Annotated in this window: 103 protein-coding genes (1 of these 103 cut by a window edge); 45 read left to right on the top strand and 58 right to left on the bottom strand. The window is 67.0% G+C overall.

The annotated features are described in order from the left end of the window. Positions 1-1174, bottom strand: partial view of an MFS transporter gene (locus tag HWX55_RS22335; protein ID WP_175977312.1) — the 5' portion only. The gene continues 440 nt to the left of window position 1, outside the view; 1174 of the gene's 1614 nt are visible here — the first part of the coding sequence; its start codon is at positions 1172-1174; its stop codon lies beyond the left edge, outside the window. Positions 1175-1331: 157 nt separating this feature from the next. On the opposite strand from HWX55_RS22335, the gene HWX55_RS22330 reads away from it, so the two are divergent. Beyond that, positions 1332-2216 (top strand): LysR family transcriptional regulator, encoded by an 885-nt coding sequence (locus HWX55_RS22330; protein ID WP_175977311.1) that lies wholly within the window; start codon positions 1332-1334, stop codon positions 2214-2216. On the opposite strand, the gene eutC is transcribed toward HWX55_RS22330, so the two are convergent. The 4 genes from eutC to HWX55_RS22310 all read right to left on the bottom strand — a co-directional run bounded on the left by eutC (position 2209) and on the right by HWX55_RS22310 (position 7595). Next, the gene (gene eutC, locus HWX55_RS22325; protein ID WP_175977310.1) at positions 2209-3006 is read right to left on the bottom strand and encodes an ethanolamine ammonia-lyase subunit EutC; all 798 of its coding nucleotides are present in this window, start codon (positions 3004-3006) and stop codon (positions 2209-2211) included. The two genes, HWX55_RS22330 and eutC, sit on opposite strands and share 8 nt — an antisense overlap. Then, positions 3003-4400 carry an ethanolamine ammonia-lyase subunit EutB gene (locus tag HWX55_RS22320; RefSeq protein ID WP_175977309.1) on the bottom strand — a complete coding sequence of 466 codons (1398 nt, stop codon included), beginning with the start codon at positions 4398-4400 and terminating at the stop codon, positions 3003-3005. The genes eutC and HWX55_RS22320 overlap by 4 nt, the downstream gene beginning before the upstream one ends. A 100-nt stretch (positions 4401-4500) precedes the next feature. Next, positions 4501-5913, bottom strand: coding sequence for an ethanolamine permease (gene eat, locus HWX55_RS22315; protein ID WP_175977308.1), 1413 nt, complete (start codon positions 5911-5913; stop codon positions 4501-4503). Positions 5914-6131: 218 nt separating this feature from the next. After that, positions 6132-7595 carry a mechanosensitive ion channel gene (locus HWX55_RS22310; protein ID WP_050015867.1) on the bottom strand — a complete coding sequence of 488 codons (1464 nt, stop codon included), beginning with the start codon at positions 7593-7595 and terminating at the stop codon, positions 6132-6134. A 275-nt stretch (positions 7596-7870) separates the two neighbouring features. Here HWX55_RS22310 and HWX55_RS22305 point away from each other — a divergent pair, with 275 nt between their 5' ends. Further along, positions 7871-8752: an AraC family transcriptional regulator gene (locus HWX55_RS22305; RefSeq protein ID WP_175977307.1), complete on the top strand. Its 882-nt coding sequence runs from the start codon at positions 7871-7873 to the stop codon at positions 8750-8752. A gap of 159 nt (positions 8753-8911) precedes the next feature. Here HWX55_RS22305 and HWX55_RS22300 read toward each other — a convergent pair whose 3' ends face one another. Together HWX55_RS22300 and HWX55_RS22295 are read right to left on the bottom strand one after the other, a co-directional pair. Beyond that, entirely contained in the window at positions 8912-9289 is a 378-nt protein-coding gene (locus HWX55_RS22300; protein ID WP_175977306.1) for a zinc ribbon domain-containing protein, read from the bottom strand. Between the two features lie 10 nt (positions 9290-9299). Next, positions 9300-11408 carry a heavy metal translocating P-type ATPase gene (locus HWX55_RS22295; protein WP_244140626.1) on the bottom strand — a complete coding sequence of 703 codons (2109 nt, stop codon included), beginning with the start codon at positions 11406-11408 and terminating at the stop codon, positions 9300-9302. A 27-nt stretch (positions 11409-11435) separates the two neighbouring features. Between HWX55_RS22295 and HWX55_RS36180 the strand changes: the two genes are divergently transcribed. From HWX55_RS36180 to HWX55_RS22285, 3 genes are all read left to right on the top strand, one after another. After that, positions 11436-11909 carry a hypothetical protein gene (locus HWX55_RS36180; protein ID WP_244140625.1) on the top strand — a complete coding sequence of 158 codons (474 nt, stop codon included), beginning with the start codon at positions 11436-11438 and terminating at the stop codon, positions 11907-11909. 37 nt (positions 11910-11946) lie between these two features. After that, a complete protein-coding gene (cadR, locus tag HWX55_RS22290) occupies positions 11947-12378 on the top strand; it encodes a Cd(II)/Pb(II)-responsive transcriptional regulator (protein ID WP_006477300.1) in 432 nt (143 codons plus the stop codon). 68 nt (positions 12379-12446) lie between these two features. Further along, the gene (locus HWX55_RS22285) at positions 12447-13019 is read left to right on the top strand and encodes a PadR family transcriptional regulator (RefSeq protein WP_175977304.1); all 573 of its coding nucleotides are present in this window, start codon (positions 12447-12449) and stop codon (positions 13017-13019) included. A gap of 45 nt (positions 13020-13064) precedes the next feature. Here HWX55_RS22285 and HWX55_RS22280 read toward each other — a convergent pair whose 3' ends face one another. From HWX55_RS22280 to HWX55_RS22265, 4 genes are all read right to left on the bottom strand, one after another. After that, entirely contained in the window at positions 13065-14501 is a 1437-nt protein-coding gene (locus HWX55_RS22280) for an FAD-binding oxidoreductase (RefSeq protein ID WP_175977303.1), read from the bottom strand. 15 nt (positions 14502-14516) lie between these two features. Continuing rightward, positions 14517-15305: an ABC transporter substrate-binding protein gene (locus tag HWX55_RS22275; RefSeq protein ID WP_175977302.1), complete on the bottom strand. Its 789-nt coding sequence runs from the start codon at positions 15303-15305 to the stop codon at positions 14517-14519. Between the two features lie 49 nt (positions 15306-15354). Continuing rightward, positions 15355-16509 (bottom strand): pyridoxal phosphate-dependent aminotransferase, encoded by a 1155-nt coding sequence (locus HWX55_RS22270; protein WP_011694020.1) that lies wholly within the window; start codon positions 16507-16509, stop codon positions 15355-15357. A 205-nt stretch (positions 16510-16714) separates the two neighbouring features. Next, positions 16715-17383 carry a TetR/AcrR family transcriptional regulator gene (locus tag HWX55_RS22265; protein WP_175977301.1) on the bottom strand — a complete coding sequence of 223 codons (669 nt, stop codon included), beginning with the start codon at positions 17381-17383 and terminating at the stop codon, positions 16715-16717. A 121-nt stretch (positions 17384-17504) separates the two neighbouring features. On the opposite strand from HWX55_RS22265, the gene HWX55_RS22260 reads away from it, so the two are divergent. The 6 genes from HWX55_RS22260 to HWX55_RS22235 all read left to right on the top strand — a co-directional run bounded on the left by HWX55_RS22260 (position 17505) and on the right by HWX55_RS22235 (position 23171). After that, complete coding sequence (locus HWX55_RS22260) at positions 17505-19157, top strand: acyl-CoA dehydrogenase family protein (protein WP_175977300.1); 1653 nt, start codon at positions 17505-17507, stop codon at positions 19155-19157. Positions 19158-19207: 50 nt separating this feature from the next. Continuing rightward, a complete protein-coding gene (locus HWX55_RS22255; protein WP_175977299.1) occupies positions 19208-20716 on the top strand; it encodes an AMP-binding protein in 1509 nt (502 codons plus the stop codon). Between the two features lie 172 nt (positions 20717-20888). Then, positions 20889-21539: a PAAR domain-containing protein gene (locus tag HWX55_RS22250; RefSeq protein ID WP_175977298.1), complete on the top strand. Its 651-nt coding sequence runs from the start codon at positions 20889-20891 to the stop codon at positions 21537-21539. 10 nt (positions 21540-21549) lie between these two features. Next, a complete protein-coding gene (locus HWX55_RS22245) occupies positions 21550-22095 on the top strand; it encodes a hypothetical protein (protein ID WP_175977297.1) in 546 nt (181 codons plus the stop codon). A 4-nt stretch (positions 22096-22099) separates the two neighbouring features. Beyond that, positions 22100-22768, top strand: coding sequence for a M35 family metallo-endopeptidase (locus HWX55_RS22240; protein WP_175977296.1), 669 nt, complete (start codon positions 22100-22102; stop codon positions 22766-22768). Continuing rightward, on the top strand, positions 22761-23171 hold the full coding sequence (locus tag HWX55_RS22235; RefSeq protein ID WP_175977295.1) for a hypothetical protein: 411 nt from the start codon (positions 22761-22763) through the stop codon (positions 23169-23171). Before HWX55_RS22240 ends, HWX55_RS22235 begins: the two co-directional genes overlap by 8 nt. Positions 23172-23358: 187 nt before the next feature. Here the strand turns inward: HWX55_RS22235 and HWX55_RS22230 are convergent, their stop codons facing one another. From HWX55_RS22230 to hemE, 4 genes are all read right to left on the bottom strand, one after another. Next, a complete protein-coding gene (locus tag HWX55_RS22230; protein WP_011546793.1) occupies positions 23359-24498 on the bottom strand; it encodes a branched-chain amino acid ABC transporter substrate-binding protein in 1140 nt (379 codons plus the stop codon). A gap of 84 nt (positions 24499-24582) precedes the next feature. Next, complete coding sequence (gene putA, locus HWX55_RS22225) at positions 24583-28515, bottom strand: trifunctional transcriptional regulator/proline dehydrogenase/L-glutamate gamma-semialdehyde dehydrogenase (RefSeq protein ID WP_175977294.1); 3933 nt, start codon at positions 28513-28515, stop codon at positions 24583-24585. Between the two features lie 386 nt (positions 28516-28901). Beyond that, complete coding sequence (locus HWX55_RS22220; RefSeq protein ID WP_175977293.1) at positions 28902-31163, bottom strand: primosomal protein N'; 2262 nt, start codon at positions 31161-31163, stop codon at positions 28902-28904. Positions 31164-31614: 451 nt separating this feature from the next. Next, positions 31615-32709: a uroporphyrinogen decarboxylase gene (gene hemE / locus HWX55_RS22215; RefSeq protein ID WP_279609113.1), complete on the bottom strand. Its 1095-nt coding sequence runs from the start codon at positions 32707-32709 to the stop codon at positions 31615-31617. Between the two features lie 148 nt (positions 32710-32857). Between hemE and HWX55_RS22210 the strand changes: the two genes are divergently transcribed. Then, on the top strand, positions 32858-33670 hold the full coding sequence (locus HWX55_RS22210) for a transporter substrate-binding domain-containing protein (RefSeq protein WP_175977292.1): 813 nt from the start codon (positions 32858-32860) through the stop codon (positions 33668-33670). Between the two features lie 724 nt (positions 33671-34394). Here HWX55_RS22210 and HWX55_RS22205 read toward each other — a convergent pair. The 26 genes from HWX55_RS22205 to HWX55_RS22080 form a co-directional block, all read right to left on the bottom strand. Next, positions 34395-36122 (bottom strand): AMP-binding protein, encoded by a 1728-nt coding sequence (locus tag HWX55_RS22205; protein WP_175977291.1) that lies wholly within the window; start codon positions 36120-36122, stop codon positions 34395-34397. A gap of 270 nt (positions 36123-36392) precedes the next feature. Further along, positions 36393-36818 (bottom strand): F0F1 ATP synthase subunit epsilon, encoded by a 426-nt coding sequence (locus HWX55_RS22200; RefSeq protein WP_006477288.1) that lies wholly within the window; start codon positions 36816-36818, stop codon positions 36393-36395. Positions 36819-36939: 121 nt separating this feature from the next. Further along, the gene (atpD, locus tag HWX55_RS22195; RefSeq protein ID WP_031397079.1) at positions 36940-38334 is read right to left on the bottom strand and encodes a F0F1 ATP synthase subunit beta; all 1395 of its coding nucleotides are present in this window, start codon (positions 38332-38334) and stop codon (positions 36940-36942) included. Between the two features lie 66 nt (positions 38335-38400). Next, complete coding sequence (gene atpG, locus HWX55_RS22190) at positions 38401-39276, bottom strand: F0F1 ATP synthase subunit gamma (protein WP_034209645.1); 876 nt, start codon at positions 39274-39276, stop codon at positions 38401-38403. Between the two features lie 70 nt (positions 39277-39346). Beyond that, positions 39347-40888, bottom strand: coding sequence for a F0F1 ATP synthase subunit alpha (gene atpA, locus HWX55_RS22185; protein ID WP_006756467.1), 1542 nt, complete (start codon positions 40886-40888; stop codon positions 39347-39349). A 44-nt stretch (positions 40889-40932) separates the two neighbouring features. Beyond that, the gene (locus HWX55_RS22180) at positions 40933-41472 is read right to left on the bottom strand and encodes a F0F1 ATP synthase subunit delta (RefSeq protein WP_014895498.1); all 540 of its coding nucleotides are present in this window, start codon (positions 41470-41472) and stop codon (positions 40933-40935) included. 2 nt (positions 41473-41474) lie between these two features. Beyond that, positions 41475-41945: a F0F1 ATP synthase subunit B gene (locus HWX55_RS22175; protein ID WP_006477283.1), complete on the bottom strand. Its 471-nt coding sequence runs from the start codon at positions 41943-41945 to the stop codon at positions 41475-41477. A gap of 129 nt (positions 41946-42074) precedes the next feature. Further along, a complete protein-coding gene (gene atpE, locus HWX55_RS22170) occupies positions 42075-42344 on the bottom strand; it encodes a F0F1 ATP synthase subunit C (RefSeq protein ID WP_006482730.1) in 270 nt (89 codons plus the stop codon). Positions 42345-42419: 75 nt separating this feature from the next. Further along, positions 42420-43271, bottom strand: coding sequence for a F0F1 ATP synthase subunit A (gene atpB / locus HWX55_RS22165; RefSeq protein ID WP_050015830.1), 852 nt, complete (start codon positions 43269-43271; stop codon positions 42420-42422). Between the two features lie 110 nt (positions 43272-43381). Beyond that, positions 43382-43906 carry an ATP synthase subunit I gene (locus tag HWX55_RS22160; RefSeq protein ID WP_050015828.1) on the bottom strand — a complete coding sequence of 175 codons (525 nt, stop codon included), beginning with the start codon at positions 43904-43906 and terminating at the stop codon, positions 43382-43384. Between the two features lie 569 nt (positions 43907-44475). Continuing rightward, entirely contained in the window at positions 44476-45606 is a 1131-nt protein-coding gene (locus tag HWX55_RS22155) for an SLC13 family permease (RefSeq protein ID WP_175977290.1), read from the bottom strand. Positions 45607-45616: 10 nt separating this feature from the next. Continuing rightward, positions 45617-46510: a ParB/RepB/Spo0J family partition protein gene (locus tag HWX55_RS22150; protein WP_011546803.1), complete on the bottom strand. Its 894-nt coding sequence runs from the start codon at positions 46508-46510 to the stop codon at positions 45617-45619. Positions 46511-46541: 31 nt separating this feature from the next. Next, positions 46542-47321, bottom strand: coding sequence for a ParA family protein (locus HWX55_RS22145; RefSeq protein ID WP_050015824.1), 780 nt, complete (start codon positions 47319-47321; stop codon positions 46542-46544). A gap of 51 nt (positions 47322-47372) precedes the next feature. Continuing rightward, the gene (gene rsmG / locus HWX55_RS22140; protein WP_175977289.1) at positions 47373-48059 is read right to left on the bottom strand and encodes a 16S rRNA (guanine(527)-N(7))-methyltransferase RsmG; all 687 of its coding nucleotides are present in this window, start codon (positions 48057-48059) and stop codon (positions 47373-47375) included. Continuing rightward, the gene (gene mnmG, locus HWX55_RS22135) at positions 48056-50035 is read right to left on the bottom strand and encodes a tRNA uridine-5-carboxymethylaminomethyl(34) synthesis enzyme MnmG (RefSeq protein ID WP_175977288.1); all 1980 of its coding nucleotides are present in this window, start codon (positions 50033-50035) and stop codon (positions 48056-48058) included. The genes rsmG and mnmG overlap by 4 nt, the downstream gene beginning before the upstream one ends. 530 nt (positions 50036-50565) lie before the next feature. Then, the gene (locus tag HWX55_RS22130; protein ID WP_175977287.1) at positions 50566-51321 is read right to left on the bottom strand and encodes an ABC transporter ATP-binding protein; all 756 of its coding nucleotides are present in this window, start codon (positions 51319-51321) and stop codon (positions 50566-50568) included. Further along, entirely contained in the window at positions 51321-53105 is a 1785-nt protein-coding gene (locus HWX55_RS22125; RefSeq protein ID WP_124680394.1) for a branched-chain amino acid ABC transporter ATP-binding protein/permease, read from the bottom strand. Before HWX55_RS22125 ends, HWX55_RS22130 begins: the two co-directional genes overlap by 1 nt. 4 nt (positions 53106-53109) lie before the next feature. Continuing rightward, a complete protein-coding gene (locus tag HWX55_RS22120; RefSeq protein ID WP_089488022.1) occupies positions 53110-54165 on the bottom strand; it encodes a branched-chain amino acid ABC transporter permease in 1056 nt (351 codons plus the stop codon). A 170-nt stretch (positions 54166-54335) separates the two neighbouring features. Then, the gene (locus tag HWX55_RS22115) at positions 54336-55493 is read right to left on the bottom strand and encodes an ABC transporter substrate-binding protein (RefSeq protein ID WP_175977286.1); all 1158 of its coding nucleotides are present in this window, start codon (positions 55491-55493) and stop codon (positions 54336-54338) included. Next, entirely contained in the window at positions 55494-56342 is an 849-nt protein-coding gene (locus HWX55_RS22110; RefSeq protein WP_175977285.1) for a hypothetical protein, read from the bottom strand. A gap of 211 nt (positions 56343-56553) precedes the next feature. Next, positions 56554-57531 carry a branched-chain amino acid ABC transporter permease gene (locus tag HWX55_RS22105; protein WP_175977284.1) on the bottom strand — a complete coding sequence of 326 codons (978 nt, stop codon included), beginning with the start codon at positions 57529-57531 and terminating at the stop codon, positions 56554-56556. Further along, positions 57531-58415, bottom strand: coding sequence for a branched-chain amino acid ABC transporter permease (locus tag HWX55_RS22100; RefSeq protein WP_175977283.1), 885 nt, complete (start codon positions 58413-58415; stop codon positions 57531-57533). Before HWX55_RS22100 ends, HWX55_RS22105 begins: the two co-directional genes overlap by 1 nt. A 128-nt stretch (positions 58416-58543) precedes the next feature. After that, entirely contained in the window at positions 58544-59743 is a 1200-nt protein-coding gene (locus tag HWX55_RS22095; protein ID WP_050015806.1) for an ABC transporter substrate-binding protein, read from the bottom strand. 77 nt (positions 59744-59820) lie between these two features. Beyond that, complete coding sequence (locus tag HWX55_RS22090; protein WP_050015804.1) at positions 59821-60576, bottom strand: ABC transporter ATP-binding protein; 756 nt, start codon at positions 60574-60576, stop codon at positions 59821-59823. Beyond that, on the bottom strand, positions 60573-61352 hold the full coding sequence (locus HWX55_RS22085; protein ID WP_006477266.1) for an ABC transporter ATP-binding protein: 780 nt from the start codon (positions 61350-61352) through the stop codon (positions 60573-60575). Before HWX55_RS22085 ends, HWX55_RS22090 begins: the two co-directional genes overlap by 4 nt. Positions 61353-61787: 435 nt before the next feature. After that, positions 61788-63473: a choline dehydrogenase gene (locus tag HWX55_RS22080; RefSeq protein WP_175977282.1), complete on the bottom strand. Its 1686-nt coding sequence runs from the start codon at positions 63471-63473 to the stop codon at positions 61788-61790. Between the two features lie 182 nt (positions 63474-63655). Between HWX55_RS22080 and HWX55_RS22075 the strand changes: the two genes are divergently transcribed. Together HWX55_RS22075 and HWX55_RS22070 are read left to right on the top strand one after the other, a co-directional pair. Beyond that, on the top strand, positions 63656-64555 hold the full coding sequence (locus tag HWX55_RS22075; protein ID WP_175977281.1) for a LysR family transcriptional regulator: 900 nt from the start codon (positions 63656-63658) through the stop codon (positions 64553-64555). A 182-nt stretch (positions 64556-64737) separates the two neighbouring features. Next, complete coding sequence (locus tag HWX55_RS22070; RefSeq protein WP_050015796.1) at positions 64738-65271, top strand: class IV adenylate cyclase; 534 nt, start codon at positions 64738-64740, stop codon at positions 65269-65271. A gap of 69 nt (positions 65272-65340) precedes the next feature. On the opposite strand, the gene HWX55_RS22065 is transcribed toward HWX55_RS22070, so the two are convergent. Continuing rightward, positions 65341-65826: an Lrp/AsnC family transcriptional regulator gene (locus tag HWX55_RS22065; RefSeq protein WP_050016018.1), complete on the bottom strand. Its 486-nt coding sequence runs from the start codon at positions 65824-65826 to the stop codon at positions 65341-65343. Positions 65827-65964: 138 nt separating this feature from the next. On the opposite strand from HWX55_RS22065, the gene phhA reads away from it, so the two are divergent. Further along, positions 65965-66858 (top strand): phenylalanine 4-monooxygenase, encoded by an 894-nt coding sequence (gene phhA, locus HWX55_RS22060; protein ID WP_244140624.1) that lies wholly within the window; start codon positions 65965-65967, stop codon positions 66856-66858. Between the two features lie 61 nt (positions 66859-66919). Beyond that, positions 66920-67297, top strand: a complete 378-nt coding sequence (locus HWX55_RS22055) for a 4a-hydroxytetrahydrobiopterin dehydratase (protein ID WP_279612697.1) — start codon at positions 66920-66922, stop codon at positions 67295-67297. 91 nt (positions 67298-67388) lie between these two features. Here HWX55_RS22055 and HWX55_RS22050 read toward each other — a convergent pair whose 3' ends face one another. Beyond that, entirely contained in the window at positions 67389-67619 is a 231-nt protein-coding gene (locus tag HWX55_RS22050) for a DUF3717 domain-containing protein (RefSeq protein ID WP_006401493.1), read from the bottom strand. A 122-nt stretch (positions 67620-67741) separates the two neighbouring features. Here HWX55_RS22050 and HWX55_RS22045 point away from each other — a divergent pair, with 122 nt between their 5' ends. Both HWX55_RS22045 and HWX55_RS22040 read left to right on the top strand, forming a co-directional pair. Further along, positions 67742-68434 (top strand): response regulator transcription factor, encoded by a 693-nt coding sequence (locus tag HWX55_RS22045; protein WP_006401494.1) that lies wholly within the window; start codon positions 67742-67744, stop codon positions 68432-68434. 119 nt (positions 68435-68553) lie between these two features. Further along, positions 68554-70038, top strand: coding sequence for a sensor histidine kinase (locus tag HWX55_RS22040; protein ID WP_089488017.1), 1485 nt, complete (start codon positions 68554-68556; stop codon positions 70036-70038). 145 nt (positions 70039-70183) lie between these two features. Here HWX55_RS22040 and HWX55_RS22035 read toward each other — a convergent pair whose 3' ends face one another. The 7 genes from HWX55_RS22035 to mnmC form a co-directional block, all read right to left on the bottom strand. After that, positions 70184-70714, bottom strand: coding sequence for an SET domain-containing protein-lysine N-methyltransferase (locus HWX55_RS22035; protein WP_050015789.1), 531 nt, complete (start codon positions 70712-70714; stop codon positions 70184-70186). 177 nt (positions 70715-70891) lie between these two features. Beyond that, positions 70892-72004 carry an NADH:flavin oxidoreductase/NADH oxidase gene (locus tag HWX55_RS22030; protein WP_175977279.1) on the bottom strand — a complete coding sequence of 371 codons (1113 nt, stop codon included), beginning with the start codon at positions 72002-72004 and terminating at the stop codon, positions 70892-70894. A 220-nt stretch (positions 72005-72224) separates the two neighbouring features. Continuing rightward, entirely contained in the window at positions 72225-72935 is a 711-nt protein-coding gene (locus tag HWX55_RS22025; protein ID WP_124555741.1) for a glutamine amidotransferase, read from the bottom strand. Positions 72936-72963: 28 nt separating this feature from the next. Further along, positions 72964-73602, bottom strand: coding sequence for a MarR family winged helix-turn-helix transcriptional regulator (locus HWX55_RS22020; RefSeq protein ID WP_175977278.1), 639 nt, complete (start codon positions 73600-73602; stop codon positions 72964-72966). A 505-nt stretch (positions 73603-74107) separates the two neighbouring features. After that, complete coding sequence (locus HWX55_RS22015) at positions 74108-75223, bottom strand: YbdK family carboxylate-amine ligase (RefSeq protein ID WP_006490006.1); 1116 nt, start codon at positions 75221-75223, stop codon at positions 74108-74110. Between the two features lie 14 nt (positions 75224-75237). Further along, positions 75238-76452: a cation:proton antiporter gene (locus tag HWX55_RS22010; RefSeq protein ID WP_050015784.1), complete on the bottom strand. Its 1215-nt coding sequence runs from the start codon at positions 76450-76452 to the stop codon at positions 75238-75240. Between the two features lie 672 nt (positions 76453-77124). Beyond that, complete coding sequence (gene mnmC / locus HWX55_RS22005) at positions 77125-79056, bottom strand: bifunctional tRNA (5-methylaminomethyl-2-thiouridine)(34)-methyltransferase MnmD/FAD-dependent 5-carboxymethylaminomethyl-2-thiouridine(34) oxidoreductase MnmC (protein ID WP_175977277.1); 1932 nt, start codon at positions 79054-79056, stop codon at positions 77125-77127. A 388-nt stretch (positions 79057-79444) separates the two neighbouring features. On the opposite strand from mnmC, the gene HWX55_RS22000 reads away from it, so the two are divergent. Continuing rightward, positions 79445-79723 carry an HU family DNA-binding protein gene (locus HWX55_RS22000; protein ID WP_006401505.1) on the top strand — a complete coding sequence of 93 codons (279 nt, stop codon included), beginning with the start codon at positions 79445-79447 and terminating at the stop codon, positions 79721-79723. A 143-nt stretch (positions 79724-79866) separates the two neighbouring features. Here the strand turns inward: HWX55_RS22000 and HWX55_RS21995 are convergent, their stop codons facing one another. Beyond that, positions 79867-81180, bottom strand: a complete 1314-nt coding sequence (locus tag HWX55_RS21995) for a GTP-binding protein (protein WP_279612696.1) — start codon at positions 81178-81180, stop codon at positions 79867-79869. Positions 81181-81333: 153 nt separating this feature from the next. Further along, entirely contained in the window at positions 81334-81819 is a 486-nt protein-coding gene (locus HWX55_RS21990) for a lytic transglycosylase domain-containing protein (RefSeq protein ID WP_175977275.1), read from the bottom strand. Between the two features lie 367 nt (positions 81820-82186). Between HWX55_RS21990 and gspD the strand changes: the two genes are divergently transcribed. From gspD to gspF, 3 genes are read left to right on the top strand one after another with little or no spacing between them, the layout of a single operon-like run. Beyond that, complete coding sequence (gspD, locus tag HWX55_RS21985) at positions 82187-84532, top strand: type II secretion system secretin GspD (RefSeq protein ID WP_175977274.1); 2346 nt, start codon at positions 82187-82189, stop codon at positions 84530-84532. A 5-nt stretch (positions 84533-84537) separates the two neighbouring features. Beyond that, on the top strand, positions 84538-86028 hold the full coding sequence (gene gspE, locus HWX55_RS21980; protein WP_347879636.1) for a type II secretion system ATPase GspE: 1491 nt from the start codon (positions 84538-84540) through the stop codon (positions 86026-86028). A 4-nt stretch (positions 86029-86032) separates the two neighbouring features. Beyond that, positions 86033-87250 carry a type II secretion system inner membrane protein GspF gene (gene gspF, locus HWX55_RS21975; protein WP_050015775.1) on the top strand — a complete coding sequence of 406 codons (1218 nt, stop codon included), beginning with the start codon at positions 86033-86035 and terminating at the stop codon, positions 87248-87250. A 37-nt stretch (positions 87251-87287) separates the two neighbouring features. Here gspF and HWX55_RS21970 read toward each other — a convergent pair whose 3' ends face one another. Further along, positions 87288-87698, bottom strand: a complete 411-nt coding sequence (locus tag HWX55_RS21970; RefSeq protein WP_006477247.1) for a type II secretion system protein N — start codon at positions 87696-87698, stop codon at positions 87288-87290. 175 nt (positions 87699-87873) lie between these two features. Here HWX55_RS21970 and gspG point away from each other — a divergent pair, with 175 nt between their 5' ends. From gspG to HWX55_RS21930, 8 genes are read left to right on the top strand one after another with little or no spacing between them, the layout of a single operon-like run. Then, a complete protein-coding gene (gene gspG / locus HWX55_RS21965) occupies positions 87874-88326 on the top strand; it encodes a type II secretion system major pseudopilin GspG (RefSeq protein ID WP_012492990.1) in 453 nt (150 codons plus the stop codon). Between the two features lie 39 nt (positions 88327-88365). Beyond that, positions 88366-88935 carry a GspH/FimT family pseudopilin gene (locus HWX55_RS21960; RefSeq protein WP_175977273.1) on the top strand — a complete coding sequence of 190 codons (570 nt, stop codon included), beginning with the start codon at positions 88366-88368 and terminating at the stop codon, positions 88933-88935. 2 nt (positions 88936-88937) lie between these two features. Next, complete coding sequence (gene gspI, locus HWX55_RS21955) at positions 88938-89339, top strand: type II secretion system minor pseudopilin GspI (protein ID WP_175886349.1); 402 nt, start codon at positions 88938-88940, stop codon at positions 89337-89339. Further along, positions 89317-90015, top strand: coding sequence for a prepilin-type N-terminal cleavage/methylation domain-containing protein (locus tag HWX55_RS21950; RefSeq protein ID WP_175977272.1), 699 nt, complete (start codon positions 89317-89319; stop codon positions 90013-90015). The genes gspI and HWX55_RS21950 overlap by 23 nt, the downstream gene beginning before the upstream one ends. Before the next feature lie 2 nt (positions 90016-90017). Beyond that, complete coding sequence (gene gspK, locus HWX55_RS21945; RefSeq protein WP_175977271.1) at positions 90018-91127, top strand: type II secretion system minor pseudopilin GspK; 1110 nt, start codon at positions 90018-90020, stop codon at positions 91125-91127. Positions 91128-91153: 26 nt separating this feature from the next. Further along, positions 91154-92527, top strand: a complete 1374-nt coding sequence (gene gspL, locus HWX55_RS21940; RefSeq protein ID WP_175977270.1) for a type II secretion system protein GspL — start codon at positions 91154-91156, stop codon at positions 92525-92527. Then, a complete protein-coding gene (locus HWX55_RS21935; protein WP_175977269.1) occupies positions 92524-93030 on the top strand; it encodes a type II secretion system protein M in 507 nt (168 codons plus the stop codon). The genes gspL and HWX55_RS21935 overlap by 4 nt, the downstream gene beginning before the upstream one ends. 36 nt (positions 93031-93066) lie before the next feature. Continuing rightward, a complete protein-coding gene (locus HWX55_RS21930) occupies positions 93067-93855 on the top strand; it encodes a type II secretion system protein N (protein WP_175977330.1) in 789 nt (262 codons plus the stop codon). A 25-nt stretch (positions 93856-93880) separates the two neighbouring features. Here the strand turns inward: HWX55_RS21930 and HWX55_RS21925 are convergent, their stop codons facing one another. Beyond that, positions 93881-95458 (bottom strand): efflux transporter outer membrane subunit, encoded by a 1578-nt coding sequence (locus HWX55_RS21925; protein ID WP_175977268.1) that lies wholly within the window; start codon positions 95456-95458, stop codon positions 93881-93883. Positions 95459-95739: 281 nt separating this feature from the next. After that, positions 95740-96030 carry a multidrug ABC transporter ATPase gene (locus HWX55_RS21920; RefSeq protein ID WP_175977267.1) on the bottom strand — a complete coding sequence of 97 codons (291 nt, stop codon included), beginning with the start codon at positions 96028-96030 and terminating at the stop codon, positions 95740-95742. A 175-nt stretch (positions 96031-96205) separates the two neighbouring features. Here HWX55_RS21920 and HWX55_RS21915 point away from each other — a divergent pair, with 175 nt between their 5' ends. The 3 genes from HWX55_RS21915 (at position 96206) to HWX55_RS21905 (ending at position 98783) form a co-directional block, all read left to right on the top strand. Further along, on the top strand, positions 96206-96694 hold the full coding sequence (locus tag HWX55_RS21915; RefSeq protein WP_175977266.1) for a MarR family transcriptional regulator: 489 nt from the start codon (positions 96206-96208) through the stop codon (positions 96692-96694). A gap of 178 nt (positions 96695-96872) precedes the next feature. Further along, positions 96873-98435: a DHA2 family efflux MFS transporter permease subunit gene (locus HWX55_RS21910; protein WP_006491289.1), complete on the top strand. Its 1563-nt coding sequence runs from the start codon at positions 96873-96875 to the stop codon at positions 98433-98435. 96 nt (positions 98436-98531) lie between these two features. Then, entirely contained in the window at positions 98532-98783 is a 252-nt protein-coding gene (locus HWX55_RS21905; protein WP_175977265.1) for a prevent-host-death protein, read from the top strand. Positions 98784-98813: 30 nt separating this feature from the next. Here HWX55_RS21905 and HWX55_RS21900 read toward each other — a convergent pair whose 3' ends face one another. Then, positions 98814-99740: a LysR family transcriptional regulator gene (locus HWX55_RS21900; protein WP_089488012.1), complete on the bottom strand. Its 927-nt coding sequence runs from the start codon at positions 99738-99740 to the stop codon at positions 98814-98816. Between the two features lie 141 nt (positions 99741-99881). Between HWX55_RS21900 and HWX55_RS21895 the strand changes: the two genes are divergently transcribed. From HWX55_RS21895 to fliR, 9 genes are all read left to right on the top strand, one after another. Then, positions 99882-100355 carry a CidA/LrgA family protein gene (locus HWX55_RS21895; protein ID WP_050015750.1) on the top strand — a complete coding sequence of 158 codons (474 nt, stop codon included), beginning with the start codon at positions 99882-99884 and terminating at the stop codon, positions 100353-100355. Positions 100356-100368: 13 nt separating this feature from the next. Continuing rightward, positions 100369-101091 (top strand): LrgB family protein, encoded by a 723-nt coding sequence (locus HWX55_RS21890; RefSeq protein WP_050015748.1) that lies wholly within the window; start codon positions 100369-100371, stop codon positions 101089-101091. Between the two features lie 257 nt (positions 101092-101348). Further along, positions 101349-101849, top strand: coding sequence for a flagellar basal body-associated protein FliL (gene fliL / locus HWX55_RS21885; RefSeq protein WP_175977264.1), 501 nt, complete (start codon positions 101349-101351; stop codon positions 101847-101849). A 22-nt stretch (positions 101850-101871) separates the two neighbouring features. Continuing rightward, positions 101872-102870 carry a flagellar motor switch protein FliM gene (gene fliM / locus HWX55_RS21880; protein WP_050015744.1) on the top strand — a complete coding sequence of 333 codons (999 nt, stop codon included), beginning with the start codon at positions 101872-101874 and terminating at the stop codon, positions 102868-102870. Next, positions 102863-103351, top strand: coding sequence for a flagellar motor switch protein FliN (gene fliN, locus HWX55_RS21875; protein ID WP_175977263.1), 489 nt, complete (start codon positions 102863-102865; stop codon positions 103349-103351). The genes fliM and fliN overlap by 8 nt, the downstream gene beginning before the upstream one ends. Beyond that, positions 103348-103923, top strand: coding sequence for a flagellar biosynthetic protein FliO (fliO, locus tag HWX55_RS21870; RefSeq protein WP_175977262.1), 576 nt, complete (start codon positions 103348-103350; stop codon positions 103921-103923). The genes fliN and fliO overlap by 4 nt, the downstream gene beginning before the upstream one ends. A gap of 36 nt (positions 103924-103959) precedes the next feature. Next, positions 103960-104721, top strand: a complete 762-nt coding sequence (fliP, locus tag HWX55_RS21865) for a flagellar type III secretion system pore protein FliP (RefSeq protein ID WP_124555730.1) — start codon at positions 103960-103962, stop codon at positions 104719-104721. A 17-nt stretch (positions 104722-104738) separates the two neighbouring features. Beyond that, on the top strand, positions 104739-105011 hold the full coding sequence (gene fliQ / locus HWX55_RS21860; protein ID WP_006401718.1) for a flagellar biosynthesis protein FliQ: 273 nt from the start codon (positions 104739-104741) through the stop codon (positions 105009-105011). Between the two features lie 28 nt (positions 105012-105039). Then, positions 105040-105822 carry a flagellar biosynthetic protein FliR gene (gene fliR / locus HWX55_RS21855; RefSeq protein WP_175977261.1) on the top strand — a complete coding sequence of 261 codons (783 nt, stop codon included), beginning with the start codon at positions 105040-105042 and terminating at the stop codon, positions 105820-105822. A gap of 77 nt (positions 105823-105899) precedes the next feature. On the opposite strand, the gene HWX55_RS21850 is transcribed toward fliR, so the two are convergent. Beyond that, complete coding sequence (locus HWX55_RS21850; protein ID WP_175977260.1) at positions 105900-106439, bottom strand: CPBP family glutamic-type intramembrane protease; 540 nt, start codon at positions 106437-106439, stop codon at positions 105900-105902. Between the two features lie 428 nt (positions 106440-106867). On the opposite strand from HWX55_RS21850, the gene HWX55_RS21845 reads away from it, so the two are divergent. From HWX55_RS21845 to HWX55_RS21835, 3 genes are all read left to right on the top strand, one after another. After that, positions 106868-107047 (top strand): hypothetical protein, encoded by a 180-nt coding sequence (locus HWX55_RS21845; RefSeq protein WP_244140623.1) that lies wholly within the window; start codon positions 106868-106870, stop codon positions 107045-107047. A 350-nt stretch (positions 107048-107397) separates the two neighbouring features. Then, positions 107398-109416 carry a site-specific DNA-methyltransferase gene (locus HWX55_RS21840; RefSeq protein ID WP_175977259.1) on the top strand — a complete coding sequence of 673 codons (2019 nt, stop codon included), beginning with the start codon at positions 107398-107400 and terminating at the stop codon, positions 109414-109416. Beyond that, on the top strand, positions 109416-112448 hold the full coding sequence (locus HWX55_RS21835) for a DEAD/DEAH box helicase family protein (RefSeq protein WP_175977258.1): 3033 nt from the start codon (positions 109416-109418) through the stop codon (positions 112446-112448). Before HWX55_RS21840 ends, HWX55_RS21835 begins: the two co-directional genes overlap by 1 nt. A gap of 242 nt (positions 112449-112690) precedes the next feature. On the opposite strand, the gene HWX55_RS21830 is transcribed toward HWX55_RS21835, so the two are convergent. Continuing rightward, positions 112691-112765: IS3 family transposase (locus tag HWX55_RS21830; protein ID WP_175977329.1), on the bottom strand; the 75-nt coding region annotated here is incomplete at its 5' end.

Below are 112765 nucleotides of genomic sequence, written 5' to 3'. Positions count from 1 at the left end.
GCACGACGCTCACCGACAGCCCGTCCATCAGCCCCCACGGCATGCCGGCGCCGATGCCGATCGCGAGCATCGGCGCGATCGCCGCCGGCCCCGCGCCGCCGCGCAGCGCGATGCCGAGCCACACGAGCCCCGCCGCGGCGACCAGCAGCCCGAGCCCGGAGATCACGCCGGCCGACAGCCAGCGCGTGAGCGTCGCCGCGACGAGCGGCACGACCAGCATCGGCGCGGAGATCGCAAGCATCAGCCAGCCGGCGTCGATCTCGCTGAAGCCGTCGATGCCGATGAAGCGCAGCGGCAGCACGACGAGCAGCACGATGTAGCAGCAGCAGGTCGACACCGGCAGCACCTGCACGCCGACGAAGCGCGCGATGCGAAACAGCGACAGGTCGAGCATCGGCCGCGCGACGCGCGTCTCGATCGTCACGAACGCGCATGCGCCGAGCGCCGCGCCGGCCAGCAGCGCGATCACGAGCGGGCTCGACCAGCCGCGCGCGGGCGCCTCGATCACGCCGCACGTGAACAGCGTCAGCGCGGCCGTGAACGCGATCGTGCCGGGCCAGTCGAGCCCCGTCGCGTGCGGATCGCGCGACTCGTGCATGCGCGGCAGCCCGAACGCGAGCGACAGCACGCCGGCCACCGCGCCCGTCACGAAGATCGCGCGCCAGCCGTAATGCCCGATCAGCCCGCCGGCGAGCACGGGCCCGAACGCGAGCCCGATCCCGAACGTCGTGCCGAGCAGGCTGAACGCACGCGTGCGCGCCGCGCCGTCGAATTCCTGCGCGAGCGCGGCCGTGCCGCCGGCCAGCGCCGCGGCCGCCGCGAGCCCTTGCGCGGCGCGCAGCAAATCGACCGCGAGGATCGACGGCGCGAACGCGAGCGCGACCGACATCAGCGTGAAGCCGCCGACGCCGATCGCGAACAGGCGCTTGCGGCCGAACTGGTCGGCCAGCGCGCCTGACGCCATCAGGAAGCTGCCGAACGCGAGCATGAACGCGTTGGTGATCCAGTTCATCGCGACCGGGCTGCCGTGCAGGTCGCGGCCGATCGCCGGCGTCGCGACCGCGCCGCCCGAAAACGACAGCGGCAGCGCGACGGCGGCCATGCAGACGGCGGCCAGCACCCATGTGCGCCGGCGCGCCGCGTGGGCCGAAACGGCTGAAACAGGGTGATCCATCATCGCTCCTCGAAAAAGCCGGCGCGGATGCGCCATCAGAGCGACAAAAGATAAATCGGATTCAATCCGCGAAAAACAACGCAAAGCTCCGCATATAACGGACTAAAATTCCGCAATTGACCTGCTAGCGTGCGTCGTCCGCGCACCGTTCGATTCGATGGAAAACCTCACCGGCATCGTCGCGTTCGTCCGCACCGCCGAAGCGCTGAGCTTCGTCGCGGCCGGCCGCACGCTCGGCATCTCGGCGTCGGCGGTCGGCAAGACGATCGCGAAACTCGAGCAGTCGCTCGGCGTGCGCCTGTTCAACCGCACGACGCGGCGCGTGACGCTCACCGACGAGGGGCGGCATTTCTACGAGCGCTGCCAGCGGATCCTCGAGGATTTCCGTGATGCGGAGGCGACGGTGACGGCGTCCGCGCAGCGCCCGCGCGGCAAGCTGCGCGTGAGCCTGCCGGTGATCGGCTACCGCTTCCTGCTGCCGGTGCTGCCCGAATTCCGGCAGCGCTATCCGGACATCGAGCTCGATCTGGATTTCAACGACCGGATGGTCGATGTCGTCGAAGGCGGCTTCGACGCGGTGATCCGCAGCGGTCCGCTGTCCGATTCGAGCCTGATGTCGCGGCGGCTCGGCCCGTTCGCGTTCGTGCTGTGCGCGACGCCCGCGTATCTCGCACAGGCCGGCACGCCGCGCACCCCGCGCGAGCTCGAAGCGCACGACTGCGTGCGCTACTGTTTCCCGACCACCGGCAAGCTGCAGGACTGGGCGCTCGCGGCCGACGACGGCACGCCGCTCACGCTGCGCACCGCGATGACCTGCAACAACATGGAAGCGCTGCGCGGCGCCGTGCTCGCGGGGCTCGGTATCGGCTACATGCCCGACTTCCTCGCGCGCGACGCGCTCGAACACGGCGCGCTCGTTACCGTGCTCGACGACTACCGGATCGCGCCGGGGCAGTTCTCGATCGTGTGGCCGTCGAGCCGGCAGTTGTCGCCGAAGTTGCGCGTGTTCGTCGATTTCCTGTGCGAGCGGCTGTTCACGTAGTCGCGCCGATCCGCTCCGCTTGCGCCGGCGGCAGCAGCGCGTCGCTGTCGTCCTTCAGCCCGACGCCCGTCAACCCGAGGCGCCGCGCATGCGTCATCAGGTAATGCAGCTTGTGCGCGGCGGCCGCGTGCGGCAGCCCTTCGGGCCGCACGTTCGAGATGCAGTTGCGCAGCGCGTCGTGACAGCCGACCTTCGGCGCCCACGTCAGGTACACGCCGAGGCTGTCCGGCGAGCTGAGCCCCGGCCGTTCGCCGATCAGCATCGCGACCACCTTCGCGCGCAGCAGCTCGCCGATCTCGTCGCCGAGCGCGACGCGCGCCTGCGTCGCGACCACCACCGGGCCGATCCGCCAGCCGTCCGCGTCGAGCCGCGGCCGCACGGCCTGCAACAGCGGCAGCGCCTGCTTCGCGGCGGCGAACGCCGACAGCCCGTCGCCGACCACGAACACGACATCGGGCGCATCGTCGAGCGCGGCCCCGTAGCCGGCCAGCAGCCCGCGGCTGTCGTCCGACAGCTTGCGGCCGAGATCGGGCCGGCGCAGGTAGTGGTCGCGGTCGGGCGCGGCGCTCTGCACGCGCAGCGTCGGCAGCATGCCGGCCGCCTCGATCTCGCGCCGCAGCGCATCCGCGTCGAGCGGCTGGTGCACCGCATCGCGCGCCTGCGCATGCGACAGGTTGAAGGCCAGCAGCGGCGCGGTCGGCAGGCTGTTGCCCGCGCGGCCGAGCGCGATCCGCGCGTTCGTGAACGACTTCAGCTGCGCCCACGGATTCTTCTCGACGGCGTCGCTCATGCGGAAATCCCCATCCAGTCGTTCGCACCCGCGAGCAGCGGCACGCGTGCCGACGCCGCGCGCAGCGCGCCGTGCGCGTCGGCGATCTCCATCGTCTCCAGCCATTCCTCGAATTCCGGCGCGCGGCGCAGGCCGAGCACTTCGCGCACGTAAAGCTGGTCGTGGAACGACGTGCTCTGGTAGTTCAGCATCACGTCGTCCGCGCCCGGAATCCCCATGATGAAGTTGATGCCGGCCGCCCCCAGCAGCGTCAGCAGCGTGTCCATGTCGTCCTGGTCGGCTTCCGCGTGGTTCGTGTAGCAGATGTCGCAGCCCATCGGCACGCCGAGCAGCTTGCCGCAGAAGTGATCCTCGAGCCCCGCGCGGATGATCTGCTTGCCGTCGTACAGGTATTCGGGCCCGATGAAGCCGACCACCGTGTTCACGAGGAACGGCTCGAACTTGCGCGCGACCGCATACGCGCGTACTTCGCAGGTCTGCTGATCGACGCCGAAGTGTGCGTTCGCCGACAGCGCGCTGCCTTGGCCCGTCTCGAAATACATCAGGTTGTTGCCGACCGTGCCGCGCTTGAGCGCCAACGCGGCCTCGCGCGCCTCGCCGAGCAGCGCGAGCGAGATCCCGAAGCTCGCGTTCGCCTTCTCGGTGCCCGCGATCGACTGGAACACGAGATCGACCGGCGCGCCCTTCTCGATCGCCGCGATCGTGTTGGTCACGTGGGTGAGCACGCACGACTGCGTCGGCACGCCGTAGCGTTCGCGGAAGCCGTCGATCATCGCGAGCAGCTTCACGATCGCGGCGAGGCTGTCGGTGGCCGGGTTGATGCCGATCATCGCGTCGCCGCAGCCGTACATCAGCCCGTCGAGCATCGACGCGGCGATGCCCTTCACGTCGTCGGTCGGGTGGTTCGGCTGCAGCCGCACCGACATCCGGCCGGCCAGCCCGACCGTGTTGCGAAAGCGCGTGACGACGCGGCGCTTTCTCGCGGCCGCGATCAGGTCCTGGTTGCGCATCAGCTTCGACACGGCCGCGACCATCTCGGGCGTGAGGCCGGGCGCGATCCGTTCGAGCGCCGCGCCGTCGGCCGCGGGCGACAGCAGCCAGTTGCGGAAATCGCCGACGGTGAGGTGCGAGATCTCCGCGAACGCCTGCGCGTCGTGATCGTCGATGATCAGGCGCGTGACCTCGTCGTCTTCATACGGGATCACCGCTTCGTTCAGGAACGCCTTCAGCGGCACGCCCGCGAGCGCGATCTTCGCGGCGACGCGCTCCTCCTCGCTCGCCGCCGCGACGCCGGCGAGCTGATCGCCGGAACGCAGCGGGCTCGCCTTCGCGAGCAGCGTCTTCAGGTCCGCGAAGCGGTACGTGCGCGGACCGATCGTCTCCGTACAGGACATCGTTCGAATCTCCTTGCCAAAAGCCGACGGCGCGCCCGTTCGACGGGGCGCGCCGGATGCCATCAGGAACGGCCTTTCACGTTCACCGTCGTCACGCTGCTTACTCCTCCAGCAGCGCGTCGCCGGGCGCGCTCGCGCGCTGCGAACGGGTCGCGAGGAAGTACGCGTAGCCGACCGCGAGGAAGCCGACGAACACCAGCGCGACCAGCCCGTTGAAGTACACCATCGTACCGAGGCAGACGAGCGCCGCCAGGATCGCGAAGGCCGGGAAGATCGGGTACAGCGGCGCGCGGAACGGCCGCGTCAGGTTCGGCTGCGAGCGGCGCAGCTTGAACAGCGACGCCATGCTGACGATATACATCACGATCGCACCGAACACCGACATCGTCACGATATTCGCGGTGAGCGTCTGGCCGCCGAACTGGATCAGCTCGTCGCTGTAGATCGCGGCAATCCCGACCACGCCGCCCGCGAGAATCGCGCGATGCGGGGTCTTGAAGCGCGGATGCACCTTGCCGAGCCATTCGGGCAGGTAGCCTTCGCGGGCCAGCGCGAAGATCTGGCGCGAATAGCCGAGGATGATCCCGTGGAACGACGCGACGAGCCCGAACAGCCCGAGCCACACGAGCATGTGCATCCAGCCGCTGTTCGCGCCGACGATGTACTTCATCGCCTGCGGCAGCGGATCGTTGATGTTCGCGAGCTTGGTCCAGTCGCCCGCGCCGCCGGCGAACACCATCACGCCGATCGCGAGCGCGACGAGGGTCAGGATCCCGGCCACGTACGCGATCGGAATCGAGCGCTTCGGGTTCTTCGCTTCCTCGGCGGCCATCGCGACGCCTTCGATCGCGAGGAAGAACCAGATCGCGAACGGAATCGCCGCGAACATCCCGTGGAACGCGCCCACGCTGAAGTGATCGGCGCCCGACCAGCCGCCCTTCGTGAAATTGCTCCACGTGAAGCCCGGCGACACGACGCCCATGAACACCAGCAGCTCGAAGATCGCGAGCAGCGTGACGACGAGCTCGAAGGTCGCCGCGATCTGCACGCCGACGATGTTCAGCGCCATGAACACGAGATACGCGCCCATCGCCGCGTGTTTCGGTTCGAGCCCCGGAAACTGCACGTGCAGGTACGCGCCGATCGCGAGCGCGATCGCGGGCGGCGCGAACACGAATTCGACGAGCGTCGCCGCGCCGGCCAGATAGCCGCCGGTCGGGCCGAACGCGCGGCGCGCATACGCGAACGGGCCGCCCGCATGCGGGATCGACGTCGTCAGCTCGGTGAAACTGAAGATGAAGGTGGTGTACATCGCCGCGACGAACAGCGCGGTGATCACGAAACCCAGCGTGCCGGCGCTCGCCCAGCCGTAGCTCCAGCCGAAGTATTCGCCGGAAATCACGAGGCCGACCGCGATGCCCCACAGTTGCCAGGTCCCGAGCGTCTGCTGCAGCGCGGGCTGGCCGGAGGACTTGGCGCCGGCGGCGGGCCGGCCATTCGACTCTGCTTTCATCGGACTCTCCTCAAAGGCGCCGGCCTGCGGGCCCGCGCGACTGAGAATCGATGCTAGAGAGTCATTAAACGACGTGTTATCGAAATTCGGCAAAGATCGCGGCTGACATTTCGCTTGCGGAAACGCTTTCGAAAACGCTCGCGGCAACGCCGGCCGCCCGCGTTGCCACGCCGATCCGGCCCGCGCGATGCGGGCCGGATCGGCCGTGCCGGCCGGCGTTACTGGCCACCGCCGCGCTGGTTGAACCAGCGGTCGAGCAGCTTGCCGGCCGCTTCCCGGCCGCCGAGGCCGAACGACAGCGCGACGGCCACCGCGATCGCGCCGAGCACGAGGCCGAACGCGAGCTGGACGATTTCGTTCGCGATGCCCATCGCGCGCAGCCCCATCGCGAACACGAGGCCGAGGATCGCGAATTGCGCGATCCGCGCGAACAGCACGCTGTGCTCGCGGTCGGCCTGCTCGATCACGCGGCGCGCGAGGCCCGCGAGCCACACGCCGATCACGAGGATCACGCCGCCCATCAGCACGTGGCCGCCGAATTCGATGAACAGCGTGACGACGTCGCGTACCTGCGTGAAGCCGAGCCGGTTCGCGGCCTCGACCGACGCGAACAGCATCGCGAAGAACACGATCAGCCGCGCGACCAGCACCGACGGCTGCAGGATGCCCGAGAACACGCGTTCGACGCCGAGCACGGCCGGCAGCCCGTCGACGCCGGCCGCTTCCAGCAGCTTCTGTGCGAGCGACGCGACGAAGCGCGCGAAGTAGAACGTGACGAGCACGATCACGATCGCCGCGACGATGTCCGGCACCGCGCCGAGGAACTGGTTCAGCATGTTGGTCGCGGGGATCGAGATCGCGTCGATCTTCAGTGCGTCGAGCGCGGAGATCAGCGTCGGCACGAACACGAACACGTAGACGATCGTGCCGACCAGGCTCGACACGCGCACCGGCGTCGGGCTGTCGATTCCTTGCGTGAGACGGTCGGCGCCGGCGGCGACCAGCAGGTTCGTCACGAGCCCGCGCAGCACGCGCGCGACGATCCAGCCGACGAAGCCGATCACCGCGGCCGCGAAGATGTTCGGCACGATCGCGAGCAGCTTGTCGACCATCCCCTGCACCGGCGACAGCAGGCCCGACAGCGCGAACGACGCGAGGATCGCCGGCAGGAACATCAGGATCACGAGCCAGAACAGCACGTCGCCGAGATAGCCGCTCATCGGCTGCATGCCGGCGCTTTCGGACAGCGTGGCGTCGACCTTGCTCGCCTTCAGCGCGCGGTTCGCGAGGCTGCGCAGCAGCGACGCGATCAGCCACGCGATCAGCGTCAGCGCCGCGCCGCCGATCAGGTTCGGCAGGTAGTTGACGATGTGCGTGACGAGCAGCGAGAACGGATTGGAGACCGCGTACAGGTTGAGCACGTTGAAGATGCCCACCGCGGTGACGAGCAGCACGAGCCAGAACAGGCCGCCGGCGATGATGCGTTCGACGCACGCGCCCTGCCCCGTGCTGTCGGTGATCCGCTGATCGACCTTCAGCGCGCTGAGCAGCCGGAGCGCGCCGGCCCGCACCGCGACGGCGATCAGCCAGCCGATCACCAGGATGCCGATCGCGCCGGCGATCTTGGGCAGGTATCCGCCTAGTGTGGCCTGCAGCGACGTGATGAAGCTGGAAGCATCCATTTCTTCTTCTCCCGAAAACGTGGTGTGGCGATTGAACATCGACGAACGACCTGCGTAATTCGAAATGCGTGCTGCCCCGTCCGAGCAACTTACCCGAGAAAAATGACGCGTTCACCCGATTTCACCGTCTTTAACTTTAGTCATAGATCCCGGAGGGGCAAGACCCCATTTCGTCGAAATAAAAAGGGGACGGATTTCGGAGGGCTATGCATTTCCGCAAGATTTGTCCATTCGGCCCGTGCTACCGTGGCGTCGGTTCCAGCCCGGACACGCCGATGACCCCAGCCGAAACGAAATCCGACCCGCCCGCGTGGGTGCGCTACGCGGCGAGCGTGGCGCGCGTCCATGCGTACATCGGCGCGCATCTGGACGGCCCGCTCGACCTCAACCGGCTCGCCGAAATCGCGTGCCTGTCGCCGTATCACTGGCAGCGCGTCTACCGTGCGCTGTACGGCGAGTCGATCGTGCTGACGGTGCGGCGGATGCGGATCGTGCGGGCGTCCGAGGATCTGGTCTGTACCGCGCGGCCGCTCGACGAGATCGCGCGGCGCGCGGGCTACGGTTCGACGCACGCGTTCGCGCGGGCATTTCGCGACGCGTACGGCGTGTTGCCCGCGCAGCACCGGCGCACCGGCATCCACCGGCCGATTTATCCACTACAGCGAGGAGAGGAAGACATGTTCAAGCACGAGGTCGAGATCCGGCGCCTGCCGGAACTGCGCGGCTACGCGGTGACGCATACCGGCGCATACCTGAAGGTGGGCGACGCGTTCGGCCGGATCGGCGCGTGGGCCGGGCAGCACGGGCTGATCGGGCCGGGCGCGAAGATGATCGGGATTTTCTATGACGATCCGGACACGACGCCCGAAGCGCAGTTGCGCGCGAAAGCGTGCATCATGCCGGCCGACGGCGCGCCGGACGTCGCGCCCGCGCCGCCGGTCGAGCGTGCGACGATCGCAGGCGGCGAATACGCGGTGCTGCTGCATACGGGGCCGTATGCGGACCTGAAGACGGCCTACCAGTGGCTCTACGGCGACTGGCTGCGTCACTCGGGCCGCGAAGCCGCCGACGCGCCGCCGTTCGAGCTGTACCTCAATACGCCGATGGATACGGCGCCGGCCGACCTGCGCACCGAAATTCACCTGCCGCTGCGCTGAGTAAAGGGTACGTCGCGGAGCCGTGTATCCGGACGGACCGCGACGATATTGCCGGTGCGAGCATGCCGGGGATGACATCGGGCATGCCGGTGCGCCGGCCGTCGAACGAAGCGTGCCGGCCAGTGCATATGCGTGGCCGGCGCGAAGGTGCGGATAGCGTCAAGCAGCCTGCGTTCCGCAGCCGGGACAGAACCGCGCGTCGGCCGCCAGCGCCGCATGGCAGCGGCTGCAAGCCTTGCCGCGTTGCGCCGCGCCGCACTGCGTGCAGAAGCGTGCATCGGCTGCGTTGAGTGCGCCGCAGCCCGCGCACGCGAGCTGGCTCAGCGGCAGATTGCCGCCCTGACCACCGTTGCCCGCGTCGGCCGGCGCCTGCCAGCCCCAGCCGTGGCGATCGCGGCCGCGCGCATCGTGGCCGCCGTGCCCGCCCTGGCGCAGGCCACCGTGACGCCCGCCGCCGTGGGCCCCGTTTCCGCTCTTACTGTGCCCGCTGCCATGACCACCGCCGTGGCCGCCGAGAATCCGTTTCAGGAAGCTCATCGCCCGCTCCTCAACGCTTGACCGGGGCATCGCCGAACGCCCCGGACGACGACAGCAGCCGCAAACCGTTGGCCACGACGATCAGGCTCGCGCCCGCATCGGCGAAGACCGCCATCCACATCGTGCCGAGCCCCGCGACCGTGAGGCCGAGGAACACGACCTTCACGCCGAGCGCGAAGCCGATGTTCTGCACCAGCACGCGGTGCGTCGCGCGCGACAGCCGCACGAACGCGGGAATCTTGCGCAGGTCGTCGTCCATCAGCGCGACGTCGGCCGTCTCGATCGCCGTGTCGGTACCCATCGCGCCCATCGCGAAACCGATGTCGGCGCGCGCGAGCGCCGGCGCATCGTTGATCCCGTCGCCGACCATCCCGACCGCACCCGCGCCGCTCGCCGACAGTTCCTCGACCGCCGCGAGCTTGTCTTCCGGCAACTGGTTGCCGCGCGCGTCGTCGATACCGGCCTGCCGCGCGATCGCCTGCGCGGTATGCGGGTTGTCGCCCGTCAGCATCGCGGTGCGGATGCCGAGCGCATGCAGATCGGCGATCGCATCGCGGCTCGTGTCCTTGATCGTGTCGGCCACCGCGAAGATGCCGAGCACGCGCGTGGCGTCGACCAGCACGACGACGCTCTTGCCCTGCCGCTCCAGCGCGTCGAGCTTCGCCTCGAGCGCCGCCGAGCAGCGCTCCAGTTCCTCGACGAGCCGGTGATTGCCGAGCCAGTAGCGCGCGCCGTCGATCGTGCCGCGCACGCCGCGCCCGACGATCGCTTCGAAGTCCTGCACGTCGGCGAATGCGGTCGTGCCGGCGTCGCGGGCCGCGGCCGCAATCGCCTGCGACACCGGGTGATCGGAGCGCGCCGCGAGGCTCGCACCGAGGTGCCGCACGCGCGCCGCATCAGCGTCGTCCGCATGCACGTCGAAGTCGGTCTGCACCGGCTTGCCGTGCGTGATCGTGCCGGTCTTGTCGAGTGCGAGCCACGCGAGCTTGCGCCCTTCTTCCAGATAGACGCCGCCCTTCACGAGAATCCCGCGCCGCGCGGCGGCCGCGAGCCCCGACACGATCGTCACCGGCGTCGAGATCACCAGCGCGCACGGGCACGCGATCACGAGCAGCACGAGCGCGCGGTAGATCCAGTCGTGCCACGCGCCGCCCATCACGAGCGGCGGCGCCACCGCGACCAGCAGCGCGACCGCGAACACGATCGGCGTGTAGACGCGCGCGAACTGGTCGACGAAGCGCTGGGTCGGCGCCTTCGCGCCCTGCGCTTCCTCGACCGCGTGGATGATCCGCGCGAGCGTCGAGTTGGCCGCGACGGCCGTCACGCGGTATTCGAACGAACCGGATTCGTTGATCGTGCCCGCGTACACGGCGTCGCCGCTTGCCTTTTCGACAGGCAGGCTCTCGCCGGTGATCGGCGCCTGGTTGACCGTCGAGCGGCCGGCGACGACTTCGCCATCCAGCCCGATCCGCTCGCCCGGCTTCACGCGCACGACCGCGCCGAGCGCGACCTGTGCGGCCTCGATCGTGCGCCACGTGCCGTCGGTCTGCTGCACGGTCGCGGTGTCCGGCGCGAGCTGCATCAGCCCCTGGATCGCATTGCGCGCGCGGTCGAGCGACTTCGCCTCGATCAGCTCGGCGATCGTGAACAGCACCATCACCATCGCGGCTTCCGGCCACTGGCCGATCGCCATCGCGCCCGTCACCGCGATGCTCATCAACGCGTTGATGTTCAGGTTGCCGTTGCGGATCGCGATCCAGCCTTTCTTGTACGTGGTGAGCCCGCATGCAAGCACCGCGGCGAGCGCGAGCGCCGCCGACAGCCACACCGGCAGCCCGACCCAGGTCGCGCCTTCGGATGCGATCGCGGCAACGCCGGCGAGCGCGAGCGGCCACCACGGTTTGGCGGGCGGCGGCGCGGTGGGCGCTGCCGGTGCATCGGCCGACGCGGCTTCCGGCGTCATCCCGAGCGAGCGGATCGCGCTCTCGAGCGCCGGTTGCGCGCCGGGCACGTGCTCGACGGTCAGCATCCGCTGCATCAGGTTGAATTCGAGCGCCGATACCTGCTGCATGCCGCCGAGCTTTTTGCGGATCAGCGTTTCCTCGGTCGGACAGTCCATCTGCATGATCCGGAACGCGGAGCGCACGTGGCCCGACGCGGTCGCCTGCGCGAGCGGCAGCGGCGCGAGCGTCAGCGCGGCAGGCGCGCAGCAGTCGCCGGCCGCGTGGTCGTGGTCGTGGTCGTGGTCGTGGTCGTGGTCGTGGTCGTGGTCGTGGTCGTGGTCGTGGTCGTGGTCGGCATGGTCATGCGCGGCGTGGTCGTGCGAGCACGCCGCGCCATGCCGATGCGTATCCGTGTGAGCCTCGTCGTGATCGCGGTCATGGCCCGCATCGCCATGCGCAGCGTGATCGTGCCCGTGATCGTGGTCATGATCATGGCCGTGCGCGCGCTCGCCGGCCGCCGGCGCCGCATCGCCAACGGTCGCCGTCTGCGTGTCGCGCGCATCGGCGCAACACGTATCGGCGCCGCCGGCATGACGGTGTCGTGGGTCGTGGGGACGCTGGGCGTCGGTCATGACAACCTCCTTTCGTGGCTTGACGGTGTAGAGTTAACACCCTGAAGCCACTACAAGGTCAACCCTTACACGGGAGAAAGGCATGAAGATTGGCGAACTGGCCAAAGCGGCCCGCTGCACGCCCGAGACGATCCGTTTCTACGAGAAAGAGGGGCTGATGCCGGATGCGGAGCGCACCGATTCGAACTACCGCAACTACACCGACGTGCACGTCGAACGGCTGCGCTTCATTCGCAACTGCCGCGCGCTCGACATGGCGCACGACGAAATCCGCGCGCTGCTGCGGCTCACCGACACGCCGGCCGACCGCTGCGATTCGATCAATTCGCTGCTCGACGATCACATCGGACACGTCGACGCGCGCCTCGCGGAACTCACGCATCTGCGCGACCAGCTCACCGAACTGCGCCGCCAGTGCGTCGGCGAGCACTCGGTCGAGGATTGCGGCATCGTGCACGGTCTCGCGACGATGGAAACCGTCGCGCCGGCCGCAAAGCGCTCGCATCTCGGCTGAAACCCTTGTCAAACAAGATAGTCTGATCGAGAATAGTTATATTCTTACTAGATATAGCTTAACTATTCATGTCTACGAGTCGCCCGTCCCCGCTCGCGCTGGCCGTCCTCGCGACGCTCACCGAAACGCCGATGCATCCGTACGGGATGCTGCAGCAACTGAAGGCCCGCGGCTACGACGAAGTCGTCAACGTGCGGCAGCGCACGAGCCTGTACCAGACGATCGACCGGCTGCTGCGCGACGGGCTGATCGTCGTGCACGACACCGAGCGCGACGGCGCGTTTCCGGAGCGCACGCTGTATGCGCTGACCGAAGCCGGGCACACGGCCGGGCAGGCGTGGCTGCATGCGCTGCTCGCGGAGCCCGCGCGTGAATTTCCGGCGTTCGGCGCCGGCCTCGCGTTCCTGCCGCTGCTCGATGCGGAAGATGCGCGCCACCAGCTCGAGTTGCGCATCGCACGGCTCGACGCCGAGCGCGAGCGGCTCGAAGCGCTGCGCGCCACCGCGCAGGCCGACCAGGTGCCGCGCCTGTTCCTGCTCCAGAACGAACATGCGCTCGTGCTGCTCAATGCGGAGCTCGACTGGGCGCGCAGCGTCGTCGAACACCTGAAGATCGGCGCGCTGCGCTGGGTGGACGCCTGACGTGCCGCGCCGGCCGTTTTCCGTGAGGAACGGGCGTCGGCAGCGTCAAAGCACCTTGCCGGGATTCAGGATCCCAAGCGGGTCCAGCGCGGCCTTCAGGCACCGCATCAATCCGATTTCCGCGTCGCTGCGTGTGTGCGCCAGATAAGGACGTTTGAGCACGCCAATCCCGTGCTCGGCCGACACCGAGCCGCCCATGTCGCGCACCACCGCATACACGCAGTGATCGAGCGCATCGGCATCCGCGTCGGTCATCTCGGCCAGCGACACGCCGATATGCACGTTGCCGTCGCCGACATGGCCGAAGAACAGGCACGTGAGCGCCGGCCAGCGCGCCCGCAACGCCGCTTCGCAGCGTTCGGCGAACGCGCCCAGTTCGCCCGTCGGCAGACTCACGTCGAAGTTGACGAGATGGGGCAGCGCATCGATCGCCAGGCCTTCGCGCAGCGTCCACAAATCGCGCGCCTGCCGCTCGGAAGTTGCGAGCACCGCATCGTCGATGAGCCCTGCATCGAGCCCCGCAGCCAGCCCCGTTTCGAGCGCCTGGTGCGCATCGCCGCCCGGCGCGCTCGTCGCGCATTCGATCAACACCACGAAACCGCCATCGCCGACGAATGGCGCCGACACACCGGGCGTATGACGCGCGACGTAGTCGTAGAACGCCGGCCACATCGCCTCGAAACTGACGACTTCCGGCAGCGTGCGCACGCGGTTCCACAGCGCGACCACCGCCTCGTAGTCGCGCACGCGGCAGAGCGCCGTGGCCGGCGCCGCGAGCAACGGATGCAGCCGCAGCACCGCGCGCGTGACGACGCCGAGCGTCCCTTCGCTGCCGATGAACAGCTGCTTCAGGTCGTAGCCCGCGTTGTTCTTCAGCATCCGGTTCATCGACGACACGACCGTGCCGTCCGCGAGCACGGCCTCGAGCCCGAGCACCTGCTCGCGCATCATCCCGTAGCGGATCGCGCGCGTGCCGCCCGCATTGGTCGCGAGCATGCCGCCGATCTGGCACGAGCCGCGCGCGCCGAGATCGACGCCGAACGTGAAGCCCGCCGCTTGCGCGGCTTCCTGCACCGTCTGCAGCGGCGTGCCCGCGCGCACGGTGATCGTGCCGGCCGCCGCGTCGAGCGCCTCGATGCCCGCGAAGCGCTCCATCGACAGCACGACCTCGCCGCCCAGCGCGACCGCGCCGCGCGCGAGCCCCGTCAGCCCGCCTTGCGGCACGACCGGCTGGCCGAGCCGCGTGCACAGCGCGAGCGTCCTCGACACGTCGTCGACGCTGCGCGGGCGCACCAGCGCACGCGGCCGCACGCCGGCCGGCTCGTTGTACGCGGTGAAGTAATGCGGATCGATATCGGCCGCGCGCGTGACGAGCGCGTCGCCCAGTTCGGCGGCGAGCACGGCATCGACGGCATCGTCCGGCAGCGACAGCGGCGTGCCGCCCGGTTCGCTACCCGCGGCGCTCGGGTTCGGAGTCGGCATCGCGCGCGGCCCCGCTTACTTCGTCGAGATGTCGATATCGCCGAAATACTTCAGGCCGAGCGACTTCACCGTGCCGTCCGCCTTCAGCTTGTCGATCGCCGCGTCGAGCTTCGCCTTCAGCGCGTCGTCGCCCTTGCGCAGGCCGAACGCGATGCCGCTGCCGAGAATCTTGTCGTCGTGCACCGGCTGGCCGACGAACGAGAAGCCCTTGCCGTCCGGGCGCGACAGGAAACCGCGCTGGCCGGACGGCGCGAGCACGAGCGTCGCGTCGAGGCGGCCCGCGACCAGATCCGCATACGCCTGGTTCTGGTCCTGGTACGGCACGACCGCGACGCCGGCCGGCTCCCAGTGCGCCTTCGCGAAGGTTTCCTGGATCGACGCCTGCAGCACGCCCACGCGCTTGCCCTTCAGCGATTCGGGCGTCGGCAGCAGCCCGCTGCCGGTGCGCGCGATCAGCTGGGTCGGCACGCGATAGATGATCCTCGTGAAGTCGATCGCCTGGCGCCGCTGCTCCGTCGCGTTCATCGCCGAGTTGATCGCGTCGAACTTGCGGCCCTTCAGCGCCGGGATCAGCCCGTCGAACGACGTCTCGACCCATTTGCACGACAGCTTCGCCGTCTGGCAGACCGCATTGCCGACGTCGATGTCGAAGCCCTGCAGGTCGCCGTTCGGCGCCTTCGATTCGAACGGCGGGTATTGCGCTTCGAGGCCGAAGCGCAGCGTCGGCGCATCGGCGAGCGCCGCGCCGGAGCCGATGGCGCACGCGAGTGCGAATGCGAGTTTGAGGGTTGCCGTGTGCTTCATCGTGATCTCCAAGTGTCGGGTCGATGCGACGTCTCCGCCGCCGGTTGTCCTACAGCGAACGCAGCCGCCGCGCGCCTTCGACCAGCGTCGCGTCGTCCTTCGAAAAACTGAGCCGGATCACGCCGGCGTCGGTGCCGTCGGTATAGAACGCCGACAGCGGAATCGTCGCGACGCGCGCGTCGCGGATCAGGCGCAGCACGAAATCGCTGTCGCTTTCATCCGAGAAGTGGCGAAAGCGCGCGAGCATGAAGAACGAGCCTTCGCTCGGCAGCAGCTCGAAACGCGAATCGGCCAGCTCGCGCGCGAGCAGGTCGCGCTTGGCCTGGTAGAACGCCGACAGGCCCAGATAGCTGTCGGGCCGCGCGAGGATCTCCGCGAACGCGACCTGCATCGGCGTATCGGCCGAGAACACCATGAACTGGTGCACCTTGCGGATCTCGTCCATCAGTTCGGCCGGCGCGAGGCAATGGCCGACCCGCCAGCCGGTCACGTGGAACGACTTGCCGAACGACGACACGATCACGCTGCGCTCGGCCAGCTCGCGGTGGCGCGCGACGCTCTGGTGCTGCGCGCCGTCGAACACGACGTGCTCGTAGACTTCGTCGGACAGCACCACGATGCCCGTGTCGCGCGTGAGCTGCGCGAGCCGCTCGAGATCGTCGGCGGAGAACACCGTCGCGGTCGGGTTGTGCGGCGTGTTGACGATAATCATCCGCGTGCGCGGCGTGATGGCCGCGGCCACCTCGTCCCAGTTCACGCGGAAATGCTCGGGCGACAGCTTGATCGCGACCGGCGTCGCGCCCTGCAGCCGCACGATCGGCGCATAGCTGTCGAACGACGGCTCGAAATAGATCACCTCGTCGCCCGGATGCACGAGCGCGCTGATCGCCGCATAAAGCCCCTCGCTCGCGCTCGCGATCACCGTGATCTCGGTCGCCGGGTCGTAGCGCGCGCCGTACAACGCCTCGGTCTTCTCGGCGAGCCGCTCGCGCAGCGCGATCACGCCGGCCATCGGCGCGTACTGGTTGTGACCGTCGCGCATCGCGCGCGCGACGCCTTCGACGAGCGCCGGATCGGGCGCGAAATTGGGCGCGCCCTGCGACAGGTTCAACGCGTCGTGTTGAGCAGCCAGTTGGCCGATCACCGTGAAGATCGTCGTCCCGACGTCGGGCAGTTTCGAACGGGGCGCGGTGGCGCTTCGCATGACTCCTCCTCCTGATGTCCTTCGGGCGGGCCGCGCCGTGCGCGACCTGCATCTGCCGCATGATTTAGCCCGAGCCAATATCGGCGGACAATCGAAAGTTCGTCATGGCGGCCATGCATTTTTCTCATGGCTCGCCCGGAGAATGGCCTGACGGCAAGGCCAGACTGCGCGTCTGATATGCGGATCAGGCATTTCCCCCGGAAGGCTACGCGTCCGCGGCCGCGAGATACGCGAGCAGCACGGCTCGCAGTTCGCGGCGCTGTGCGGTGAAATCAAGCGCGGGCCCGAGCGTCAGCAGCGCCTGCGACAGGCCGCCGTAGCAGATCGTATGGGCCATCCGCGCGAGCCCGTCGAGCCGCGCGGCGGGCGGCGGATCGGCCGCGTGGGCCAGCGCGTCGCGCCACAGCGCGACATAGGCGTCGTAATGCCGGCGATAGGCGGTCAGCGGCGACACCTGCCGCTCCAGCGCGAACAGCGCGCCCCACAGCGCCGCGTCGGCGGCGATCGATTCGACCTGGAGATCGACCAGCGCGGCGGCGAGCTCGGCCCGCGGCACACCGCGCAGCCGCTGCACCGCGTCGCGCAGCCGGTCGGCCAGCGCCAGCACGCGGCGATGAATACAGAGCGCCGCGAGGCTCTGCTTGTCGCCGAAATACTCGTAGAAGGTGCCGATGCTGACACCCGCGACGGCCGCGATCTCGCGGATCGTCGCCTTCGCGTAGCCGCGTTCGAGCAAAAGCTGAACGAACGCCTGTTGCAGCGCGTCGGAGCTCGCCTGCGCGCGCGACTGGCGCGGCCGGCGACGCAACGCGGGCGCGGGTTGCGCCGCCGGCGAGCCGGGCGGCGCCGGAACCTGAACATGTCGCGGCGGCATATTTGCTACTCTGAATTCAGCAGGGAATACGTTTTACCGGAAGCCGGAACCCGCGCCGAAGGACCGTTGCGCGCGGCATCACGCCGGCTGACCGCGCAGCATCAGACCGGAGACACCCGCGATGACCGACTCGACTCACGCCGTCACGAACCAGTTCGACGAACTCGTCGACTATAACCTCTTCGCGACGGATCTCGCGCTGCGCGACGCGCTCGTCCGGGCGGGCGCCGACTGGGCCGTGCCGCAGCTCGACGCATACGGCGCGCGGCTCGGCAGCGCCGACACCGCGCAACTCGCCGACGAAGCGAACCAGCACACGCCGGAACTGCACGCGTTCGACCGGCGCGGCCGACGCATCGACCGCGTCGATTTCCATCCCGCCTGGCACGCGCTGCTCGGCCAGTATCGTCACGAAGGCTTCGTATCGCTCGCGTTCCGCGATGCGCGCCGGGGCCGCTGGGCCGCGACGGCCGCCGGCTTCTATCTGCACGGCCAGATCGAGGCCGGCACGCTGTGCCCGGCGACGATGACGCAGGCCGCGATTCCCGTACTGCAGAAAGAGCCGGCGCTGTGGGACCTGCTGCGCGACAAGCTCTACAGCGACGACTACGATGCGCGCGACGTGCCGATCGCCGACAAGCGCGCGATCTGGTTCGGCATGGGCATGACCGAGAAACAGGGCGGCTCCGACGTGCGCGCGAACACGACGCTCGCCACGCCGGTCGGCGCGGGCGGGCGCGGCGGCGAATACCGGCTGCGCGGCCACAAGTGGTTCTTTTCCGCGCCGATGTGCGACGCGCACCTCGTCGTCGCGCGCACCGAAGCCGGCGGCCCGTCGTGCTTTTACGTGCCGCGCTGGCGGCCGGACGGCACGAAGAACGCGGTCGAGATCCAGCGGCTGAAGAACAAGGTCGGCAACCGCAGCAACTCGAGCAGCGAGATCGAGCTCAACGATGCGTGGGGCATCATGCTCGGCGACGAAGGCCGCGGCATTCCGACCATCATCGAAATGGCCACCTACACGCGGCTGAACTGCGTGCTCGGCAGCGCGGCGATGCTGCGCCAGGGCGTCGTGCAGGCGATCGCGTACACGCGCCAGCGTCACGCGTTCGGCCGGGCGCTCGCCGAGCAGCCGCTGATGCGCACCGTGCTCGCCGATCTCGCGCTCGAAAGCGAGGCGGCGCTGTCGCTCGCAATGCGGCTCGCCGACGCGTTCGAACGCGACGACTCGCCGCGCGAACGCGCATGGAAGCGGATCGTCACGCCCGCCGCGAAATTCTGGGTCTGCAAGCGCGCGGTCGAGTTGACCGGCGAGGTGATGGAAGTGTTCGGCGGCAACGGCTACGTCGACGACGGCCCGATCGCGCGCCTGTTCCGCGAGGCGCCCGTCAACTCGATCTGGGAAGGCTCGGGCAACGTGATGTGCCTCGACGTGCTGCGCGCGGTGTCGCGCGAGCCCGATGCGGCCGCCGCGCTGTTCGACGAACTCGCCGACCTCGGCGCGGGCGAACCGCGCATCCGCGCGGCGCTCGACGCATTGCGCGCGATGCTCGCCGCGCCCGCCGACACGCTCGAAGCGTCGGGCCGCGTGTTCGCGCAGCGGCTCGCGCTCGTCGCGCAGGCGTGCCTGCTGCGCCGCGATGCACCGGCGGCCGTCGCCGACGCGTTCGTCGCGACACGGCTCGCCGCGCCCGACTGGGGCCGTATCGCGGGCGGCTTCGATCCGCGCGCGCTCGACGTCGCCGCGCTGCTGCAGCGCGCGTACCCGGCCTGACGCCGGCCCGCTCAACCGAATTCGCGTTCGTTCGCCCGCCCGGAGCCCCGATGAACCTCGTCGCCGCCCTCGACCGCGCCGCCCGTGCGACGCCCGACAAGCCGTTCCTCGTCAGCGAATCCGCGACGATCACGTATGCGGCCGCACGCGAGCGTTCGCACCGCGCGGCGGCCGTGCTGAGCGCGCTCGGCGTCGCGGCCGGCGACCGCGTCGCCGCGATGTGCTTCAACACGCCGGCCTTCGTCGACCTGATGTTCGGCGCATGGCGCCTCGGCGCGGCGTTCGTGCCGATCAACCACAAACTGCAGGCGCCGGAAGTCGACTACGTGCTCGAACACAGCGGCAGCACCGCGCTGCTGTTCGACGTGGCGCTCGCGCCGGTGGTCGAGCGGATCGTGCATCCGGCACGGCGGCTCGTGACCGAAGGCGAACTCGACGGCGTGCCGAACTTCGACACGATGTGCGCGACGATGGACGGCCTCGCGGGCATCGAGCCGGCCGACGACGACGTCGCGCAGATCCTCTACACGTCCGGCACGACCGGCCGCCCGAAGGGTTGTGTGCACAGTCATCGCACGGTGACGCTCGCCGCGATGCAGGCGGCGCTCGCGACCGGGATCGGCCGCAACGAGCGCACGCTGATGGCGATGCCGATCTGGCATTCGTCGCCGCTGAACAACTGGTTCGGCGGCACGCTGGTCGCGGGCGGCACCGTCGTGCTGCTGCGCGAATACCATCCGCTGCGCTTCCTGCAGACCGTCGAGCGCGAGCGCGTGACGCTGTATTTCGGCGCGCCGGTGTCGTACACGCTGCCCCTCGACACGGTCGACGGCTTCGCGGCGTTCGACCTGTCGAGCGTGCGCGCGTGGCTGTACGGCGGCGGCCCGATCGGCGCCGCGCAGGCCGAACGGCTTGCGCACGCGTATCGCAGCCGCGCGTTCTTCCAGGTGTACGGGATGACGGAAACCGGACCGGCCGGCACGACGCTGTATCCGGACGAGCAGGTCGCGAAGGCCGGCTCGATCGGGCGCCACGGCGGCCCCGGTGTCGACCTGCGGGTCGTGCGGATGGACGGCGTCGACGCGCAGCCCGGCGAAACCGGCGAGATCTGGCTGAAGACCGACAGCATGATGCTCGGCTATCTCGACGACGCGGCCGCGACGCGCGCCGCGTTCGCGCCGGGCGGCTGGTATCGCACCGGCGACCTCGCGCGGATCGATCAGGATGGCTATCTGTTCATCGTCGACCGGCTGAAGGACATGATCGTCACCGGCGGCGAGAACGTCTATTCGAAGGAGGTGGAGGACGTGCTCGGTGCGCACCCGGACATCGCCGAGGCGGCCGTCGTCGGCGTCGCGCATCCGGACTGGGGCGAGACGGTCGTCGCGCACGTGGTGACGCGGGCGAACGCGGCGCCCGATGCGGACGCGCTGCGTACGTTCTGCGGCGAGCGGCTCGCCGCGTACAAGGTCCCGCGCGAGTTCACGTTCGTGCAGGCGCTGCCGCGCACGCCGACCGGCAAGTTGCAGAAGTTTCTGCTGCGCGTGCGCGGGGACTGAGTATCCGCGATTGAACCAGCGCATTCGCGCACGCGCGGTCAATGCAACAGGCAGAACTGAACAAGTAATAGAAGTTACCAGCGCTGAATCATATTCGTCCGATTGATCGACGTTTCTTATCTGGAATAGCGTCTCTAGGCAGCCATTCCATTTACTGAGACAGGGAAGCCGGATGAAAAACCAACTCAACGCACCAACCCATCTTTTCGCCACCGTTGGGGCGCTCACGGAACGCGGTGGGCGCGTCACCACAGCAACCAGTCGCCTGACCCTAGCTGGATTAGAAGTCGCCTGCGTCGGCGACGTAGTGACCTATGACGACGGCAGCGAGGCCGCGATTATCGACGGCGCGGGAAACAACCATAGTGGAGGCAAGCCGTTCGCGTTGGTCGGCAGCCGGTTGAGCAACGGTGACCGCATTACCGAAACGCTGCGCACCTCAGGGGGCATTCACGTGCGGAATGGGCTGAGCGTTGCGGGCCTGTTCGATCCGACTTATGTGGCGCCGCCCGCCTACAGATTGGCGGTACGTGGCGCGACAACAGCGCGCGGCGGTGCATTGCGCGAGCCGTCCAGCACACGGGAAGTAGCGCCGCACTTGGGCAAGGCTGCCACAGTGGGCGACCTGATCCACTATCCGGACGGTTCAACCGCGCGCGTTACGAGCGGTCTGGGTTTGGTCGACAGACCCGATTTCGCGCCGCTCGCATTCGTTGGCAGCGAACTCGATAACGGCGACACGATCACCGATAGTCCCGAGCGACGAGGCGTAGCGTCGTCCGTTGTATTTAGCGTCGTCACTCGCTCGTCCGAGCCCCGCTGAGGTAGCGTCCATGATCCGCTACTTTCTTGCCAAAGGCGACCGCGCCGGGGAAGCGGTGATTGTCGAAGGCCTCGACAGCGTGACCTGCTCCGATCCGCCGCCGGCGGTTCATATCGCCACGCTGGATATGAAGACCTACTGTTCGGCCTGCAAGCGTGAAGGGTACATCGCACCGCAAGGGCCGCGCTGGCCAGGTACCGGCCCGAACGGCAAACAGTGGGCATTGAGCGGGGATATCAATGTCTGCGGATGCAACCCACCGCCGATCTTCTACGCTGAGCGCGGCATGCGAATGACTTTTACTGCAGGAGAGACTGCGACGCTGACTGGGCGCCAACCGGATGCAGCCAAGCGGTCATTTGCACGATCGGCTGCCGTACACGACGAGCAATTCACCTTGCTCGATGACTCCCGCCGCCCGCTCGTGAACATCCGCTACCGAATCGTTACCGACACCGGGCAAATTTTCACGGGCACCACGGACACGGCCGGGCACACTCATCGAATCGCCACCAACGCCTCGGCAACGCTGAGAATCTATACGACGGAACATTGAAGCGATGAAAAATTTTGATGTGAACGAAGGCGGGGAATGGTTCCTCGTACACTCAGGCGCAGTCACCAATACCAATCCTGGCTCGATGGTGGAAGTAACGATCAATACCGAAAAAATATGTCACAACATGACAAACAAGGAATTCCGGGAAATGGTATTGAGTAAACGCGACCGAGCCGTTTCTCTCGTCGAAAAAAGAATCAAGGATCTGCAGCGGTGGTCCAGTTCCGATAAGGCACGCGTATTACAATGGTTCGGTAGAACTGATGAAGGCACCCGCACAACGCTATTAACAGGCCTGACTGCAATCGTCCGCGTACTAAAGGCACTCACAGGATACAATTTCACGCGATGGGATAGCGAGCGATTCAAACATATTGGATGCGTTCCAAATCCGAACAAATCTGGAGTCGTGGCATCGGTGTGTTCGCCGGATACTGCAACTCATACGATCGCAATACATCCTGATTTTTGTACAATGCGAGACTTCTCGTGGGAAAAAGATTCCGTAGTTTCCACTCTGATTCATGAAGCGAGTCATTTTGACGACACAATGGGAACCAGGGATCATAGATATTACATGGAGGAGTGCTTGACGTTTGGAGCCGAAAATCCGAATCAAGCAATCAACAATGCCGACAGTATCGCAGGATTCGTCATTTACAATGCTTAAGCTCATTTTTTGCCTAATCCTTCTCGCTTCCAACCCGGTATTCGCATGCATCGCCAGCGAGAACTTCGACATCTATTTTTCGCGAGATAGCTCGCACATATCGAACGCCGAAATCGCTCGCCTTGCCAAATGGACAGCCGACCAAAAGCTCAATTACGCAAATCACCTAACCAAGGAGACAACACTGATCAGCGGCCATGCCGAGGAAAGTGAGCCGGGAGCACTGGTCCTTGCGCAATCAAGATTGCAAGCCGCGTATGCGCTGTTGGAACAACTCGGTTTTTTACGCGGGACCATCAAGAAGAGCGCCCGCGTCTATTCGCATGGCGACGTGGACAATGGGCGGCGTGTGGAAATTTCCTTCTTGCCTGATTGCCCTAACAAGTGCTGCGACGGCAAGTAACGCCACACCGCCGCCGATCATGGCGATGCGGTCCCGATGTACGCGTGCGGCGCCCTGCCTGCAAGATCCCTATGCCCGTCGGCCGTGTCTCACCAAGGAAAAAGCCACCGGACCCGGTGGCTTTTTCGCATGAAACGCGGGACGACGCGTTGCCACGCCGCCAGCGCCTCACATCACATCAAACTGCTTACTTCCCGCCGATGCTCTTCAGCGGCTTCCAGTCGCCCTTCTCGACCTTGTACATCGTGATGCCGCCGTTCTTCAGGTCGCCCTTCGCGTCGTACGCGACGTGCGTCGACGTGACGCCGGCCATGTCGGTCTTCGCGAGCACCGGCAGGTACTTCGCCGGATCGGTCGAATCGGCCTTCTTCATCGCGTTCAGCATCGCCATCGCGCCGTCGTACGCGTACGGCGAGTACGTCTGCACGTCTTCGCCGAAGCGCTTCTTGTACTTGTCGGCGTAAGCCTTGCCGCCCGGCATTTCTTCCAGCGGGAGGCCGGCCAGCGATGCGATCGTGCCTTCGGCCGCGTTGCCCGCGATCTTCAGGAACGTCGGCGTCTTCACCATTTCGCCGCTCATCAGCGGCGCGGTGATGCCGAGCGTCTTCATCTGCTTGACCATCGGCGCTGCCTGCGAATCCGCGCCGCCGTAGTAGACGAGGTCCGGCTTCGCCGCCTTCAGCTTCGTGAGAATCGCCTTGAAGTCGACAGCCTTGTCGTTCGTGAATTCACGGTCGACGATCGTCGCGCCGCCGGCCTTCGCGGCCTTCTCGAACTGGTCGGCGAGACCCTGGCCGTAGGCCGTGCGGTCGTCGACGATCGCGATCTTCTTCATGCCGAGATCCTTCGACGCGAACGTGCCGGCCACCGAGCCCTGCTGCGTGTCGGACGTCATCATGCGGAAGGTCGTCTTGTAGCCCTGCTGCGTGTATTCCGGCGCCGTCGCCATCGCGATTTCCGGAATGCCCGCGTTCGCGTAGATGCGCGAAGCCGGAATCGTCGTGCCCGAGTTGAAGTGGCCGAGCATGCCCTTGATGCCGTCGTCGACCAGCTTCTGGGCGACCGTCGTACCCGTGCGCGGGTCGGCCTGGTCGTCCTGCGTGTCGAGCACGAACTTCACGGCCTTGCCGCCGATCTTCGGGTTCGTCGCGTTGAAGTCTTCCAGCGCGAGCACGATCCCGTTCTGCATATCCTTGCCGTAGTGCGCCTGCGCGCCCGTCATCGGCCCTGCGTAACCAATCTTCACGTCGTCCGCATGGGCCGTCCCCGCCAGCGACATGACCGCGACGAACGTCGCGCCTGCCACTTTTTTCATCGTGTGTTGCATAGCATCTCCTTGGTACCAGGGTAAATGGAGCGGCTTCGGGATCGCCTGGCCGCTTCCTTTGTTTGATCCGAACGGCAAGGATGATCAGCCGATCGTCATCAAATTCGCATTGCCGCCCGCCGCGGCCGTATTCACGCTCACCGAGCGCTCCGTCAGCAACCGCTCGAGCGCGTAGTCTTCCGCGTCGCCGTTCTCGAACGCGCCCGCCGACACGCCCTGCACCGATACGATCGGGCCCGGGCGCTGCGCAACGTCCTTCACGAGCGTCTGCAGCTCGTCGCTGTCGCCTTCGAACAGCACCGCGTCGAACGGCGCGTCGGCCTGCTTGCGCACGGCCGCGTGCGCCTTCAGCGACGCCGGCAGCGCGGCCACCAGCGCCTCGCCCGCCGCGCCGGCGAACAACGCGCGGTTGCCGGTCGCCAGCACCGCCGCGAACTGCGCACGCGCGCCGCCCGGCGTGGCCGCGACACACAGCACCGTGCCGCGCGGGCCGAGTGTATACGTGTTTCGCTCGCCCGTCGGGCCGGTCAGCACCGCGGTTGCGCCGGCCGGCACCTGTGCGAGGTAACCGTCGCAGCGTGCGGCGAGCGCCGGCTCGCGCTGCTCGATCAGCCAGTCGCGCAGTGCGGTGAGCGCTGCCGCCGGATTGCCGCGCGCGTCGCCATCGGCCGCGCCGTCCGCGATCAGCGACTCCGCGAGCGAACGCGGCAGCCCCGACGGACGCGTCGCGAGCAGGCGCTGCAGGTACAGCGCGCCGCCGGCCTTCGGGCCCGTGCCCGACAGCCCTTCGCCGCCGAACGGCTGCACGCCGACCACCGCGCCGATCACGTTGCGGTTCACGTAGATGTTGCCCACGTGCGCATTCGAGATCACGTGCGCGATCGTCTCGTCGATCCGCGTGTGGATGCCGAGCGTCAGCCCGTAGCCGGTCGCGCGGATCTGCTCGAGCAGCTTGTCGAGCTGGCTGCGGCGGTAGCGCACCACGTGCAGCACGGGGCCGAACACTTCACGCTTCAGCTCGTCGATACTGCCGATCTCGATCAGCGTCGGCGGCACGAACGTGCCGTGCGCGCACGCGTCCGGCATCGGCAGCTGCGTGACCGCATGGCCCTTGTCCTTCATCGCCGCGACGTGCGTGTCGATCGTCTGCTTCGCTTCGGCGTCGATCACCGGGCCGACGTCGGTCGACAGCCGGTCCGGGTTGCCGAGCGCGAGCTCGTGCATCGCGCCCTTGAGCATCGTCAGCGTGCGGTCCGCGACGTCGTCCTGCAGACACAGAACGCGCAGCGCCGAACACCGTTGACCGGCCGAGTCGAACGACGACTGCATCACGTCCGCGACCACTTGCTCCGCGAGCGCCGACGAGTCGACGATCATCGCGTTCTGGCCGCCCGTTTCGGCGATCAGCGGAATCGGCTTGCCGTCCGGATCGAGGCGCGCGGCGAGCGTCTTGTTGATCAGGCGCGCGACTTCGGTCGAGCCCGTGAACATCACCGCACGCGTGCGCGGATCGGCGACCAGCGCCGCGCCGACGGTCTCGCCCGTGCCCGGCAGCAGCTGCACCGCGCCGGCCGGCACGCCGGCCTCGCGCAGCAGGCGCACGGCCTGGGCGGCGATCAGCGGCGTCTGTTCGGCCGGCTTCGCGAGCACCGTGTTGCCGGCGGCGAGCGCCGCGGCCACCTGGCCCATGAAGATCGCGAGCGGGAAGTTCCACGGGCTGATACAGACGACGGGGCCGAGCGGACGGTGCGTGTCGTTCGAGAATTCGCCGCGGATCTGTGCCGCGTAGTAACGCAGGAAGTCGACCGCTTCGCGGATCTCGGCGATCGCGTTCGGCAGCGACTTGCCGGCTTCGCGCACGATCAGGCCCATCAGCGTGTGCATCTGCGCTTCGAGCAGATCGGCTGCGCGCACCAGGCAATCGGCGCGCGCATCGACCGGCGTCGCCTGCCAGATCGGCGCGGCGGCCACCGCGTGCGCGAGCGCCGCGCTCACGTGTTCGGACGTCGCTTCGCTGACCGTGCCGACCAGGTCGCGCTGGTCGGCCGGGTTGCGCACGTCGCGCGCCGGGGCGTCGGCGAGCGCGTCGTCGGCGAGCATCGGCGCCGCGCGCCACGGGTGGTGCGCGCTCGCGAGCAGCGCGGACGACAGCGACGCGAGACGGTGTTCGTTCGACAGGTCGAGGCCCATCGAGTTGGGACGCTCGTCGCCGTACAGGTGGCGCGGCAGCGGAATCTTTGCGTGCGGTGCGCCGAGCGGCACGATCTTCGACGCTTCGTCGACCGGATCGGCGACCAGCTCCTTCACCGACACGGTTTTATCGGCGATGCGATTCACGAACGACGTGTTCGCGCCGTTTTCCAGCAGACGGCGCACGAGGTACGCGAGCAGCGTCTCGTGCGTGCCGACCGGTGCATACACGCGGCACGGACGATTCAGCTTGTCGCGGCCCGTGACTTCCTCGTACAGCGGCTCGCCCATTCCGTGCAGGCACTGGAATTCGTACTGGCCCGGGTAGTAGTTCTGGCCCGCGAGCTGGTAGATCGCGGCCAGCGTGTACGCGTTGTGCGTCGCGAACTGCGGATACACGGCGTCCGGCGCCGCGAGCAGCTTCTTCGCACATGCGAGGTACGACACGTCGGTGTAGATCTTGCGCGTGTAGACCGGATAGCCTTCGAGGCCGTCGACCTGAGCACGCTTGATTTCGCTGTCCCAGTACGCGCCCTTCACGAGGCGGATCATCAGGCGGTGACGGCTGCGGCGCGCGAGATCGATCAGGTAGTCGATCACGAACGGGCAGCGCTTCTGGTAGCCCTGCACGACGAAGCCGATGCCGTTCCAGCCCGCGAGGTCCGGATCGAAGCACAGCGCCTCGAGCAGGTCGAGCGACAGCTCGAGACGGTCGGCTTCTTCCGCGTCGATGTTCAGGCCGATGTCGTAGCGACGCGCGAGCAGCGCCAGCGCACGCACGCGCGGCAGCAGCTCGCTCATCGTGCGGTCCTGCTGCGAGCGCGAGTAGCGCGCATGCAGCGCCGACAGCTTGATCGAGATGCCCGGGCCTTCGTAGATGCCGCGGCCGCCGGCCGCCTTGCCGATCGCGTGGATCGCCTGTTCGTACGATGCGTAGTAGCGCTGCGCGTCCTCTTCGGTCGTCGCCGCTTCGCCGAGCATGTCGTACGAGTAGCGGAAGCCGCGCGCTTCGTACTTGCGGCTGTTCGCGAGCGCCTCGGAAATCGTTTCGCCGGTGACGAACTGCTCGCCCATCAGGCGCATCGCCATGTCGACGCCCTTGCGGATCAGCGGCTCGCCGCCGCGGCCGATCAGGCGCGTGAGCGCCGACGACAGGCCCGCTTCGCTGTTGGTCGTCACGAGCTTGCCGGTGATCATCAGCCCCCAGGTCGCTGCGTTCACGAACAGCGACGGCGCGTGGCCGACGTGCGAGCGCCAGTCGCCCTTGCTGATCTTGTCGCGGATCAGCGCGTCGCGCGTCGCGCGATCGGGAATGCGCAGCAGCGCTTCGGCGAGGCACATCAGCGCGACGCCTTCCTGGCTCGACAGCGAGAACTCGTGGATCAGCCCTTCGACGCCGCCGCCCGAGCTCTTCTCGCGCAGCGCCTCGACCAGCTTCGTCGCGAGCGCCTGCACGTCAGCCTGCAGGTTCGCGGGCAGGCGCGCCTGCCCGAGCAGGAACGGCACGCACTCCGGTTCCGGACGGCGATACGCGGCCGTGATCGCCGCGCGCAGCACCGATTGCGGCTGCACGTTCTGCGCGAACTCGAGGAACGGATGCGGCGAGTTGTCGTCGTCGCCGTCCGCGGCCTGACCGTCGGCGAGCTCCGTCACGCCGCTGTGACCCGACAGCTCGGGCGGCAACTGGCCGTGCTCGATCCGCTCGAGATACGCGAAGATCGCCTGCTTGATCAGCCAGTGGGGAGTGCGCTCGAGACGCGCTGCCGCGTCTTTCAGGCGCGAGCGGAGAAGGTCGTCGACTTTGACGCCGAGAGTCGTGCTTGCCATGGTGGGTTCGTGCGCCGGTGCGAGCCCGGCAGTGTGGTGTAAGAGGATGCGCGAAATCCTACGGCACGCAATAAAAAGGTGCAACCAAATTGAGAGAAGGGTTGCACCCATAAGTTAGTCAATATAATCAGCCACTTATGAGGTTGCAACCTAGGGGTTGCCCGTGGTCGGGGGCTCGGTGTTTTCCCTGATCGGGGCGATTCGACACGCGTGTGCAACCTTCGGCATGCGCGGAAGCGGTCGAAAACGGGTTGCACTGGGTGGTGTGACGCGGTGGGGTGCGGGCGTCGGGCGCGCGACGGAGACGGGAGACGGTTCGAGCACGCGGCGCCCCGGGCTTCCTGAATCAGGCAACACGCCGCGCGAGCAGGTCGCGCGGGCGCCGCTCAGATATCCAGCGGATCGACCTCGACGCTCCACCGCAGCACGCCCTTCAGCGCGCGCAACTCCGGCAACCATGCGCGCAGCGCATGCTGCAGCGCCGCCCGCGATGCGCTTTCGAGCAGCAACTGCGCGCGGTGGACGTTGGCGACCTTCACGATCGTCATTGGCACCGCGTCGTACACGGTCACGCGTTCGGCGCCCGGCAGCCCCGGCAACGCGGCCGCGGCCTGCAGCAGGAACGCGAGCGCCGCGTCGAGCGTGCGCCCTTCGGCGCGCAGCAGCGCCTGGTAGACGAACGGCGGCAGGTGCGCGTCGCGACGCTCGCCGAGCTGCGAATTCGCGAAGCCGACGTAATCCTGCCGGCCGAGCGCGTGGTACAGCGCGTGACGCGGGTAGCGCGTCTGCACCATCACCTCGCCCGGCAGCCCGGCCCGCCCCGCGCGGCCGCTCACCTGCATCAGCTGCGCGAACAGCCGCTCGCTCGCGCGGAAGTCGTGCGAGAACAGCGCGGTATCGGCATTGAGCACACCGACGAGCGACACGCGCTGGAAGTCGTGCCCCTTCGCGATCATCTGCGTGCCGACCAGGATGTCGACCTCGCCCGCGTGCACGTCGGAAAAAAGCGCCTGCGCGCTGCCCTTGCGGCGCGTGCTGTCCGCGTCGATCCGCAGGATCCGCGCGCCCGGCACGGCCTCGGCGAGCGCCTCCTCGATGCGCTGCGTGCCGCGCCCGAGCGGCGCGATGTCGACGTTCCCGCACTCGGGGCACGACCGCGGAATCCGCGCTTCCCAGCCGCAGTGATGGCAGCGCAGCGCATGCTCGGGCTTGTGCAGCACGACGTACGCGCTGCAGCGCGGGCAACCGGCCACCCAGCCGCATGCGTCGCACGCGAGCTGCGGCGCATAACCGCGCCGGTTCAGGAACACGAGGCTCTGTTCGCCGCGTTCGAGCCGCGCCTTCAGCGCCGCGACGAGCGGCCCCGACAGTCCGCCCATCGACGCGCGCCCGCGCCGCCGTTCCTCTTCGAGATCGATCAGCCGCACGGTCGGCAGCGTCGCGTCGGCCACCGCGCGACGCGACAGCGTGAGCCGCGTGTAGCGGCCCTGCTCGGCCTGCCACCAGCTTTCGAGCGACGGCGTGGCCGAGCCGAGCACGACGGTGATGCCGAGCTGCTTCGCGCGCCACACCGCCAGGTCACGCGCCGAATAGCGCAGTCCTTCCTGCTGCTTGTATGCGGGCTCGTGCTCCTCGTCGACGACGATCAGCGCGAGCGTCGGCATCGACGCGAGCACCGCGAGCCGCGTGCCGAGCACGATCCGCGCGCGGCCCGTGTGCGCGGCGAGCCAGTTGCGCGCCCGCTCGCCTTCGGCAAGCCCGCTGTGCAGCGTGACGATCGCATCGTCGGCGAGCGTGCCCGCGAAGCGCGCGCGAAACGCGGCCTCGAACTGCGGCGTCAAGTTGATTTCCGGCACGAGCACGAGCGCCTGTGCGTCCGGCCGCGCATCGAGCAGCGACGCGAGCGCATGCAGATAGACCTCGGTCTTGCCGCTGCCCGTCACGCCGTGCAGCAGGAACGGCGCGAAGCCCTGCGCCGCGCGGATCGCGTCGAGCGCCTCGGCCTGCTGGTCGGTCAATGCCGGCGGCACAGTGCGTCCACTGCTTGTCGACAGGTTATCCACAGGGTTGATCACAGGCGCATCGGCCCAGCCGATCTCCTCGACGTCGACCCAGCCGCGCGCCGCCCAGTCGTCGAGCGTCGCGGCCGCCTTCGGATGCAGCGCGCGCGCGTCGGGCAGCGTCAGCGAACCGGTATCGACCAGCGCCTGCGCGAGCCGGCGCAGCGCGGCGCCGCGCGCGGGCAATGCGTCGGGCAGCGCCGCGCGGCCGGCTTCGGTCGGCCGGTAGCGCACTTCCGGCGCGAGCAGCCGCCCCCAGCGTCCGGCGTCGCGCAGCGCCTGCGGCAGCGCCGGCAACGCGACTTCGCCGCGCCCGCGCTGATAGTAGTCGGCGGCGAACGATACGAGCGCGAGCCAGTCGACCGACAGCGGCGGCAGCTCCGTGCAGATCGCATCGACCGCGCGCAGCCGCGACGGCGGGACATCGGTGTGAGTGGTGACTTCGCAGACGAGCCCGACGGCCTGCCGCTTGCCGAACGGCACCTGCACGAGCGTGCCGGGCACCGGCGCCGGCTGCGCGTCGCAGCGGTAGTCGAACAGGGTCGCGAGCGGATGGTCGAGCGCGACGCGCAGGTAGGTGCCGCTCATCCGCGCGCTCCGGCAGCGGCGGTACGCAGCATACGGACGGCCGGCATCCGCGTCCGTATCGCGACGGCGAACTTAAAGTAAAACGTCAGATTCGGCGCTAAGTTTTGGATTCGCATTAGGAATCGCCGTATACCCTGCCCAGCCTGTGGATAACTTTGTTGAGAACTCGCCGCTCAACGGCCGCAACGCGCGCCGGGCCGTGCTTTCCGCTGTTTTTCGCCGCTTCCGGCGGTGCCCCGCGAAGCCTTATTCCATAAGGCTGCTATTCAAATTACCCAACCATAGCGAGACAAATCGACCGATACGGGGCTCTACCGCGCTGCAACGTGGAAAATGTGTATAAGTCAAGTCTTGACAAGCACCGAATCGGCAACCGGAGCGGGGTTGCGTCATGTTTAGTTTCAGAAACGAAACACCGTCATCCCGCAGTGCAGCATGACGGTGCTTGCGTTCAGCCCGCCGCTCCGCTACGGATCGCGCGGCTGTGGGTATGGACTTCGTCGACGAGTTCGGCGACGTGGTCGGGCGACGTGAATTGCGAAATGCCGTGCCCGAGGTTGAATACGTGGCCCGGATGGTTGCCGTAGCTGTCGAGCACCGCGCGCGCCTGTTCGCGCACCGCGGCCGGCGGCGCGAACAGGATCGTCGGGTCGAGGTTGCCCTGCAGCGCGACGCGCCCCGCGACGCGCTCGCGCGCGGCACCGAGGTTGACCGTCCAGTCGAGCCCGACCGCGTCGACGCCCGTCGCCGCGATCTCCTCGAGCCACAGCCCGCCGCCCTTCGTAAACGTGATCACCGGCACGCGCTCGCCGTCATGCTCGCGCTTGAGCTGCGACACCACGCGGCGGATGTAGTCCAGCGAGAAGCGCTGGTACGCGCCGTCGGCGAGCGCGCCGCCCCACGTATCGAAGATCATCACGGCCTGCGCGCCCGCTTCGATCTGCGCGTTCAGGTACGCGGCCACCGCCTGCGCGTTCACGTCGAGGATCCGGTGCATCAGGTCCGGGCGCGAATACGCCATCGACTTCACCGTGCGGAAATCGTCCGAGCCGCCGCCTTCGACCATGTAGCACGCGAGCGTCCACGGGCTGCCCGAGAAGCCGATCAGCGGCACGCGCTGCCGGCCCTGGCCGTCGGTGAGCGCGCGGCGGATCTCGCGCACGGCGCCCGTCACGTAGCCGAGCGTCTCCTCGATGTCCGGCACCGCGAGCTTCGCGACGTCGGCCTCGGTGCGCACCGGATGCGCGAACTTCGGCCCTTCGCCGACCTGGAAGTCGAGGCCGAGCCCCATCGCGTCGGGAATCGTCAGGATGTCCGAGAACAGGATCGCGGCGTCGAGCGGGAAACGCTCGAGCGGCTGCAACGTCACTTCGGTCGCGTAGTCGGGATTCTTCGCGAGACCGAGGAAGCTGCCGGCGCGCGCGCGCGTCGCGTTGTATTCGGGCAGGTAGCGGCCGGCCTGGCGCATCAGCCAGATCGGCGTGTAGTCGGTCGGCTCGCGCAGAAGCGCACGCAGGAAGGTGTCGTTGAGCAGGTTATGGGCCACGGTAGGAGCGACGATGCGAAGGCAAACCGGCATTTTACCGGACAGCCGCGCTCCGGCTGCGCATGCCGATGCGATGGCGGCCATATGACGCGCGCGATGGCTCCGTTATGATCGGACGCTCATATCGAACGAAACGAAGGAGGAGACGATGAAGACACTCGCCACGCTTGCCGCGCTCGCCACTGCCGCCGCGTTTTGCTGCGCTGCCGCGCACGCGCAGGGAGCGGCCACCGCGGCGCCCGCGAGCGCCGCGGTGGCCGGCTCGCGGCTCGACGACGTGCTCGCGCGCGGCACGCTGCGCGTGTGCACGACCAGCGACTACAAGCCGTATTCGTACTACCGCGCGGACGGCCGCTTCGAGGGCATCGACATCGACATGGCGGAATCGCTCGCGAAATCGCTCGGCGTGAAGGCGGACTACGTGAAGACGAGCTGGCCGAACCTCACCCACGACTTCGTCGCGAAGTGCGACATCGCGGTGGGCGGCGTGTCGACCACGCTCGAGCGCCAGAAGCGCGTGTTCTTCACGCAGCCGTACGTGGTCGACGGCAAGACGCCGATCGTGCGCTGCGCGGATGCCGACAAGTACCAGACCGTCGCGCAGATCGACCGGCCCGACACGCGCGTGATCGTGAATCCGGGCGGGACCAACGAGCGCTTCGCGAAGCAGTTCTTCACGCATGCGAACCTGAGCGTCTATCCGGACAACGTGACGATCTTCAAGCAGATCCTCGCGGGCAAGGCCGACGTGATGGTGACGGATGCGTCCGAGACGCTGCTGCAGCAAAAGCTGAATCCGGGCCTCTGCTCGGTGCATCCGGACAAACCGTTCCAGTTCGGCGAGAAGGCGTACATGGTGCCGCGCGGCGACGTTGTGTTCCAGCAATACGTCGACCAGTGGCTGCATCTCGCGCTGTCCACCGGCGAATACCAGGCAATTGCGGACAAGTGGCTGAAGTAGTCGCGAGCGCGTGCGGCCTCGGCGGCCAATAATGGAAATCGTCCCCGTTGTTGCCGCCGACGAAGACTGAAAGCGGTGTGTTCTGCAGCCGGGCCGGCGCCCCGCCGTTACAGATTGCGGTGACGCCGACCGGCGTGAAACCGCGAAAATTGGCCGAATGGCCGACTACCGCGTGCGCCGATCACGTTTCAAAATCTTTCTGACGAATGAATCCTCATGCGCGGTATCTATCGCGCGATGCACATTCACGCGTGCAAATGGGCAATTCACTGACACGAAAACGCAGGAAAAACGCGTGATGCGCATACGACGAAAACTCTGTGGAAAAGATGGGTAAATATGACCTTTTTCAGGACCCCGAAAACAGCAAAAAATCCCGGAAAGCCTTATCTGGCGGGCGTTACAACCTGAAACACTTTGTTACCGCCACGGGTCATTAATTCGCCCACAATGGGCCTCAACGGTTTCAACACGGATGCGGTCTCGTGTGCCAAGTGTGAGCGGACGCGAAGCGCTGCGAGCCAGTCGGTCACGTACCGAAGCCCTTCCGAGGGGCATCCCTGTTGGAGTCGTTTCCGGCCCCCGCCGGATCCGGTTTCATCTTTGGTCTCCTCGCGCTAACCCCGTAGCGTGTGGTTTTTAGCGGGCTAATAAGCCCGCTTTTTTTCGTCCATCGAAAACGTAGCGACCTGCGGGCCGCCACGTTTTTTCGCACCGTCTCCCTTCAAGCAGTCTTCTGCACGTCGAGCTTCAGTTCCTCGATCATCCGCTCGCGCATCACGAACTTCTGCACCTTGCCCGTCACCGTCATCGGCAGTTCGTCGACGAAGCGGATATAGCGCGGAATCTTGTAGTGCGCGATCTGCCCGTTGCAGAACGCGCGCACGTCGTCCTCGGTCATCTGCTCGTCCGCGCGCAGCACGATCCACGCGCACAGCTCCTCGCCATACTTCGCATCGGGCACGCCGAATACCTGCGCGCTCTGGATCTTCGGATGGCGGAACAGGAATTCCTCGATCTCGCGCGGATAGACGTTCTCGCCGCCGCGGATCACCATGTCCTTCAGGCGGCCGACGATGTTGCAGTAGCCGTCCTCGTCGAGCGTCGCGAGGTCGCCCGTATGCATCCAGCCGTCGACCAGCACCTCGTGCGTCTTCGCGTCGTCGTCCCAGTAGCCGAGCATCACCGAATAGCCCTTCGTGCACAGCTCGCCCGTCGCGCCGACCGGCACGATGTTGCCGCTCGGATCGACGATCTTCACTTCGAGATGCGGCTGGATGCGGCCGACCGTCGTCGTGCGCTTTTCCAGCGGATCGTCGGTCGAGCTCTGGAACGACACGGGGCTCGTCTCCGTCATCCCGTACGCGATCGTGATTTCAGACAGATGCATCTGCGCCACCACGCGCTTCATCGTCTCGATCGGGCACGGCGAGCCGGCCATGATCCCGGTGCGCAGCGTCGACAGGTCGAATCTCGCGAATTCCGGATGATCGAGCTCCGCGATGAACATCGTCGGCACGCCGTGCAGCGCGGTGCAGCGCTCTTCGGCCACCGCCGCGAGCGTCGCGACCGGGTCGAACGCTTCGCCGGGAAACACCATCGCGGCGCCCGTCGACACGCAGGCGAGCACGGCCAGCACCATCCCGAAGCAGTGATAGAGCGGCACCGGGATGCAGAGCGAATCCTGTTCGGTGAAACGCATCGCCATCGCGATCGAGCGCGCGTTGTTGACGACGTTGCGGTGCGTGAGCGTCGCGCCCTTCGGGCTACCGGTCGTGCCGCTCGTGAACTGGATGTTGATCGGATCGTTGGCGTCGAGCGTCGCGCCGATCGCATCGAGCAGTGCCGGATCGACGGCCTGGCGGCCGCGCGCCATCACGTCCGCGAAGCGGAACATGCCGGCAGGCGCCGTCTCGCCCATCGACACGATCGTGTGCAGGTTCGGCACGCGCGCCGCGTGCAAGTCGCCCGGCGTCGCGGTCGCGAGCTCCGGCGCGATGGTCTGCAGCATCTCGACGTATGCGGAGCTCTTGAAGCGCTCGGCTGCGATCACGGCCTTGCAGCCGACCTTGTTCAGCGCGTATTCGAGCTCCGACAGCCGGTAGGCCGGGTTGATGTTGACCAGCACCGCGCCGATCCGCGCGGTCGCGAACTGCGTGAGCAGCCATTCGCTGCGATTCGGCGACCAGATGCCGACGCAGTCGCCCTTCACGATCCCGAGCGCGGCGAGCCCCGTGGCCAGCACGTCGATCTCGTGCGCGAATTCACGCCAGGTCCAGCGTACCTGCTGCTCGCGGAACACGACGGCCGGACGGTCGGGAAAGCGGCCGGCCGTGTCGAGCAGGAACCGGCCGATCGTCGCGTCGGATAGCGGCACGTCGGTCGCGCCGCGCACGTAGGACAGTCCGTTTTCGGGCGCGATCAGCGCCCCCTTGCCAAGGTCTGCTGCCATCGATGTCTCCGTCCGTTTTTGTCTGATCGGCCCGCGCGCGTGCTGCGCCTGCCTGCTGCGCGCGCGCCTCCGCCGCGACGATCGCGACGGACGGCCTCAGCGCGGATGATGCCGCGCTCCGCTGACGACACTCTGACATCGAATCGCGGCGGGCGGGTGAAATAGCACGACCGGACGATACGATCCGGCCCGTAAAAAGACAGACGAAAAAGCCGGGCGAAAAAAAAGCAGCCCGAAGGCTGCTTTCTTTCGCGGGATACGCGGCGCGGCTCAGTGCCGGCTGCGGATCTTCGCCAGACGCTGGATCGCCTCGAGCTGCGCCATCGCGGTCGCGAGCTCGGATTGCGCTTTCGCGAGGTCGAGATCCGACTTCGCGTTCTGCAGCGTTTCCTCGGCACGCTTGCGCGCTTCCTCGGCTTTCGCCGCGTCGAGGTCCTTGCCGCGGATCGCGGTATCGGCGAGCACCGTCACGGCGCCCGGCTGCACTTCGAGAATGCCGCCCGCGACGAACACGAATTCGTCGTTGCCGCCCTCGACCTCGATGCGCACCGCACCCGGACGAATCCGCGTGATCAGCGGCGTGTGACCCGGCAGAATGCCCAGCTCACCCGTTTCGCCCGGCAGCGCGACGAATTTCGCCTCGCCCGAGAAGATCTGCTCTTCCGCGCTGACGACGTCTACTTTGATGGTTGCCATATCGACTCCAATCTCATCCACAGGTTGAGCGTATTGCGGCCGACGCGGGCGGCCGGCATACAAGTCATCGCTGACTCATTGCTCCGGCCGGCACACGCCGGCTTGCGCCCCACTCAAGCCCTTACTGGATCTTCTTGGCCTTTTCGAAGGCTTCGTCGATCGTGCCGACCATGTAGAACGCCTGTTCCGGCAGGTGGTCGCACTCGCCGTCGACGATCATCTTGAAGCCGCGGATCGTTTCCTTCAGCGGCACGTACTTGCCCGGCGAGCCCGTGAACACTTCAGCGACGTGGAACGGCTGCGACAGGAAACGCTGGATCTTACGCGCGCGGGCGACCGACAGCTTGTCTTCCGGCGACAGTTCGTCCATGCCCAGAATCGCGATGATGTCGCGCAGTTCCTTGTAGCGCTGCAGCGTCTGCTGAACGCGACGCGTGATCGAGTAGTGCTCTTCACCGATCACGTTCGGGTCGATCTGGCGCGACGTCGAGTCGAGCGGGTCGACCGCCGGGTAGATACCCAGCGAAGCGATGTCACGCGACAGAACCACGGTTGCGTCCAGGTGGCCGAAGGTGGTCGCCGGCGACGGGTCGGTCAAGTCGTCCGCAGGGACGTACACGGCCTGAACCGACGTAATCGAGCCCTTCTTGGTCGACGTGATGCGCTCTTGCAGCTTGCCCATTTCTTCAGCCAGCGTCGGCTGATAGCCCACTGCCGACGGCATACGGCCGAGCAGTGCCGACACTTCGGTACCGGCCAGCGTGAAACGGTAGATGTTGTCGACGAAGAACAGCACGTCGAGGCCTTCATCACGGAAGTGCTCGGCCATCGTCAGGCCGGTCAGCGCGACGCGCAGACGGTTGCCCGGCGGCTCGTTCATCTGGCCGTACACCAGCGCGACCTTGTCGAGAACGTTCGAGTCCTTCATTTCGTGGTAGAAGTCGTTCCCTTCACGGGTACGCTCGCCCACGCCCGCGAACACGGAGTAACCGCCGTGTTCCTTCGCGATGTTGTTGATGAGCTCCATCATGTTGACGGTCTTGCCCACGCCAGCACCGCCGAACAGGCCAACCTTGCCGCCCTTCGCGAACGGGCAGATCAGGTCGATGACCTTGATACCCGTTTCGAGCAGTTCGGTCGACGGCGACAGTTCGTCGAACGCCGGTGCCTTCTGGTGGATCGAACGCGTCGTTTCGCTTTCGATCGGGCCGGCTTCGTCGATCGGACGGCCAAGCACGTCCATGATACGGCCGAGGGTCGGCTTGCCGACCGGCACCGAGATCGGCTTCGCCGTGTTCTTCACGGTCAGGCCGCGGCGCAGGCCGTCGGATGCACCCAGACAAATGGTACGGACCACGCCGTCGCCCAGCTGTTGCTGGACTTCGAGCGTCAGTTCCGAGCCATCGAGAATGAGCGCGTCGTAGATCTTCGGCATGCTGTCGCGCGGGAATTCCACGTCGATAACGGCGCCGATGCACTGTACGATCTTGCCTTCTACCAAAGCAGCAGTACTCATCGCTTTTCCTTTAAATACCTGATTCTTTACTCGCGCAAAGGCGCAGTTGTCGTCCCGGGCGCGCGCTTAAACAGCGGCTGCGCCGCCGACGATCTCCGACAGTTCTTTCGTGATCGCGGCCTGACGGCTCTTGTTGTATACGAGCTGCAGTTCGCTGATCACCGTCTTCGCGTTGTCGGACGCGGCCTTCATCGCGACCATGCGCGCCGATTGCTCGGACGCCATGTTTTCCGCGACGGCCTGGTACACCAGCGCCTCGACGTAACGCACGAGCAGTTCGTCGACGACTGCCTGCGCGTCCGGCTCGTAGATGTAGTCCCACGACGTCGCCGGCGTACCGTCATCGGCTTCGAAGTGTTCCGACGACAGCGGCAGCAGCTGCTCGATCACGGCTTCCTGCTTCATCGTGTTGACGAAGCGCGTGTAAGCGATATAAACCGCCGACAGCTTGCCTTCCGAGTACAGATCGAGCTGCGTCTTCACGGCGCCGATCAGCTTGTCCAGGTGCGGGGTATCGCCGAGGTGCACGACCTGCGACATCACCTTCGCGCCGAAGCGGTTCAGGAACCCGAGGCCCTTGCCGCCGATCGCGGTGGCTTCGACCTTCTGGCCCTTCTCTTCCAGCTCCTTGAACTTCTGCACCGTCGCACGCAGCACGTTGGTGTTCAGACCACCGCACAGACCCTTGTCCGTCGTGACGAGGATGATGCCGGCCGTCTGCGCGCCGTCGTTCGCCACCATGAACGGGTGGCGGTACTCGGGGTTCGCACGGCTCATGTGCGCGGCGATGGCACGGACCTTGTCTGCATACGGACGAGCGGCGCGCATGCGTTCCTGCGCGCGACGCATCTTCGATGCAGCCACCATCTCCATCGCCTTCGTGATCTTGCGCGTGTTCTGCACGCTCTTGATCTTGCCGCGAATTTCCTTCATTCCAGCCATAGCTTGCTCCTTGACCGACGCCGCGCGGGCGCACTCAGCACCCGCGCGGCCTCAGTGTGTCACTCGCGGATCAATAGGCACCGGACTTCTTGAAGGATTCGATCGCCGCGCGCAGCGCGCCTTCGTCGTCCTTCGAGAGATCCTTGGTGTCTTCGATGCGCTTGATGAGGTCAGCGTGGCTGGTCTTCAGGTTGTCGCGCAGGCCCTTCTCGAACGACAGCACTTGCTTGACGTCGAGATCGTCGAGGTAGCCGTTGTTCGCGGCGTACAGCGACACGGCCAGTTCCCAGACCTGCAGCGGCTGGTACTGCGGCTGCTTCAGCAGTTCCGTCACGCGGCGGCCGCGCTCGAGCTGCTTGCGGGTCGCTTCGTCGAGGTCCGATGCGAACTGCGCGAATGCGGCCAGTTCACGGTACTGCGCGAGGTCGGTACGGATACCGCCCGACAGCTTCTTCACGACCTTCGTCTGAGCAGCGCCACCGACGCGCGACACCGACACGCCGGCGTTGATTGCCGGGCGGATGCCTGCGTTGAACAGGTCGGTTTCCAGGAAGATCTGGCCGTCGGTAATCGAGATCACGTTCGTCGGAACGAACGCGGTCACGTCGCCAGCCTGCGTTTCGATGACCGGCAGTGCCGTCAGCGAGCCGCTCTTGCCCTTCACTTCGCCGTTCGTGAACTTCTCGACGTACTCTTCCGACACGCGAGCCGCACGCTCGAGCAGACGCGAGTGCAGATAGAACACGTCGCCCGGGTACGCTTCACGGCCCGGGGGGCGGCGCAGCAGCAGCGAGATCTGACGGTATGCCCAAGCCTGCTTGGTCAAGTCGTCATAGATGATCAGCGCGTCTTGGCCGCGGTCGCGGAAGTATTCGCCCATCGTGCAGCCGGCGTACGGCGCCAGGTACTGCATCGCAGCCGAATCCGACGCCGAAGCGGCGACGACGATCGTGTATTCCATCGCGCCCGTTTCTTCGAGCTTGCGAACCACGTTCATGATCGACGAAGCCTTCTGGCCGATCGCGACGTAGATACAGATCAGGTCCTTGCCCTTCTGGTTGATGATCGCGTCGAGCGCCACCGCGGTCTTGCCGCACTGACGGTCGCCGATGATCAGCTCGCGCTGGCCACGGCCGATCGGCACCATCGCGTCGATCGACTTGATGCCCGTCTGCACCGGCTGCGACACCGACTTACGCCAGATCACGCCCGGGGCGATCTTTTCGATCGCGTCGGTCAGCTTCGCGTTGACCGGGCCCTTGCCGTCGATCGGGTTGCCGAGCGCGTCGACCACGCGGCCGACGAGTTCCGGGCCAACCGGGACTTCGAGAATGCGGCCCGTCGTCTTGACGATGTCGCCTTCCGAGATGTGTTCGTATTCGCCGAGAATCACCGCGCCGACCGAGTCGCGCTCGAGGTTCAGCGCGAGACCGAACGTGTTGCCCGGAAACTCGAGCATTTCGCCCTGCATCACGTCCGACAGGCCGTGGATACGCACGATACCGTCGGTCACGGAGATCACGGTGCCCTGGTTGCGAACGTCTGCGCTCGCTTCAAGGCCCTGGATCCGGCTCTTGATCAGCTCGCTGATCTCAGAGGGATTGAGTTGCATTATTCGCTCCTGATAGTCAATTCTGTTGCGTGCCGGCGTGGCGCTCAGGCGGTCAAGGCAGCCTGCATCGATGCGAGACGCGCGCGAACCGAGGTGTCGAGCACTTCGTCGCCGACCGTCACGCGCACGCCGCCGATCAGCGACGAATCGACTTCGACCGTCGGTTTCAGCTTGCGCTTGAACTTGCGTTCGAGGCCCGAGACGAGGCTTTCGAGATCCGCGCCGTTCAGCGGGAACGCGCTCACGATCTCGGCGTCGGCTGCACCTTCACGTTCGTTCTTGAGCGCCTCGAACTGCTCGGCAATTTCCGGCAGCAGCGCGATGCGATGATTGTCGACCAGCATCTGCACGAAGTTCTTCGCTTCGGCGCCGGCCGCGACGGGCGACTTCACCGCAGCAAGCAGCAGCTCGGCTACTTGCGTGCGCGTCACCTTCGGGCTCGACGCGACCGACAGTACCTCCGGCAGACGCGCAACCTGGGCCAGCTCTTGCACGAGCGTGGACCAGGCGGCGATGTCACCGCCCTCGGCCACGCGGAACAGCGCTTCTGCGTAAGGGCGGGCGATGGTTGCAAGTTCGGCCATGATCAGAGCTCGGCTTTCAGTTGATTCAGCAGTTGGGCGTGGGCCGTTTGATCGACTTCGCGCTTCAGGATCTGCTCGGCGCCCTTCACGGCCAGCGCGGCGACTTCGCCACGCAGCGCTTCGCGCGCCTTCACGATTTGCTGTTCTGCTTCCGCCTTCGCCTGGGCGACGATGCGGGCGGCTTCAGCCTGGGCGTTGGCCTTGATTTCCTCGGCGACCGCCTGCGCACGCTTTTCAGCGTCGGCGATGCGCTGCTGGCCGTCGTTGCGGGCCTGCGCGAGTTCCTGGTCCACGCGCTTGTGCGCTGCGTCGAGTTCCGCCTTGCCCTTCTCCGCGGCGGCGAGGCCGTCGGCGATCTTCTTCGAACGTTCGTCGAGGGCGTTGATCAACGGCGGCCACACGAATTTCATCGTGAACCACGCGAGGACCAGGAACACGACCATTTGCGCAAACAGAGTTGCGTTGAGATTCACGGTGTTTCCTTATCTGCTATTCCGGAAAAATGAAACGGTAAGGCGCTCATCGAGTTGCATTCGATCAGCGCCCCAAGTCTCCGTTCCGCCCTGCGCCGGCTCGCGCCGGACGCATATTTCCGAGGAACCTTAGCCTGCGAGCTTCGACAGGAGCGGGTTCGCGAACGCGAACAGCATTGCGACACCAACGCCGATCAGGAATGCAGCGTCGATCAGACCAGCCAGCAGGAACATCTTCGTTTGCAGCGGGTTGATGAGTTCCGGCTGACGCGCGCAGGCTTCGATGTACTTGCCACCCATCAGCGCGATACCGATACAGGCGCCGATTGCACCCAGGCCGATGATGATGCCGATACCGATGGCGGTCAGACCCTGGATGTTGGCGATGTAAGCTTGCATGATCACTCCTTTGTGAAAAGACTTGGAACTGAGATTTAAAAAACTAAAACGAAGACTCTTTGTTGCACGCCGCGCTTAGTGCGTGTCGTGCGCCTGGCCGAGATACACCAGCGTCAGCATCATGAAAATGAATGCCTGCAACAGAACAATCAGGATGTGGAAGATTGCCCAGACGCTACCCGCGATCACATGACCAACGAAGCCGAGGAACGTTGCGTCGCCACCGAAGCTCCACATGCTGCCGAGCAGGGCGATCAACAGGAACAACAGCTCACCCGCGTACATGTTGCCGAACAGCCGCATGCCGAGGGAGACGGTCTTTGCGAGGTATTCGACGATGTTCAACGCGAGGTTCGGAATCCACAGCAGCGGGTGCGCGCCGAACGGCGCCGACAGCAGCTCATGCACAAAGCCGCCCGCGCCCTTGATCTTGATGCTGTAGTAGATCATCAGGACGAACACGCCGAGCGCGATGCCGAGCGTGCCGTTCAGGTCGGCCGTCGGGACGATGCGATGGTGGGAAATCACGTCCGACAGACCGAGCAGGCCGATCACGCGGCCCGGCAGGTCGACCGGGAGGAAGTCGAGGGAGTTCATCAGCGCGACCCACACGAACACCGTGAGGGCGAGCGGCGCGATGAAGGTGCGATTGCCGTGGACGATGGCCTTCGACTGGTCTTCGACCATTTCGACGAGCATCTCGATCGCGCACTGGAAACGGCCCGGCACGCCCGACGTCGCCTTGCGGGCGGCCAGACGCAGCAGGAGGATCGTCACGATGCCGCATACGATCGACCAGAACAGCGTGTCGATATTCCAGACGTGAATATCGAAAATCGACGTCTGATGCGAGGTGGAGAAATTCTGCAAGTGGTGCGCAATGTACTCGGACGGATCCGGACCGCGCGTGCCTTCGCTAGCTGCCATATCGTTAATGCCACCCAAATTGTCGAAAATCGTTTTGCCCCGTTCCGCAACACGCTATTGCGGGAACGGGCCGGTGCGGTTCGTTGTCGAAACCGCACGCTGCTTGTTCCTTACCGCCAGGCCAGCGCGATCCAGTACGTCTTCAGCACGACGAGGTACGTGACGAGGAACGGCACCCAGTGCACGCCGGCCCAGCCGAACGCCACCGCGGTGAACATCCCGATCGTCAGAGCGAGTTTCAGGGCTTCGCCCATCACCCAGCTCATCACGGTGGCCGAGCCACCTGCCTTCAGTCGTGCCACGAATACCGCACTGGGCACCCAGCCGATCGCTCCGCCCAGAAACGCGGATTGCGCAGCGGCGCCCGGCGACTTCGAAAACAGCCACCACGCCAGCGTTGCAACCAGGGACAGGACCACTTGCGCGAACACCACCTTGTAGGGGGTCACGCGCGAGGGCTTGCTCACGTTCGGGCCAAACAGCCTTTCGGCCTCGGCCCGCGTCAGCGGAACGATGTTGTTATCTTGCTGCTCGACATCCCAGTCATCGTCGGATTCACGCCGCTCGCCGGCCGCCGAAGCGGTGCGTTGCGTGCGCTGATCATCGTGCCTGTCGTCCGGCGCCTGACCCGCCATCGCAATCTTCCGCTGAAATCCTTGAACCCGACCCCAAGCTTTCTGAAAGCTTTCAGGGGTGCCTAGCTAACAAATCCGGGCGATTGTAAGCGATAGTTGCAAGTGATTCAAGGCTTTAGACGCGACAAAAACCTGCATAAAACGACGCCTCATGATGTGAAAAAACGCCCGATTCGACGACGTACGATGACAGTTGTAAGGTCGGTTTCCTGCACTGGTATTTCGTGCGCAAAAAACGCCGGTGACGGCGGTAAATGGCCGGGAAACGATGCGCGGGGCGGGTCAGGCGGAAGCGGTGCGATCGCCGCACGGAATGCGCTGCAATGCAGCCATCGGAAACGACTCGGCGCGACGCGCCGGAATCAGCCACGCGCGAGAACCGAACACCGCGCGCGACGCGAGAAATTCGACCGGATGTTCGCACATCGATTCATCCAGTCAGTTGTCGCGCCGCCACAGATGTTCGACTGTGGGTTGCAACACTTATCCACAATGCTCGATCACGACGGACGCTGTGCGCCCTGCCCGCGACCCGAACGGCACACCTGCGCCGCACGCACCGGCCTCGCTCAACCGTGCATGAGCAGCCACGCGCCGAGCGCCGCGCTCACCAGCGCGAACGGAATCGACACGACGTGGAACGGCAGCCACATGCGCGGCTCCTTCGCGAGACGCACCGCGATCAGGTTCGCGAGCGAACCGATCGCGAAACCGAAGCCGCCGACCGATACGCCGAAGGCAAGCGCGCGCCAGTCGTGCGTGAATTCCGACAGCAGGATCGCGGCGGGCACGTTGCTGATCACCTGCGACAGCACGGCGCCGGCGGCGTAGACGCGCAGCGGCGAATCGAGTTGCGCGTGCGCGATCGCGTCGTGCACGACGGGCAGCGCGGCCGCGCTGCGCAACACGACGAACATCAGCACGAAGATCAGCAGCAGCAGCCAGTCGATCTTCAGGACTGCGTCGCGTTTGACGGCGAGCAGCACGATCGCGACCCCGACGAGGCCCGGCAGCGGATGGTGCGCATCGGCGAGCAGCACGAACGCGGCGAACAGCACCGCCGCGATCAGCGCGTGCATGCGTTGTACGGGAAAGGCCGCAGCGTCGCCGGACAGATCGAGCGGCTTCGCGCGGAACATCAACGCGGTCAGCACGAGCAGCAGCGCCATCAGCGCGACGGCGAGCGGCCCGAGCGTGACCACGAAGCGGCCGAACGACACGCCGCTCAATTGCCACAGGAAAAGATTCTGCGGATTGCCGAGCGGTGTCGCGACGGACCCCGCATTGACGGCCAGTGCGACGACGATCACGAGCCGCCGGAACGGCAGCGGCGTCAGCGCGCGCAGCGACACCATCAGCGGCACGACGACGAACAGCGCGACGTCGTTGGTGAGCCACATCGACAATACCGCGGCGAAGCCGACGAGCAGCATCGCGAGCCCGCGCTCGGAATGCACGTGATGCACGATGCGATGCGCGAGCCACATCAGGCAGCCGGACAACTCGAGCGCCTTCGTCAACATCAGCAGGCCCGCGAGCGTCGCGACCGTCTGCCAGTCGACGCGATCGGCGAGTACCGAAAATGGTTGCGGACGCACCCATTGCAGCACGATCAGCCCCAGCGCGAGCACCGATAGTACCGGTTCCTGCGCAAGCCAGCCGAGCCACCGGCGCGGCGCCGGTGCGCCCGTTTCCTGCATACCTGCCCCGTTATTCTTCTGTTGCGACGTTGCCGCGCAATCGCGCGAGAATGCCCTCGAGCGCATCGAGGTTGCCGAAGTCGATCAGCACTTGCCCTCGCCCGCGGCGGCCGAGCTTGATCTTCACCGTCGACGCGAGCAGGTCCGACAACTCCTCTTCGAGGCGACGCGTATCGCGACCGCCATCGTCCTTCGCACGCGCCTTCACGGCCGGCGCTTCCTTCGTCGTGTGCGAGACGAGCTTCTCGGTCTCGCGCACCGACATGCGCTTGTTGACCACCTGATGCGCGAGCGTGATCTGCGTGGCCGCATCGACCGCGAGCAGCGCGCGTGCGTGCCCCATGTCGAGATCGCCGGCCAGCAGCATCGTCTGCACCGGCGACGCGAGGTTCAGCAGGCGCAGCAGGTTCGACACCGCGCTGCGCGAACGGCCGACCGATTCGGCCGCCTGTTCGTGCGTGAAACCGAACTCGTCGAGCAGACGCTGGATGCCGTGCGCCTCTTCGAGCGGATTCAGGTCCTCACGCTGGATGTTCTCGATCAGCGCCATCGCGGCGGCGGCCTGATCGGATACGTCCTTCACGAGCACCGGCACTTCATCGAGGCCGGCCAGGCGCGCCGCGCGGAAACGCCGCTCGCCCGCGATGATCTCGTATTTGTCTGACGAAATGGGCCGTACCAGGATCGGCTGCATCACGCCCTGTGCGCGAATGCTTGCCGCGAGCTCCTGCAGGCTGCCCTCGTCCATCCGCGTGCGCGGCTGGTACTTGCCGGCTTGCAGCTTGCCGAGCGCGAGCGTGTTCGGTGCGCCTTCGATCTTCACCGCTTCGGTGATATCGGCGCTGCCGCCGAGCAGCGCTTCGAGGCCACGTCCCAAGCCCTTCTTCTTTGGTACCGCGTTCATGTCTTTCTTCCTCGCTTCGCTCATGTCCGGATCACGACACCTCGAACGCGCGCACGCGTTCGATCATCTCGGCACCGAACTGGATATACGCCTGCGCACCGCGCGAGCTGCGATCGAACACGACGCCCGGCAACCCGTAACTCGGCGCTTCCGCGAGGCGCACGTTGCGCGGGATCACCGCGTCGAACACCTTGTCGCCGAAGTGCGCTTTCAGTTGATCGGAGACTTGCTGCTGCAGCGTGATGCGCGGATCGAACATCACGCGCAGCAAGCCGATGATCTTCAGGTCGCGGTTCATGTTCGCGTGAACCTGCTTGATCGTGTTGACGAGGTCCGACAACCCTTCCAGCGCGAAGTACTCGCACTGCATCGGAATCACGACGCCATGCGCCGCGCACAGCCCGTTCAGCGTCAGCAGCGACAGCGTCGGCGGGCAGTCGATCAGCACGAAATCGTAGTCGTCGGCCACGTGCTCGAGCGCGGCCTTCAGGCGGCGCTCGCGGTTGTCGATGCTGATCAATTCGATCTCGGCGCCGGACAGCTCGCGGTTCGCGGGAAGCACGTCGTACGTGACGCCTTCCGGACGTACGCGCGCGTCGGTGACCGACACGCCGTCGACCAGCACCTCGTACACGGTCGCTTCGCAGGCGGCCTTGTCGATCCCGCTGCCCATCGTCGCGTTGCCCTGCGGGTCGAGATCGATCAACAGCACTCGTTGCTCCTGCGCTGCAAGGCTTGCGGCGAGATTGACCGATGTCGTCGTCTTGCCGACGCCCCCCTTCTGGTTCGCAACGCAGAAGATCTTTGCCATCGTTGGTGTGTTCCCTTTACCTTCAAACAAACGGCGCGCTACCGCGCGCCTTCAATTCGCGTCGTCGACGGCCACTTCGAACAGATGCCGCTCCGCATCGAGCATCGGCACCGCCAGCCGAATCGTCTGCTTCACGCGGCTGCCTTCCGGCAACCGCGCAATCTCGTCGTCCGGATGAACGCCCTTCATCGCCCAGATCGATCCGCCCGGCGCAACCAGATGTCGAGCAAGTTTAACGAAGTCGGACAGGTCCGCGAAAGCGCGGGATACGATCATGTCGAATTTTTTCGGGACTTCGACACCGGGCTGCAGCGATTCGACCCGGCCGGTCACGACCGACAGGTTCGCGAGCTTCAACTCCGCGCGCATCTGCGTCTGGAACGCAGACTTCTTCTGCACGATGTCGTTCAGCGTGACCTGCCAGCCCGGCTCGACGATCGCCAGCACGATACCGGGCAGCCCGCCGCCCGAACCGACGTCGAGGACGCGCGCCGACGCACGGCCGCGCAGATGCGGGACGATGGAAAGCGAATCGAGGATGTGCTGGATCAGCATCTGCTTCGGGTCGCGGATCGCGGTCAGGTTGTAGACCGCGTTCCACTTGCCGAGCAGCGCGACATAGTCGAGCAGCTGGTTGCGCTGCGTATCCGTCAGCGTGAGGTCGAGCGCCGCCGTGCCTTCGACGAGCATGCTCTCCAGTACGTCCCGATTAACCGCCGGCGCGCGACGCGCCGTCATTGTTGCGTCGGGACGGTGCCGTCCCCCTGCTCCGCGGCCGCGGCGGCCTCTGCGACCGTACCGTTACGGCGGCCCAGGCCGCGCCGCTTCAGGTGCACCATCAACAGCGAGATTGCCGCCGGCGTGACGCCCGAGATGCGCGACGCCTGTCCGATCGTTTCCGGCCGGAACTCGTTGAGCTTCTGGCTCACCTCGAACGACAGGCCGCGAACCTCGCGGTAATCGATACCGTCCGGCAGGCGCGTGTTCTCGTTCGCATCGTTGCGCTCGATCTCCGACGCCTGACGCTCGATATAGCCCTGATACTTGATACCGATCTCGACCTGCTCCTTGATCTGCTCGAGCAGCACCGGATCGTCGGTCAACGGCTCCGCGGGGCCGCACTCGCCGCCCTTCAGCCCGCACACGCCGTCGTAGCTCACGCCCGGGCGACGCAGCAGCTCGGCGAGGCTGTATTCGTGGTCGATCGCCTTGCCGAGCAATGCGGTCGCCTCGTCCGCAGGGAGCGTCTTCGGCGTGACCCACGTCGACTTCAGGCGTTCGGTTTCACGTGAAACAGCGTCGCGCTTCCGGCTGAACGCGTCCCAGCGCGCATCGTCGACCAGCCCAAGCTCGCGGCCGATCTCGGTGAGGCGCATGTCGGCATTGTCTTCGCGCAGGCTCAGGCGATACTCGGCGCGGCTCGTGAACATCCGGTACGGCTCCGCCACACCGCGCGTGACGAGATCGTCGACCAGCACGCCCAGATATGCCTGGTCCCGACGCGGGCACCACGCATCCTTTTCCTGCACGTAGCGGCCCGCATTGAGGCCGGCCAGCAGCCCCTGCGCAGCCGCTTCCTCGTAGCCGGTCGTGCCGTTGATCTGGCCCGCAAAGAACAGCCCATTGATTGCCTTCGTCTCGAGCGACGCCTTCAGCGCACGCGGGTCGAAGTAGTCGTACTCGATCGCGTAACCGGGACGCAGGATGTGCGCGTTCTCAAGGCCGCGCATCGAATGCACGAGCTCGAGCTGCACGTCGAACGGCAGGCTCGTCGAGATCCCGTTCGGGTAGAACTCGTTGGTCGTCAGCCCTTCCGGCTCGAGGAAGATCTGGTGCGATTCCTTCGATGCGAACCGGTGGATCTTGTCCTCGATCGACGGGCAATAGCGCGGCCCGACGCCTTCGATCACGCCTGTATACATGGGCGAACGGTCGAGACCGCCGCGAATGATGTCGTGCGTGCGTTCGTTCGTGTGCGTGACCCAGCACGGCAGCTGCTGCGGATGCTGCTCCGCGCGGCCCAGGAACGAGAACACGGGAATCGGATCGAGGTCGCCCGGCTGCTCGTCGAGCTTCGAGAAGTCGATCGTGCGGCCGTCGATGCGCGGCGGCGTACCGGTCTTCAGCCGGCCCTGCGGCAGCTTCAGCTCCTTCAGGCGCGACGACAGCGACACGGCCGCCGGATCGCCCGCGCGACCGCCCGTGTAGTTGTTCAGGCCGACGTGGATCTTGCCATCGAGGAACGTACCGGCCGTCAGCACGACCGCGCGAGCGCGGAAGCGGATGCCGATCTGCGTGACGGCGCCGACCACGCGGTCGCCTTCGACCATCAGGTCGTCGACGGCCTGCTGGAACAGCCACAGGTTCGGCTGATTTTCGAGTCGGTGGCGGATCGCGGCCTTGTACAGGATGCGATCCGCCTGTGCACGCGTCGCGCGCACAGCCGGCCCCTTCGACGAATTGAGGATCCGGAACTGAATGCCGCTTTCGTCCGTCGCGGCGGCCATTGCGCCGCCCAGCGCGTCGACTTCCTTGACCAGATGGCCCTTGCCAATGCCGCCGATCGACGGATTGCAGCTCATCTGCCCAAGCGTTTCGATGTTGTGGGTCAGCAACAGGGTCTTTGCGCCCATACGGGCGGACGCCAGCGCGGCTTCCGTGCCGGCATGGCCGCCACCGACGACGATGACGTCAAATTCTGTGGGAAAAAGCATGGTGGATTCCGTACGCGGAGCTGCGTACGAACCTATCTGAGAAATGTATGGGCCGAATTATAGCGGGTTCGCTTTTCGCCCGAAGGCCGTCCGAATGGTAGGGTCTGTGCATTTCGGCGATTTTTTGGCTGTGGACGACGGAATTTATCGTTCCGAGCCGCGCTGGCAACGCTTTTTGCGCGCTTCAATGCACATTTCCACGCCTGTGCAAAAACCTGGGGTACTAGCCATCCTAGCATGTGCGGAACGTCTGACTTGACCGGCGACTGTGCCCGGCACAACAGGCGGAAGCGATGCCCTGTGCCACACAGCATTTCTGTCGATTTCCGGGGGCACTTATCCACCGAGGGGCGGTGCATCGTCAGCGTCCGTGGACCAAACCGCCAGCGCCGCATAGCGCTTCCCACTGTTCCCGCACGACTTATCCCCGGCCTTGAACCGTCTGCGCATCGACGCTCCAGCCTGCTCACAAACAAAAACGGCGTGTTTCACGTGAAACACGCCGCTCGTTTCCCATCCACCCCATGCGATCAAGCCGTCTTCTTCGCCAACCCGAGATACGTCTCGATCACACGCGGGTTCTGTGCGAGCTCGGCCGCCGGCCCTTCCAGCGCAAACTCGCCCGTCTCCAGCACATAGCCATAGTCGGAGATCTGCAGCGCCGCCCGCGCATTCTGCTCGATCAGCAGCGTGGCCACCCCGGTGCCGCGCAACGCGCTGATGATATGAAAGATCTCCTTCACGATCAGCGGCGCCAGCCCGAGGCTCGGTTCGTCGAGCATCAGCAGGTCGGGCTTGCCCATCAGCGCGCGGCCGACTGCCAGCATCTGCCGCTCGCCGCCAGACAGCGTGCCGGCCGCCTGCCTGCGGCGCTCTTTGAGCCGCGGAAACAGCGCGAACACGTGATCGAGCTGATCGAGGAAGTTCGCTTCCCCTGCCTGCTTGCGCCGATACGCGCCGAGCACGAGGTTGTCCTCGACCGTCATCGTGCTGAACAGCTCGCGCTTTTCCGGTACGAGGCACATTCCGCGCGCGACGCGCTGCTCGACCGGCAACACGCTGACGTCGGTGCCGCGATACACGACCGCGCCCGACGCGTGCCCCGTTACCGGCAGCGCCCCCATGATCGCGTTCAGCAGCGTCGATTTACCGGCACCGTTCGGGCCGATCACGCTGACGATCCGCCCCGCCCCCACCTTGATTGCCGCATCGTGCAGCGCCTCCACCTTCCCGTACCGCACCGCCAGCCCGCGTACGTCGAGAATCGGCATCGTCGTGTCCGTCATCACTCCACCCCGCCCAGATACGCTTCGAGCACGGCCGGGTCCTGCTGCACGTCCTGCGGCAGCCCTTCCGCGATCCGCGTGCCGAATTCCATCACCACCAGCCGGTCGGTGAGGTTCATCACGAAATCCATGTCATGTTCCACGAGCAACACGCTCATTCCTTCGGCCTTCAGCCGCCGCAGCAGGTCGGCGAGTTGCTGCTTCTCCTGGTAACGCAGCCCCGCGGCCGGCTCGTCGAGCAGCAGCAGCGTCGGATCGCAGCACAGCGCCCGCGCGATTTCGAGAATCCGCTGCTGACCGAGCGCGAGACTCCCCGCTTCGTCGTACATGTGCGCCTCGAGCCCGACACGGCGGATCTGGCGCGCGGCTTCGGCCAGCAATTGCGCTTCCTCGTGCGCATTGAGCCGCGCAATGCTGCGCCACACGCCGGTATGGCCGCGCAGATGGGCGCCGATCGCGACGTTCTCGAGCACCGTCATCGTCGGCAGCAGCTTCACGTGCTGGAACGTGCGACCGATGCCGCGGCGGACGATCTGGCGCGACGTCAGCCCGTCGATACGCTCGCCACGGAACGTGATCGCGCCGCCGGTCGGCTTCAGCACGCCGGTCACGAGGTTGAACGTGGTCGACTTGCCCGCGCCGTTCGGGCCGATCAACCCGATGATCTGCCCCGCTTTCACGTCGAAGCTGACGTCGTTCACGGCCACGAGCCCGCCGAACTGCTTGCGTGCGGTGTCGACGACGAGCAGCGGCTCGCCGGCCACGGGCTTCGCGCGCTGCGGCAGCGGATCGGCCTGCTCGGGCACGTGCGCACGGGGCCCGCGCGGGAACAGTCTCGCGACGAACGGCCATACGCCCTGGCGCGCGTACTGCAGCAGCAGCACCATCAGCACGCCGAACACGATGATCTCGAAGTTGCCTTCCGAACCGAGCAGCTTCGGCAGCAGCGTCTGCAGATAGTCCTGCAGCACGGTCAGGATCGCCGCGCCGAGCACCGCGCCCCATACGTGCGACACGCCGCCCACCACGGCCATGAACAGGAATTCGATCCCGTGGTTCAGACCGAACGGCGTCGGGTTCACCGCGCGCTGCAAGTGCGCGTACAGGAAGCCCGATACCGCCGCGAGCACGGCCGCGTAGACGAAGATCACGACGCGCATCCACGCGGTGTTCACGCCCATCGCCTCGGCCATCACGCCGCCGCCGCGCAGCGCGCGGATCGCGCGGCCGGGCCGGCTGTTGAGCAGGTTCTGCACCGACACGATCGCGGCCAGCACCACGGCCCAGATCAGGAAGTACAGGCTGCGGCCGCTGTCGAGCACGATGCCGAACAGGTTCAGCGCCGGAATCCCGTTGATCCCGTCGTACTTGCCGAGCAGTTCGAGGTTGCCGAACAGGTAGAACAGCGCGAGGCCCCACGCGATCGTGCCGAGCGGCAGGAAGTGCCCGGACAGCCGCATCGTCACCGCGCCGAGCACGAGCGCGACGAGCGCCGTCAGCACGACGCCGACGATCAGCGCGAGCCACGGCGACACGCCGTAGCGCGTCGTCAGGAACGCGGTCGCATACGCGCCGATGCCGACGAACGCGGCCTGTCCGAAGCTCGTCATCCCGCCGACGCCCGTCAGCAGCACGAGCCCGATCGCGACGATCGCATACAGGCCGATGTAGTTCAGCAGCGTGATCCAGTATTCGGGCACCTGCAGCGCGCCGGGCAGCACCGGCAGCGCGAACAGCACCACGAGAAACAGCCAGAAGGTCTTGTTGCGTACCATCGTCTTCATCGCGTCACTCCTCTTCCTCTTCCGCATGCGGCGTCGCGAAGCTCCGCCACAGCAGCACCGGAATGATCAGCGTGAACACGATCACCTCCTTGTAGGCGCTCGCCCAGAACGACGAATACGATTCGAGCACGCCGACGAGCAGCGAGCCGGCGGCCGCGAGCGGATAGCTGACGAGCCCGCCGATGATCGCGCCGACGAAGCCCTTCAGCCCGATCAGGAAGCCCGAGTCGTAGTAGATCGTCGTCAGCGGGCCGACGAGGATCCCGGACAACACGCCGAGCCCCGCCGCGAACGTGAACGCGAGCCGCCCGGCTTCGGTCGTGCCGATGCCGACGAGCCGCGCACCGAGCCGGTTCACCGACGTCGCGCGCAGCGCCTTGCCGGCGATCGTGCGGCCGAAGTACACATACAGCGCGCCGATCAGCACGAGCGCCGTGACGACGACCAGGATGCTCTGCACCGACACCGTCATGCTGCCGATCGCGAGCGACGCGTCCGAGAACCCGTTGGTACGCGAGCCTTCCGCGCCGAACATCACGAGGCCGAGGCCGACCATCGCGAAATGGACGGCGACCGACACGATCAGCAGCAACAGCGTCGTGCCTTCGGCGATCGGCTGGTACACGAGCCGGTAGACGAACGGCCCCATCGGCACGACGATCGCGAGCGTCAGCGCGATCTGCGCGAGCATCGGCATCGGCTGCGCGGCGAAGCTGCGCGTGATCGCGAACACCGCGAGCGGCAGCAGGATGTAGCGGCTGCCGAGCGTCGCGAGCGTGCGGCCGAGCTGATGGCGGCGTTCGCGATGCCGAATCAGGCCGCCGGCTTCGAGCAGGAAGCATGCGACGCCCATCACGAACAGCAGCCAGCAGGTGGCGGGAAATTTCTGCGCCTGCAACGCGGCCAGCGTCAGCGCACCGTAGGCGACGAATTCGCCCTGGGGAATGAAGATCACCCGCGTGACGGAAAACACCAGTACGAGCGCCAGCGACAACAATGCATAAATGGCGCCGGTCGTGATGCCGTCTTGCGCGAGGATCGCCGCAATCGAGAGATCCATACGTTTCGTGTATCGAGAGAATGCTGCGGAGAAACGAAAGGCGGAAGCGGCCGGGGCGCGCGGCGGGCCCCGGCCGTTCCAGGCGGCACGGATGCGGCCGTGACGCGCGCCGCCCTACCGACGGCGTGCGCGGCGCCGTTCGCGCCGCGCACGCCGGTTTCACGTGACGCTTACTCGGCCTGCAACTTCCACTTGCCGTCGACGATCTGCACCATCACGCGCGCACGTGTGTCGAAGCCGTTGTGATCCGTCGCCGTCATGTTGATCACGCCGTGCGAGACGGGCAGGTCCTTCACGCTTTCGAGCGACGCGCGCAGCGCTTCGCGGAACGCCTCGGTGCCCGGCTGGCCCTTCTTCAGCGCGTCCGGGATCGCCCGCTGCAGCAGCAGGCCCGCATCCCACGCATGGCCGCCGAAAGTCGACAGCGAACCCGCGCCGTAAGCCTTCTCGTACGCGGCCTTGTAGCCGAGCGCCGGCTTCTTCACCGGATTCGAATCGGGCAGCTGGTCGGTCACGAGCACCGGGCCGGCCGGCAGGATCTCGCCCTCGCAATCCTTGCCGCACACGCGCAGGAAATCGTTGTTCGCGACGCCGTGCGTCTGGTACACCTTGCCCTTGTAGCCGCGCTCCTTCAACGTCTTGGCCGGCAGCGCCGCCGGCGTGCCGGAGCCGGCGATCAGCACCGCATCCGGGTTCGAGCCCAGCAGCTTCAGCACCTGCCCCATCACCGACGCGTCGGTCCGGTTATAGCGTTCGTTCGACACGAGCTTCAGCCCGTTCTTCGCGGCCGCCGCGTCGAACGTCTTGTGCCAGCTGTCGCCGTACGCGTCGGCGAAGCCGATGAAGCCGACCGTCTTCACGCCATGCTTCGCCATGTAGCCGGCGATCGCATCGGCCATCAGCTGGTCGTTCTGCGGCACCTTGAACATCCACGCGCGCTTCGCGTCCATCGGCGCGATGATCTGCGCGCTCGCCGCGAGCGAGATCGTCGGCGTCTTGCCCTGCGACACCGGATCGAGCATCGCGAGCGAGTTCGGCGTGACGGACGAGCCGATGATCGCGTCGACGTGGTCCTCGTCGATCAGCTTGCGCACGTTCTGCACCGCACGGCTCGTGTCGGACGCGTCGTCCAGCACGATGTACTGCACGCTCTTGCCCGCGATCTCCTTCGGCAGCAGCGCGATCGTGTTCTTTTCCGGAATCCCGAGCGACGCGGCCGGCCCGGTGGCCGACAGCGTCACGCCGATCTTCACCTGCGCCGACGCCGTGGCCGCCGCACACACGAGACCCGCAGCAAGCAGGGCCTCCATCCATCGATTCATCTTCATTTACGTTGTCTCCAAACGCTGCTCGAAAAAACCACGGTTGCTCGGGCGGCTCCCGGTCCCCAAACAAGTTAATATCTTAATTATCCCGCCCATCCGCGCCCATGCTCGTTTTCCCGCGACACGCCGCCACGCGCCGCGCGCCGATTGAAACGGCCGTTCGACCGTCACGATGCGCAGCAGCGGTGTCGTCAGGATGAAGAAAGCGAAGAAATGCGGGAGCGTACGCAGCTCGTTGCGCGCGCATCGATGGTCGGCACGCACGGCAAGCGATGAAACCTCGGAAAGCCGGCCGCTCATGCGATTGCGCATACGGATGCAGAGACGGATGCGAGCGCAACGACCCGCGCCGGCACCGGGACGCGCATACAGGCCATGGAACGGCTCGGAAATGCCCCGATGACCCATCGGGCACCCCATGACGAACGAACGGCGTCCGCCGCGTCTCCTGCCCCGAACCACCGTGCTGCGCTGCTCATCCAACCGTACTCCCTGTTCTGCATTGTGCTTGTAGGAGAACTGCCGACCGATTTTCCCGACCGCACGGTCGGCGAAAGCCGAGTGTAACGGACGCCTTTCGCGCCCGCTAACCGGGTAAGCCCGAAGCGCCTGTGCAGGATTGCACATCGTCGGCGAACGGATCGCGGGAAACGGAAAAACGGGCAACGCGGCAAAGCGCGGAAAAGACGCGGTGCGAACGCAAACGCGGAAGGCGGCACCATCGGCTGGCATGCGGGCCGATGCACCATCGAGGGAATTCGTGCACGCAAATGAAAAAGCGCTGTTGGATTCCGTCCAACAGCGCTTTGGGGTCCGGGCACTTTGTGCCTCGATTGTCTCCTCGTTCTCCACCTGCAAATTCGTTTCGCGGTGCATCAGAACTGAGGTGAATCTTAAAGAGGCTTAAGCACCACGACAACTTAGCATTTACCCCTATGGTGCATTGCCGCACGAAAATGGGGCACCAGCCGGCCGCGCGGCGACGGCCCGAGCCCGCGGTGACGCCCTTCCCGGCCGAGCCGGATGGTGCTTCGCATCAACACGGGCGACGCGCACCGCATGCTCACGACGACGCCCTGAGCGGCTTGATCCGCGCGACCATCTCGCCGACGATGCCGCGCCGGAACGCCAGCACGCATGCGATGAAGATCAGCCCGGTGACGATCGTCGTCGATTCGCCGAGCGAATGGAACCACGCGACGCCCGTCGTCGACGCGAGCCATTCGCCGATGTCGCCGAGCCGGTCTTCCAGCGCGACGATCAGCGCGGCGCCGAGCAGCGGCCCGAACAGCGTGCCCATCCCGCCGACGAGCGTCATCAGCACGACGAGGCCCGACATCGTCCAGTACGCATCCGACAGCGTCTCGAAGCCGAGCACGAGCACCTTCAGCGAGCCGGCCAGCCCCGCGAGCGCGGCCGACAGGATGAACGCGAGCAGCTTGAAGCGATCGGTGTCGTAGCCGAGCGAGATCGCGCGCGCTTCGTTCTCCTTGATCGCGACGAGCACCTGGCCGAACGGCGAATGGACGACCCGCACGATGAACGCGCACGCGGCCACGACCACCGCCAGCACGACGTAGTACAGCGTGACGTCGTTCGACAGGTCGAGCAGCCCGAACAGATGGCCGCGCGGCACGCCCTGCAGGCCGTCCTCGCCGCGTGTGAACGGCGCCTGAAGATAGATGAAGTAGACCATCTGCGCGAACGCGAGCGTGATCATCGCGAAGTAGATGCCCTGCCGGCGGATCGCGAACAGCCCGACGACGAGCCCGAGCAGCGTCGCGGCGACGGTGCCGGTCAGCACGCCGAGCTCCGGCGTGAAACCGAGCGTCTGCATCGAATAGCCGGTCGCATAGCCGGCCGTCGCGAGGAACATCGCATGGCCGAACGACAGCAGCCCCGTATAGCCGATCAGCAGGTTGAACGCGGCCGCGAACAGCGCGAACGCGAGCACCTTCATCACGAACACCGGATACGCGCCGATGAACGGCGCGGCGAGCAGTGCGGCGAGCAGCACGCCGTAGAGCACTTTTCTCTGCATCATTTTTCCTTGCCGAAGAGGCCCGCCGGGCGGAACAGCAGCACGATCGCCATGATCACGAACACGGCGGTGGCCGACGCTTCGGGATAGAACACGCGCGTGAATCCCTCGATCACGCCGAGCAGCAGGCCCGTGACGATCGAGCCGAGGATCGAGCCCATCCCGCCGATCACGACCACCGCGAACACGGTGATGATCATCGGCTGGCCCATCAGCGGCGACACCTGGATCACCGGCGCGGCCAGCACGCCCGCGAATGCGGCGAGCGCGACGCCGAAGCCGTAGGTGAGCGTGATCATCATCGGTACGTTCACGCCGAACGCCTCGACGAGCTTCGGGTTCTCGGTGCCCGCGCGCAGGTACGCGCCGAGGCGCGTCTTCTCGATCACGAACCACGTCGCGAGGCACACCGCGAGCGACGCGACGACGACCCACGCGCGATAGTTCGGCAGGAACATGAAGCCGAGGTTGGTCGCGCCGGACAGCTGCGACGGCACGTCGTACGGCTGCCCGGATGCGCCGTAGATCGAGCGGAACACGCCTTCGACGACCAGCGTGAGGCCGAACGTGAGCAGCAGCCCGTACAGGTGATCGAGCTTGTACAGCCAGCGCAGCATCGAGCGCTCGATCGCGATCCCGAACGCGCCGACGATCAATGGCGCCAGCACGAGCATCGCCCAGTACGGCAGCGCGAAATACGACAGCCCCATCCACGCGAGCATCGCGCCCAGCATGAACAGCGCGCCGTGCGCGAAGTTGATCACGTTGAGCAGCCCGAAGATCACCGCGAGCCCGAGGCTCAGGATCGCATAGAACGAGCCGTTGACGAGCCCGAGCAGCAACTGGCTCAGCATCGCCGGCAACGGAATGCCAAAGATTTCCATCGACTTAGCCGTCAGAATGAGTTTCGTTGCGTACGCAACTTTGCAGCCGCGCGCACGCGGGCGGCGCAGCGGGCACGTCGCTGCCACCGCCCCCGTGCGGCGCGCCCGTGCGCGCCGCTATCCGATGCTTACTTCCACAACGCGCAGCGCGTTTCCTGCTTGGTGCCGAACGCCTGTTCGCCCGGAATCGTCGCGAGCACCTTGTAGTAGTCCCACGGCTCCTTCGATTCCGACGGCTTCTTCACTTCCATCAGGTACATGTCGTGGATCATGCTGCCGTCCTGACGGATATAGCCCTTCGCGTAGAAGTCGCTGATCTTGATCTTCTTCAGCTCGGCCATCACCTTGTCGGAGTCGGTCGTCCCGGCGGCCTGCACGGCCTTCAGGTAGGTCGTCACCGACGAGTAGTCGGCCGCCTGCAGGCTCGACGGCATCTTCTTCATCTTGCCAAAGTAGCGCTGCGCCCACTGGCGCGATGCCGCATCGCGGTTCCAGTACCAGCTGTCGGTCAGCACGAGGCCCTGCGTCGTCTCGAGGCCGAGGCTGTGCACGTCGTTGATGAACATCAGCAGCCCGGCGAGCTTCATCGTCTTCGTGATGCCGAATTCCTTCGCGGCCTTGATCGAGTTGATCGTGTCGCCGCCCGCGTTCGCGAGGCCGAGGATCTGCGCCTTCGACGATTGCGCCTGCAGCAGGAACGACGAGAAATCCGACGCGGACAGCGGATGCCGTACCGCCCCCAGCACCTGTCCGCCGCTCGCCTTCACGACGTCCGACGTGTTCTTCTCGAGCGCCTTGCCGAACGCGTAATCGGCGGTCAGGAAGAACCACGTCTTGCCGCCCTGCTTCACCACCGCCGAGCCGGTGCCTTTCGCGAGCGCCATCGTGTCGTACGCATAGTGCACCGTGTACGGCGTGCACTCCTCGTTCGTCAGCGTGTCCGCGCCCGCGCCGATGTTGATGTAGACCTTCTTCTTCTCCGCGGCCAGCTTGGCCATCGCCAGCGCCGTCCCCGAATTCGTGCCGCCGACGAGCAGGTCGAGCCCGCCGCGGTCGATCCATTCGCGCGCCTTCGACGCGGCGATGTCCGCCTTGTTCTGGTGATCCGCGTACACGACCTCGATCGGCTTGCCGAGCACCTTGCCGCCGAAGTCGGCGACCGCCATGCGGATCGCCTCGAGACCGCCCTGGCCGTCGATGTCCGCATACAACCCCGACATGTCGGTGACGAAACCGATCTTCACACTATCCGCGGCATGCGCGGCACCGGCGGTGAGTGCGGCGGTCGCGAGCGCGAGACAGGCCTGTGCGAGGGTCTTCATTTTCATTGACGTCTCCTGTTGTTCTGATGCGTTGTGGTTATTCGAGGGCCGCCACGGCTAGCGGCAATGGAAACGAGGCGGCGTCATACTCCGAGCAGGTCGTGCAGGGTCGGCATCTTGCCTTCCAGTTCGGACGCGCGGAAATGCTCGACGATGCTGCCGTGCTCCATCACGTAGAAGCGGTCGGCGAGCGGCGCGGCGAAGCGGAAATTCTGTTCGACCATCACGATCGTGTAGCCGCGCGCCTTCAGCGCGACGATCATCCGTGCGAGCGCCTGGACGATCACCGGCGCGAGGCCTTCGGAGATCTCGTCGAGCAGCAGCAGGTTCGCGCCGGTGCGCAAGATTCGCGCGACCGCGAGCATCTGCTGCTCGCCGCCGGACAGCCGCGTGCCCTGGCTCTGCCGGCGCGACGCGAGGTTCGGGAACATCGCGTAGATCTCGTCGAGCGACATCGAATGCTCGCGCGGCCCGATCAGCGGCGGCAGCATCAGGTTCTCCTCGCACGACAGGCTCGAGAAGATCCCGCGCTCCTCCGGGCAATAGCCGATGCCGTAATGCGCGATGCGATGCGTCGCGAGGCCGATCGTCTCGTGGCCGGCGACCTTGATCGACCCGCTGCGGCGGCCCGTGAGGCCCATGATCGCGCGCAGCGTCGTCGTGCGGCCCGCGCCGTTGCGGCCGAGCAGCGTGACGACCTCGCCGCGGTGCACGGTCAGGTCGACGCCGTGCAATATGTGGGATTCCCCGTACCAGGCCTCCAGGCCCGTGATTTCCAGCGCAGGCGTACCGCTCTCGACGCCGCTCAATTCGCGTTCCTCCCGTTCGCTGTGCTTCATGCGTGCGCCCCCGCGAGCGCCGCGTCGGCGCTGCCCATGTAGGCCTCGATGACGAGCGGATTCTTCGACACTTCCGCATACGAGCCTTCGGCCAGCACCTCGCCGCGTTGCAGGACGGTGATCGTGTCGGAGATCCCCGCGATCACGTTCATGTTGTGTTCCACCATCAGGATCGTGCGGCCGCTCGCGACCTTCTTGATCAGTGCGGTCACGCGGTCGACGTCCTCGTGGCCCATCCCCTGCGTGGGCTCGTCGAGCAGCATCAGTTCAGGCTCCATCGCGAGCGTCGTCGCGATCTCGAGCGCGCGCTTGCGGCCGTAGGCCAGCTCGACGGTCGGCACGTGCGCGAAATCGGTGAGGCCGACCTGCGTGAGCAGGTCCATCGCGCGATCGTCGAGCCGCTTCAGCGTGCGTTCGCTGCGCCAGAAATGGAATTCGGTGCCGAGCGCGCGTTGCAGGCCGATGCGCACGTTCTGCAGCGCGGTCAGGTGCGGGAACACGGCCGATATCTGGAACGAGCGGATGATGCCGCGCCGCGCGACCTGCGCGGGCCGCTCGTCGGTGATGTCGATGCCGTTGAAGACGATCTGGCCGGCCGTCGGCGTCAGAAATTTGGTGAGGAGGTTGAAACAGGTGGTCTTGCCCGCGCCGTTCGGCCCGATCAATGCGTGGATCGCGCCGCGGCGCACACGCAGGTTGACGCCGTTCACGGCGGTGAAGCCCCTGAATTCCTTCGTCAGTCCGCGTGTTTCCAGAATCGTGTCGCCGAGAATCATGTTCCCTTCCGTACGAAGTCAGGCGAAGCACCGGGAAGCCTGGCGCAAGCGGCCGCGAACAGGTCAGCGGATCAGCGGGCTGCCCCCGGGCGCCGTGGTACGCCTCGAGGGTTGGTCTCCCGCGCCGACGCGTATGCACATTACAGAACATTGTCGCGCCGTTGGTGCAGTGCAATCATCGGGATTTGCACTTATAGGGGTGGCCGCCCTATCGGATGCGACGGCGCACGGTTATTCACCCCGCTTTTTTGACACGTGCATCATCACGCGTTGACCTGCCGCAGGATCTGGCACGCGCGCGCCCGATAAAAAACCGCGCGACGGCGCGGCTTGCACGGATCTTGCCGTTCGGGCGGACGCGCCGGCAGCTTGTTTCGCATAGCGAATCAGCGGGCGTTCGCATGACGGCCCGCTGGCGCGCGGGTCAGCGAGCCTTCATGCCGCCGTCACCGCGGCCTCGGTGCGCACCGACGTCGTTTCGCGCGCCGCACGGCGGTCGGCACGAATCATGTCGCTCGCGCGCTCGGCGATCATCAGCGTCGGCGAATTGGTGTTGCCCGACGTGATGAACGGCATCACCGACGCGTCGACGATCCGCAACCCCGCGATCCCGCGCACGCGTAGCCGGCTGTCGACCACCGCGCGCGCGTCGTCCGCACGCCCCATCCGGCACGTGCCGACCGGATGGAAGATCGTCGTGCCGACGACGCCGGCCGCGTCGATCAGTTCGGCCTCGGTCTGGTACCGCGGGCCCGGCAGGATTTCCTCGGGGCGATAGCGCGCAAGCGCCGGCGCGGCTGCGATCCGGCGCGTGAGGCGCAGCGCGTTCGCGGCGACGTGACGATCGTGATCGGTCGACAGATAGTTCGGCGCGATCGTCGGTGCGCTGCCCGGATCGGCGCTCGTGACGTGCACGCTGCCGCGCGAGGTCGGCCGCAAATGACAGACCGACGCCGTAAACGCGTTGAAGCCGTGCAGCGGCTCGCCGAAGCGCTCGAGCGACAGCGGCTGCACGTGGTACTGGAGATCGGGGCGCGTGAGCGCCGGATCGTCCGGATCCGATTTCGCGAACGCGCCCAGTTGCGACGGCGCCATCGACATCGGCCCGCGCTGCAGCAGCGCATATTCGGCGCCGATCATCAGCTTGCCCCACCAGTGCGCGGACAGCGTGTTGAGCGTGCGCACGCCGTCGACGCGAAACGCCATCCGCAATTGCAGATGATCCTGCAGGTTTTCGCCGACGCCCGGCAGATCCTGCACGACGTCGATGCCGAGCGCCTGCAGCCGCCGGCCATCGCCGACACCCGACAGTTCGAGCAGTTGCGGCGAATTCACCGCGCCCGACGTCAGCAGCACTTCCGCGCGCGCCCGCGCGACGTAATCGGTGCCGCCGCCGTGGTACTCGACGCCGACCGCGCGCCGCCCGTCGAAGATCACGCGCTGCGCATGCGCGCCGGTGATCACGGTCAGGTTCGGGCGCGCCATCGCGGGCCGCAGGAACGCCTTCGACGTATTCCAGCGCACGCCGCGCTTCTGGTTCACTTCGAAGTAGCCGACCCCCGCATTGTCGCCGCGGTTGAAATCCTCGGTGGCTGGAATGCCCGTCTGCTGCGCGGCCTGCGCGAACGATTCGAGGATCTCCCAGCGCAGCCGCTGCTTCTCGACGCGCCAGTAGCCGCCCGCGCCGTGCGCATCGCTCGCGCCCGCATGGTGATCCTCGCTGCGCTTGAAGATCGGCAGCACGCTGTCCCACGACCAGCCGGCGTCGCCGGTTTCCTGCGCCCAGTTGTCGTAGTCCTCGCGCTGGCCGCGCATGTAGATCATCCCGTTGATCGACGAGCAGCCGCCGAGCACGCGGCCGCGCGGATACGACAGCGCGCGGCCGTTCAGCGCCGCCTCGGGCTGCGTCTTGTACAGCCAGTCGGTGCGCGGGTTGCCGATGCAGTACAGATAGCCGACCGGGATATGGATCCAGTGATAGTCGTCCTTGCCGCCCGCCTCGAGCAGCAGCACGCTGATGTCGGGATCCTCGGTCAGGCGGTTCGCGAGCACGCAACCCGCGGTGCCCGCGCCGACGATCACGTAGTCGAATTCGCCCTCGAGCGTGCGTTGAGTACTCACGGCGTGTCTCCTTCCTGCTTGTTATGTACCGCGCGGCGCGATGCCGCGCGCATGTTCAGCATAGTGCGTCGCGCCGCGCCTGCGGCCCCGCGCCACGATCCGATGAAGCGTACTCCCGCGCCCGGCCGCCGATCCAATGAGTTATGCTGAACTGCGTTATAAGCCACGCTCATATCACGACGATGGATCTCACCCTGCTTCGCGCGTTCGCGACGGTCGCCCGCGAAGGCAACCTGACGCGCGCCGCCGTGCAGCTACATCTGACGCAGCCGGCCGTCAGCCTGCAGATCAAGCATCTGCAGGAAACGCTCGGGGTCGTGCTGTTCACGCGTACGTCGCGCGGGCTCGCGCTCACGCGCGACGGGCAGACGCTGCTGCCGCACGCGGAGCGCGCGCTTGCCGCGGCTGCCGACGTGCAGCGTGCCGCTGCCGCGCTGCGGCACGAGGTGCGCGGCCGGCTACGGATCGGCACGATCCTCGATCCGGGGTTCCTGCGGCTCGGTGGCTTCCTGCGCGCGCTGGTCGAGACCCATCCGCAGATCGAAACGGCGCTGCGGCACGGGATGTCGGGCTGGGTGCTCGAACAGGTGCGCGCGCAGGCGCTCGACGTCGGCTACTACATCGGCCGGCCCGACGACGATTCGCCGCGCGACGGCGCGCTGTTCCACACCGTCACGCTCACGCGCTTCGAATACCGCGTGCTCGCGCCGGCCGGCTGGAAGGAGCGCGTGCAGCGCGCGCACGACTGGCGCGCGCTCGCCGCGCTGCCGTGGATCTGGACGCCGCCGGCGTCCGCGCACCACCGGCTGCTGTCGCGCCTCTTCGCGACGGCCGGCGCGCAGCCGGTGAAGGTCGCCGAGGTCGACCAGGAGCAGTCGATGCTCGATCTCGTCAAATCGGGGATCGGGTTGACGCTCGCGCGGGATTCAACCGCGCTGGCCGAGGCGCACGCGCATGCGCTGACGATCGTCGAACGCATGACGGTGCCGACCGAGCTGACGTTCGTGACGCTCGCCGAGCGGCGCGACGAGCCGGCGATCGCGGCCGCGCTGCGGTTGATCGACGCGCAGTGGGCGATATGAGCGCGGCTGATGTCGACGCGGCCCGTTACGCATCGAGTTTCGGCGCCCGACGCATGCCGCGGATCGAATCGCGTGCCGCGCGTCGTGTCGCCGCGGCCGGTCCGCGCGTCACGCCACCATCGCAGGCTTTTTGCTAGATTGTGCGTTCGCACACCGCGAGACCCCGATTGAAGGAGACCCGCATGGCCCGCAACATCGAGATCAAAGCCCGCGCCCGCGAATTCGACCGGCTGCGCGAACGGGCGGCCCAGCTCGCGACCGAAGCGCCGCTCTTCTACCGCCAGCAGGATTTCTTCTATGACGTGCCGCGCGGCCGGCTCAAGCTGCGCCGCTTCGAGGACGGCACGCCGGCCGAGTTGATCTTCTACCAGCGCGACGATCGCGACGGCCCGAAGGCGTCGTACTACACGCGCAGTCCGGTGACGAACCCCGACGCGATGCATTCGCTGCTCGCGACCGCGCTGACCACGCGCGGGATCGTGACGAAGGAGCGGCACGTGTACCTCGCCGGCCGCACGCGTATCCACCTCGACCGCGTCGACGGCCTCGGCGATTTCATCGAGCTCGAAGTCGTGCTGGGCCCCGACGACGACGAAGCGGGCGGCGAAGCCGAAGCGCACGAGGTGTTCGCGAAACTCGGCGTCGCGCAGGACGATCTCGTCGCGGTCGCGTACGTCGATCTGCTGAACGCCGACACCCAGCCCGAAACGGCCTGATCCGGCCCCATCGAAGGCGGTACGGCGCGTGCCGCCTTCAGCGCCGATGCCGCCGCGGCCGCGTCCCCGTTACGCGGCGCCCGGCGCGAGATGCGCGAGCGGCAACGCACCGTTGCGCTTGAAGGTCGTCAGCACGATGTTCGAGCGTACGCTGTCGACGCCCGGCACCCGCATCAGCTTCTTCATCACGAACTGCGACAGCGCGTTGAGATCCGGCGCGACGATCCGCAGGAGGTAGTCGGCATCGCCCACCACCGCATGACATTCGAGCACTTCGGGCAGCACGTCGATCTGCTGCTGGAACTGCTCGATGATCGAATCGCCGTGATGCTTGAGCTTCAGGCTCGTGAACGCGGTCACGCCGAGCCCGAGCTTTTCGGGTCGCAGCATCACGCGGTAGCCTTCGATCACGCCGGCCGCCTCCAGCCGCTGCAGCCGACGGCCGATCTGCGACGGCGACAGCGGCACCTGCTCGCCCAGCTGCTGATGCGTCGCGCGACCGAAGCGCTGCAGCACGTCCAGCAGCGCGAGATCGAAGTGATCGAGTTCCAGCATGAGCATTCTCCGCATTGATTTGTGATTTGATGCGCGATTATCGCATCATACGGTGAATTAATGCCAACTATGCGCCCAATCCGCGCGTCGCCCGCTCTACACTTGCATGGTCCCAACCCCAGCGTGCAGAGCCTGATCATGTCCACCGTCGTCACCGCGAAACTGCAGGAGCAGTTCGATGCGGGCCTCGAAACCCGCGCCGATTTCACCATCGACCAGCCGCTGCAGCGCTACGGCCAGGTCGACCACGCGGTGTGGAAGCAGCTCTATGCGCGCCAGTCGGCGCTGCTGCGCGGCCGCGCGTGCGACGCGTTCGTCGCCGGGCTCGGCAAGATCGAGCTGCCGGCCGATCGCGTGCCGTCGTTCGCCGACGTGAACCGCCAACTGAAGCCCGCGACCGGCTGGGAAATCGTCGCGGTGCCCGGCCTCGTGCCCGACCGCGTGTTCTTCGCGCATCTCGCGAACCGGCGTTTCCCGGTCACCTGGTGGATGCGCCGTCCCGACCAGCTCGACTACCTGCAGGAACCCGACTGTTTCCACGACCTGTTCGGCCACGTACCGCTGCTGATCGAACCCGTGTTCGCCGACTACATGCAGGCGTACGGCCGCACCGCGCTCGCGGTCGCCGACGACGAAGCGGCGCTGGCGCGGCTCGCGCGCCTCTATTGGTATACGGTGGAATTCGGGCTGATCCGCGATCCGCGCAGCACGAACGGGCTGTCGATCTACGGCGCCGGGATCGTGTCGAGCAAGGGCGAAAGCCTGTACAGCCTCGAAAGCGCGGCGCCGAACCGGCTCGGGTTCGATCTCGAGCGCGTGATGCGCACGAAGTACCGGATCGACATGTTCCAGAAGACTTACTTCGTGATCGACGATTTCGCGCAGCTGTTCGCGCTCGCCGACGTCGATGGCCGCGCGCTGGCCGACCGGCTCGCAGGGCTGCCCGAATTCGCGGCCGGCGCGGTACTCGACACCGATCGCGTGCTGCATCGCGGCACGGGCGAAGGCTGGCCCGCCGACGCCGACGCGTGACGCGCGGGCCGTCGGCTGCCGGTTGCCGGCCGCCCGTCGCCGTTTCCGCAACTATGGAACAATGAACGATGCCGGCTTCGCCGCGGGGCGCAACCGCGCGCGGGCGCCGTTACCGAACGAGAGGTGCAAGATGATCCACAAGCTCACATCCGAAGAACGCAAGACCCGGCTCGAAGGCCTGCCGCAGTGGACGGCCGTGCCGGGCCGCGACGCGATCCAGCGCCGCCTGCGCTTCGCCGATTTCAACGAGGCATTCGGCTTCATGACGCGTGTCGCGATCAAGGCGCAGGAAATGAACCACCATCCGGAATGGTTCAACGTGTACAACCGCGTCGACGTCACGCTGTCGACCCACGACGCCGACGGCCTGACCGAACGCGACATCGAACTCGCGCGGTTCATCGACGGCGTCGCCGCGCACGCGCAACCGGGCGCCTGAATCCCGTCTCCGCCGCCGCGCGCTTTCCGTGCGCGGCGCGTCAACTTTTCATTTCGCTGAACGTTTTCTAGGCTGTACTCAGCGAAAGCCTTCAGCTTTCCAAGCCATCCTTAAGGCGCACGTAAGTCTCGTACGCTTTCCGCGCCTTGGGGTCCAAACCTTCCAGTTGCAGCGCGCTTTCGCGCTGTACAATCAGCAGCGCATACGGCTTGGAGAGCGCGCTGGCCTCTTCGCAGAGTTTGAGTTCGTCGCCGCTCGACGGCGAGCGGGCGCGCCAGAAATTGATCGCGGCTTCGAGGTCGTGGATCGAAATATCGGACATGATTGGATTTAATCGTTCGCTGGCCGCCATGCTTGATGTCAGGCGATGCGGCGTTCCTGTGGAAACGGCTTCGTGCTGTCCGCGTGCCTGAACCGCCAACCCATTGTACTTGAGCGAACTTCATGCGACTCCTTCTGATCGAAGACGACCGCCCCATCGCACGCGGTATCCAGAGCAGCCTCGAGCAGGCTGGCTTCACCGTCGACATGGTGCATGACGGCATCTTTGCCGAACAGGCGCTGGCACAGAACCGCCACGAACTCGTGATCCTCGACCTCGGCCTGCCGGGCATCGACGGCATGACGCTGCTCACGCGCTTTCGGCAGACCAACCGCCACACGCCGGTGATCGTGCTGACCGCCCGCGACGAGCTGAACGACCGGATCCAGGGCCTGAACTCCGGCGCCGACGATTACATGCTCAAGCCGTTCGAGCCGGCCGAGCTCGAAGCGCGTATCCGCGCGGTGATGCGCCGCAGCGGCCCGCACAGCGACATGCCGCGTCCCGAAGTGTCGCTCGGCGGCGTCCGCCTGTCGGGCGTCGACCGCCGCATCTTCAACGACGACAAGCCGCTCGAACTGTCGCCGCGCGAATTCGCGGTGCTGGAAATGCTGCTGCTGCGTCACGGCCGCGTCGTCAGCAAGGCGCAGTTGCAGGATCACCTCACGCACTTCGGCGGCGATCTCGGCGACACCGCGATCGAAGTCTACGTGCACCGCGTCCGCAAGAAACTCGAGCAGTGCCGGGTCGAAATCGTCACGGTGCGCGGCTTCGGCTACCTGCTGCAGGAAATCCGCCAGACGGCGAGCGTCTGAGCGACGCCGGGCGCCGGCCGGCCGCGTGCCGCCGGCGCACGCGTGCTGCTCCGCGTCGCCCTCCCGGCGCACGACCGCGCCGCTCCCCGTGAGCGGCGCTTATCCCTTTGCCCGTCGAAATGTCTTCTGATCCGGCTGTGACCACCAGCCTGCGCCGCTCGCTGCTCCGGCGCCTCGCCGCCCCGCTGTCGATGCTCGCGCTGATGAGCGGCCTGATCGCCTACTGGCTCGCGTGGCAATACACGCAGCACGTGATCGACCGCTCGCTCGCCGATCTCGCGACCGCGATCTCCAAGCAGATCCAGATCGCCGGCCCCGACGCGCCGTTCACGGTGCCGCCGCTCGCGCAGGCGATGTTCTCCGATCCAGCCGAAGCGCTGATCTACCGGATCAGCGACGGCGAGGAGGAACTCGCCGGCGATCCGAAGCTGCCGCTGCAGGGCATCAACGTGCGCCGCATGCATCACGCGTACGTGTTCGAGGCCGAATACGACAATCGCGCGGTCCGGGTCGCGCAGGTGCGCGTCGACAACGTCGAGGGCGGCCGGCCGATGGTCGTCGAAGTCGCGCAGCCGGTGCGGCACCGCTATCGGATCGCGGCCGAATTCCTCGTCGCGATCATGATGCCGCTGCTGTTGCTGCTGCTCGCGGGCTGGGGCATCGTGTGGCGCGTCGTGAACCAGCAGCTGGGCCCGCTCACGCATCTCGCCGATTCGCTGAACCGGCAAACCCATACGTCGCTGGAACCGGTCGACGAAACCGACGTGCCGCTGGAGATCCGGCCGCTGACCAGCGCGATGAACGCGCTGCTCGGCCGCCTGAAGACCGCGCTCGACGCGCAGCGCAAGTTCATCGCCGATGCCGCGCACCAGTTGCGCACGCCGCTCACCGCGGTGAAGCTGCATGCCGAGCAGGCGGCCGTCGCGCGCGACCCGCACCAGACCTTCGCCGCGGTGCGCGAGTTGCGCGCGGCCGCCGACCGCGCGGTGCGGCTGTCCAATCAGTTGCTGTCGCTCGCGCGGGCCGAGCCGGGCGAACAGGCCGCGCGCTTCGTCGACGTCGATCTCGCGGCAATGGCGTTCGAGACGGGCGCCGAATGGGTGCCGCGCGCGCTCGCGTCGCACGTCGATCTCGGCTTCCAGCGCAGCGACGAGCCGGGCGACGACGAGAAGCTGATCGTGCGCGGCAACCCGGTGCTGCTGCGCGAGGTGATCGCGAACCTGCTCGACAATGCGCTGAAGTATGTGCCGCTCGCGCGGCCGGACGGCGCGCGGATCACGGTGAACGTCGCGCGCGCCGCGCTCGAGGACAGCCAGCCGGCCGCCGAGATCGTCGTCGAGGACAACGGCCCCGGCGTGCCCGCGAACCAGCAGGCCGACCTGTTCAAGCGCTTCTTCCGCGGCGACGCGCAAAGCGGCAACGGTGTCGAAACCGGCGCCGGGCTCGGGCTCGCGATCGTGCACGACATCATCGCGATGCACGGCGGCACCGTGTCGTACGAGGATGCATCGGAAGGCGGCTCGCGCTTCGTGGTGCGGGTGCCGCTCGCGACGCGGACGGAAAAACCGGCCAGCGAAACGCCGGCCGCGGCGCCGACGCACTGAGCGATCACCAGCGAGTCGCGGCGGGCAACCGCTGGCCCGTCGACCGGGCGGCCCGCCGGAAAAGGAAAGCGAACGCCGGGCCGCCACGACGCGGCAACCGCCGGCTGAAACGACCGCGGCAGCACGCGATGCGCTGCCGCCTGCATCACTTCCTGTTCTTCTTGTCCTTCGAACCGGATGCAGGCTTGCCGTCCTTCTTGTCCTTCTTCTTTTTCTTCTTCCCGCCTTCGTCGGACGTCGCGAGCAACGTGCCGCGGCACGATTCCGCACCGCAGTGGCACGCGTATTCGCGCTTGAGCTTCTTCGTCAGCTTCGCGTCGATCACGAGGCCGTAGTCGTAGAACAGCTCCTCTTCCGGGCCGATATCGCGCAGCGCGTGGATATACACGCGCCCTTTGACTTCCTCGGCTTCGCAGTTCGGCGCGCACGAATGATTGATCCAGCGCGCGCTGTTGCCGTCGACCTTGCCGTCGATCACGCCGCCTTCGTCGAGTGCGAAGTAGAACGTATGATTCGGCTCGCTCGGGTCGTGCGGATGACGGCGCAGCGCTTCCTTCCACGAGATTCGCTCGCCCTTGTATTCCACTACGCGTTCGCCGGCCTTGATCGGCGCCACGGCGAACACGCCCTTGCCGTGTACTCCCGAGCGGCGCACCGCGATCCTGCGTGAACTCATCGAACCAATCCTTGTGAAGACGACTTGAACGGAAGCGACCGCGATCGCGGCCGGGCGCCGCGCCAAACGAAAACGCGGCACCGGTCGGTGCCGCGTCGGGGCATGCGGCGAATCATCCGCATCCTACACGTTCGATATTGCTTCGTTCAACATCGCGCGCAATATTGCGCGATGGGCTCAGCGCTGGCCGAACGCGACGTCGCCGAACAGCGTCTTGTGCTCGCGCGGCTGCGAACGCCAGTACTGCGGCGGCGCCGTCACCTGCGCGCCGAGCTCGGCCGCCGCATGCCACGGCCAGCGCGGGTCGTACAGCATCGCGCGCGCCATCGCGACGAAATCGGCATCGCCGGCCTCGATCAGCCGGTTCGCATGCTCGGGTTCATTGATCAGGCCGACCGCGATCGTCGGCATGCCGACCGCCCGCTTCACGGCCTGCGCGAACGGCACCTGATAGCCGGGCGACAGCGGAATCTTCTGCAGCGGCGACACGCCGCCGGACGACACGTCGATCCAGTCGCAGCCGCGGCGCTGCAGTTCGTGCGCGAACGCGATCGTATCGTCGAGTTCCCAGCCGCCTTCGACCCAGTCGGTCGCGGACACGCGCACGCCGACCGGCCGATCCTCCGGAAACGCGGCGCGCACGATCTCGAAGATCTCGAGCGGAAACCGCATCCGGTTTTCGCGCGAGCCGCCGTATTCGTCGGTGCGCCGGTTCGCGAGCGGCGACAGGAACTGATGCAGCAGGTAGCCGTGCGCCGCGTGCACTTCGATCGCATCGATGCCGAGCCGCGCGGCACGCCTCGCCGACGCCGCGAACGCTTCGCGGATCCGGTTCAGGCCTGCGGCATCAAGCGCGAGCGGCGGCGTCTCGCCGTCCTTGTGCGGCACGGCCGACGGGCCATGCGGCAGCCAGCCGCCGTCGGCGACCGGCACGAGCTGGCCCCCCTCCCACGGCGCCGCACTCGACGCCTTGCGCCCCGCATGCGACAACTGCATCGCGATGCGGATCGGCGAATGCTTGCGGATCGCGGCCAGCACCGGCTTCAGCGCGGCTTCGGTCACGTCGTCCCACAGGCCGAGGTCGCCATGGGTGATGCGTCCGTCGGGTTCCACCGCGGTCGCTTCGATGCACAGCAGCCCGGCGCCCGACAGCGCGAGATGGCCGAGATGAATCATGTGCCAGTCGGTCGCTTCGCCGCGTTCGGCCGAGTACTGGCACATCGGGGAAATCACGATCCGGTTCGGAAGGGTCACGCCGCGCAGCGTGAACGGGGAAAACAGCGCAGTCATGGAAGCCGCTCGCCAGGAAAAGGAAGGAGCGGACGAGCGTAGCACGCACGCCTGAAGCGTGCAGACAGCGCGCTCCGCAGTAAGCGAATGGTCAGGTATGGCCGGCCGGACGCCGGCGGGGGCGTGGAACAAACGGAATAGGCGATGGAAGGCGATGCGCCGGCCCTCAACGGATGCAGGCCGGGCCAATCCTTTCCGGCGGACGGGGCCGCCCGCGACGTCAGAGCCCGACGCTACCGAGCCACTCCGCGAACATATGCCGGGCGGCCGTCTCGAGCGCGGGGCCGTGCTGCGCGGTATCGGCGCGCAACTGACGCGCGTCGATGCCGGGCGTCGCGGCGATTTCGCCGGCGTTCGCGATCAGCCACGGTTCGAAGCGATCGGTACGGATCTCGGGATGACATTGCAGCGCCAGCACGTGCTGCCCCCATGCGAATGCCTGGTGGCGGCAGGCCGGCGTCGACGCGAGATGGATCGCACCGCCCGGCAGGTCGAACGTATCGCCATGCCAGTGCAGCATCGATGTCGTCGCGCCGTCGAGATGGCGCAGCGGCGACGCGCGGCCGGCATCGGTGAGCGTCAGCGGCGCCCAGCCGAGTTCGTGCTGCGCGGCCGGATAGACGCGCGCCCCGAGCGCCCGCGCGATGAACTGCGCGCCGAGGCATATGCCGAGGATCGGCAGCCCCGCGTCGATGCGCTGGCGCACGAGCGCCAGCAGCGGTGCAATCGTCGGATACTGCGCGTCGTCGTACACGCTGAGCGGCCCGCCGAGCACGACGAGCAGCGACGGCTCGAGCACGTCGAGCACCTCGACCCGCGACGATCCGACATCGACATAGCGCACCCGTCGACCGCGTTCGCCGAGCACCTGCTCGAAGCTCCCGAGATCCTCGAAATGCACGTGGCGGATCGCCACGACTTCAGCGTTCATCATCGGCCTCCCGGTCGATCGACGGACGTCAGCCTGCGAAAATCTTCCAGGTCTTCTTCTGCGTCGCCGCGTCGGCTTCTTCCTGCACCGAGCAATCGAGACGCAGATCGCTGTCGGACATGCCGATGTCGAGCGTCGCGCAGTGATGCACCGTCTTCTTCGACGGCTTGCCCGGCTGAAAGTACGTGCACGTGAGGCACATGCGCTGCGGCGGCGTCGCACCGGCCACCTGCAGCTCGCGCAGCGTCTTCAGCAGCGCGCGGTACAGCGTGCCCTGCTCGTCCGCGCCGAGCTTGCCGACTGCCTTCGTCAGGAATTCAGGCCATTGCAGCGCCTTCTTCGCGGCCGTGCGGCCACGCGCCGACAGGCGTACGGCCAGTGCCCGGCCGTCGTCCAGCGCACGGCGCTTCTCGACGAGCCCCTTCGTCTCGAGCGTGCTGACCGCATCGCTCGTGGTGGCCGCGGTCAGCTGCGTCTCGCGCGCGATCTCGCCGAGCCGCATCGGGCCCTTGCGCTGCAGCAGCAGCACGAGAATCTCGCCTTGCGTCGGCGTCAGGCCAGCGCCTTCCGCCCAATCCCATGCCTCGCTCCGCATGGCCGTGCTCAACCGCAGCAGGCTGTGGGTCACACGTCCCGCAGCCTGGTTCCCGTAAACGCCTTCGCTCATAGTCTTTTCGCTTTGCCGCCGCCCGGATGGCCGAGCGGCCGTAGTGTGGAGATCGAATCCATCTCAAAACAGACGCCCTCTCTCGAGTGCGTCAGCACGGCCGTCGCGAGGCACACGCGGCGGTCGCGTTCGCGGCGACCGGAGAGACACGCATCGTTCCGGTGTCCGCAAAGCCGACATTCTAAGCGAGAGCGGAAAATCGCACAGCTAAGTTATCCCCTGCATGCTGTGGAAAATCGCTGGATAACCGGATTTTTTCGTTGTGCGCGCGCTGTCGCGCGCCCGCGAAACGGGGCGCGCCGGCATTTTCCTGTTCGGATCGGCCATCGGCCGCGCGGTCATGATCCACCGGGTTATCCCACCCACAGAGCATTGACTTTGCAGCGGAATATCGGGTTATCCACAGATTGCGACGGTGCCCGGCAACGATTTCGGCGCGACAGGGCGCCGATAACCGTTCAGCGAATCGCGGCGCGGTCGATTCTGCAATCTGCAAAACATATTTTCACTCGCGCCAACGTAAGCACTGCTGCCGGACCGTCTCGTTCAGCGATTTTTCCTGTTTGAAAACGGTTCTCAACCACGATGCATCGTTCACGCGCGCCTTCGCGAGCGCGCCGATCTCGTCGAGCGCCGCGCGCGAACCGAGCGCGGCCGCATGCGGCGCGATCCGGTCGAGCGTGTCGAGGATGTCTTCCGCGATCGTGCGGCGCTCGCCCGTCTGAGGATTCACGCAGGTGCCCTCGAGCCCGAAGCGGCACGCTTCGAAACGGTTGAACGTGTAGACAAGGTAATCGTCCTCCGACAGCTTCAGCGGCCGGTCGGTCAGCAGGTAGCGTGCGAGCGTCTGGATGTAGCAGGCGATCGCCGCCGCGCGGTCGACCGACAGCGGCGTGTCCATCACGCGCACTTCGATCGTGCCGTAGCCGGGCTTCGGCCGGATGTCCCAGTAGAAGTCCTTCATCGAGTTGACGACGCCCGTGTTCACCATCTTCGTGAAGTACTCCTCGAACGAGTCCCAGGTCAGCACGAACGGCGCGCGGCCCGACAGCGGGAACGCGAACACCGAATTCAGGCGCGCCGAATGGAAGCCCGTGTCGACGTTCTGCACGAACGGCGACGACGCGGACAGCGCGATGAAGTGCGGAATGAAGCGCGACATCGAGTGCAGCAGGAACAGCGCGCTGTCGGGATCGGGGCAGCCGATATGCACGTGCTGGCCGAACACGGTGAACTGCTTCGCGAGATAGCCGTACAGCTCGGAGATGTACTGGAAGCGCGGCGCATCGTAGATCTGCCGGTCGCTCCATTGCTGGAACGCATGCGTGCCGCCGCCGGCCAGCCCGACGTTGAGCTGGTCGGCCGCCTTCACGAGCACGTCGCGGATCGCATGCAGCTCGCTGACGGCCTGCTCGTGCGAATGGCAGATGCCGGTCGACAGCTCGATCATGCTTTCGGTGATTTCCGGCGTGATGTTGCCGGGAAAGGTCTCGCCCTGGATCAGGCGCATCAGGTCGGACGCCGCTTTGGTCAGGTCGTAGTTGTGCGTGTTGACGACCTGGATCTCCAGTTCGACGCCGAACGTGAACGGTTCGGAATTGACGAAGGTTTCGAGTGCCATGGCAGGTTCCGGAATCAGTTGCCGTCGCTGCGTTCGCCGACCGCCGACAGGCAGCGATAGACGACGAACGGGCTGACGAGCTGCAGGATCACGATCGAGCACATCACGATCGCGCGCAGGTGCGGGTCGAAATTGGGATAAAGCTGGTAGGTATCGTCGACGAGCAGGTACGACAGCGCGGACATCGGCGTGAGCGCGATGCCGAGCGCGATGCCCTGCTTCATCCCGAGGCCGCTCGGCTTCGCGAACGCGACGACGCCGGCCAGCTTCGCGGCGAGCCGCGTGACGATCAGCACGATCGCGAGCAGCCCGCCGAGCGCGATGTCGCCCCACGTGAACGACGTGAGCGTCAGCACGAACAGCACCACCGTCAGCAGCCAGCCGGCCGTGCCGAAGTGCTCGGGCCACAGCTGCGGCCGCGCTTCGAGGTTCTTCACGATGATGCCGGCGAGCAGCAGCGTGAGCAGCGTCGACAGCTTCAGCGCCTGCGCGACGGCGATCGCGAGCATCACGAGCCCGAACAGCGCGACGAACGAATGCTCGTCGCGCATCGTCGCGGTCATGTGACGGAACAGGTAGTTGCATGAACGCGCGACGAGATACGCGACGATGAACGAACCGGCGAGCAGGTAGAGCGGTTGCAGGATCGTCGCGAAAACGTTGCCGTACGCTTCCTGGTGCAGCCAGCTCGTCACGAGCTTGGTCAGCACGATCGCGTACACGCTGTTGAGCGCGGTGAGCGTGATCAGGCGTTGCGACACCTGCCCTTCCGCGCGCAGTTCGGTCTTCAGCTGGATCACCATCGACGGCGACGTCGCGATCGCGATCGCCGACAGCACCAGCGCGACCATCCCCGATACGCCGAGCGCGAGCATCACGAACAGCACGAGCACGAACGTGAGCGTGGCCTCCGCGAGACTCGACGCGACGAGCCACGGATTGCGCCGGATCCAGCGCAGGTCGAGGCGGCTGCCGAGTTCGAACAGCAGCAGGCCGAGCGCGACGTCCATCAGCAGCCGCGAGGTTTCGTCGGTGCTGGTGTCGATCACGCCGAATCCGAACGAACCGGCGATCAGGCCGATCACGGCATAGCCGGTGATGCGCGGCAGGCGCCACGCGCGATAGCACAGCTCGCCGCACAGGCCGGCTGCGAACAGCGCGAGCCCGGCCCAGAACACGGCATCCGGCGCGAGCGGCCAGTTGGGCAGGAATGAGAACGCCGACTTCATCGTGGTGACTTCTCCTTTGGAAGCAACCGCCAGCGACGCGGGGTCAAGCGACAGGAATGGATGCGCGCCGGCTGGGTATTGCCCCGAATGTGATTGTTGTGCTCGACGATGGCGGTACATGGGGTCCGCCTGTTCCGCCACAAGGCGGAACGTCGTTCAGGTTGCCGATCTGGATTGTCGGCCTGGTGTGTGAACGGACTGCGCAGTCTCGAAGATTCAGATTCGAAATCGTGCCGACCGTTCCATTGAAGCATGTCCGGCGCTTGGCCGAACGAACGCGAAGGAAACCGATTGTGCCACAGGTTTTTCGCTCCGGAACCGATTGAATCGACTCGCGGGGCTGTGCGCCGCCGCAGGTCTTTGGTTTCAAAGGTTTACTTGTATATATACGTAGTAGAAGTTAACAAAGGACGCACAGTTCTGTGGATAACTCCGGTTTACGCTGGCAGATCAAGGTGTTGGCGAAACCATAACCGGTTGCACAGGCTGTTCGCGCACAGCGGTTTGACTTGAGCAACTTTCGGGCCGCATCACAGCTGTGCCGAGTTGCCCAGTTTACGTCCACTGTGATTGCACACGAAGTGCGCGCGGAATCCGCGCGGTTATCCACAGCGTCGCGTGGATAACCTTGCGCGGAAAAATCGGGAAACTGTGACGGCTGCGAGCGGCCGGTCAGCCGGCCGAACCGACGCGGCGGGCGCGCAGTGCGCGGATCAGGAAGCGGGCGGGATCGATCGCGTCGGCGAGTTCGCGCTCGAGCGGCCACGGCTCGCCTTCGAGTTGCGACGCGATCAGTTCGGCGCCGAGCGCAGCCCACACGAGGCCGCGCGAACCGAAGCCGAATGCGCCGTAGAGGCCCGGCGTGCGCGGCAGGTCGCGCGCCTGCGCACCGCCCAGCGCGCGTGCGTTCGCGGTGGCCTGCGCTTCGTCGGCGAGCGGGCCGACGAGCGGCAGACGGTCGCCGACGACCCAGCGGAACGCCACGCGGCCGCGCAGCGTGGCCGGATCCGGCAGGTCGCCGATCAGGCCCGGCAGCAGGTGCCGCACGCGGTCGAGGTTTTCGGCGTGGCCGGCGGCGCGCATCGCGGGATCGGTGTCGTCGGGTTCGAACGTGGCGCCGATCAGCAGCGTGCCGTCGTCGAGCGGGACCGCGTAACCGTCGCCGATCGCCGGGCACGACAGCGGCGCCGTCGTGCCCGGCGGCAGCAGCGTGAGCTGGCCGCGTACCGGTTGCAGCGCGACATGCTCGAGCCCGGCAAGACGCGCGGCGTCGCCCGCGTTCGCGAGCACGACGACGGGTGCGTCGGCGAGCGTGGCGCCGGTATCGTCGAGCGCATGCCACGCATCGCCCCGCCGTTCGAGCCGTGCGACGCCGGTGGACGCGAGCAGGCGCACGCGCTCGCCGGCCGCCGCATATTGCGCGGCGCACAGCCCGGCCGGCCAGACGGCGCCGCCGTGCGGGAACAGCAGGCCGCCGTGCGCGACCGGCAGATTCAGATGCGCGCGCGCGGCATCGGCATCGAGCAGCGTCACGTAGTCGGACGGCGCGCCGAACGCATCGAAGGCGTCGCGCATCCGCGCGAAATCGTCGGCCGATTCGGCGAGATGGATCATCCCGTGCGTGCTGCGTGCGAATGCATGCCCTGCGTGTTCGAGCGCACGCCAGCGTGCGAGCGCGTGCAGGAAGCCGCCGCGCGTGAGGCGGCTCGCGACGTTGTCGTCGCGCGTCATCAACGGGTGGAACACCCCGGCCGGATTGCCCGACGCTTCGCTCGCGATCCGTTCGTGCCGCTCGATCAGCGTGACGTCCCAGCCGCGCGCGGCCAGACGTTCGACGACCGCGCAGCCGGCGAGGCCCGCGCCGATCACGATCGCACGGCGCGTTGCAACGGGCAGCGCACGCGGCGGCTCGTGCCGGCGCGCGCGCCAGCGCGGCGCATAGTCGCCGACCAGACGATCGTCGACTTCGCGGAACGTGAAACCTGTTTCGCCGAGTGCGTGCTTCACGTCGTCGGACTTTGCATGGGTCGCAAACGTCGCGTGTTCGCCGGCGAGTTTCGCGAGTGCGCGGATCCCGTCGCTCGATGCCGCGGCGCCGTCGAGAAAAAACGCATCGGCGCGCGCGACGAGCTTCTTCAACAGGTCGATCGGATCGCTGAACGCGAGCGTGAGCACCACGCGTCCTTCGTCGAATTCGAGCCGGTGCACGCCCGGCACGAGCATCGGCCATGCGTCGATCAACGCGTCGACGTCTGCCGATATGGTTGTGTTCGCAACCATGTGCGAAACCGCGCGGCGCAGGTCGTCGCGCGAGAACGGATGCGACTCGACTGCAACGACATGCAACCGTTCGCAGCGCGCGGGATCGTCGCGCCACGCGGCCCATGCGGCGAGGAAGGCGGCGCCCGCGCCGAATTCGGTCGCGACGATCGTAAACGTCCGGCGGCGCTGCCAGCGCGCGGGCAGCCCGTTGCCGGAGACGAACGCGCGATGCGCGTGCGCGAGCGTGCCGGATGCGCCGCGATGAAGCTCGCCGAACTCGGGCGAGACGAGCGTGCCGTCGTCGCGAAGCGCGAGCGAGGCGTAAACAAGTCGGTCGGGCATGCGAAACAAAAAACGTGGCAGCCAAGCCTGGCAAGGGATTGCGGCAGGCCGTCCGATCGGCCGTTGGAAAAGGGCAACGGGGCGACGGGCGGGCGGACCGCGCTGCGTATCCTGTCCGGTTGGCGCAGGTCAAAAAACGGGCAATCGACGATTCATTCGGCGAAATACCGATGAAAATCTTTGAAACCCTTGTCGTTATTGGGTTTGCGCTGCGCTATCATAGCAACGCCGTACCGCGGGGTGGCCGCCGGCAAGCCGGAGGGCGCGTCGCGCGGGCCAGGATTCGGCGCTGTGTCGTCGGAGTCTGACTCTCGACGGCACGGTTCGCGCACGTATAATCGGCGCGTTCGCGCTGTTCGTGTCAACCTAACCTGATAAAGGAACCTTAATGAACAAACAGGAACTGATCGACGCCGTCGCCGCCCAAACGGGCGCCAGCAAGGCTCAAACCGGCGAAACGCTGGACACGCTGCTCGAAGTCATCAAGAAGGCCGTGTCGAAGGGTGATGCGGTTCAGCTGATCGGCTTCGGCAGCTTCGGTTCGGGCAAGCGCGCAGCACGTACGGGCCGCAACCCGAAGACGGGCGAAACCATCAAGATCCCGGCAGCCAAGACGGTCAAGTTCACGGCTGGCAAGGCGTTCAAGGATGCCGTCAACAAGCGTTAAACCCGCGCCTGTTCCAGAAAAAACCCGCCTCTCGGCGGGTTTTTTGTTGGGCGCGCGCGGCATTTTCGCCACAGTTCGCGCCGCCCTTGCAAAAGTTAACGGTTGTTTTTACAAGCCGTTACCACGCGCTCATGTGTGCACGATCACGCGTGCACGATCTGCGTGTCGCCGTGATCGTCGTCGTCGTGCGAATCGACGTCCCACGCCGGGAACGGATCGTCGAACGCGGCCCATCCCGCCGCGCCGAGTGCGAACTCCGCATCCGTCAGCAGACACGCGTCGAGTTTCGTGCGCCACGCATCGGCGTCGAGCGCGATGCCGATCAGCACGAGTTCCTGCCGGCGATCGCCGACCGTGCGATCGTCGAGATCGCCGAGCCATTCGGTGCGGATTTCAGCGAGCAGCTCGTCGTCGTCCGGCCATTCCGCGCGATCCTGCGCCGCCCACCACAAACCCGCCGGCCCGTGCCGGCATACGCCGCCCGCCTGCGACAGCGAACCCGCGATGTCGTTGCGCGTCGCGAGCCAGAAGAACCCCTTGCTGCGCAGCACGCCCGGCCACTCCTGATGCAGCAGCGCCCACAGCCGTGCCGGGTGAAACGGCCGGCGCGCGCGGTAAACGAAATTGCCGATCCCGAATTCGTCGGCTTCGCCGTGCACGTGCGCATGATGGTCGTCATGGCAGTCGGGGTCGTCGCAATGCGTGTGACCGTGGTCGAGCGACGTGAGCCAGCCCGGCGCGTTCGCGGCTTCGTCGAAATCGAAGCGGCCGGTGTTCAGCACTTCGTCGAGCGGCACGTTGCCGAACGTCGAGACGACCTGGCGCGCGCGCGGATTGAGGCGCGCGAGGATGTGCTGCAGGCGTGCGAGATCGTCCGCGCCGACCAGGTCGGCCTTGTTGATCACCAGCACGTCGCAGAATTCGATCTGCTCGATCAGCAGTTCGACGAGCGTGCGGTCGTCGTCTTCCGACGCGGCGATGCCGCGCGTCGCGAGTGCGTCGTCGGAGCCGTAGTCGCGCAGGAAGTTGTACGCGTCGACCACGGTGACGAGCGTGTCGAGCCGCGCGATCGCCGACAGCGACGCGCCGTCGTCGTCGACGAACGTGAACGTTTCGGCGATCGGCATCGGCTCCGCGATACCGGTCGATTCGATCATGATCGCGTCGAAGCGGCCTTCGGACGCGAGGTTTCGGATTTCGACGAGCAGATCGTCGCGCAGCGTGCAGCAGATGCAGCCGTTCGACATCTCGACGAGGCGTTCCTCGACGTGCGACAGCGCCTGCGCGTCGCGCACGAGCGACGCGTCGATGTTGACCGCGGCGAGATCGTTGACGATCACCGCGACTTTCAGGCCCGCGCGGTTCGCGAGCACGTGGTTGAGCAGCGTGGTCTTGCCGGCGCCGAGGAAACCGGACAGCACGGTGACGGGCAACGGCTGTTTCATTGCCGGATTCATGATGATATGCACCAACGGAAAAGATGAAAAAGCGGCCGCGGCGCCCTGCCGGGGCGCGATCGGCCCGCACGCGGGCGAAACGGCGGCGTCAGCCCGCATTGTGCATCAAACGCGCGCGGCCGGCCCGGCGCCAACCGGCGACGCGGCGCCGAATCACTGAGCGGGCTGCGCTGGCTGCGCGGCCTGGGCAGTCTGCGCGGCCGGCAGCAGCTTCCATTGCGTCAGGATGCCGGCGATCTGCCGCGCGTACTTGTCGCGCAGCGACGGCGTTTCCGAATGATAGGCGCCGACCGCCTGCCACGTGTTGCCGTAGCGGTTCATCTTCTGTTTGAGATGCCACGCGGCGATGTACACGTTCTTGCACGGCTCCATCAGCGTGTCGCGGCCGATTCCGTAGCGCGACAGCGTGGGCAGGTGGATCGAATTGATCTGCATCAGGCCGTAGTCGACCGAGCCGTTCGTATTCTTGTTCAGCGCACCGGGCCGGTTGCGCGACTCCTGCCACGCGATCGCGCGCAGGATCAGCGGATTGACCTGCTGATATTTGGCCGCTTCGTCGAAACAATCCGCGCGTGCGTTGCCGCTGGCGAACCACGCGCCGGCGGCGATCAACGCGAGCGAAGCGAACCGTCTGTTCATCGTGCGGAAACGGAAAGGAATTGCGCGAAGCTCGGGAAAACCCGTGCCTGTTATTAATGCGACGAGAAACGCGCCGCCCGTATCATACCGGCAGACCGTCCAATTGCGACAGGCAGGAATACGGCAGCCCGGTTATACCGCATTTCCGTGTCGATTCATCTCGAAATCGGGGCGACGGCCGGCATGCGGAGGGTGACGCCGATCCTTACATATCGCATACGAATCGCCGGACACATGTCGTATGTGAGACAGTCTTCGGATCAATGTGATATTTCGGACATGAAAAACTGCTAATGTCGTCTCTTTCGGACTTGGATCCCAGCACTACCGCCGGAAGCGGCCTGAGCCGGCATCGACCCATTCATCCATGACAAGAAATCGCTTCGTTATGCGGCGTATCGCCACGACCCTGCTCGTGGCCGGCATCATCGTCTCGCAGGCTGCCTACGCTCAGGTCACGCTCAACTTCGTGAATGCGGACATCGACCAGGTCGCGAAAGCGATCGGCGCCGCGACCGGCAAGACCATCATCGTCGACCCCCGCGTGAAGGGGCAGCTCAATCTCGTCGCCGAACGGCCGGTGCCGGAAGACCAGGCGTTGAAGACGCTGCAGTCCGCGCTGCGCATGCAGGGCTTCGCGCTCGTGCAGGATCACGGCGTGCTGAAGGTCGTGCCGGAAGCCGACGCGAAGCTGCAGGGCGTGCCGACCTACGTCGGCAATGCACCGCAGGCGCGCGGCGACCAGGTGATCACACAGGTGTTCGAGCTGCACAACGAATCGGCGAACAACCTGCTGCCCGTGCTGCGGCCGCTGATCTCGCCGAACAACACGGTGACGGCCTACCCGGCGAACAACACGATCGTCGTGACCGACTATGCGGACAACGTGCGCCGCATCGCGCAGATCATCTCGGGCATCGACAGCGCCGCGGGTGCGCAGGTGCAGGTCGTGACGCTGCGCAACGCGAACGCGATCGACCTCGCCGCGCAGATGCAGAAGATGCTCGACCCGGGTGCGATCGGCAACAGCGACGCGACGCTGAAGGTGTCGGTCACGGCCGACCCGCGCACCAACTCGCTGCTGCTGCGCGCATCGAACGGCTCGCGCCTCGCGGCCGCGAAACGCCTCGCGCAGCAGCTCGACGCGCCGAGCGCGGTGCCCGGCAACATGCACGTCGTGCCGCTGCGCAACGCCGATGCGGTGAAGCTCGCGAAGACGCTGCGCGGGATGCTCGGCAAGGGCGGCGGCAATGACAGCGGCGCGTCGGCGTCGTCCAACGATGCGAACAGCTTCAACCAGAACGGCGGCTCGTCGTCGAGCGGCAACTTCTCGACCGGCACGTCGGGCACCCCGCCGCTGCCGTCGGGCGGCCTCGGCGGTTCGTCGTCTTCGTCGGCGTATGGCGGTGGCGGTTCGTCCGGCGGTGGCCTCGGTACGGGCGGCCTGCTCGGCGGCGACAAGGACAAGAGCGGCGACGACAACCAGCCGGGCGGGATGATCCAGGCCGACTCGGCGACCAACTCGCTGATCATCACCGCGTCCGATCCGGTTTACCGGAACCTGCGCTCGGTGATCGACCAACTCGACGCACGGCGCGCGCAGGTCTATATCGAAGCGCTGATCGTCGAGCTGAACTCGACGACGCAGGGCAACCTCGGCATCCAGTGGCAGGTCGCGAGCGGCCAGTTTCTCGGCGGCACGAACCTGAATCCCGGACTGGGGCTCGGCAACAGCATCATCAACCTGACGGCGGGCGGCTTGACCAACGCGGCCGGCGGAGTCACCGGCGGCGGGCTTGCCTCCAATCTCGGGCAGTTGTCCCAGGGGCTCAACATCGGCTGGCTGCACAACATGTTCGGCGTGCAGGGCCTCGGCGCGCTGCTGCAGTATTTCTCGGGCGTGAGCGATGCTAACGTGCTGTCGACGCCGAACCTGATCACGCTCGACAACGAGGAAGCGAAGATCGTCGTCGGCCAGAACGTGCCGATCGCGACCGGCTCGTATTCGAACCTGACGAGCGGCACGACGAGCAATGCGTTCAATACCTACGACCGCCGCGACGTCGGCCTGACGCTGCACGTGAAGCCGCAGATCACCGACGGCGGGATCCTGAAGCTGCAGCTCTACACGGAGGATTCGGCGGTCGTCAGCGGCACCACGAACGCGCAGACCGGCCCGACCTTCACGAAACGCTCGATCCAGTCGACGATCCTGGCCGACAACGGCGAGATCATCGTGCTCGGCGGCTTGATGCAGGACAACTACCAGGTGTCGAACAGCAAGGTGCCGCTGCTCGGCGACATCCCGTGGATCGGCCAGCTGTTCCGTTCGGAATCGAAGCAGCGCGCGAAAACCAACCTGATGGTGTTCCTGCGCCCGGTGATCATTTCCGATCGCAGCACCGCGCAGGAAGTCACCGCGAACCGCTACGACTACATCCAGGGCGTGACGGGCGCCTACAAGTCGGACAACAACGTGATCCGCGACAAGGACGACCCGGTCGTCCCGCCGATGCCGCTGGGTCCGAGCCAGGGCGGCACGCCGGCCGGCAACCTGTTCGATCTCGACAAGATGCGCCGCCAACAGTTGCAGCGTCAGGTCGCGCCGGTACCGGCCCAGCCGCTGCCCGAGGCGACGCCCGCGCAGCCGCAGAGCGTGCCGCAGCAGGCGGTGCCGCAACAGCCGCTGACCACCCCGGGAGCGTCGCAGTGAGCGACGTGCTCGCATCTTCAGCCCACGACGGCGCGCCGGGCGAACGCCAGCCGCCGTCGCCGCTCGCCGCGCGCCTGCTGCCGTACGGTTTCGCGAAGAGCGGCCAGGTGCTGATCGCGCATCAGCTCGACGACACGCTCGAGGTGTGGATCAGCGAACGCACGAGCGACGCCGCGCTCGCGGAGATCGCGCGCAACTTCGGCTCGATTTCCGTGCATCGCGTGCCGGCCGACGAGCTCGCGCAGGCGATCAACCAGGCGTACGCGCGCCAGGACGGCAGCGCCGCGCAGGTGGTCGGCGAGGTCGAAGGCGAAGTCGACCTGTCGCGGCTGATGCAGGACATCCCCGAAGTCGAGGATCTGCTCGAGTCGGAAGACGACGCGCCGATCATCCGGATGATCAACGCGCTGCTCACGCAAGCGGCGCGCGAACAGGCGTCGGACATCCACATCGAGCCGTTCGAGAATGCGTCGGTCGTGCGCTTTCGCGTCGACGGCACGCTGCGCGACGTCGTGCGCCCGAAGAAGGCGCTGCACGGCGCGCTGATCTCGCGGATCAAGATCATGGCGCAGCTCGACATCGCCGAGAAGCGGCTGCCGCAGGACGGCCGCATCACGCTTCGCGTCGGCGGCCGGCCGGTCGACGTGCGGGTGTCGACGCTGCCGACCGGGCACGGCGAGCGCGCGGTGCTGCGTCTCCTGGAAAAGGACGCGCAGCGGCTGAACCTCGAAGCGCTCGGGATGGGTCGCGACACGCTCGTCCAGTTCGACAAGCTGATCGCCCGCCCGCACGGCATCGTGCTCGTCACCGGCCCGACCGGTTCCGGCAAGACGACCACGCTGTACGCGTCGATGTCGCGGCTCGAAACCGCGACGACCAACATCATGACCGTCGAGGATCCGATCGAATACGACCTGTCCGGCATCGGCCAGACGCAGGTGAACGAGCGGATCGGGATGACCTTCGCCCGCGCGCTGCGCTCGATCCTGCGCCAGGACCCGGACGTGATCATGATCGGCGAAATCCGCGACCTCGAAACCGCGCAGATCGCGGTGCAGGCGTCGCTGACAGGCCACCTCGTGCTCGCGACGCTGCACACGAACGATGCGGCGTCCGCCGTCACCCGTCTGACCGACATGGGCGTCGAGCCGTACCTGCTCGCGTCGTCGCTGCTCGGCGTGCTCGCGCAGCGCCTCGTGCGCCAGCTCTGCCCCGTCTGCAAGGAAGAGCGGCACGAGGACGGCCGCACCGTGTGGCATCCGGTCGGCTGCGACAAGTGCGGGCATTCGGGCTATGCGGGCCGGCGCGGCGTGTACGAACTGCTGCTGGTCGACGAGTCGATCCGCACGCTGATCCACCGCAACGCGGCCGATGCCGAGATCCTGGCCGCCGGCCGCGCGGAAGGGATGCGCACATTGCGCGACGACGCGGAGCGCTGGCTCGCGTCCGGCGCAACGTCGCTCGAGGAAGTACTGCGCGTGACGGGAGGCGCATAGCGCGATGCCGGCATTCCGTTTCGAAGCAATCGATTCGGCGGGGCGCGCGCAGAAAGGCGTGATCGATGCCGACAGCGCGCGTGCCGCGCGCGGCCAGCTGCGCACGCAGGGGCTGACGCCGCTCGTCGTCGAGCCGGCCGCCAGCGCGACGCGCGGCGCGCGTTCGCAGCGGCTCGCGTTCGGCCGCAAGCTGTCGCAGCGCGAACAGGCGATCCTCACGCGCCAGCTTGCGAGCCTGCTGATCGCGGGGCTGCCGCTCGACGAGGCGCTCGGCGTGCTGACCGAGCAGGCCGAACGCGACTACATCCGCGAACTGATGGCCGCGATCCGCGCGGAAGTGCTCGGCGGCCATTCGCTCGCGAATGCGCTGGGCCAGCATCCGCGCGATTTTCCGGAAATCTACCGCGCACTCGTTGCCGCGGGCGAGCACACCGGCAAGCTCGGCATCGTGCTGTCGCGCCTCGCCGACTACATCGAGCAAAGCAATGCGCTGAAGCAGAAGATCTTGCTGGCGTTCACGTATCCGGGCATCGTCACGCTGATCGCGTTCGGCATCGTCACGTTCCTGCTGAGCTACGTCGTACCGCAGGTCGTCAACGTGTTCGCCAGCACGAAGCAGCAGCTGCCAATCCTCACGGTCGTGATGATGGCGCTGTCGGAATTCGTGCGGCACTGGTGGTGGGCGATCCTGATCGCGGTCGCGCTCGTCGTGTGGTTCGTGAAGGCGACGCTGTCGCGCGCCGGGCCCCGGCTCGCGTTCGATCGCTGGGTGCTGACCGCGCCGCTCGCCGGCAAGCTCGTGCGCGGCTACAACACGGTGCGTTTCGCGAGCACGCTTGGGATTCTCACCGCGGCCGGCGTGCCGATCCTGCGCGCGCTGCAGGCGGCCGGCGAGACGCTGTCGAACCGCGCGATGCGCGCGAACATCGACGATGCGATCGTGCGCGTGCGCGAAGGCTCCGCGCTGTCGCGCGCGCTGAACAACGTGAAGACGTTTCCGCCGGTGCTCGTGCACCTGATTCGTTCGGGCGAGGCGACCGGCGACGTGACGACGATGCTGGATCGCGCGGCCGAAGGCGAAGCGCGCGAACTCGAGCGCCGCACGATGTTCCTGACGAGCCTGCTGGAGCCGCTGCTGATCCTCGCGATGGGCGGCATCGTGCTCGTGATCGTGCTGGCCGTGATGCTGCCGATCATCGAGCTGAACAACATGGTGCAGTGACGGTGCGGCCCGATTCCGACGGATGGGCCGCTACCGTTCAGCGCATGTAGATCGCGGGGGACGGCGTGTTCGCCGGGAGCTGGATTTCGGCGCGGGCGCCGTTGCGGTCGACGATGATCGAGCGCGGCCGGACTTCGGCGAGCTTCGCGCCGGACGTGACCTCCGCGCCGAGCGACACGGCGCGCGGCGGTTCGCCGCCGACGCCGACGATCGCGGCGCCGCCATGGTCGAGCGCGAGAATGCCGAACAGGTGGATATCCTGGACGGGATTCTTGTCGAGCTGACCGCCGAAGAGCGCGGCGGCGTCCTCGGTGCGGATCGGCAGCCGCGCGGCGGCGGCGGGCAGCGGCGCTTCGCGGGCCGACAGCGTGACGACCCAGTAGGTGGCCGTCGCGCACAAACCCGCGAAGAGGGCGAGGGAAAGGATCCGGATCGAGAGCGCGTTCATGCGCGCTATTGTACGGATGTATATGAAATTTGCGTTGGGTGAAAGCCCTCGGCGATGCGCGCCTTACAATGCGTGCTCCGCGCCCGCCGGTCCGGAAGGTTGCTGTCAGGCAATCGTCCGGTGCGCCGGGTGCGTCACTCAATCGACGACATTTTTTGGAAAGAGGTAGTCAGTCATGCAAACGTGGATCACTCGCCGCAACGCGGCCGTGCGTCGTCAGCGCGGTTTCACGCTGATCGAGATCATGGTGGTGGTCGCGATCCTCGGGATCCTGGCGGCGCTGATCGTGCCGAAGATCATGAGCCGCCCCGACGAGGCGCGCCGCATCGCCGCGAAGCAGGACATCGGCACGATCATGCAGGCGCTCAAGCTGTACCGCCTGGACAACGGCCGCTATCCGACCCAGGAGCAGGGCCTGAACGCGCTGATCCAGAAGCCGACCAACGATCCGATCCCGAACAACTGGAAGGACGGCGGCTATCTCGAGCGCCTGCCGAACGATCCGTGGGGCAACGGGTACAAGTACCTGAACCCGGGCGTGCACGGCGAGATCGACGTGTTCAGCTACGGCGCCGACGGCAAGGAAGGCGGCGAAAGCAACGACTCCGACATCGGCTCGTGGCAGTAAGCCGGCGCTGATCGGCCCGACGTTTCATTTCCGTTCTTCATGCTCGCCATTCGCACGACCTCCCGCTGCGGCCGCGATTGCCGCGTGCGTCGCGGTGCGGTGCCGTCCGTACCGGCAGGTGCCGATGGCGGCTTGATGAAGCCCCGCGCGGCGCGCCGTCGCGCGCGCGGCTTCACGCTGCTCGAAATGCTGGTCGTACTCGTGATCGCGGGGTTGCTCGTGTCGCTCGCGTCGCTGTCGCTGACGCGCAATCCGCGCACCGACCTGCGCGAGGAAGCGCAGCGGATCGCGCTGCTGTTCGAGACGGCCGGCGACGAAGCGCAGGTGCGCGCGCGGCCGATCGCGTGGCAGCCAACCGCGCACGGTTTCCAGTTCGACGTGAGCTCGCCCGACGGCTGGCGCACGTTGCGCGACGACCTGCTGCGCCCGCGCGACTGGGACGGCGGCGTCACCGGCGCGGACATCGATTACCCGGGGTCGGACACGCGCGCGAACCGCGTCGTGTTCGGCACCGAGAGCATCGACACGCCGGTGCGCGTGACGCTGCATTCGGCCGCCGGCAGCGCGACGATCGTCGGCACCGGCAACGGCCGCTACGAGGTGCAATGACGATGCGTCGTCGCCTGCCCTTCCCCGTTTCCTCCGCCCGCGGCTTCACGATGATCGAGGTACTGGTCGCGCTCGCGATCATCGCGGTCGCGCTCGCCGCGTCGATCCGCGCGGTCGGCACGATGGCGACCAACGCGTCCGACCTGCATCGCCGGCTGCTGGCCGGCTGGAGCGCCGACAACGCGCTCGCGCAGCTGCGGCTCACGCATGCATGGCCGGAGGTCGGCGAACAGAGTTTCGACTGCTCGCAAGGCAACGTGCAGCTCGTCTGCACGCAGCGCGTGAGCACCACGCCGAACCCGGTGTTCCGGCGCGTACGGATTTCAGTGAGCATGCCCGGCCGCGCCGGCGTGCTCGCGCAGATGGTGACGGTGGTCGCGAATGAAACCAGCCGTCCGCTCTGACGCGCCGATGCGACGCGCGTCCGCCCTCTCGTCCCGCCCCGCCCGCGGCTTCACGCTGATCGAGCTGATGATCGCGATCGCGATTCTCGCGGTGGTCGCGATCCTCGCATGGCGCGGGCTCGACCAGATCATGCGCGGTCGCGACAAGGTCGCGGCCGCGATGGAAGACGAGCGCGTGTTCGCGCAGATGTTCGACCAGATGCGCATCGACGCGCGGCTCGCCGCGACCGACGACGAGGCCGGCCAGCCGGCGATCGGCGTCGCCGGCAATACGCTGCAGATCGTGCGCGAGCTCGACGTGCCGGGCGTCGCGCCGCGGCTGCAGGTGGTCCGCTACCGGATCGCCGGCGGGCGCGTCGTGCGCTATGCATCGCCGCCGATCGACGACACGAACCGGCTTCGCACCGTGCTGAAGGACAGCAGCGTCGAAGGCTGGAGCTGGGTCGCGCTGATGGGCGGCGTCGGCGCGATCGACGCGAAGCTGTACGTGCCGCGCGTGGGCTGGACCACCAACCTGCAGACGGCCGACGAAGCGCTCGCGCAGAACAACGACGCGCTCAAGGTGCCGCAGATCGGCAACGCGCCGCCGGCGCGCGCGGTGACCGGGCTGCAGGTCAGCATCGGCGCGACGTCGCTGCGCGTGCCGGTCACGCGCATCTTCCTCGTCGGGGAATGACGATGCGTGCGCGCCCTTCCCGTCGAATCCGTGCCCGCCGCCAGCGCGGCGCCGCGATCATCACCGCGCTGCTCGTGGTCGCGCTGTCGGCGATCCTCGTGTCGGGGATGCTGTGGCGCCAGCAGGTGCAGATCCGCCGCATCGAGAACCAGCGGGTAATCGCGCAGGCACAGTGGGTCGCGCGCGGCGCGCTCGACTGGACGCGGATGATCCTGCGCTCCGAAGGCGATACGGCGCCCGGCATCACGTATCTCGGCGGGATCTGGGGCGTGCCGATCGCGAAGACGAAGCTGTCGGATTTCCTCGGCCGGATCGGCGCGCCCAACGACACGGACGCCGAAGACACCTATCTGTCCGGCTCGATCGAGGATGCGCAGGCGAAGTTCAACCTGCGCAACCTCGTGTCGTCGCCAGCGCCCGGCGTGCTGCAGCTGAACGTCACGCAGATGCAGGCGTTCCAGCGCCTGCTGACGACGCTCGGCTACGACAGCGCATTCGCGAAGCGCATCGCGCTGCAGGTGCGCGCGGGGCTGCTGCATTCGGCCACGCGGTTCCAGATGCCGAACCTGCCCGGCGGCGGCGGGACCGCCGCGAACGCGGCGACCGCACCGGTGACGAGCGGCGACATGCAGGGCAGCGGCTTCACCGACGATCCGGGGGTGGCCGGCGGCGACCGCGGGCCCGCGCCGCTGATGATGACGCGCGTCGACAGCCTGCTCGACGTCGACGGCGTGACGCCCGAGATGGTCGCGCGGCTGCGCCCGTTCGTCACCGTGCTGCCGACCACGACGCCCGTGAACATGAACACCGCGCCGGCCGAAGTGATCGCCGCGCTGATACCGGGGATGAGCGTGTCGTCCGCGCAGGCGCTCGTGGCGCGCCGCGAGACGGTGTTTTTCCGGAACGTCGGCGACGTGCAGCTCGCGCTGCGCGGCGCCGGCGCGCCGCCGAACGTGACGATCGATTCCAGCCTCGTCGACGTCAATTCGAGCTATTTCATCGTGCATGGCCGGATCCAGCACGAACGCGCGGAGGTCGATCGCACCTCGCTCGTGTATCGTGATCCGACCACGCATTCGACACGGGTCGTGCGCATCCGCGACCAGCTATAACGACGCCAATCGGGAGAGGAGCTCTTGTGAGCACGTTGATTGTTTCTTTGCCGCCGCGCGAGCCTGCCGTGCCGTTGCAGGAATGGCAGTGGCCCGAGCTGCCGTTCACGCTCGTCGACAAGGCCGGCCAGGTGCAGCGCGCGGGCCGCGCCGCGCTCGCGTTGCTGCCGCGCGCGAACGCGACGGTGCTGATCGTCGCCGCGCGCGACGTGCTGCTGCTGGCCGCGACCGTGCCGCCGTTGAAGGGGCCGAAGCTGCGCCAGGCGCTGCCCAACATCGTCGAGGATCAGCTGATCCAGGATCCGCTCGGCTGCCATATCGCGCTCGATCCGGCCCCGTTGCCCGACGGGCGCCGCGTGCTGGCCGTCGTCGATCGCGCGTGGTTCCGCACGATCTGCGACGCATTTACCGCGGCCGGCCACCGGCACCTGAGCGCGGTGCCCGCGACCCGCTGCCTGCCGGCGCCGCGCGCGTCGGCCGACGCCGCATCCGCCATGCCGGCCAACGGCGAGCCCACCGACGCCGCCGCGCTCGTCGCGGACGTCGCCGAGCCGGCTGCCCGCCCGGCGACGGTCGCAGCGGTGCTCGGGCTCGCGACGGCGGTCGAGCCGGTGCTCGTCGAAGCCGGCGCGCTGCCGGCCGCGGCCGGTGCGCCGCGCCTCGAGCTGGCGGTCGCGCGCGGTGCGCTTGGCGAAGGCTTCGCGGCGCCCGCGTCGCGCGCGGCCGGCACGCTGGCCGCGCTCGCGGGCGGCGGCGACATCGAACTGTACGAACTCGGCGAGCCGGGCGCGGAGCCGCGGCTCGCATCGGTCGGCCGTACCGATGGCCCGCTGCTGCCGGGCGCCGCGCCGATGTCGTTCGATACGTTCGCGCGCCGGGCGCTGACCGAGAAATTCGATCTGTGCCAATTCGAGTTCGAATCGCAGCCGTGGCGCTTCGACCGCGCGACGCTCAAGCGCCTGCGCGTGCCGATCGCGCTCGCCGCGGCGACGCTCGGCGTCGCGGTGATCGGGATGAACGTGCACTGGTGGAAGCTGTCGCGCGAGCGCGATGCGCTGTCCGCGCAGATCACCGAGACGCTGCTGTCCGCGTTCCCGAAGACGACCACCGTGCTCGACCCGCCCGCGCAGATGCAGCGCCAGCTCGACCAGCTTCGGCTGGCGGCCGGCGAGCTGTCGCCGAACGATTTCCTCGCGCTGTCGAGCGGCCTGGCGCGCTCGATGGGTGCGCTGCCGCTGAACGGCATCGCGTCGCTCGACTATCACGACCGGCGGCTCGACGTCGGCTTCAAGCCGGAGGTCAAGGTCGATCCCGATTTCACGCAGCGCCTCGCGCGTAACGGACTGTCCGGCGAAGTCGACAGCAACACGGGCAAATGGACGATCCGGAGTCGCTCATGAAAACCGAACAACTGAACCAGACGCTGGCCCAGTTCTGGGGCGAGCGCTCGCCGCGCGAGAAGATGCTGCTCGGCTGGGGCGGCGCCGTGCTGGCCGTCGCGATTGCGTATTCGGTGCTGTGGTCGCCCGCGCAGGAAGGCCGCGCGCGGATTCAGCGCGCGCTGCCGACGATGCGTCAGGAGCTCGCGCAGATGACCGCGCAGGCGAACGAGGCGAAATCGCTGACGGCTGCCGCGCAGGGCGTCGCGCCGACCGGCCTCGCGCTGAAGGATGCGCTGACCGCGTCGCTGTCCGATCACGGGCTGCAGGGCGCGCAGGTGCAGATCGTCGGCAACGGCGTGCAGATCCAGATGAAGAACGTGTCGTTCCCGGCATGGACCCAGTGGCTCGACGATGCGCGCCGGCAGTTCAAGGTGCAGGTCGGCGAAGCGCATGCCACGGCGCTGAAGGAAGACGGCCAGGTAGACCTGACGGCCGTGATGCAGCCTTCCGTCCAGAAATAGATGACCGCGGTGGATGACGCAAACGAAGGCCGGCCGATGCGGCCGTGGGTGAGACGGCTCGTCGCCGTGTTGCCATGGGTGCTGGCGGGCGGCGTGGCGACGGCGGTGACGCTCGTCGCGCTCGCGCCGGCCGCGTGGATCGCGCCGCAGTTCGCGCGGGCGACCGGCGGTCACGTGAATCTCGTCGATCCGGACGGGTCGCTGTGGCACGGCTCGGGCACGCTGATGCTCGCGCCGGGCGCAGACCAGAGCGCGGCGACGCTGCTGCCGGGACGGGTCGAATGGACCACGCGCTTCTGGCCGCTGCTGACCGGGCGCGTGCAGATGCGCCTGCGGCAGACGGAAGCGATGCCCGATGCGGTCACGCTCGATGCGACGTGGCGCGGCGCGGTGCTGTCGGCGGGCACGATGGCGGTGCCCGCGTCGCTGCTCGCGGGGCTCGGCACGCCGTTCAACACGCTCGACCTGCAGGGCGACGTGCGGCTCGGCTGGAGCGACTGGCGGCTCATCGGCAACAACGCGTTCGGCCAGTTGACGGTGACGATCGATTCGATGAGTTCGCGCGTGTCGCGCGTGAAGCCGCTCGGTTCGTACCGCGCGGTATTGCAGGCGAAGGGTGTGGGCGCCGATCTCGACCTGTCGACGACGCAGGGCCCGCTGTTTCTCGACGGGCACGGCAGCTTCGGCCCCGGCCAGGGATCGTTTCGCGGGACCGCGCATGCGGCGCCCGAGCAGCAGGCGAACCTCGCCGGGCTGCTGAATCTGCTCGGCCACCCGATCGGCAACAACCAGGTTTCGCTGATCTTCGGCGACGCGCAGCGCTGATTGCGCGCGTCGCCCGCTTCCCTGCCTACTTCTGCGCGAGCGGCGCGGCGACCGACGGTGCGGTGGCCGCGGGCGCGGCCGCACCGGACGCCGGCACAGGCGCCGGCGCCGGCGCCGCCATGTCGCCGTTCTCGCGCGCCATCGCCGACACGTCCCAGCCGCCGCCGAGCGCTTTCACGAGCCCGACCGACGACACCATCCGCTGCCCGGCGATCGTCGCGAGCTTCTGCTGCGCGGTGAACGCGGTGGTCTGCGCGTTCAGTACGTTCAGATACGCGACCGTGCCCGCCTTGTACTGGTTCGTGACGATCGCGAGCGCGTGCTCGGCGCTGTCGACGGCCTGCCGCTGCACGTCGATTTCCTGCGCGAGGATCCGCTGCGACGCGAGGTTGTCCTCGACGTCCTGGAACGCGGTCAGCACCGCGAGGCGATAGGCGGCGACGTCCTGGTCGTAGGTCGCGCGCGCGGCGTCGGTCTGCGCGGCGCGCAGCCCCGCGTCGAACAGCGTGGCCGCGAGTTGCGGGCCGACCGTCCAGAAGCGCGCCGGCAGCGTGAACAGCTGCGACCACACCGAGCTTTGGAAGCCGCCGGTGGCCGACAGCGTCAGCGTGGGGAAGAACGCGGCGATCGCGACGCCGATCTGCTCGTTCGCGGCCGCCGCGCGGCGCTCGGCCGCCGCGACGTCGGGCCGGCGCTCGAGGATCGTGGACGGCACGTCGACCGGCGTGATCGGCGGCTCGGCCGCGAGCGGGGTCGGCGGCAGCGAGAAGGTCGACGCGGGCTCGCCGATCAGCGTCGCGATCGCATGCTCGTACTGCGCGCGGGCGACGCCGTTGTCGATCTGCGCGGCCTGCGCGCTCTGCAGTTGCGTCTGCGCCTGGATCACGTCCGCGCGCGCGGCGACACCCTGCGCGTACTGGTTCTGCGTGAGCTGCAGCGAGCGTTCGTACGACTTCACGGTGTCGTCGAGCAGCTTTTGCAGCGCATCGGACGTGCGCAACTGGAAATAGGTCTGCGCGAGCAGCGCCTGCTGCGACAGCCGCGCGTTCGCGAGATCGGCCGCGGCGGCCGCTTCGCCGGCGCGCTGCGCGCTGACGGTGCGGCTCACCTTGCCCCACAGGTCGGGTTCCCAACTGGCGTCGAGGCCGACGCTGTAGCTGTTGTTGATCGACCCGGTCGACCCGCTGCCGAAATTCGACGACGAACCCGACGACAGCGACGTGCGCGGCGACCGCGCGCGCGAGCCCGATGCGGTCAGCCCGACGGTCGGGAAATACGCGGCACGCGCCTCGGTGACGAGCGCGCGCGCCTGCCGGTAGGCGGCCGCCGATTGCGCGATGGTCTGGTTCGACGCGTTGAGCTTGCCGATCAGCGCATCGAGCTGCGGATCGTCGTAGACCGTCCACCAGGCGCCGCGGTCGGCACGATCGGCGGGCTGCGCGACTTTCCAGCCGGCCGGCGCTTCCTTGAAGGCGGCGGGGACCGACGTGTCGGGCCGGTGATAGTCGGGCCCGACGGCGCAGCCGGCGAGCAGCACGGCCGTCGCAATGGCGACGGCGGCGCTCAGCGGGCGAACGGCGCGCGGGAGGGAGGCGTACGGCATGGTGGTTTTCCTGTCTGGGCGTGACGGCCGGCGAGCGGCGTCGCGCGATGCGGTCGTCGTGCCGCTGGCGGACAAATGGTAACTGACGGCGGGAAAGCTGCGCAGCCCTAAGGGTACGGTGCGCGGCGGCCCGGATGTGTTACCGGCGCGGCCGGCCGGTTTACCGGCCATTACGGCTCGCTTGCGGGAAAACGGACGTGCGAACGGGCGTACGACGCCGGTCACGCGTGACGCGGCCGGCGATCAGGCGGGATAGTGTGGAGCGTGAGAGCGCTGCGACGTCAGTGGCAGCGCACCGGCACCGGGACAGGTTCGGCGGCGGCCCGCCATGTCGACGGCTCGGTCACGGACGGGGCCGGCTGGCTCGCGCGGCGGGCGCCGCCTTTCGCGTTGCGCTGCCGGCGATGATCGAACCATGCGAACCCGAGCGCCGCGAGCGAGCCGCCAGGCACGACCAGCATCGTCACGTACAGCGCGATCTTCCAGCCGCGGTGCGGCCCGGAGAACACATGATGAGCGGTATCGGTCAGGTTGCGGCGCAGCGCGCCGGCGGCATTTTTCAGGAACAGCATCGCGAACATCCTCGGGGTGCCCGGCAGCGCGGGCCAATCGGTCAGAACATAGTCTCCGGCAGTGCAACATGCACGTCGTAACTGGTTGACTCAAATAATATTGACTAAGCAATCATTTTTCAAGATACTGGACGCGTTTAAACCCGAAACGCACTATTGCTGCGCGCGCAATCGTATGACCGGCGGCCTCTACGATCCCGAGAACATCGCGCTGGAAACGAGCCTCGGCTATTACCTGTCGAAGGCGAAGCAGGCGCTCGTCGAGCGGATGGACCGCGCGCTCGAGCCCCTCGACCTCACCGCGCAGCAGATCGGCGTGATCCTGCTGCTGTCGCGCGGCTACGCACGGACGCCGTTCGAGCTGTCGCGCAAGATGTCGTACGACAGCGGGTCGATGACGCGCATGCTCGATCGGCTCGAACGCAAGGGGCTGATCGCGCGTGCGCGCAGCGAGCAGGACCGCCGGATGATCGAGCTGACGCTGACCGAGCGCGGCATCGAAGCCGCCCGCGCGCTGCCGTCGCTGGTCGCGACCGTGCTGAACGCGCAGCTCGAAGGCTTCTCGGCCGACGAACTCGCGACGCTCATCGGCCTGCTGCAACGCTTCATCGCCAACGGGCCCGGTTCGACCGGCTGCCCGACGCCCGACGAATCCGACTGCTGATGCGTGCGGAGACCCCATGTCCAGGTTTAAACGGTCGCTTATTTCTCTGTCTGGGCAGAAGATGACAGGGCACGCGCTTCGCTTTTCCCCTTTTTCATTCCACCCGGCCGGGCCGCGCGGTGTCGCGCGCCCGTGCGTTGTGCCGGCGCGTTGCGCGCGCCGCGTCTAGGAGATTCCGATGTCCGCCACCACGGCATCCGCCCCCTCGCCCGCCGCCGAACCCGCGCCGCTGACCGGCGGCGCGCTCGCGCTGCTGACCGTCGGGCTCGCGCTCGGCACCTTCATGGAAGTGCTCGACACGTCGATCGCGAACGTCGCGGTGCCGACCATCTCGGGCAGCCTCGGCGTCGCGACGAGCGAAGGCACGTGGGTGATTTCGTCGTACTCGGTCGCATCCGCGATCGCGGTGCCGCTGACCGGCTGGCTCGCGCGGCGGGTCGGCGAGGTGCGGCTGTTCACGCTGTCGGTGCTCGCGTTCACGATTGCGTCCGCGCTGTGCGGCCTCGCGACCAACTTCGAGACGCTGATCGCGTTCCGGCTGCTGCAGGGCCTCGTGTCGGGGCCGATGGTGCCGCTGTCGCAAACGATCCTGATGCGTAGCTACCCGCCCGCGAAACGCGGGCTCGCGCTCGGGCTATGGGCGATGACGGTGATCGTCGCGCCGATCTTCGGCCCGTTGCTGGGCGGCTGGATCAGCGACAACTACACGTGGCCGTGGATCTTCTACATCAACCTGCCGATCGGCGTGTTCTCCGCGACCTGCGCGTACTTCCTCCTGCGCGGTCGCGAGACAAAGACGTCGAAGCAGCGGATCGACGCGATCGGCCTCGCGCTGCTCGTGATCGGCGTGTCGTGCCTGCAGATGATGCTCGACCTCGGCAAGGACCGCGACTGGTTCAACTCGTCGTTCATCGTCGCGCTCGCGCTGATCGCGGTCGTGTCGCTCGCGTTCATGCTCGTGTGGGAGGCGACCGAGAAGGAGCCGGTGGTCGACCTGTCGCTCTTCAAGGACCGCAACTTCGCGCTCGGCGCGCTGATCATCTCGTTCGGCTTCATGGCGTTTTTCGGCTCGGTCGTGATCTTCCCGCTGTGGCTGCAGACGGTGATGGGCTACACGGCCGGCAAGGCCGGCCTCGCGACCGCGCCGGTCGGGCTGCTCGCGCTCGTGCTGTCGCCGCTGATCGGGCGCAACATGCACCGGCTCGACCTGCGGATGGTCGCGAGCTTCGCGTTCATCGTGTTCGCGGGCGTGTCGCTGTGGAACGCGACGTTTACGCTCGACGTGCCGTTCAACCACGTGATCCTGCCGCGGCTCGTGCAGGGCATCGGCGTCGCGTGCTTCTTCGTGCCGATGACGACGATCACGCTGTCGAGCATCTCCGACGAGCGGCTCGCGAGCGCGTCGGGGCTGTCGAACTTCCTGCGCACGCTGTCCGGCGCGATTGGCACCGCGGCCAGCTCGACGTTCTGGGAGAACGACGCGATCTACCATCATGCGCGGCTGTCGGAATCGGTGAGCGTCTACGCGCAGAACACGACCGACTACCAGGGCGCGCTCGCGCAGCTCGGCATCGTCGGGCAGACGGCCAATGCGCAGCTGAACCAGCTCGTCACGCAGCAGGGCTTCATGATGGCGACCAACGACTTCTTCCACCTGTCGGCGGGCGTGTTCATCGCGCTCGCGGCGCTCGTGTGGATCACGAAGCCGAAGAAGGGCGCGGGGCCGGCGATGGGGCATTGAGGCGGTCGCGTTCGGGTTCCCGGCACGCCGCCCATGCGGCGTCCGCCACATAGATAAAGAGCTAAGCTGGCCGACCCGGACTCGCGGAACGGTGAAATGCCGACTTATGACCTACGTGATGCGACAAGGAACCTGTCGCTTTTGATCGATGACGCAATTCGTTCTGGTGACCCGTTCGTCATCGAGAACGACGGCAAGCCGCTGGTCGAAGTCGTGCCGATTGCCTCGGCACCGACGCTTGCTCCGGTATCGCGGGTCGGATTCATGAAGGGGCAGATTCGGGTCCCCGAGGATTTCGATGCATTGCACGCCGACACTATTCGAAACAGATTCGACGGCACCGAATGAAATCAGCGTGCCGAACGTCTCGGCCTTGCATCACTCCCGCGCCCGCAATCCCCCAAACGCCAGATCGTCGGCCGGCGCGAGCGGCAGCGTCGCCCGCGCGACGTCGAGCCACGCGCGCGCCGCGTGCGACAGGTAGCCCTTCTTCAGCCAGCCGAGCGCGATCGCCCACGTGATTTCCGGCTCGACGATCGGCCGGCACGTGAACTGGCTCGCGTCGAGCCGCCGGCAATACGGCTCGGGCAGCAGCGCGATGCCGACGCCCGCATGCACGAGCGCGGCCATGAAATCCCAGTGGCCGCTGCGGCTCACGATCGACGGCGTGAAACCGGCTTGCCGGCACGCGTCCAGCACCGCGTCGTGCAGCGCGAGGCTTTCCGCATAGAACACGAACGATTCGCGCGCGAGATCCGCGAGCGGCACGGCCGCGTGGTCCTCCCAGCGCGACTCGCGCGGCGCGACGAGCCACAGCGGCGCGCGCACCATCGGCAGCCGCTCGAACGTGCCGGGATCGACCGGCTCCAGCAGCCCGCCGAGTTCCAGCTCGCCCGACATCAGCGCGGCCTCGATCATCCGCGCGCCCTGCTCGAACAGCTTCAGCTCGATGTTCGGGTAGCGCTGCTTGTACGCGGCGATGATCGGCGTGAACAGCGAACCGCCAAGCGGCGGGATGCCGATCGTCAGCTCGCCGCGCCCGAGCGTGCCGAGATCGTTCAGCTCCGACTGCAGCTGCGCCTGCGCGGCGAGCACGTCCTGGCCGCGCTGGAACACGATCCGCCCGGCGTCGGTCAGCACCATCTGCCGGCCGTCGCGCAGCAGCAGCGGCGAACCGATCTCGTCTTCCAGCGCCTTCACCATCTTGCTGATGGTCGGCTGCGTGACGAACAGCTTGTCGGCCGCCGCGGTGAAGCTCTGCTGGCGAACCACCTCGACGAAGTACCGCAGCGCGCGCAATTCCATCGATCACTCCCCAGATTGGTGCAGCTGAATTCAAGCGAATTCCGAATTGGAATGACAAGGATAGAGACAAGTCATTTTATTTATGGTTAGGGGAAACCCTATACTTGCTCCATTGACAGAAACATCTGTAGGGAGCCCGCCATGAACAAGCCGACCGCCACTGCCGCCGCCCGCCCCGCCGCTTCGGGCAGCCTTGCGCACACGGGCCGGATCGTGCTGCAGGCCACCGCGCTCGGCGTGCTGTGGATGGCGGTCGACTGGGCCGTGCGCAAGGTCGGACTGCCGATTCCGTCCGGCGTGATCGGCCTCGCGGTGCTGCTCGTGCTGCTGTTCTCGGGCCGCGTCGCACCGGCGTGGGTGAAGGACGGCGCGAACTGGCTGCTGTCCGACATGCTGCTGTTCTTCGTGCCGGCCGCCGTCGCGGCCGTGCAGTACGGCGGGCTGTTCCGCGAGGACGGCTGGCGCATCGCGCTGGTGATGCTCGCCGGCACCGCGTTCGTGATGGTCGCGGTGGCCGTCGCCGTCGATCTCGCCGCGAAGCTCGAACGCCGGCTCGCCGTGCAGCGCGTGTTCGCCGAACGCCGCCGCGCGCGCCTGAGCGCCATCGCGCACTGAGCCGGAGCCTTCCATGCTCGCCGCGCTATCGAACCTGCCCGCCGACCGGGTGAATACCGCCATCTCCGTCGGCTGCTTCGTGCTGACGATCGTGCTGTATTTCGCGTCGAAGCGCCTCTATGCGTACAAGAAGACGCTGCTGTTCTCGCCGCTCGTGTTCGTGCCGGGCGTGCTGGTGCTGCTCGTGCTGCTGACCGGCATCCCGTATTCGGTGTATTTCCGCGACACGCGCTGGCTGATGTGGCTGCTCGGCCCGGCGACGATCGCGTTCGCGGTGCCGATCTACGACTATCGCGACCTGATCCGCCGCCACTGGCTGTCGCTGTCGGTCGGCGTCGCGGTCGGGATCGGCGCGGGCGTGTGCGGATCGCTGCTGCTCGCGAAGCTGCTGCACCTGTCGCCCGAGCTGCAGCGCTCGCTGATGACGCGCTCGGTGTCGACGCCGTTCGCGCTCGCCGTGTCGGACAAGATCCACGCGCCGAAGGATCTCACGGCCCTGTTCGTGATCGCGACCGGCATCTGCGGGATGCTGCTCGGCGAACTTGTGCTCGCGCTCGTGCCGATGCGCACGCGGCTCGCGCGCGGCGCGCTGTTCGGCGCGGCCGCCCATGGCGTGGGCACCGCGAAGGCGCGCGAGATCGGCAGCGAGGAAGGTGTCGTGTCGAGCCTGACGATGATGATCGCGGGCGTCGCGATGGTGCTGATCGCGCCGCTGCTGTCGCTGCTGCCGATCTGACGATGGATGCGCGGGCGGGCACCGCTGCCCGCCGGCCGCACTCCTTGCCCGACGGCCCGATTCCCGCCGGGCGCACGCCGTCCCGTTCCCGCCCGATCGTTTCCCCCCGCCGTTCCTGCCCCGCATCGCGCCGACATCCGGCCGACGCCCGGCCGACAATCGGCTGAGATAGCCGCAATTCCCCCCTCTTTTCCGCCCATCGGCCTCGGCCCGGATGCCGAACAATGCATGCTACGAGACATCACGCACGCATTCACATGGCCACGACTGCAACCCCGACCGCCGACAAGCCGGCTTCCTCCGGCAAGTTCAAGCGCATCGCGCTCATCGCCGTCATCGCGCTGGGCGCGGCTGCCGCCGCCGCCGGCGGCATGTACGTGTTCCTGGGCAAGGCAGGCGTCGGCCATCCGAGCGCGCCCGCCGAGCCGGCGCCGCTTGCCGCGCCGGTGTTCTTCGCGCTCGACCCGCTGACCGTGAACCTGCAGTCCGACGACGGCGTGCAGCACTACCTGCGCGTCGGCCTGTCGCTGAAGCTCACCGACCCGAAGGCGCAGGAGCAACTGACCGCGCGGATGCCGGAAATCCGCAGCCGGATCCTGCTCGCGCTGTCGAACAAGCATCCCGAGGAGCTCGCGACGCCGGACGGCAAACGTTCGCTCGCGAAGGAGCTGCGGGAGCTGATCGAGCAGCCGACCCAGCCGGGCAACCAGCGCGCGAAGGTCGACGACGTGCTGTTCACCGAGTTCGTCGTCCAGTAACGCGGCCGCAAAAGGAGCGCGTATGGGTCACCAGGAGTTCATGTCCCAGGAGGAGGTCGATGCCCTCCTCAAGGGCGTCACGGGCGAAACCGATTCGGTCGACGAGCAGCGCGACACATCGGGCGTCCGCCCCTACAACATCGCGACGCAGGAGCGGATCGTCCGCGGCCGGATGCCCGGCCTCGAGATCATCAACGACCGCTTCGCGCGCCTGCTGCGGATCGGCATCTTCAACTTCATGCGGCGCACGGCGGAAATCTCCGTCAGCCAGGTGAAGGTGCAGAAGTACAGCGAATTCACCCGCAACCTGCCGATCCCGACGAACCTGAACCTGGTGCACGTGAAGCCGCTGCGCGGCACGTCGCTGTTCGTGTTCGACCCGAACCTCGTGTTCTTCGTCGTCGACAACCTGTTCGGCGGCGACGGGCGCTTCCACACGCGCGTCGAGGGCCGCGATTTCACGGCCACCGAGCAGCGGATCATCGGCAAGCTGCTGAACCTCGTGTTCGAGCACTACACGACCGCGTGGAAGAGCGTGCGGCCGCTGCAGTTCGAATTCGTGCGCTCGGAGATGCACACGCAGTTCGCGAACGTCGCGACGCCGAACGAGATCGTGATCGTCACGCAGTTCTCGATCGAGTTCGGGCCGACGGGCGGCACGCTGCACATCTGCATGCCGTACTCGATGGTCGAGCCGATCCGCGACGTGCTCAGCTCGCCGATCCAGGGCGAGGCGCTCGAAGTCGACCGCCGCTGGGTGCGCGTGCTGTCGCAGCAGGTGCAGGCCGCCGAGGTCGAGCTGACCGCGAATCTCGCCGAGATCTCGGCGACGTTCGAGAAGATCCTGAACCTGCGCGCGGGCGACGTGCTGCCGCTGGAGATCGAGGACACGATCACCGCGAAGGTCGACGGCGTGCCGGTGATGGAATGCGGCTACGGAATTTTCAATGGTCAATATGCGTTGCGCGTGCAGAAGATGATCGGCGCGAGCGATTCGATGAAGGAAGGTGGATATGAGTGAGCTGAACCAGACGCCCGACGACGACATGCAGGCGATGGCCGATGCGGCCCTCGCGGCGTCGGCCGCCGACGCGAAGGCGCCGGCCGCGGCCGACGAAGAGCAGGGCCTCGACGACTGGGCGGCCGCGCTCGCCGAGCAGAACGAGCAGCCGGTGCAGGTGGGCGCCACGGGCGCCGGCGTGTTCCAGCCGCTGTCGAAGGCCGCGGCGAGCTCGACGCACAACGACATCGAGATGATCCTCGACATCCCGGTCAAGATGACCGTGGAGCTCGGCCGCACGAAGATCGCGATCCGCAACCTGCTGCAGCTCGCGCAGGGGTCGGTCGTCGAGCTCGACGGCATGGCCGGCGAGCCGATGGACGTGCTCGTGAACGGCTGCCTGATCGCACAGGGCGAAGTCGTGGTCGTCAACGACAAGTTCGGTATTCGCCTCACCGACATCATCACGCCCGCCGAACGCATCCGGAAGCTGAATCGATGAACGTCGTGAAGGCCGGCTGGCGCGTGTACCGCGCGATCGCAGCGGCGGCGCTTGCCGTCGCCGCGTCGCTCGCGTGCGCGCCGGCCGGCGCCGCCGACATGAACGCGGTCAACCACGCCGGTTCGATCGCGTCGAGCGTGACGGTCGGCTCGGCCGTGCCGTCGCTCGGCATCGGCGCGGTGCTGCAGACGCTCGTCGGACTCGCGGTCGTGATCGGCCTCGTATTCGCGTGCGCATGGCTCGCGCGCCGCTTCGGCTTCCAGCCCGCGCGACGCGGCGGCCCGCTGAAGGTCGTGTCGAGCGTCGGGCTCGGCGCGAAGGAAAGCGCGACGATCGTCGAGATCGGCGACACCTGGCTCGTGCTCGGCGTCGCGCCGGGCAACGTGCGCCTGCTGCATACGCTGCCGGCCGGTTCGGTGGCGGCCGCCGCGACCGCGGGGTCGACCTCGGCCGACGCGCCTGCCGACGGCAACCCGTCCGACGGCACCCTGCCCGGCACGTTCGGCGCGCGGTTTCGCGACGCGCTCGCGGGCGAAGCCGCGAAACGCCTCGGTCGTGGCAAGGACCGCTGACATGGCGCCGCGCCCTCTTTCCGTCTCCGCACTCCGATGAAACACGCATTCCTGCATCACGCGGCGCGTGTCGCGCCCGTGCTGATCCTCTGTCTCGCGCCCGCGCTTGCCTGCGCGCAGGCGAACGGCCTGCCCGCGTTCAACGCGAGCCCGGGCCCGCACGGCGGCACCACCTATTCGCTGAGCGTGCAGACGATGCTGCTGCTCACGATGCTGTCGTTCCTGCCGGCGATGCTGCTGATGATGACGAGCTTCACGCGCATCATCATCGTGCTGTCGCTGCTGCGCCAGGCACTCGGCACCGCGACGACGCCGCCGAACCAGGTGCTCGTCGGCCTCGCGATGTTCCTGACCTTCTTCGTGATGTCGCCGGTGCTCGACCGTGCGTACAACGACGGCTACAAGCCGTTCTCCGACGGCTCGATGCCGATGGAGCAGGCCGTGCAGCGCGGCGTCGCGCCGTTCAAGACCTTCATGCTGAAGCAGACCCGCGAGACCGATCTCGCGCTGTTCGCGAAGATCTCGAAGGCCGCGCCGATGCAGGGCCCCGAGGACGTGCCGCTGTCGCTGCTGGTGCCCGCGTTCGTCACGAGCGAACTGAAAACCGGCTTCCAGATCGGCTTCACCGTGTTCATCCCGTTCCTGATCATCGACATGGTCGTCGCGAGCGTGCTGATGTCGATGGGGATGATGATGGTGTCGCCGTCCACCGTGTCGCTGCCGTTCAAGCTGATGCTGTTCGTGCTCGTCGACGGCTGGCAACTGCTGATCGGCTCGCTCGCGCAGAGCTTCAGTTAAGCGGAGGAACACGCGCGATGACGCCCGAACAAGTGATGACGCTGGCGCACCAGGCGATGATGGTCGGCCTGCTGCTCGCGGCCCCGCTGCTGCTGGTCGCGCTCGCGGTCGGCCTCGTCGTGAGCCTGTTCCAGGCCGCGACGCAGATCAACGAAGCGACGCTGTCGTTCATCCCGAAGCTGCTCGCGGTCGCCGCGACGCTCGTGATCGCCGGCCCGTGGATGCTGACGACGATGCTCGACTACCTGCGGCAGACGCTGCTGCACGTCGCGACGCTCGGCGCCGGCTGAGCGGCGCGCCCGGCCCGCTTTTTCCGCAATGTTCTCGGTTACCTACGCGCAGCTCAACGGCTGGCTCACGGCTTTTCTGTGGCCATTCGTGCGGATGCTCGCGCTCGTCGCGACGGCGCCCATGGTCGGCCACGCGGCGGTGCCGGTGCGCGTGAAGATCGGCGTGGCCGCGTTCATGGCGCTGGTCGTCGCGCCGACGCTCGGCGCGATGCCGGACGTCACCGTGTTCTCCGCGCCGGGCATCTGGATCCTCGTCACGCAGTTCCTGATCGGCGTCGCGATGGGTTTCACGATGCAGCTCGTGTTCGCGGCCGTCGAAGCGGCCGGCGACTTCATCGGGCTGTCGATGGGGCTCGGCTTCGCGACCTTCTTCGATCCGCATTCGAACGGCGCGACGCCCGCGATGGGCCGGTTCCTGAACGCGGTCGCGATGCTCGCGTTCCTCGCCGTGGACGGCCACCTGCAGGTATTCGCCGCGCTCGCCGCGTCGTTCCAGTCGCTGCCGGTGTCGGGCGAGCTGCTGCACGCGCCGGGCTGGCGCACGCTTGCCGCGTTCGGCGCGACCGTGTTCGAGATGGGGCTGCTGCTGTCGCTGCCGGTGGTCGTGGCGCTGCTGATCGCGAACCTCGCGCTTGGCATCCTGAACCGCGCGGCGCCGCAGATCGGCATGTACCAGATCGGCTTTCCCGTCACGCTGATCGTCGGGCTGTTGCTCGTGCAACTGATGATCCCGAACCTCGTGCCGTTCGTGTCGCACCTGTTCGACATGGGGCTCGATACGATGGGGCGGGTGTTGATCGGGTGGCGGTGACGCGCGGAGTCGTCATTGCTGCCGAGGTGCCAGCTTAGGGAAAATCCACTGATCCGACTTGCGGTGTCTTATCGGAGTCAGATAATGATGCTGGCTAGGGTGTTACGGGCGGCGTGCGCACTGGCAACAACCAAAAAAGGGCGGCCGCCAGGATAATCGCGCAGCGCAAAGACGGTCGCGAAAATGAATCCACCCCATAACGCGACAGCGACATAGACGGGGCCGTAGCCGTGCACGGTACCGAACGCAAGAGTGGACGCACAGACGGCCAGCGAAGCACTTGCTTTGAATACGCGGCAAATCAATCGGATGGGTAGCCATTGGAAAATAAATGTTTCCACTAGCGGAGCGACGAGTGAGCCGACAAACAGTCGTGTTGCTAGATCAAGTCTCCTTATCTGAGGTGATGGTCCGGAGAAGAACTCTGAAGGGAAATCAAAGAAAGATTGCGCGAGCCAGATAGAAGCACCGGCAAGGTATGAAAGTACCCAAGTCAGAAACGCCGAAGTAACAACTGGGCCGCGCGAGAGTAGCCGAGCTACATGGGAATTAAGACAAGCGGTTGGTAAGGTTTGTCGATCGTTCAAAGCCGAGCCCTGAGAGTCATATTTTTTCATATGCATTTTCACTGACCCGAATCGGATGGTTTCCACCCGTCGGGTTTCCAATCGAACCGTGCACGCCAATCGCTGCCTGCTTGCATCACTGCACACTGGTCATACGTCAAGAGCCTCATCTTTATCCTCGGATTTGCATGTTCTCGAGACCCGTGAGCTGCGCGCAGACCGCGTTCGCCGCATCGTGCAGATCTGAACCGTATATCCGCAACTCAGCGCCCCGCAGACCGAATTGAATGCGTCCTAAGGCGGACCGGGCCTATCGGTTGCCTGGTCCCGCTCCGTCCGGTTTCCGCGCCCCGCTTTCTGGAAAACTCCTAAACGAATTGCCGCGCCGCGAAAGGTTGCAGAAGGTTTCGCCTCCCAATACTCGTTAAGACGATGCAGCAAGCATCGCGCCATACGAATACAGCCAAGGACACGACCCGATGCGGCCCCTCCTGCGCACCCTCGCCGTTAGCCAGCCTCGGCTGCGCGCTCGCCGCTCCCCCGCTTTCGCCGACGACGGCGGCAAGATCACGATCATGGTCGGCAGGCTCGACGTCGAGCTGCTGTCGCTGCCGGTCGGCGCGGACGCGAGCTTCTCGGGCATCCGGACGCGTTCCTGATCCGGGGCGGTCATCGGGGCAGGGCCCTTCGGGCCCTGCCGCACTCTCCATCACGGATGCTCTCCATGCGGGCACGCCGGCGCCAGGCGCCGACCGTGCCCCTTTTTTCGTCCTTTCCACCGCGGCGCCGACCACCTGCGACGCGCCCACCGCCCACCCCGTGCGACAACCGGCCCGAACCCGCTTCCAGCCCGTCCGGCGGGCGATCGCGGCCGATACCAGCACGTTCGTCGCACATCGGTGCTTGACCTGCGCCGACCGACTCGCTAGCGTTTCGGGTTTGCCCGGGCGGCCATTGCCGCCGGTGCCGTGAGCGCGCCCGACGTCCTGGCGCGCGCGGCCGGGCTCCGATGGAAAAGACGATGCAGAAACTCGATGCGGCCAGCCCGCAGGCGATGTCGACGGATTTCACCGCCGACAACGTCGCGCGCCTGAAGGCGCTGTTCCCCGAACTCGTGACCGAAGGCCCGGACGGCGCGTCGGTCGACGTCGACGTGCTGAAGGCGCTGGTCGGCGAACGCACGGTCGGCGACGCCGACGAGCGCTACGGCTTTCACTGGCACGGCAAGCGCGCCGCACGCCAGGCCGCGCTCACGCCGTCGACGGGCACGCTGCGGCCCTGCCCCGACGACAGCGTCGCGTGGGACGACACGCGCCATCTGGTGATCGAGGGCGACAACCTCGACGTGATGAAGCTGCTGCACAAGAGCTACGCCGGCAAGGTGAAGCTCGTCTACATCGATCCGCCATACAACACCGGCAGCGATTTCGTCTATCCGGACGACTTCAGCGACAGCATCCGCCACTACCTGGCGATGACGGGCCAGACCGAAGCCGGCGTGAAGCGCAGCACCAACACCGAGGCGAACGGCCGGTTCCACACCGACTGGCTGAACATGATGTATCCGCGCCTGAAGCTCGCGCACGCGCTGCTGTCCGACGAAGGACTGATCGCGGTGCACATCGACGAGCACGAAGTGCATGCGCTCGTGCTGATGCTGCGCGAGATCTTCGGCGAGGAAAACGAGCTCGGCGTGGCCGTGTGGGACAAGCGCAACCCGAAGGGCGACGCGCGCGGCGTCGCGTACCAGCACGAATCGCTGGTGCTGTTCGCGCGCAATGCCGAGACGCTGCTCGAACAGGCGCCGCTGAAGCGCCCGAAGCGCAACGCGCAGCGCATGCTCGACGCCGCGCACGACGCGGTGTACCGCAGCGGCAACCCGAAGGACGCGCAGAAGGCGTACCGCGCGTGGATGAAGGCGCAGACCAACCTGTCCGGCGGCGAGGTGATGTACGACCGGCTGTCGGCGGAAGGCCGCGTGTACCGCCTCGTGTCGATGGCGTGGCCGAACAAGAAGAAGGCGCCGGACGAATATTTCACGCCGCTGATCCACCCGGTCACCGGCAAGCCGTGCGCGATGCCGGCGCGCGGCTGGCGCAACCCGCCTGCGACGATGCAGGCGCTGCTCGAGCGCGGCCAGATCGAATTCGGCCCGGACGAAACCACGCAGCCGCAGCGGATCTACTACCTCGACGAGAACATGTACGAGAACGTGCCGTCGGTGCTGCCGTTCGCGGGCTCCGACGACGCGCTGTTGAAAACGCTCGGCATCCCGTTCGACCTGCCGAAGCCGGTCGACTTCGCGGCGGCCGTGATCGGCTGGTGCACGCGCGGCGACGACATCGTGCTCGACTGCTTCGCCGGCTCCGGCTCGACCGGCCACGCGGTGATGCAGGTGAACGCGACCGACGGCGGCGCGCGCCGCTATATCCTCGTGCAGCTGCCCGAGGCGCTCGACCGACGCGACGAGACGCAGACGGCGGCCGCCGATTTCTGCGCGAAGCTGAAAAAGCCGCTGACGCTCGCCGAAATCACGAAGGAACGCCTGCGCCGCGCCGCGCAGCAGGTCGCGCGCGACTATCCGGAAAGCTATGGCGACCTCGGTTTCCGCGTATACCGGCTCGACACGACCAACGTGATCGAGTGGGACCCGCGCCGCGACGACTTCGACCATGCGCTGTTCGCGTCCGTCGAACACGTGAAGACCGGCCGCACCGAGGACGACCTGCTCGCCGAGCTGACGCTGAAGCTCGGCCTCGACCTGTGCACGCCGGTCGAGCATCACCAGGTGGCCGGCAAGACGGTGCACCTGATCGGCCGCGCGATCGTCGCGTGCTTCGATGCGCGCATTTCGCGCGACGACGCGGGCCCGCTCGCCGACGGCATCGTCGACCTGCTGGATGCGACCGGCGCGTCGCGCGACGTCACGTGCCTGTTCCGCGACAGCGGCTTCGTCGACGACGTCGCGAAGCTCAATCTCGCCGCGCTGCTCGAACAGCACGGCGTGAAGCGCGTGCGGAGCCTGTGATGCGGCTGCATTTCGAAGCGGATCTCGACTACCAGCGCGAGGCGATCGACGCCGTCTGTGACCTGTTTCGCGGGCAGGAATCGTATCGCGGCGACTTCAGCGTGCTCGCGAACGCCGCGCCCGGCACGACGGCCGCCGCGCAAGGCTCGCTCGGTTTCGCGGTATCGGAGCAAGGCGTCGGCAACCGGCTGTCGCTGACCGACGACGCGCTCGCGCGCAATCTCGCCGACGTGCAACTGCGCGGCGGGCTGCCGCCGTCCGGCCTGCCCGGCTCGCGCGACTTCACCGTCGAGATGGAGACCGGCACCGGCAAGACCTACGTGTACCTGCGCACGATCTTCGAGCTGAACCGCCGCTACGGCTTCACGAAATTCGTGATCGTCGTGCCGTCGATCGCGATCAAGGAAGGCGTGCACAAGACGCTGTCGATCACCGAGGATCACTTCCGCGCGCTGTACGCGGGCGTGCCGTACGACTACTTCCTGTACGACTCCGCGAAGCTCGGCCAGGTGCGCCACTTCGCGGCGAGCGCGGCGATCCAGATCATGGTGATGACGGTCGCCGCGATCAACAAGAAAGAGATCAACAACCTCTACAAGGACAGCGAGAAGACCGGCGGCGAGAAGCCGATCGACCTGATCCGCGCGACGCGGCCGATCGTGATCGTCGACGAACCGCAAAGCGTCGACGGCGGCCTCGAAGGGCGCGGGCGCGAAGCGCTCGCCGCGATGGCGCCGCTCTGCACGCTGCGCTATTCGGCCACGCACGTCGACCGCCACCACATGGTGTACCGGCTCGACGCGGTCGACGCGTACGAGCGCAAGCTCGTCAAGCAGATCGAGATCGCGTCGGCGATCGTCGAGGATGCGCACAACAAGCCGTACGTGCGGCTCGTCGGCGTGTCGAACCGGCGCGGCGCGATCAGCGCGCGCGTCGAGCTCGACGTCGCGACGGCGGCCGGCGTGAAGCGCCAGATCGTGTCGGCCACCGACGGCGACGATCTCGAGCGCCTGACCAAGCGCGCGCTGTATGCGGGGCTGCGGATCGGCGAAGTGCATGCGGTCAAGGGCGCCGAATACGTCGAGCTGCGCCATCCGGAAGGCGAGGCGTTCCTGTCGCTCGGCGAGGCGTTCGGCGACATCGACACGCTCGCCGTGCAGCGCGAGATGATCCGCCGCACGATCCGCGAGCATCTCGACAAGGAGCTGCGCTTGGCCGAGCGCGGCGTGAAGGTGCTGTCGCTGTTCTTCGTCGATTCGGTCGAACGCTATCGCCGCTACGACGAGAACGGCGTGCCCGTGAAGGGCGATTACGCGCTGATCTTCGAAGAGGAATATGCGCGTGCGGCGCGCGTGCCGGCCTACCGTGCGCTGTTCGACGGCGTCGACGTCGCGCTGGAAGTCGAGCGTGCGCACAACGGCTACTTCTCGATCGACCGCAAGGGCGGCTGGACCGACACGAGCGAAAGCAGCGCGGCGGCCCGCGAGAACGCGGAACGCGCGTACGGCCTGATCATGCGCGAGAAGGAGGCGCTGCTGTCGTTCGACACGCCGCTGAAGTTCATCTTCTCGCACTCGGCGCTGAAGGAAGGCTGGGACAACCCGAACGTGTTCCAGATCTGCACGCTGCGCGACATCCAGACCGAGCGCGAGCGTCGTCAGACGCTCGGCCGCGGGCTGCGCCTCGCGGTCGACCAGGACGGCGAACGCGTACGCGACGCGGGCGTGAACACGCTCACCGTGATCGCGACCGAGCGCTACGAGTCGTTCGCGGAGAACCTGCAGAAGGAGATCGAGGCCGATACGGGCATCCGTTTCGGGATCGTCGAGGAACACCAGTTCGCGGCGCTGCCGGTGCAGGAAGACGACGGCCCCGCGCATGCGCTCGGCATCGAGCTGTCGCGCGTGCTGTGGAACCACCTGCACAAGCAGGGCTACGTCGACGCGCAGGGCAAGGTGCTCGACCGGCTGAAGGATGCGCTGCGCCAGAGCGCGCTCGTGCTGCCGGATGCATTCGAGCGGCTGCGCGCGCCGATCGTCGCGACGCTGCGCAAGCTGTCCGGCCGCTTCGCGGTGCGCAATGCCGACGAGCGCCGCGCGATCGCGTTGCGGCGCGATGCGTCGGGCAAGGCCGTCGTGTTCGGCGAGGATTTCCGCGCGCTGTGGGACCGCATCCGCCATCGCACCGTGTACCGCGTCGAGTTCGACAACGCGAAGCTGGTGCGCGACTGCACGGCCGCGCTGCGCGACGCGCCGGACATCGCGCGTGCGCGGCTGCAGTGGCGCAAGGCCGAGATCGACATCGGCAAGGCCGGCATCGAGGCGATCGAGGTGGCCAGCGCCGGCACGGTGCTGCTCGACGAAGGCGAATTGCCGCTGCCCGACCTGCTCACCGAGTTGCAGGACCGCACGCAGCTCACGCGCCGTTCGCTCGCGACGATCCTCGCCGACAGCGGCCGGCTCGACGATTTCCGCGTGAATCCGCAGCAGTTCATCGCGGTCGCGGCCGACGCGATCAACCGCTGCAAGCGGCTCGCGCTCGTCGCGGGCATCGCTTACCGCAAGCTCGGCGAGCGCCACGTGCATGCGCTCGAATCGTTCGAGAGCGAGGCGCTGACGGGCTACCTGCGCAACCTGCGGCCCGATGCGCAGAAGTCGATCCACGAAGCGGTCGTATGCGAGACGGACGCGGAGCGCGCGTTCGCCGATGCGCTCGAAGCGCACGACGGCGTGAAGCTGTACGCGAAGCTGCCGGCGTGGTTCCGCGTGCAGACGCCGCTCGGCAGCTATCACCCGGTCTGGGCCGTGCTCGCGGAACAGGACGGCGGCGAGCGGCTGTACTTCGTCGTCGATACGCCGAATGCGGACGGCCACGTGCCGAGCGAGCACGAGCGCGCGAAGCTCGCGTGCGGCGAAGCGCATTTCCGCGCGCTGGTCGAGGGCGACGGCGCGGCGCGCTTCGTGCGGGTCACGCAGGCCGATGCATTGTTCGAACCCGCGTCGATTGCGCCGCTGGCGGGCGCCGGGCGGTAAGACGAAGGGCGGCGACGAGCCGCCCTTTTTTCATGGGCTGGCGGCGCTCGCTTCCCCGCCGAATACGATCGTCAAGCGCGTGAAAGCGGCTCGTATGACGGCGGATCGGCGGCGCGGTTACGGCTGGTTGCAAATCGGGTCGGTTCGACGTTTCGGCGCGACAGCCGCTTCAGCCACTTGTGCCGCCGCCATGAAAAAGGGCGCCGAAGTGAACTGACCCCACGAAGTTGGACGGTTGAAGACTAGGTGCCCAAGGGCTGAGTCCTGTATTGCACGGGACTCAGCCCTTTCAACTTGAGCTTAATGCGTTCGTGGTT

Source organism: Burkholderia sp. BCC1047, from assembly GCF_902833155.1.
Taxonomy (GTDB): Bacteria; Pseudomonadota; Gammaproteobacteria; order Burkholderiales; family Burkholderiaceae; genus Burkholderia; species Burkholderia sola.
The sequence above is the reverse complement of the archived record's forward strand: the minus strand, read 5'-3'. Positions and strand labels throughout refer to the sequence as shown.

What these genes read in the sequence shown, in the direction of transcription:
- HWX55_RS22330 (WP_175977311.1), top strand. Translation starts at nt 1,332, where the DNA reads ATGGAAAACCTCACCGGCATCGTCGCGTTCGTCCGCACCGCCGAAGCG.
- eutC (WP_175977310.1), bottom strand. Translation starts at nt 3,006, where the DNA reads ATGAGCGACGCCGTCGAGAAGAATCCGTGGGCGCAGCTGAAGTCGTTC.
- HWX55_RS22320 (WP_175977309.1), bottom strand. Translation starts at nt 4,400, where the DNA reads ATGTCCTGTACGGAGACGATCGGTCCGCGCACGTACCGCTTCGCGGAC.
- eat (WP_175977308.1), bottom strand. Translation starts at nt 5,913, where the DNA reads ATGAAAGCAGAGTCGAATGGCCGGCCCGCCGCCGGCGCCAAGTCCTCC.
- HWX55_RS22310 (WP_050015867.1), bottom strand. Translation starts at nt 7,595, where the DNA reads ATGGATGCTTCCAGCTTCATCACGTCGCTGCAGGCCACACTAGGCGGA.
- HWX55_RS22305 (WP_175977307.1), top strand. Translation starts at nt 7,871, where the DNA reads ATGACCCCAGCCGAAACGAAATCCGACCCGCCCGCGTGGGTGCGCTAC.
- HWX55_RS22300 (WP_175977306.1), bottom strand. Translation starts at nt 9,289, where the DNA reads ATGAGCTTCCTGAAACGGATTCTCGGCGGCCACGGCGGTGGTCATGGC.
- HWX55_RS22295 (WP_244140626.1), bottom strand. Translation starts at nt 11,408, where the DNA reads ATGGACTGTCCGACCGAGGAAACGCTGATCCGCAAAAAGCTCGGCGGC.
- cadR (WP_006477300.1), top strand. Translation starts at nt 11,947, where the DNA reads ATGAAGATTGGCGAACTGGCCAAAGCGGCCCGCTGCACGCCCGAGACG.
- HWX55_RS22285 (WP_175977304.1), top strand. Translation starts at nt 12,447, where the DNA reads ATGTCTACGAGTCGCCCGTCCCCGCTCGCGCTGGCCGTCCTCGCGACG.
- HWX55_RS22280 (WP_175977303.1), bottom strand. Translation starts at nt 14,501, where the DNA reads ATGCCGACTCCGAACCCGAGCGCCGCGGGTAGCGAACCGGGCGGCACG.
- HWX55_RS22275 (WP_175977302.1), bottom strand. Translation starts at nt 15,305, where the DNA reads ATGAAGCACACGGCAACCCTCAAACTCGCATTCGCACTCGCGTGCGCC.
- HWX55_RS22270 (WP_011694020.1), bottom strand. Translation starts at nt 16,509, where the DNA reads ATGCGAAGCGCCACCGCGCCCCGTTCGAAACTGCCCGACGTCGGGACG.
- HWX55_RS22265 (WP_175977301.1), bottom strand. Translation starts at nt 17,383, where the DNA reads ATGCCGCCGCGACATGTTCAGGTTCCGGCGCCGCCCGGCTCGCCGGCG.
- HWX55_RS22260 (WP_175977300.1), top strand. Translation starts at nt 17,505, where the DNA reads ATGACCGACTCGACTCACGCCGTCACGAACCAGTTCGACGAACTCGTC.
- HWX55_RS22255 (WP_175977299.1), top strand. Translation starts at nt 19,208, where the DNA reads ATGAACCTCGTCGCCGCCCTCGACCGCGCCGCCCGTGCGACGCCCGAC.
- HWX55_RS22250 (WP_175977298.1), top strand. Translation starts at nt 20,889, where the DNA reads ATGAAAAACCAACTCAACGCACCAACCCATCTTTTCGCCACCGTTGGG.
- HWX55_RS22245 (WP_175977297.1), top strand. Translation starts at nt 21,550, where the DNA reads ATGATCCGCTACTTTCTTGCCAAAGGCGACCGCGCCGGGGAAGCGGTG.
- HWX55_RS22240 (WP_175977296.1), top strand. Translation starts at nt 22,100, where the DNA reads ATGAAAAATTTTGATGTGAACGAAGGCGGGGAATGGTTCCTCGTACAC.
- HWX55_RS22235 (WP_175977295.1), top strand. Translation starts at nt 22,761, where the DNA reads ATGCTTAAGCTCATTTTTTGCCTAATCCTTCTCGCTTCCAACCCGGTA.
- HWX55_RS22230 (WP_011546793.1), bottom strand. Translation starts at nt 24,498, where the DNA reads ATGCAACACACGATGAAAAAAGTGGCAGGCGCGACGTTCGTCGCGGTC.
- putA (WP_175977294.1), bottom strand. Translation starts at nt 28,515, where the DNA reads ATGGCAAGCACGACTCTCGGCGTCAAAGTCGACGACCTTCTCCGCTCG.
- HWX55_RS22220 (WP_175977293.1), bottom strand. Translation starts at nt 31,163, where the DNA reads ATGAGCGGCACCTACCTGCGCGTCGCGCTCGACCATCCGCTCGCGACC.
- HWX55_RS22210 (WP_175977292.1), top strand. Translation starts at nt 32,858, where the DNA reads ATGAAGACACTCGCCACGCTTGCCGCGCTCGCCACTGCCGCCGCGTTT.
- HWX55_RS22205 (WP_175977291.1), bottom strand. Translation starts at nt 36,122, where the DNA reads ATGGCAGCAGACCTTGGCAAGGGGGCGCTGATCGCGCCCGAAAACGGA.
- HWX55_RS22200 (WP_006477288.1), bottom strand. Translation starts at nt 36,818, where the DNA reads ATGGCAACCATCAAAGTAGACGTCGTCAGCGCGGAAGAGCAGATCTTC.
- atpD (WP_031397079.1), bottom strand. Translation starts at nt 38,334, where the DNA reads ATGAGTACTGCTGCTTTGGTAGAAGGCAAGATCGTACAGTGCATCGGC.
- atpG (WP_034209645.1), bottom strand. Translation starts at nt 39,276, where the DNA reads ATGGCTGGAATGAAGGAAATTCGCGGCAAGATCAAGAGCGTGCAGAAC.
- atpA (WP_006756467.1), bottom strand. Translation starts at nt 40,888, where the DNA reads ATGCAACTCAATCCCTCTGAGATCAGCGAGCTGATCAAGAGCCGGATC.
- HWX55_RS22180 (WP_014895498.1), bottom strand. Translation starts at nt 41,472, where the DNA reads ATGGCCGAACTTGCAACCATCGCCCGCCCTTACGCAGAAGCGCTGTTC.
- atpE (WP_006482730.1), bottom strand. Translation starts at nt 42,344, where the DNA reads ATGCAAGCTTACATCGCCAACATCCAGGGTCTGACCGCCATCGGTATC.
- atpB (WP_050015830.1), bottom strand. Translation starts at nt 43,271, where the DNA reads ATGGCAGCTAGCGAAGGCACGCGCGGTCCGGATCCGTCCGAGTACATT.
- HWX55_RS22160 (WP_050015828.1), bottom strand. Translation starts at nt 43,906, where the DNA reads ATGGCGGGTCAGGCGCCGGACGACAGGCACGATGATCAGCGCACGCAA.
- HWX55_RS22155 (WP_175977290.1), bottom strand. Translation starts at nt 45,606, where the DNA reads ATGCAGGAAACGGGCGCACCGGCGCCGCGCCGGTGGCTCGGCTGGCTT.
- HWX55_RS22150 (WP_011546803.1), bottom strand. Translation starts at nt 46,510, where the DNA reads ATGAACGCGGTACCAAAGAAGAAGGGCTTGGGACGTGGCCTCGAAGCG.
- HWX55_RS22145 (WP_050015824.1), bottom strand. Translation starts at nt 47,321, where the DNA reads ATGGCAAAGATCTTCTGCGTTGCGAACCAGAAGGGGGGCGTCGGCAAG.
- rsmG (WP_175977289.1), bottom strand. Translation starts at nt 48,059, where the DNA reads ATGACGGCGCGTCGCGCGCCGGCGGTTAATCGGGACGTACTGGAGAGC.
- mnmG (WP_175977288.1), bottom strand. Translation starts at nt 50,035, where the DNA reads ATGCTTTTTCCCACAGAATTTGACGTCATCGTCGTCGGTGGCGGCCAT.
- HWX55_RS22130 (WP_175977287.1), bottom strand. Translation starts at nt 51,321, where the DNA reads ATGACGGACACGACGATGCCGATTCTCGACGTACGCGGGCTGGCGGTG.
- HWX55_RS22125 (WP_124680394.1), bottom strand. Translation starts at nt 53,105, where the DNA reads ATGAAGACGATGGTACGCAACAAGACCTTCTGGCTGTTTCTCGTGGTG.
- HWX55_RS22120 (WP_089488022.1), bottom strand. Translation starts at nt 54,165, where the DNA reads ATGGATCTCTCGATTGCGGCGATCCTCGCGCAAGACGGCATCACGACC.
- HWX55_RS22115 (WP_175977286.1), bottom strand. Translation starts at nt 55,493, where the DNA reads ATGAAGATGAATCGATGGATGGAGGCCCTGCTTGCTGCGGGTCTCGTG.
- HWX55_RS22105 (WP_175977284.1), bottom strand. Translation starts at nt 57,531, where the DNA reads ATGCAGAGAAAAGTGCTCTACGGCGTGCTGCTCGCCGCACTGCTCGCC.
- HWX55_RS22100 (WP_175977283.1), bottom strand. Translation starts at nt 58,415, where the DNA reads ATGGAAATCTTTGGCATTCCGTTGCCGGCGATGCTGAGCCAGTTGCTG.
- HWX55_RS22095 (WP_050015806.1), bottom strand. Translation starts at nt 59,743, where the DNA reads ATGAAAATGAAGACCCTCGCACAGGCCTGTCTCGCGCTCGCGACCGCC.
- HWX55_RS22090 (WP_050015804.1), bottom strand. Translation starts at nt 60,576, where the DNA reads ATGAAGCACAGCGAACGGGAGGAACGCGAATTGAGCGGCGTCGAGAGC.
- HWX55_RS22085 (WP_006477266.1), bottom strand. Translation starts at nt 61,352, where the DNA reads ATGATTCTCGGCGACACGATTCTGGAAACACGCGGACTGACGAAGGAA.
- HWX55_RS22075 (WP_175977281.1), top strand. Translation starts at nt 63,656, where the DNA reads ATGGATCTCACCCTGCTTCGCGCGTTCGCGACGGTCGCCCGCGAAGGC.
- HWX55_RS22070 (WP_050015796.1), top strand. Translation starts at nt 64,738, where the DNA reads ATGGCCCGCAACATCGAGATCAAAGCCCGCGCCCGCGAATTCGACCGG.
- HWX55_RS22065 (WP_050016018.1), bottom strand. Translation starts at nt 65,826, where the DNA reads ATGCTGGAACTCGATCACTTCGATCTCGCGCTGCTGGACGTGCTGCAG.
- phhA (WP_244140624.1), top strand. Translation starts at nt 65,965, where the DNA reads ATGTCCACCGTCGTCACCGCGAAACTGCAGGAGCAGTTCGATGCGGGC.
- HWX55_RS22055 (WP_279612697.1), top strand. Translation starts at nt 66,920, where the DNA reads ATGAACGATGCCGGCTTCGCCGCGGGGCGCAACCGCGCGCGGGCGCCG.
- HWX55_RS22050 (WP_006401493.1), bottom strand. Translation starts at nt 67,619, where the DNA reads ATGTCCGATATTTCGATCCACGACCTCGAAGCCGCGATCAATTTCTGG.
- HWX55_RS22045 (WP_006401494.1), top strand. Translation starts at nt 67,742, where the DNA reads ATGCGACTCCTTCTGATCGAAGACGACCGCCCCATCGCACGCGGTATC.
- HWX55_RS22040 (WP_089488017.1), top strand. Translation starts at nt 68,554, where the DNA reads ATGTCTTCTGATCCGGCTGTGACCACCAGCCTGCGCCGCTCGCTGCTC.
- HWX55_RS22035 (WP_050015789.1), bottom strand. Translation starts at nt 70,714, where the DNA reads ATGAGTTCACGCAGGATCGCGGTGCGCCGCTCGGGAGTACACGGCAAG.
- HWX55_RS22030 (WP_175977279.1), bottom strand. Translation starts at nt 72,004, where the DNA reads ATGACTGCGCTGTTTTCCCCGTTCACGCTGCGCGGCGTGACCCTTCCG.
- HWX55_RS22025 (WP_124555741.1), bottom strand. Translation starts at nt 72,935, where the DNA reads ATGAACGCTGAAGTCGTGGCGATCCGCCACGTGCATTTCGAGGATCTC.
- HWX55_RS22020 (WP_175977278.1), bottom strand. Translation starts at nt 73,602, where the DNA reads ATGAGCGAAGGCGTTTACGGGAACCAGGCTGCGGGACGTGTGACCCAC.
- HWX55_RS22015 (WP_006490006.1), bottom strand. Translation starts at nt 75,223, where the DNA reads ATGGCACTCGAAACCTTCGTCAATTCCGAACCGTTCACGTTCGGCGTC.
- HWX55_RS22010 (WP_050015784.1), bottom strand. Translation starts at nt 76,452, where the DNA reads ATGAAGTCGGCGTTCTCATTCCTGCCCAACTGGCCGCTCGCGCCGGAT.
- mnmC (WP_175977277.1), bottom strand. Translation starts at nt 79,056, where the DNA reads ATGCCCGACCGACTTGTTTACGCCTCGCTCGCGCTTCGCGACGACGGC.
- HWX55_RS22000 (WP_006401505.1), top strand. Translation starts at nt 79,445, where the DNA reads ATGAACAAACAGGAACTGATCGACGCCGTCGCCGCCCAAACGGGCGCC.
- HWX55_RS21995 (WP_279612696.1), bottom strand. Translation starts at nt 81,180, where the DNA reads ATGAATCCGGCAATGAAACAGCCGTTGCCCGTCACCGTGCTGTCCGGT.
- HWX55_RS21990 (WP_175977275.1), bottom strand. Translation starts at nt 81,819, where the DNA reads ATGAACAGACGGTTCGCTTCGCTCGCGTTGATCGCCGCCGGCGCGTGG.
- gspD (WP_175977274.1), top strand. Translation starts at nt 82,187, where the DNA reads ATGACAAGAAATCGCTTCGTTATGCGGCGTATCGCCACGACCCTGCTC.
- gspF (WP_050015775.1), top strand. Translation starts at nt 86,033, where the DNA reads ATGCCGGCATTCCGTTTCGAAGCAATCGATTCGGCGGGGCGCGCGCAG.
- HWX55_RS21970 (WP_006477247.1), bottom strand. Translation starts at nt 87,698, where the DNA reads ATGAACGCGCTCTCGATCCGGATCCTTTCCCTCGCCCTCTTCGCGGGT.
- gspG (WP_012492990.1), top strand. Translation starts at nt 87,874, where the DNA reads ATGCAAACGTGGATCACTCGCCGCAACGCGGCCGTGCGTCGTCAGCGC.
- HWX55_RS21960 (WP_175977273.1), top strand. Translation starts at nt 88,366, where the DNA reads ATGCTCGCCATTCGCACGACCTCCCGCTGCGGCCGCGATTGCCGCGTG.
- gspI (WP_175886349.1), top strand. Translation starts at nt 88,938, where the DNA reads ATGCGTCGTCGCCTGCCCTTCCCCGTTTCCTCCGCCCGCGGCTTCACG.
- HWX55_RS21950 (WP_175977272.1), top strand. Translation starts at nt 89,317, where the DNA reads ATGAAACCAGCCGTCCGCTCTGACGCGCCGATGCGACGCGCGTCCGCC.
- gspK (WP_175977271.1), top strand. Translation starts at nt 90,018, where the DNA reads ATGCGTGCGCGCCCTTCCCGTCGAATCCGTGCCCGCCGCCAGCGCGGC.
- HWX55_RS21935 (WP_175977269.1), top strand. Translation starts at nt 92,524, where the DNA reads ATGAAAACCGAACAACTGAACCAGACGCTGGCCCAGTTCTGGGGCGAG.
- HWX55_RS21930 (WP_175977330.1), top strand. Translation starts at nt 93,067, where the DNA reads ATGCGGCCGTGGGTGAGACGGCTCGTCGCCGTGTTGCCATGGGTGCTG.
- HWX55_RS21925 (WP_175977268.1), bottom strand. Translation starts at nt 95,458, where the DNA reads ATGCCGTACGCCTCCCTCCCGCGCGCCGTTCGCCCGCTGAGCGCCGCC.
- HWX55_RS21920 (WP_175977267.1), bottom strand. Translation starts at nt 96,030, where the DNA reads ATGCTGTTCCTGAAAAATGCCGCCGGCGCGCTGCGCCGCAACCTGACC.
- HWX55_RS21915 (WP_175977266.1), top strand. Translation starts at nt 96,206, where the DNA reads ATGACCGGCGGCCTCTACGATCCCGAGAACATCGCGCTGGAAACGAGC.
- HWX55_RS21910 (WP_006491289.1), top strand. Translation starts at nt 96,873, where the DNA reads ATGTCCGCCACCACGGCATCCGCCCCCTCGCCCGCCGCCGAACCCGCG.
- HWX55_RS21905 (WP_175977265.1), top strand. Translation starts at nt 98,532, where the DNA reads ATGCCGACTTATGACCTACGTGATGCGACAAGGAACCTGTCGCTTTTG.
- HWX55_RS21900 (WP_089488012.1), bottom strand. Translation starts at nt 99,740, where the DNA reads ATGGAATTGCGCGCGCTGCGGTACTTCGTCGAGGTGGTTCGCCAGCAG.
- HWX55_RS21895 (WP_050015750.1), top strand. Translation starts at nt 99,882, where the DNA reads ATGAACAAGCCGACCGCCACTGCCGCCGCCCGCCCCGCCGCTTCGGGC.
- HWX55_RS21890 (WP_050015748.1), top strand. Translation starts at nt 100,369, where the DNA reads ATGCTCGCCGCGCTATCGAACCTGCCCGCCGACCGGGTGAATACCGCC.
- fliL (WP_175977264.1), top strand. Translation starts at nt 101,349, where the DNA reads ATGGCCACGACTGCAACCCCGACCGCCGACAAGCCGGCTTCCTCCGGC.
- fliM (WP_050015744.1), top strand. Translation starts at nt 101,872, where the DNA reads ATGGGTCACCAGGAGTTCATGTCCCAGGAGGAGGTCGATGCCCTCCTC.
- fliN (WP_175977263.1), top strand. Translation starts at nt 102,863, where the DNA reads ATGAGTGAGCTGAACCAGACGCCCGACGACGACATGCAGGCGATGGCC.
- fliO (WP_175977262.1), top strand. Translation starts at nt 103,348, where the DNA reads ATGAACGTCGTGAAGGCCGGCTGGCGCGTGTACCGCGCGATCGCAGCG.
- fliP (WP_124555730.1), top strand. Translation starts at nt 103,960, where the DNA reads ATGAAACACGCATTCCTGCATCACGCGGCGCGTGTCGCGCCCGTGCTG.
- fliQ (WP_006401718.1), top strand. Translation starts at nt 104,739, where the DNA reads ATGACGCCCGAACAAGTGATGACGCTGGCGCACCAGGCGATGATGGTC.
- fliR (WP_175977261.1), top strand. Translation starts at nt 105,040, where the DNA reads ATGTTCTCGGTTACCTACGCGCAGCTCAACGGCTGGCTCACGGCTTTT.
- HWX55_RS21850 (WP_175977260.1), bottom strand. Translation starts at nt 106,439, where the DNA reads ATGAAAAAATATGACTCTCAGGGCTCGGCTTTGAACGATCGACAAACC.
- HWX55_RS21845 (WP_244140623.1), top strand. Translation starts at nt 106,868, where the DNA reads ATGCGGCCCCTCCTGCGCACCCTCGCCGTTAGCCAGCCTCGGCTGCGC.
- HWX55_RS21840 (WP_175977259.1), top strand. Translation starts at nt 107,398, where the DNA reads ATGGAAAAGACGATGCAGAAACTCGATGCGGCCAGCCCGCAGGCGATG.
- HWX55_RS21835 (WP_175977258.1), top strand. Translation starts at nt 109,416, where the DNA reads ATGCGGCTGCATTTCGAAGCGGATCTCGACTACCAGCGCGAGGCGATC.